The sequence below is a fragment of the Chromobacterium alkanivorans genome (genome assembly GCF_016937655.1).
Classification (GTDB): Bacteria; Pseudomonadota; Gammaproteobacteria; order Burkholderiales; family Chromobacteriaceae; genus Chromobacterium; species Chromobacterium alkanivorans.
Genome location: NZ_JAFHKL010000007.1, coordinates 57314 through 170268, shown reverse-complemented (window position 1 = coordinate 170268; position 112955 = coordinate 57314). Strand labels below are relative to the sequence as shown.

The 112955-nt window shown below is 65.6% G+C and carries 103 protein-coding genes and 1 riboswitch (2 of these 104 running past the window's edge); of the genes, 48 read left to right on the top strand and 55 right to left on the bottom strand.

Features of this window, described 5'->3' with window-relative positions:
* From JW897_RS13970 to tkt, 3 genes are all read right to left on the bottom strand, one after another.
* Window positions 1-732: the 5' portion of a zinc ribbon domain-containing protein gene (locus JW897_RS13970; protein ID WP_205466597.1), read on the bottom strand. Its footprint begins 384 nt before the window's first position; 732 of the gene's 1116 nt are visible here — the first part of the coding sequence; it begins with the start codon at window positions 730-732; its stop codon lies off the left edge, out of view.
* A gap of 187 nt (window positions 733-919) precedes the next feature.
* Entirely contained in the window at window positions 920-1930 is a 1011-nt protein-coding gene (gap, locus tag JW897_RS13965; RefSeq protein WP_048412902.1) for a type I glyceraldehyde-3-phosphate dehydrogenase, read from the bottom strand.
* A gap of 130 nt (window positions 1931-2060) precedes the next feature.
* Window positions 2061-4046: a transketolase gene (gene tkt / locus JW897_RS13960; RefSeq protein ID WP_048412901.1), complete on the bottom strand. Its 1986-nt coding sequence runs from the start codon at window positions 4044-4046 to the stop codon at window positions 2061-2063.
* 430 nt (window positions 4047-4476) lie between these two features.
* Between tkt and JW897_RS13955 the strand changes: the two genes are divergently transcribed.
* Window positions 4477-5232 (top strand): BPSS1780 family membrane protein, encoded by a 756-nt coding sequence (locus JW897_RS13955; protein ID WP_205466595.1) that lies wholly within the window; start codon window positions 4477-4479, stop codon window positions 5230-5232.
* A 190-nt stretch (window positions 5233-5422) separates the two neighbouring features.
* On the opposite strand, the gene JW897_RS13950 is transcribed toward JW897_RS13955, so the two are convergent.
* The 7 genes from JW897_RS13950 to hutC all read right to left on the bottom strand — a co-directional run bounded on the left by JW897_RS13950 (window position 5423) and on the right by hutC (window position 15456).
* Window positions 5423-6760 (bottom strand): Na+/H+ antiporter family protein, encoded by a 1338-nt coding sequence (locus tag JW897_RS13950; RefSeq protein ID WP_205466594.1) that lies wholly within the window; start codon window positions 6758-6760, stop codon window positions 5423-5425.
* A 227-nt stretch (window positions 6761-6987) separates the two neighbouring features.
* Window positions 6988-8517, bottom strand: coding sequence for a histidine ammonia-lyase (gene hutH / locus JW897_RS13945; RefSeq protein WP_205466592.1), 1530 nt, complete (start codon window positions 8515-8517; stop codon window positions 6988-6990).
* Between the two features lie 148 nt (window positions 8518-8665).
* Entirely contained in the window at window positions 8666-10057 is a 1392-nt protein-coding gene (locus JW897_RS13940; RefSeq protein ID WP_205466591.1) for an amino acid permease, read from the bottom strand.
* A 516-nt stretch (window positions 10058-10573) separates the two neighbouring features.
* A complete protein-coding gene (hutU, locus tag JW897_RS13935) occupies window positions 10574-12247 on the bottom strand; it encodes a urocanate hydratase (protein WP_205466589.1) in 1674 nt (557 codons plus the stop codon).
* Between the two features lie 75 nt (window positions 12248-12322).
* On the bottom strand, window positions 12323-13246 hold the full coding sequence (hutG, locus tag JW897_RS13930) for a formimidoylglutamase (RefSeq protein ID WP_240352205.1): 924 nt from the start codon (window positions 13244-13246) through the stop codon (window positions 12323-12325).
* A 15-nt stretch (window positions 13247-13261) separates the two neighbouring features.
* Complete coding sequence (gene hutI, locus JW897_RS13925; protein WP_205466587.1) at window positions 13262-14509, bottom strand: imidazolonepropionase; 1248 nt, start codon at window positions 14507-14509, stop codon at window positions 13262-13264.
* Window positions 14510-14739: 230 nt separating this feature from the next.
* Window positions 14740-15456 carry a histidine utilization repressor gene (hutC, locus tag JW897_RS13920; protein ID WP_048412894.1) on the bottom strand — a complete coding sequence of 239 codons (717 nt, stop codon included), beginning with the start codon at window positions 15454-15456 and terminating at the stop codon, window positions 14740-14742.
* A gap of 156 nt (window positions 15457-15612) precedes the next feature.
* Between hutC and JW897_RS13915 the strand changes: the two genes are divergently transcribed.
* From JW897_RS13915 to JW897_RS13905, 3 genes are all read left to right on the top strand, one after another.
* Complete coding sequence (locus JW897_RS13915) at window positions 15613-16029, top strand: Mpo1 family 2-hydroxy fatty acid dioxygenase (RefSeq protein ID WP_048412893.1); 417 nt, start codon at window positions 15613-15615, stop codon at window positions 16027-16029.
* Window positions 16030-16064: 35 nt separating this feature from the next.
* On the top strand, window positions 16065-16934 hold the full coding sequence (locus JW897_RS13910; RefSeq protein WP_205466585.1) for a D-hexose-6-phosphate mutarotase: 870 nt from the start codon (window positions 16065-16067) through the stop codon (window positions 16932-16934).
* 67 nt (window positions 16935-17001) lie between these two features.
* Window positions 17002-17562 (top strand): hypothetical protein, encoded by a 561-nt coding sequence (locus tag JW897_RS13905; RefSeq protein ID WP_048412891.1) that lies wholly within the window; start codon window positions 17002-17004, stop codon window positions 17560-17562.
* 311 nt (window positions 17563-17873) lie between these two features.
* On the opposite strand, the gene JW897_RS13900 is transcribed toward JW897_RS13905, so the two are convergent.
* From JW897_RS13900 to rarD, 5 genes are all read right to left on the bottom strand, one after another.
* Window positions 17874-19748: a M3 family metallopeptidase gene (locus JW897_RS13900; protein WP_048412890.1), complete on the bottom strand. Its 1875-nt coding sequence runs from the start codon at window positions 19746-19748 to the stop codon at window positions 17874-17876.
* 124 nt (window positions 19749-19872) lie between these two features.
* Entirely contained in the window at window positions 19873-20433 is a 561-nt protein-coding gene (locus tag JW897_RS13895) for a GNAT family N-acetyltransferase (RefSeq protein ID WP_205466583.1), read from the bottom strand.
* On the bottom strand, window positions 20427-20618 hold the full coding sequence (locus JW897_RS13890) for a hypothetical protein (protein ID WP_048412889.1): 192 nt from the start codon (window positions 20616-20618) through the stop codon (window positions 20427-20429). Before JW897_RS13890 ends, JW897_RS13895 begins: the two co-directional genes overlap by 7 nt.
* 188 nt (window positions 20619-20806) lie before the next feature.
* Window positions 20807-21082, bottom strand: a complete 276-nt coding sequence (locus JW897_RS13885; RefSeq protein ID WP_048412888.1) for a hypothetical protein — start codon at window positions 21080-21082, stop codon at window positions 20807-20809.
* 302 nt (window positions 21083-21384) lie between these two features.
* Window positions 21385-22299 carry an EamA family transporter RarD gene (rarD, locus tag JW897_RS13880; protein WP_205466582.1) on the bottom strand — a complete coding sequence of 305 codons (915 nt, stop codon included), beginning with the start codon at window positions 22297-22299 and terminating at the stop codon, window positions 21385-21387.
* 553 nt (window positions 22300-22852) lie between these two features.
* On the opposite strand from rarD, the gene JW897_RS13875 reads away from it, so the two are divergent.
* From JW897_RS13875 to JW897_RS13865, 3 genes are all read left to right on the top strand, one after another.
* Entirely contained in the window at window positions 22853-26329 is a 3477-nt protein-coding gene (locus JW897_RS13875; RefSeq protein WP_048412886.1) for an indolepyruvate ferredoxin oxidoreductase family protein, read from the top strand.
* A gap of 208 nt (window positions 26330-26537) precedes the next feature.
* Window positions 26538-27089, top strand: coding sequence for a hypothetical protein (locus tag JW897_RS13870; protein ID WP_205466580.1), 552 nt, complete (start codon window positions 26538-26540; stop codon window positions 27087-27089).
* A gap of 74 nt (window positions 27090-27163) precedes the next feature.
* Window positions 27164-27697, top strand: a complete 534-nt coding sequence (locus JW897_RS13865) for a DUF2059 domain-containing protein (RefSeq protein WP_205466578.1) — start codon at window positions 27164-27166, stop codon at window positions 27695-27697.
* A 61-nt stretch (window positions 27698-27758) separates the two neighbouring features.
* Here JW897_RS13865 and JW897_RS13860 read toward each other — a convergent pair whose 3' ends face one another.
* From JW897_RS13860 to JW897_RS13840, 5 genes are all read right to left on the bottom strand, one after another.
* Window positions 27759-28562, bottom strand: a complete 804-nt coding sequence (locus JW897_RS13860; RefSeq protein WP_205466577.1) for a mechanosensitive ion channel family protein — start codon at window positions 28560-28562, stop codon at window positions 27759-27761.
* A gap of 263 nt (window positions 28563-28825) precedes the next feature.
* On the bottom strand, window positions 28826-29554 hold the full coding sequence (locus JW897_RS13855) for an NAD-dependent protein deacylase (RefSeq protein WP_240352203.1): 729 nt from the start codon (window positions 29552-29554) through the stop codon (window positions 28826-28828).
* A 97-nt stretch (window positions 29555-29651) separates the two neighbouring features.
* Window positions 29652-29990, bottom strand: a complete 339-nt coding sequence (locus JW897_RS13850) for a nucleotide pyrophosphohydrolase (protein WP_048412882.1) — start codon at window positions 29988-29990, stop codon at window positions 29652-29654.
* Between the two features lie 43 nt (window positions 29991-30033).
* A complete protein-coding gene (locus JW897_RS13845) occupies window positions 30034-31638 on the bottom strand; it encodes an FAD-dependent oxidoreductase (RefSeq protein ID WP_205466576.1) in 1605 nt (534 codons plus the stop codon).
* Window positions 31638-33149 (bottom strand): polyamine aminopropyltransferase, encoded by a 1512-nt coding sequence (locus JW897_RS13840; protein WP_205466575.1) that lies wholly within the window; start codon window positions 33147-33149, stop codon window positions 31638-31640. The genes JW897_RS13845 and JW897_RS13840 overlap by 1 nt, the downstream gene beginning before the upstream one ends.
* 92 nt (window positions 33150-33241) lie before the next feature.
* Between JW897_RS13840 and JW897_RS13835 the strand changes: the two genes are divergently transcribed.
* From JW897_RS13835 to speD, 5 genes are read left to right on the top strand one after another with little or no spacing between them, the layout of a single operon-like run.
* A complete protein-coding gene (locus JW897_RS13835) occupies window positions 33242-33643 on the top strand; it encodes a DUF350 domain-containing protein (protein ID WP_048412880.1) in 402 nt (133 codons plus the stop codon).
* 40 nt (window positions 33644-33683) lie between these two features.
* Window positions 33684-34706: an SPFH domain-containing protein gene (locus JW897_RS13830; RefSeq protein ID WP_205466753.1), complete on the top strand. Its 1023-nt coding sequence runs from the start codon at window positions 33684-33686 to the stop codon at window positions 34704-34706.
* A gap of 8 nt (window positions 34707-34714) precedes the next feature.
* Complete coding sequence (locus JW897_RS13825) at window positions 34715-36181, top strand: DUF4178 domain-containing protein (protein ID WP_205466574.1); 1467 nt, start codon at window positions 34715-34717, stop codon at window positions 36179-36181.
* 5 nt (window positions 36182-36186) lie between these two features.
* Window positions 36187-36357 carry a hypothetical protein gene (locus tag JW897_RS13820; RefSeq protein WP_156187762.1) on the top strand — a complete coding sequence of 57 codons (171 nt, stop codon included), beginning with the start codon at window positions 36187-36189 and terminating at the stop codon, window positions 36355-36357.
* Complete coding sequence (gene speD / locus JW897_RS13815; RefSeq protein WP_205466572.1) at window positions 36354-36749, top strand: adenosylmethionine decarboxylase; 396 nt, start codon at window positions 36354-36356, stop codon at window positions 36747-36749. Before JW897_RS13820 ends, speD begins: the two co-directional genes overlap by 4 nt.
* Before the next feature lie 6 nt (window positions 36750-36755).
* Here speD and JW897_RS13810 read toward each other — a convergent pair whose 3' ends face one another.
* Complete coding sequence (locus JW897_RS13810) at window positions 36756-38663, bottom strand: bifunctional 2',3'-cyclic-nucleotide 2'-phosphodiesterase/3'-nucleotidase (RefSeq protein WP_205466570.1); 1908 nt, start codon at window positions 38661-38663, stop codon at window positions 36756-36758.
* Window positions 38664-38697: 34 nt separating this feature from the next.
* Window positions 38698-39021, bottom strand: a complete 324-nt coding sequence (locus tag JW897_RS13805) for a winged helix-turn-helix transcriptional regulator (protein WP_048412875.1) — start codon at window positions 39019-39021, stop codon at window positions 38698-38700.
* A 103-nt stretch (window positions 39022-39124) separates the two neighbouring features.
* Here JW897_RS13805 and JW897_RS13800 point away from each other — a divergent pair, with 103 nt between their 5' ends.
* Window positions 39125-39664, top strand: a complete 540-nt coding sequence (locus tag JW897_RS13800; protein WP_205466569.1) for an NAD(P)H-dependent oxidoreductase — start codon at window positions 39125-39127, stop codon at window positions 39662-39664.
* An 83-nt stretch (window positions 39665-39747) separates the two neighbouring features.
* Here the strand turns inward: JW897_RS13800 and gstA are convergent, their stop codons facing one another.
* The 3 genes from gstA to JW897_RS13785 all read right to left on the bottom strand — a co-directional run bounded on the left by gstA (window position 39748) and on the right by JW897_RS13785 (window position 43102).
* Window positions 39748-40359, bottom strand: coding sequence for a glutathione transferase GstA (gstA, locus tag JW897_RS13795; RefSeq protein ID WP_048412873.1), 612 nt, complete (start codon window positions 40357-40359; stop codon window positions 39748-39750).
* 123 nt (window positions 40360-40482) lie between these two features.
* Entirely contained in the window at window positions 40483-40767 is a 285-nt protein-coding gene (locus JW897_RS13790; protein WP_048412872.1) for a VF530 family protein, read from the bottom strand.
* 64 nt (window positions 40768-40831) lie between these two features.
* Window positions 40832-43102 (bottom strand): TerB family tellurite resistance protein, encoded by a 2271-nt coding sequence (locus JW897_RS13785; protein WP_048412871.1) that lies wholly within the window; start codon window positions 43100-43102, stop codon window positions 40832-40834.
* A gap of 229 nt (window positions 43103-43331) precedes the next feature.
* Between JW897_RS13785 and JW897_RS13780 the strand changes: the two genes are divergently transcribed.
* Together JW897_RS13780 and JW897_RS13775 are read left to right on the top strand one after the other, a co-directional pair.
* Entirely contained in the window at window positions 43332-43811 is a 480-nt protein-coding gene (locus JW897_RS13780) for a Spy/CpxP family protein refolding chaperone (protein ID WP_053077220.1), read from the top strand.
* Window positions 43812-43981: 170 nt separating this feature from the next.
* Complete coding sequence (locus tag JW897_RS13775; protein ID WP_205466567.1) at window positions 43982-44461, top strand: Spy/CpxP family protein refolding chaperone; 480 nt, start codon at window positions 43982-43984, stop codon at window positions 44459-44461.
* A 74-nt stretch (window positions 44462-44535) separates the two neighbouring features.
* Here the strand turns inward: JW897_RS13775 and JW897_RS13770 are convergent, their stop codons facing one another.
* The 3 genes from JW897_RS13770 to JW897_RS13760 all read right to left on the bottom strand — a co-directional run bounded on the left by JW897_RS13770 (window position 44536) and on the right by JW897_RS13760 (window position 47678).
* Complete coding sequence (locus JW897_RS13770) at window positions 44536-45003, bottom strand: DMT family transporter (RefSeq protein WP_048412870.1); 468 nt, start codon at window positions 45001-45003, stop codon at window positions 44536-44538.
* Window positions 45004-45142: 139 nt separating this feature from the next.
* Window positions 45143-45550: a YkgJ family cysteine cluster protein gene (locus tag JW897_RS13765; RefSeq protein ID WP_048412869.1), complete on the bottom strand. Its 408-nt coding sequence runs from the start codon at window positions 45548-45550 to the stop codon at window positions 45143-45145.
* Window positions 45551-45698: 148 nt separating this feature from the next.
* Window positions 45699-47678 carry a peptidase U32 family protein gene (locus JW897_RS13760; protein ID WP_205466565.1) on the bottom strand — a complete coding sequence of 660 codons (1980 nt, stop codon included), beginning with the start codon at window positions 47676-47678 and terminating at the stop codon, window positions 45699-45701.
* Window positions 47679-47902: 224 nt separating this feature from the next.
* Here JW897_RS13760 and JW897_RS13755 point away from each other — a divergent pair, with 224 nt between their 5' ends.
* The 8 genes from JW897_RS13755 (at window position 47903) to JW897_RS13720 (ending at window position 57341) form a co-directional block, all read left to right on the top strand.
* Complete coding sequence (locus tag JW897_RS13755; RefSeq protein WP_205466564.1) at window positions 47903-49600, top strand: methyl-accepting chemotaxis protein; 1698 nt, start codon at window positions 47903-47905, stop codon at window positions 49598-49600.
* A 37-nt stretch (window positions 49601-49637) separates the two neighbouring features.
* Window positions 49638-49982 (top strand): hypothetical protein, encoded by a 345-nt coding sequence (locus tag JW897_RS13750; protein ID WP_205466562.1) that lies wholly within the window; start codon window positions 49638-49640, stop codon window positions 49980-49982.
* A gap of 65 nt (window positions 49983-50047) precedes the next feature.
* On the top strand, window positions 50048-51430 hold the full coding sequence (locus JW897_RS13745) for an OprD family outer membrane porin (RefSeq protein WP_205466561.1): 1383 nt from the start codon (window positions 50048-50050) through the stop codon (window positions 51428-51430).
* A gap of 184 nt (window positions 51431-51614) precedes the next feature.
* The gene (locus JW897_RS13740; RefSeq protein ID WP_205466559.1) at window positions 51615-52874 is read left to right on the top strand and encodes an ABC transporter substrate-binding protein; all 1260 of its coding nucleotides are present in this window, start codon (window positions 51615-51617) and stop codon (window positions 52872-52874) included.
* Window positions 52875-52978: 104 nt separating this feature from the next.
* A complete protein-coding gene (locus JW897_RS13735; protein ID WP_205466558.1) occupies window positions 52979-53842 on the top strand; it encodes a carbohydrate ABC transporter permease in 864 nt (287 codons plus the stop codon).
* 9 nt (window positions 53843-53851) lie between these two features.
* Complete coding sequence (locus JW897_RS13730) at window positions 53852-54721, top strand: carbohydrate ABC transporter permease (protein ID WP_205466556.1); 870 nt, start codon at window positions 53852-53854, stop codon at window positions 54719-54721.
* Entirely contained in the window at window positions 54718-56217 is a 1500-nt protein-coding gene (nagZ, locus tag JW897_RS13725; RefSeq protein WP_205466554.1) for a beta-N-acetylhexosaminidase, read from the top strand. The genes JW897_RS13730 and nagZ overlap by 4 nt, the downstream gene beginning before the upstream one ends.
* Before the next feature lie 11 nt (window positions 56218-56228).
* Entirely contained in the window at window positions 56229-57341 is a 1113-nt protein-coding gene (locus tag JW897_RS13720; protein WP_205466552.1) for an ABC transporter ATP-binding protein, read from the top strand.
* A gap of 301 nt (window positions 57342-57642) precedes the next feature.
* Here JW897_RS13720 and JW897_RS13715 read toward each other — a convergent pair whose 3' ends face one another.
* From JW897_RS13715 to glpK, 6 genes are all read right to left on the bottom strand, one after another.
* Window positions 57643-58320, bottom strand: a complete 678-nt coding sequence (locus JW897_RS13715) for a B3/B4 domain-containing protein (RefSeq protein ID WP_205466550.1) — start codon at window positions 58318-58320, stop codon at window positions 57643-57645.
* A 146-nt stretch (window positions 58321-58466) separates the two neighbouring features.
* The gene (locus tag JW897_RS13710; RefSeq protein WP_205466549.1) at window positions 58467-58841 is read right to left on the bottom strand and encodes a hypothetical protein; all 375 of its coding nucleotides are present in this window, start codon (window positions 58839-58841) and stop codon (window positions 58467-58469) included.
* Between the two features lie 265 nt (window positions 58842-59106).
* Entirely contained in the window at window positions 59107-60624 is a 1518-nt protein-coding gene (gene glpD / locus JW897_RS13705) for a glycerol-3-phosphate dehydrogenase (protein WP_205466547.1), read from the bottom strand.
* A gap of 254 nt (window positions 60625-60878) precedes the next feature.
* A complete protein-coding gene (gene glpT / locus JW897_RS13700; RefSeq protein WP_205466546.1) occupies window positions 60879-62225 on the bottom strand; it encodes a glycerol-3-phosphate transporter in 1347 nt (448 codons plus the stop codon).
* 124 nt (window positions 62226-62349) lie between these two features.
* A complete protein-coding gene (locus JW897_RS13695) occupies window positions 62350-63051 on the bottom strand; it encodes an MIP/aquaporin family protein (protein ID WP_048412857.1) in 702 nt (233 codons plus the stop codon).
* An 85-nt stretch (window positions 63052-63136) separates the two neighbouring features.
* Window positions 63137-64642, bottom strand: a complete 1506-nt coding sequence (glpK, locus tag JW897_RS13690; RefSeq protein ID WP_205466544.1) for a glycerol kinase GlpK — start codon at window positions 64640-64642, stop codon at window positions 63137-63139.
* Between the two features lie 729 nt (window positions 64643-65371).
* On the opposite strand from glpK, the gene pyk reads away from it, so the two are divergent.
* The 3 genes from pyk to JW897_RS13675 all read left to right on the top strand — a co-directional run bounded on the left by pyk (window position 65372) and on the right by JW897_RS13675 (window position 69004).
* A complete protein-coding gene (pyk, locus tag JW897_RS13685) occupies window positions 65372-66778 on the top strand; it encodes a pyruvate kinase (RefSeq protein ID WP_205466542.1) in 1407 nt (468 codons plus the stop codon).
* A gap of 113 nt (window positions 66779-66891) precedes the next feature.
* Window positions 66892-67662, top strand: coding sequence for a substrate-binding periplasmic protein (locus JW897_RS13680; RefSeq protein WP_048412854.1), 771 nt, complete (start codon window positions 66892-66894; stop codon window positions 67660-67662).
* A gap of 130 nt (window positions 67663-67792) precedes the next feature.
* Window positions 67793-69004, top strand: coding sequence for a winged helix-turn-helix domain-containing protein (locus tag JW897_RS13675; protein WP_048412853.1), 1212 nt, complete (start codon window positions 67793-67795; stop codon window positions 69002-69004).
* 3 nt (window positions 69005-69007) lie between these two features.
* On the opposite strand, the gene JW897_RS13670 is transcribed toward JW897_RS13675, so the two are convergent.
* Window positions 69008-69460, bottom strand: coding sequence for a GNAT family N-acetyltransferase (locus JW897_RS13670; RefSeq protein WP_205466541.1), 453 nt, complete (start codon window positions 69458-69460; stop codon window positions 69008-69010).
* A 160-nt stretch (window positions 69461-69620) separates the two neighbouring features.
* Here JW897_RS13670 and JW897_RS13665 point away from each other — a divergent pair, with 160 nt between their 5' ends.
* Complete coding sequence (locus JW897_RS13665) at window positions 69621-69950, top strand: hypothetical protein (RefSeq protein ID WP_048412922.1); 330 nt, start codon at window positions 69621-69623, stop codon at window positions 69948-69950.
* A 109-nt stretch (window positions 69951-70059) separates the two neighbouring features.
* Complete coding sequence (locus JW897_RS13660) at window positions 70060-70629, top strand: PTS sugar transporter subunit IIA (RefSeq protein WP_053077215.1); 570 nt, start codon at window positions 70060-70062, stop codon at window positions 70627-70629.
* 173 nt (window positions 70630-70802) lie between these two features.
* Here JW897_RS13660 and JW897_RS13655 read toward each other — a convergent pair whose 3' ends face one another.
* Window positions 70803-71327 (bottom strand): hypothetical protein, encoded by a 525-nt coding sequence (locus JW897_RS13655; protein WP_205466539.1) that lies wholly within the window; start codon window positions 71325-71327, stop codon window positions 70803-70805.
* A gap of 611 nt (window positions 71328-71938) precedes the next feature.
* Window positions 71939-72703: an SDR family oxidoreductase gene (locus JW897_RS13650; protein ID WP_205466538.1), complete on the bottom strand. Its 765-nt coding sequence runs from the start codon at window positions 72701-72703 to the stop codon at window positions 71939-71941.
* A 172-nt stretch (window positions 72704-72875) separates the two neighbouring features.
* On the opposite strand from JW897_RS13650, the gene JW897_RS13645 reads away from it, so the two are divergent.
* Window positions 72876-73787 carry a 5'-methylthioadenosine/S-adenosylhomocysteine nucleosidase gene (locus JW897_RS13645; RefSeq protein WP_205466536.1) on the top strand — a complete coding sequence of 304 codons (912 nt, stop codon included), beginning with the start codon at window positions 72876-72878 and terminating at the stop codon, window positions 73785-73787.
* Between the two features lie 257 nt (window positions 73788-74044).
* Here the strand turns inward: JW897_RS13645 and JW897_RS13640 are convergent, their stop codons facing one another.
* Window positions 74045-74278 (bottom strand): DUF2789 domain-containing protein, encoded by a 234-nt coding sequence (locus tag JW897_RS13640; RefSeq protein ID WP_048412849.1) that lies wholly within the window; start codon window positions 74276-74278, stop codon window positions 74045-74047.
* A gap of 115 nt (window positions 74279-74393) precedes the next feature.
* On the bottom strand, window positions 74394-76274 hold the full coding sequence (gene thiC, locus JW897_RS13635) for a phosphomethylpyrimidine synthase ThiC (protein WP_420837267.1): 1881 nt from the start codon (window positions 76272-76274) through the stop codon (window positions 74394-74396).
* A 120-nt stretch (window positions 76275-76394) separates the two neighbouring features.
* Window positions 76395-76545: riboswitch (TPP riboswitch) on the bottom strand.
* 93 nt (window positions 76546-76638) lie between these two features.
* Here thiC and JW897_RS13630 point away from each other — a divergent pair.
* The 4 genes from JW897_RS13630 (at window position 76639) to JW897_RS13615 (ending at window position 79885) form a co-directional block, all read left to right on the top strand.
* Complete coding sequence (locus JW897_RS13630; RefSeq protein ID WP_205466533.1) at window positions 76639-77298, top strand: protein-L-isoaspartate O-methyltransferase family protein; 660 nt, start codon at window positions 76639-76641, stop codon at window positions 77296-77298.
* On the top strand, window positions 77298-77621 hold the full coding sequence (locus JW897_RS13625; protein ID WP_048412846.1) for a rhodanese-like domain-containing protein: 324 nt from the start codon (window positions 77298-77300) through the stop codon (window positions 77619-77621). Before JW897_RS13630 ends, JW897_RS13625 begins: the two co-directional genes overlap by 1 nt.
* Window positions 77622-77736: 115 nt before the next feature.
* Window positions 77737-78459 (top strand): uracil-DNA glycosylase, encoded by a 723-nt coding sequence (locus tag JW897_RS13620; RefSeq protein WP_205466531.1) that lies wholly within the window; start codon window positions 77737-77739, stop codon window positions 78457-78459.
* A 106-nt stretch (window positions 78460-78565) separates the two neighbouring features.
* The gene (locus JW897_RS13615; protein ID WP_205466529.1) at window positions 78566-79885 is read left to right on the top strand and encodes a CNNM domain-containing protein; all 1320 of its coding nucleotides are present in this window, start codon (window positions 78566-78568) and stop codon (window positions 79883-79885) included.
* Between the two features lie 60 nt (window positions 79886-79945).
* Here JW897_RS13615 and JW897_RS13610 read toward each other — a convergent pair whose 3' ends face one another.
* From JW897_RS13610 to JW897_RS13595, 4 genes are all read right to left on the bottom strand, one after another.
* The gene (locus JW897_RS13610) at window positions 79946-80452 is read right to left on the bottom strand and encodes a GNAT family N-acetyltransferase (RefSeq protein ID WP_205466527.1); all 507 of its coding nucleotides are present in this window, start codon (window positions 80450-80452) and stop codon (window positions 79946-79948) included.
* 2 nt (window positions 80453-80454) lie between these two features.
* Window positions 80455-81441, bottom strand: a complete 987-nt coding sequence (locus tag JW897_RS13605; protein WP_205466526.1) for a S66 family peptidase — start codon at window positions 81439-81441, stop codon at window positions 80455-80457.
* A gap of 39 nt (window positions 81442-81480) precedes the next feature.
* The gene (locus tag JW897_RS13600) at window positions 81481-81921 is read right to left on the bottom strand and encodes a GNAT family N-acetyltransferase (protein WP_205466525.1); all 441 of its coding nucleotides are present in this window, start codon (window positions 81919-81921) and stop codon (window positions 81481-81483) included.
* Window positions 81922-81987: 66 nt separating this feature from the next.
* Window positions 81988-82725, bottom strand: a complete 738-nt coding sequence (locus tag JW897_RS13595; RefSeq protein ID WP_338030572.1) for a glycosyltransferase family 2 protein — start codon at window positions 82723-82725, stop codon at window positions 81988-81990.
* Window positions 82726-83251: 526 nt separating this feature from the next.
* On the opposite strand from JW897_RS13595, the gene waaC reads away from it, so the two are divergent.
* From waaC to JW897_RS24535, 4 genes are all read left to right on the top strand, one after another.
* Window positions 83252-84214, top strand: a complete 963-nt coding sequence (gene waaC / locus JW897_RS13590) for a lipopolysaccharide heptosyltransferase I (protein ID WP_338030571.1) — start codon at window positions 83252-83254, stop codon at window positions 84212-84214.
* A complete protein-coding gene (gene waaA / locus JW897_RS13585; protein WP_048412840.1) occupies window positions 84211-85473 on the top strand; it encodes a lipid IV(A) 3-deoxy-D-manno-octulosonic acid transferase in 1263 nt (420 codons plus the stop codon). Before waaC ends, waaA begins: the two co-directional genes overlap by 4 nt.
* A gap of 271 nt (window positions 85474-85744) precedes the next feature.
* The gene (locus tag JW897_RS13580) at window positions 85745-86347 is read left to right on the top strand and encodes a CBS domain-containing protein (RefSeq protein WP_205466522.1); all 603 of its coding nucleotides are present in this window, start codon (window positions 85745-85747) and stop codon (window positions 86345-86347) included.
* An 89-nt stretch (window positions 86348-86436) separates the two neighbouring features.
* Window positions 86437-87297: a methylated-DNA--[protein]-cysteine S-methyltransferase gene (locus JW897_RS24535; protein WP_048412838.1), complete on the top strand. Its 861-nt coding sequence runs from the start codon at window positions 86437-86439 to the stop codon at window positions 87295-87297.
* Window positions 87298-87310: 13 nt separating this feature from the next.
* Here JW897_RS24535 and JW897_RS13570 read toward each other — a convergent pair whose 3' ends face one another.
* Window positions 87311-88174: a LysR family transcriptional regulator gene (locus tag JW897_RS13570; protein WP_205466521.1), complete on the bottom strand. Its 864-nt coding sequence runs from the start codon at window positions 88172-88174 to the stop codon at window positions 87311-87313.
* 97 nt (window positions 88175-88271) lie between these two features.
* Here JW897_RS13570 and JW897_RS13565 point away from each other — a divergent pair, with 97 nt between their 5' ends.
* On the top strand, window positions 88272-88691 hold the full coding sequence (locus JW897_RS13565; protein ID WP_048412836.1) for a membrane protein: 420 nt from the start codon (window positions 88272-88274) through the stop codon (window positions 88689-88691).
* 37 nt (window positions 88692-88728) lie between these two features.
* Here the strand turns inward: JW897_RS13565 and JW897_RS13560 are convergent, their stop codons facing one another.
* Together JW897_RS13560 and ompR are read right to left on the bottom strand one after the other, a co-directional pair.
* Window positions 88729-90033: an ATP-binding protein gene (locus JW897_RS13560; RefSeq protein WP_205466519.1), complete on the bottom strand. Its 1305-nt coding sequence runs from the start codon at window positions 90031-90033 to the stop codon at window positions 88729-88731.
* A 3-nt stretch (window positions 90034-90036) separates the two neighbouring features.
* Window positions 90037-90762, bottom strand: coding sequence for an osmolarity response regulator transcription factor OmpR (ompR, locus tag JW897_RS13555; protein WP_048412834.1), 726 nt, complete (start codon window positions 90760-90762; stop codon window positions 90037-90039).
* A gap of 300 nt (window positions 90763-91062) precedes the next feature.
* Here ompR and JW897_RS13550 point away from each other — a divergent pair, with 300 nt between their 5' ends.
* Complete coding sequence (locus JW897_RS13550) at window positions 91063-91404, top strand: hypothetical protein (protein WP_053077212.1); 342 nt, start codon at window positions 91063-91065, stop codon at window positions 91402-91404.
* Window positions 91405-91637: 233 nt separating this feature from the next.
* On the top strand, window positions 91638-92090 hold the full coding sequence (locus tag JW897_RS13545; protein WP_156187756.1) for a hypothetical protein: 453 nt from the start codon (window positions 91638-91640) through the stop codon (window positions 92088-92090).
* Between the two features lie 6 nt (window positions 92091-92096).
* Here the strand turns inward: JW897_RS13545 and JW897_RS13540 are convergent, their stop codons facing one another.
* Complete coding sequence (locus tag JW897_RS13540; protein ID WP_205466518.1) at window positions 92097-93011, bottom strand: hypothetical protein; 915 nt, start codon at window positions 93009-93011, stop codon at window positions 92097-92099.
* Window positions 93012-93248: 237 nt separating this feature from the next.
* Between JW897_RS13540 and alr the strand changes: the two genes are divergently transcribed.
* Window positions 93249-94478 (top strand): alanine racemase, encoded by a 1230-nt coding sequence (gene alr, locus JW897_RS13535; protein WP_048412833.1) that lies wholly within the window; start codon window positions 93249-93251, stop codon window positions 94476-94478.
* Between the two features lie 311 nt (window positions 94479-94789).
* The gene (locus JW897_RS13530; protein ID WP_107802085.1) at window positions 94790-95083 is read left to right on the top strand and encodes a hypothetical protein; all 294 of its coding nucleotides are present in this window, start codon (window positions 94790-94792) and stop codon (window positions 95081-95083) included.
* Window positions 95084-95150: 67 nt separating this feature from the next.
* On the opposite strand, the gene JW897_RS13525 is transcribed toward JW897_RS13530, so the two are convergent.
* From JW897_RS13525 to parC, 5 genes are all read right to left on the bottom strand, one after another.
* On the bottom strand, window positions 95151-95366 hold the full coding sequence (locus tag JW897_RS13525; protein WP_107801369.1) for an HP1242/YdcH family protein: 216 nt from the start codon (window positions 95364-95366) through the stop codon (window positions 95151-95153).
* A 340-nt stretch (window positions 95367-95706) separates the two neighbouring features.
* On the bottom strand, window positions 95707-96465 hold the full coding sequence (locus JW897_RS13520) for a transporter substrate-binding domain-containing protein (protein WP_048412831.1): 759 nt from the start codon (window positions 96463-96465) through the stop codon (window positions 95707-95709).
* 260 nt (window positions 96466-96725) lie between these two features.
* Window positions 96726-98057, bottom strand: coding sequence for a sigma-54-dependent transcriptional regulator (locus tag JW897_RS13515; RefSeq protein WP_048412830.1), 1332 nt, complete (start codon window positions 98055-98057; stop codon window positions 96726-96728).
* Window positions 98050-99603: a sensor histidine kinase gene (locus tag JW897_RS13510; RefSeq protein WP_048412829.1), complete on the bottom strand. Its 1554-nt coding sequence runs from the start codon at window positions 99601-99603 to the stop codon at window positions 98050-98052. The genes JW897_RS13515 and JW897_RS13510 overlap by 8 nt, the downstream gene beginning before the upstream one ends.
* On the bottom strand, window positions 99600-102008 hold the full coding sequence (parC, locus tag JW897_RS13505; RefSeq protein ID WP_240352202.1) for a DNA topoisomerase IV subunit A: 2409 nt from the start codon (window positions 102006-102008) through the stop codon (window positions 99600-99602). The genes JW897_RS13510 and parC overlap by 4 nt, the downstream gene beginning before the upstream one ends.
* Before the next feature lie 130 nt (window positions 102009-102138).
* Between parC and JW897_RS13500 the strand changes: the two genes are divergently transcribed.
* Window positions 102139-102606: a GNAT family N-acetyltransferase gene (locus JW897_RS13500; protein WP_048412827.1), complete on the top strand. Its 468-nt coding sequence runs from the start codon at window positions 102139-102141 to the stop codon at window positions 102604-102606.
* A gap of 76 nt (window positions 102607-102682) precedes the next feature.
* Here JW897_RS13500 and JW897_RS13495 read toward each other — a convergent pair whose 3' ends face one another.
* The 3 genes from JW897_RS13495 to pdxH all read right to left on the bottom strand — a co-directional run bounded on the left by JW897_RS13495 (window position 102683) and on the right by pdxH (window position 106744).
* Window positions 102683-103936 (bottom strand): M28 family metallopeptidase, encoded by a 1254-nt coding sequence (locus JW897_RS13495; RefSeq protein ID WP_205466515.1) that lies wholly within the window; start codon window positions 103934-103936, stop codon window positions 102683-102685.
* Window positions 103937-104031: 95 nt separating this feature from the next.
* Complete coding sequence (locus tag JW897_RS13490) at window positions 104032-105522, bottom strand: M4 family metallopeptidase (RefSeq protein WP_156187754.1); 1491 nt, start codon at window positions 105520-105522, stop codon at window positions 104032-104034.
* Window positions 105523-106102: 580 nt separating this feature from the next.
* Complete coding sequence (pdxH, locus tag JW897_RS13485; protein WP_048412824.1) at window positions 106103-106744, bottom strand: pyridoxamine 5'-phosphate oxidase; 642 nt, start codon at window positions 106742-106744, stop codon at window positions 106103-106105.
* A gap of 217 nt (window positions 106745-106961) precedes the next feature.
* On the opposite strand from pdxH, the gene hemA reads away from it, so the two are divergent.
* The 5 genes from hemA to JW897_RS13460 form a co-directional block, all read left to right on the top strand.
* Window positions 106962-108215, top strand: a complete 1254-nt coding sequence (hemA, locus tag JW897_RS13480; protein WP_048412823.1) for a glutamyl-tRNA reductase — start codon at window positions 106962-106964, stop codon at window positions 108213-108215.
* Window positions 108215-109291: a peptide chain release factor 1 gene (gene prfA, locus JW897_RS13475; protein WP_048412822.1), complete on the top strand. Its 1077-nt coding sequence runs from the start codon at window positions 108215-108217 to the stop codon at window positions 109289-109291. Before hemA ends, prfA begins: the two co-directional genes overlap by 1 nt.
* 632 nt (window positions 109292-109923) lie before the next feature.
* Window positions 109924-110844: a transcriptional regulator GcvA gene (gene gcvA / locus JW897_RS13470; RefSeq protein WP_019102440.1), complete on the top strand. Its 921-nt coding sequence runs from the start codon at window positions 109924-109926 to the stop codon at window positions 110842-110844.
* A gap of 284 nt (window positions 110845-111128) precedes the next feature.
* Window positions 111129-112709, top strand: a complete 1581-nt coding sequence (locus JW897_RS13465; protein ID WP_240352201.1) for an MFS transporter — start codon at window positions 111129-111131, stop codon at window positions 112707-112709.
* A protein-coding gene (locus JW897_RS13460; protein ID WP_048412820.1) for a MarR family winged helix-turn-helix transcriptional regulator crosses the window boundary here: on the top strand, window positions 112702-112955 show its 5' portion. 169 nt of this gene lie beyond the right edge of the window; 254 of the gene's 423 nt are visible here — the first part of the coding sequence; its start codon is at window positions 112702-112704; the stop codon falls past the right edge of the window. The genes JW897_RS13465 and JW897_RS13460 overlap by 8 nt, the downstream gene beginning before the upstream one ends.

The following is a 112955-nucleotide window of genomic DNA, read 5'->3' as shown; positions in this document are numbered from 1 at the left end:
CAGCCGCACATAGCCGCCGAAATTGGGCAGATAGGGCAGCAGCTCGACGAAGAAGGCGAACAGCGCGAACAGGCCGAAGCCGTAAACGAAAAACCAGTAGCGATGGGTACGGTAGCGGCTGAACAGCCATACCGCCAGCAAGAGCAGCGGCAGGATCACCGCCAGCCGCAGCAGGAAGACCTTCAATTCGAAACGCTGGTAGGCCTGCTGGTAACGGTCCTGGGCGACGCCCTCCACCCGGGCGATTTCCTCCTGCAGCGTTTGCCGGTTGCGCTCCAGCGCGCGCAGGCCGTCGCTCGCCCGGTCTTCCTTCTGCTGCCATTGCAGGATTTGCGCCTGCAGGGCGTCCAACTCGCGGGTGCGGCGGCTGACTTCGGCGCTCTGCTGCGGATCGGCGCTGGTGGCGCGGCTGGCCAGCCAATTGGCCAGACCCTTGCGCTGGGTCTGGTAATTGCGCTCCAACTGTTCGCGGGTGGCGCCCAGGTTTTCCAGCTGGGCGCGCTGCGCGTCGTTCTGGCGCTGCAAGGCCTGCTGCCGCTGCCGCAGCGGCTCGACGCCGGCCTGCTGTTGCAGCGTTTCCAGCTGCGGCGGGCCGCCGTCCGGCACGTAGAACAAGTCGCGGATCACCAGCTCGCCCAGATTGGACAGAAAGCCGGCGAACACCAAGGCCACCAGCCAGGAGGCCAGCCGGACCCATTTTTCCGGGCGGGACAATGCTTGGTTCTGTCGCATGCTGCTCTCCTGTGACGGCGGGTTCAGCGGGGGCGCGATCGGCGATCGCCCGGCAAGTGTATGCCAAAAAAACGGCCCTACCTTAACACCAATCAAATGCAGGTGGATGTAGCGCCCGCGCTAGCAGGCGCAAAAAAATCCGGGCCGGCATCGCGCGCCGGCCCGGATTTCCGGGATCACATCGCCGTCAGCAAGCGAACATCGCGCGCGCGGTGCGCAGCATCTGGCAGCTGAAACCCCATTCGTTGTCGTACCAGGCCAGCACTTTCACCATATTGCCGCCAGTGACCTTGGTCAGCGTGGAATCGAAGGTGGAGGCTTCCTCAGTGTGGTTGAAGTCGCCGGACACCAGCGGCAGGGTGTTGTAGCCCAGGATGCCCTTCATCGCGCCGTTGGAGGCTTCCTTCAGAATGTCGTTGACCTCGTCCTTGGTGGTGTCGCGCGCGGCGCTGAAGGTCAGGTCCACCAGCGACACGTTGATGGTGGGCACTCGCACCGAGAAGCCGTCCAGCTTGCCCTTCAGTTCCGGCAGCACCAGGCCGACGGCCTTGGCCGCGCCGGTCTTGGTCGGGATCATATTGTCGGTGGCGGAGCGGGCGCGGCGCAGGTCCTTGTGCTTGACGTCGGTCAGCACCTGATCGTTGGTGAAGGCGTGGATGGTGGTCATCAGGCCTTTCTTGATGCCGATGGCCTGGTGCAGCGCCTTGGCCACCGGGGCCAGGCAGTTGGTGGTGCAGCTGGCGTTGGAGACCACGGTCATTTCCGGCTTCAACACGTCGTGGTTGACGCCGTAGACGATGGTGGCGTCGACGTCGTCGCCGCCCGGCGCGGAGATCAGCACCTTCTTGGCGCCGGCGTCCAGGTGGGCCTGGCATTTGTCCTTGCTGGTGAAGGCGCCGGTGCATTCCAGCACCAGGTCCACGTCCAGCGCCTTCCACGGCAGCTCGGCCGGGTTGCGGGTGCTGAAGAACGGAATCTTGTCGCCGTTCAGGATCAGGTGCGCGTCGTCCTGCTCGACTTCGCCGGGGAAGCGGCCGTGCACGGTGTCGAACTTGGTCAGGTGGGCGTTGATGTTGAGATCGCCGGTGGCGTTGACGGCCACTACTTTGAAATCGTCGTGCAGCTGGTTTTCGTAGATGGCGCGCAGTACCTGGCGGCCGATGCGGCCGTAACCATTGATGGCGATGCGGATAGTCATGCTTCTAAATCTCCTGGGGACGATCCGGAGCGCCCGGCTTCCCGGCCGGCGCTCCGCGTGTTGTGTAGTGCGTCCACTACATGAAACGGCGAACAAAAGGCCATTGCTTTCGCAATGGCCTGTCTTTACATCACAGCAGCGCTTTGGTCCTGGCCACTACATTGTCGACGGTGAAGCCGAAGGCCTGGAACAGCTGCGGGGCCGGGGCGGATTCGCCGAAGTGGTCGATGCCGACCACGTCGCCGTCCAGACCCACGTATTTGCGCCAGAAGTCCGGATGGCCGGCTTCGATCGCCAGCCGCGGCAGGCCGGCCGGCAGCACGCTGTCGCGCCAGGCCTTGTCTTGGCGGTCGAACACATTGGTGCACGGCATGGACACCACGCGCACGGCGACGCCTTCCGCCGCCAGCGCTTCCTGCGCCTTCAGCGCCAGTTCCACTTCGGAACCGGTGGCGATCAGCACCGCGCGGGCGCCGGCGGCGTCGCGCAACACGTAGCCGCCCTTCTGGATCGCGGCCAGCTGCTCGGCGTCGCGGACGACGAAGGGCAGGTTCTGGCGGCTCAGCACCATGCTGCTCGGCGTGGTCTTCTGCTCGACGGCGTGCGCCCAGGCCGCCGCGGTTTCGGCGGTGTCGCACGGACGCCAGGTGTTGTGGTTGGGGATGTAGCGCAACGTGGCCACTTGCTCCACCGGCTGGTGGGTGGGGCCGTCTTCGCCCAGGCCGATGGAATCGTGGGTGAACACGAAGATCGGGTTGATCTTCATCAGCGAAGCCATGCGCAAGGCGTTGCGCGCGTATTCGCTGAACATCAGGAAGGTGCCGCCGTACGGGCGCAGGCCTCCGTGCAGGGTCATGCCGTTCATGATGGCGGCCATGCCGAACTCGCGCACGCCGTAGCTGATGTAGTTGCCCTGGCCCTCGCGGTCAATCCACTTGGAGCCGGACCAGTTGGTCAGGTTGGAGCCGGTCAGGTCGGCGGAGCCGCCGACGAATTCCGGCAGCGCCGGCGACAGCGCTTCCAGCGCGATCTGGCTGGCCTTGCGGGTGGCCACGGTCTGGGCGGCGTCGGCGATCTTGGCCAGCGCGGCGGCCTTGGCCTCTTCCCAGCCGGCCGGCAGCTCGCCCTGCATGCGGCGGCTGAATTCGGCGGCCAGCTCCGGATAGGCGGCGCGGTAGGCGTCGAAACGCTTGTTCCAGTCGATCTCGGCCAGCGCGCCCTTGTCGCGCGCGCTCCAGGCGGCGTAGATCTCGGCCGGGATCTCGAACGGCGCGTGCGGCCAGTTCAGGCCTTCGCGCGCGGCGGCGATTTCGGCCGCGCCCAGCGGCGCGCCGTGGCAATCGTGGCTGCCCTGCTTGGTGGGCGCGCCAAAGCCGATGGTGGTCTTGCAGCAGATCAGCGTCGGACGCGCGCTTTCCTTCTGCGCGGTGGCGATGGCGGTGGCCACTTCCACCGGATCGTGGCCGTTGACGTTCTTGATCACCTGCCAGCCGTAGGCTTCGAAACGGGCCGGGGTGTCGTCGGTGAACCAGCCTTCCACATGACCGTCGATGGAGATGCCGTTGTCGTCCCAGAAAGCGATCAGCTTGTTGAGCCCCCAGGTGCCGGCCAGCGAGCACGCTTCGTGGCTGATGCCCTCCATCAGGCAACCGTCGCCCAGGAAGGCGTAAGTGTGATGGTCTACGATCTGATGGCCGTCGCGGTTGAACTGCGTCGCCAGCATTTTCTCGGCCAGCGCCATGCCCACCGCGTTGGTGATGCCCTGGCCCAGCGGGCCGGTGGTGGTTTCAATGCCGGGAGCGTAGCCGTATTCGGGATGGCCGGGAGTCTTGGAGTGAAGCTGACGGAACTGCTTGAGGTCTTCGATGGAGAGGTCGTAGCCGCTGAGGTGCAACAGGCTGTAGATCAACATGGAACCGTGACCGTTGGACAGCACGAAGCGGTCGCGGTCTGGCCAGTTGGGGTTGGCCGGGTTGTGTTTCAGGTGATCGCGCCACAATACTTCCGCGATGTCTGCCATCCCCATCGGGGCGCCGGGGTGACCGGATTTGGCTTTTTCAACGGCATCCATGGACAGGAAACGGATGGCGTTGGCAAGCTCGGTACGGGTGACCATTTCGGGAAAACCTCAAGACTTGTGTGGAAACCGGGACGACGGCCGCGCCACCCGAACATGCCTCCGGCATGGACCAACCGTCGCAAAATCATGGAATTATCGCCGATTTTCACCATTGGCGGCAACCGCCCCGCCGCGCGGAATACCGCGCCGGCATGCCGGCGCGCGAAAAATAGCCGGATGCGGCCGTTTTACCAGATAATGCCGGGGCGGGCGGGAAATGCATTTCGAATCAAAAGCCTGCGAACGATTCCGCAACCGGCTCCACCCATGACGAATGTGTAGAATGAGGAAAGGAGGCGCCGGCGGTGAAACCCGCGACGCAAATCGCGGTCAGTCTGGCTCTGTCTTTTTGCCGCGCAAATGACGCAACGACGCGAGCCGGCCGGCGCCGCCGGCTTGCTTGGCACAACCTTTTTGGAGATTTTCGATGCAATCATTCGATGCCCTACCCGCTCCGCGCAAAGTCGCCTTCGGACGCGGCTGGCGCTGGATCGTGGAGGCTTTCTACATCGTCCGCCAGCAGCCGCTGACCTGGGTTCTGCTGGCGCTGGCTTATCTGGTGATCAACTTCATCGTCAACATGATCCCCTTGCTGGGCGGGCCGCTGTCCTTCTTCCTGGCGCCGGTGTTCGCCGCCGGCTTCATCCTGGCGGCGAAAAAATGCGAGCAGGGATCGGAGCTGGAGCTGGGCGATCTGTTCGCCGGCTTCAAGACCGCGCTGCGGCCGCTGATCAATGTGGGCATGCTCTACCTGGCCATCCTGATCGTCATCGGCGTGGCGCTGGGCCTGTTGATGGGCGCGATGGGCGTGAGCGTGGCCAAGAGCGACCCCAACGCGATCCCGGTGATCGCCGGCCCGATCGCGCTGTTCGCCTTCATCGGCGGCGTGGCCATCTTCCTGGTCAGCCTGGCTTACTGGTTCGCGCCGGCGCTGGTGACGCTGAACCAGGCCGGACCGTGGCAGGCGATCCGCACCAGCTTGCAAGCCGGCCTCGCCAACTGGGGCGCGGTGCTGGTCAGCGGCCTGATGCTGGCGGTGCTGGCCTTCATCGCGATGATTCCGCTGGGCCTGGGCCTGTTGCTGTGGTTCCCGGTGCTGTACGTGACCGCCTACACCGGCTGGAAGGATATCTTCGGCCAATCCGCGGCGCCGGCGCGTCCGGACGAGCCGGTGGTGTTTTAAGAACCTGTTCAAAGTCTGCTGCGCGTCGTGAGACGTGGCACGGCGAGCACAGCTTCGAAAGACTCATGTGCCGCTTGCACATTCCGCTTCCTCAGCGGTTTTCGCCCTGGCTCGCGAGACTTTGAGCTGGCTCTAAGCCCGGCTCGCCGCTTCAATCAAGCCCCGCCCAGCGGGGCTTTTTCATTCCCGCTCACAGCAACATCGCGGCGATCCAGCCAAAACCCAGCAAGGGCAGGTTGAAGTGCAGGAAAGTCGGCACCACCGTGCCCCACATATGGTCATGCTGGCCGTCGGCGCTCAGGCCGGCGGTCGGTCCCAGCGTGGAATCGGACGCCGGCGAGCCGGCGTCGCCCAGCGCCGCCGCGGTGCCCACCAGGGCGATGACCGCCAGCTCGGAAAAACCGAAGCCCAGGGCCAGCGGCACGTAGATGGAGGCGATGATGGGCACGGTGGAGAAGGACGAGCCTATGCCCATGGTGATCAGCAGGCCCACCAGCAACATCATGAAAGCGGCCAGCCCGCGGTTGTCGCCGATCAAGGCCACCGACGAACTCACCAGCGACTGGACATCGCCGCTGGCGTTCATCACGCTGGCGAAGCCCGCCGCGGCGATCATGATGAAGCCCACCTGGGCCATCAGGCGCATGCCCTGGGTGAAATGATTGTCCAGCTCGGTCCAGCGCATCACGCCCGAGCCGGAGATCAGCGCGAAGCCCACCAGGCCGCCGAACACCATGGAACCGGTCCACAGCTGCGCCAGCAAGGACAGCAGCAAGGCAGCGCCTATGGACAGCCGCTGCCATCGCCCCAGCCTGACGCTGCCTCGCTCGCCGCCGGCGACGGCGACATCCTGATAGGCGCGCGGCCGCCGATAACTGACCAGCAAGGCCAGCGCCAGGCCGAACACCATGCCCGCCGCCGGAATCAGCATCGCCAGCGGCGCCGCGCCCTGGCTGACCCGAAACTGGCTGGCCGCGCCGGCCTTGTTGATGTTGGCCACCAGAATGTCGTTGAGGAAGATAGCGCCGAAGCCGATCGGCAAGGTCATATACATCACGGTGATGGAGAAGGTGATGGCGCAGGCCACCGCGCGCCGGTCCAGCCGCAACCGGTTCATCACCAGCAGCAAGGGCGGCACCAGGATGGGAATGAAGGCGATATGCACCGGAATGATGGTGCCGGAAGCAAAGCCGGCCGCCACCAGGCAGGCCAGCAAGCTCCATTTGACCAGGGTCAGCATAGTGGCGGAATGGCCGTCGCGCTGAATGTAGGCGACGATGCGTCCCGACAGGCCCTGCACGATGCCGGTGCGCGACAGCGCAATGGCGAAAGCGCCCAGGGTGGCGTAGGCCAGCGCCACCGGCGCGCCTGCGCCCAAGCCGCTGTTGAACGCTTGCACCACCGCGTCCGGCGTCAGACCGGCGTAAATGCCGCCTATGGCGGCGGACAGAATCAGGGCCAGCACCACCGGCACCCGCGACAGGCTCAAGGCCATCATGATCAATACGGCTAATACCACGGCGTTCATCGGAGTCTCCTCGTTCGCGCCCGTCTTGGCGGACGCGTCGATAGTCTGGCGTCCCGGCATCGCCGGGCCCCTATCCCCGAACTGCGCGCATCATGGTCTGATGGCTCTTCATTGTCGGCTGCGCCGCCGGCGTGGCCGGATGCGAGCGCGCCGGCCCCGGGCTTTGCCCAGGGCCGGCGCAACGCCGTCCGCCTTCCCTTTGCGGGCTCGACGGCGCGGCTGCGTGCTTACAACGACGGCAGCAAGCCGGCTTCGACGAAGCGGTTGTAGGAACCGCTGGCCACCAGCGCGGCGGCTTTCTCGATGTCCGGCGCGAAGTAGCGGTCCTTGTCGTAGAAGCTCACCTGCTCGCGCAGCTCGGCCTTGGCCGCTTCCAGCTTGGCCGAGGTCTTGTGCGGCGCGCGGAAGTCCACGCCCTGGCAGGCGGCCAGCAATTCCACCGCCAGGATGCCGGCGGTGTTGCCGGCCATGTCGCGCAGGCGGCGGCCGGCGAAGGTGGCCATCGACACATGGTCTTCCTGGTTGGCCGAGGTGGGCAGGCTGTCCACCGAGGCCGGGTGCGCCAGCGATTTGTTTTCCGAAGCCAGCGCCGCGCCGGTGACCTGGGCGATCATGAAGCCGGAGTTGACCCCGCCGTTGTTGACCAGGAAGGGCGGCAGCTTGGACAGATTGCTGTCGATCAGCAGCGCCATCCGTCGTTCGGACAACGAGCCGATCTCGGCCAGCGCCAAGGCCAGATTGTCGGCGGCGAAGGCCACCGGCTCGGCGTGGAAGTTGCCGCCGGACAGGATATCGTTGTCGGCGGCGAACACCAGCGGGTTGTCGGACACCGAGTTGGCCTCCACCGTCAGCACCGCGGCGGCTTGGCGGATCTGGGTCAGGCAGGCGCCCATCACTTGCGGCTGGCAGCGCAGCGAATACGGGTCCTGCACCTTGCCGCAGTTCTCGTGGGAGCGCTCGATCTCGCTATGCTCCAGCAGGCTGCGATAGATGCGGGCGGCGTCGATCTGGCCGGCGTGGCCGCGCACCGCGTGGATGCGCTCGTCGAACGGGGTGCGGCTACCCAGCGCGGCTTCCACCGACAGCGCGCCGGCCACCGAGGCCGAGGCGTACAAGTCTTCCGCGGCGAACAGGCCTTCCAGCGCGAAAGCGGTGGACGCCTGGGTGCCGTTGAGCAAGGCCAGGCCTTCCTTGGGCGCCAGGGTGATCGGTTCCAGGCCGGCGGAACGCATCGCCACCGCGCCCGGCACGCGGGTGCCGTTGACGAAGGCTTCGCCCTCGCCGATCAGCACCGCGCTCATATGCGACAGCGGCGCCAGATCGCCGGACGCGCCCACCGAGCCCTTCTGCGGGATCACCGGGTAGATGCGCTGGTTGAACAGGGTGATCAGCGCCTCGATCACCAGCCGGCGGATGCCGGAGAAGCCGCGCGCCAGCGAGTTGATCTTCAAGGCCATCACCAGGCGCACGGTGGATTCGTCCATCGGCGCGCCGATGCCGGCGGCGTGGGACAGCACGATGGAGCGTTGCAGCAACTCCAGCTCTTCCGGCGCGATGCGGGTATTGGCCAGCAGGCCGAAACCGGTGTTGATGCCGTAGGCGGTGCGGCCCTCGGACAGCACCCGCGCCACGGTGGCGGCGGAGGCGTCGATGGCGGCGTGGCTGGACGGGTCCAGTTGCAGTTGCAAATCGGTTTCACGTGAAACGCGGCGCAGCTCGGCCAGGCTGAGCGTGCCGGGAACAATGTTCAATACCATCTTGAGATTCTCCTTCTAAAGCGTTTGCAGCGCCGATCGCGGCGATGGGGGCTGGAATTGTTGTGTCGCGCCCCATCGGCGAACGGCTGGAATTTGCCGGCGGATCTGCGCCCGCCGGACAGAATGACAACTTAAGCGCGCGCCGCCCTCACGCCGCGTCGCGCTGGGGCTGGGGCTGCGCTTCCGCGTTAGGCGCCAGCACCCGGCTCCACAGGAAATGGCCGGCCACCACCAGCGCCACCCACACCATGCCCACCAGCAGCGCGGAGCGGGTGTCTTCGAAATAGCCGAGCACGCCGATCACGAACAACATGAAGCCTATCGCCGCCAGCGGCGCGTACGGCCAGAACGGCACCGGGAACTTCAGTTCCGCCGCCTGCTCCTTGCTCATCCGGCGGCGCATCGCCACCTGGGACAGCAAGATCATCAGCCACACCCACACCGTGGCGAAGGTGGCGATGGAGGCGATCAGCAGGAACACATCCTTGGGCATCAGGTAGTTGAGCACCACGCCCAGCAACAGCGCGGCCGCCATCACCAGCACCGTCATCCACGGCACGCCGTTGGCCGACAGCTTGGCGAAGCTCTGCGGCGCCTGGCCCTGGCGCGCCATGCCGTACAGCATGCGGCCGGCGCCGAAGATGTCGCTGTTGATCGCCGAAATCGCCGCCGAGATCACCACCGCGTTGAGAATGTGGGCGGCGGCGGGAATGCCCAGGCTTTCGAAAATCTGCACGAAGGGGCTGCCCTGGCTGCCGATCTGCGGCCACGGGAAGATGGACATCAGCACCGTCAGCGTCAGCACGTAGAACAAGAGGATGCGCACCGGCACCGCGTTGATCGCGCGCGGGATGGTGCGCTGCGGATCCTGCGCCTCGCCGGCGGAAATGCCGATGATCTCGATGCCGCCGAAGGCGAACATCACCACCGCCAGCGAGGCGACCACCCCGCCCCAGCCATTGGGCATGAAACCGCCGTGCGACCACAAATGATGCAGGCCGCTGGCCTCGGCGCTGCCGAAGCCGAACAGGATGATGGCCACGCCGCCGATGATCATCGCGACGATGGCCCCCACCTTGACGATGGACAGCCAGAACTCCATTTCGCCGAACACCTTGACGCTGCACAGGTTCAAGGCGCCGATGAAGAAGATGATGCTCAGCACCCAGACCCAGCGGTCCACTTCCGGAAACCACAAACTCATGTAGATGCCGAAGGCGGTCACGTCGGCCAGGCAGACGATGATCATCTCGAAAGCGTAGGTCCAGCCGGTGATGACGCCGGCCAAGGGGCCCAGATAGCTGGTGGCGTAATGGCCGAAGGAACCGGCCACCGGGTTGTGCACCGCCATCTCGCCCAGCGCGCGCATCACCATGTAGACGGCGGCGCCGCCGATCAGATAGGCCAGCAATACCGCCGGACCGGCCATCTGTATCGCCGCCGCCGAACCGTAGAACAAGCCGGTGCCGATGGCCGAGCCCAGCGCCATGAAACGGATGTGACGGGCGGACAGCCCGCGCGTCAGTGTTTGTGTCTGCATCTCTCTCCTCCTGGCCATGGCTGCGCTTGCCGGCCGAACGCGGATGCGCCCGCTACGCCGCGTCCCGCGGCCCGACATGTTTCATTGCGCAACCCAGCGCCGGCAAACTGTAGAGCCAGCGTGGGCGGACCACAAGACCAAGCCGCGGAATCAGCGGCAAGTCATGACGAAACCATGTGGACAGCGGGCGCGAACGCGCCGGCGCGTCTCAGCGAACGCGCAAGAACAGCCTGACCGTTTTTTCCTTTGCAAGACGATAAGCAACCCCGCCGCTTATTTGTACAAGCTTGTCGTGCGGAGCCACGACAGCCGGGCCTTCCCGACCGCCGCCAGTCGCCGCCGGCGTGAGCCGGCGGCGTTCCTACATTTAGAACCTGTTTACGATCTTGCGAGCTAGAGCGGGACAAGGCGTTGCGGCTGAAGACACGGAATGGTCATATGGCACATGAGCATTCTGAAGCGGCTTTCAACGCCCTTTTCCATCTATCCTGCCGACGCGCAGCTGATCGTAGGTTCTCAGCGCTTCAGCATCGGCAGGTCCAGGCCCTGCTCCCGCGCGCAGTTCTCGGCGATCTCGTAGCCGGCGTCGGCGTGACGCATCACGCCGGTGCCCGGATCGTTGCGCAGCACGCGGCCGACGCGCTTGGCCGCGGCCTCGCTGCCGTCGCAGACGATGACCACGCCGGAGTGCTGGGAGAAGCCCATGCCCACGCCGCCGCCGTGATGCAGCGACACCCAGGTGGCGCCGCCGGCGGTGTTGAGCAAGGCGTTCAGCAGCGGCCAGTCGGACACCGCGTCGGAGCCGTCCTTCATGCTTTCGGTTTCACGGTTGGGCGAAGCCACCGAGCCGGAATCCAGGTGGTCGCGGCCAATCACGATAGGCGCTTTCAGTTCGCCGTTCTTGACCATCTCGTTGAAGGCCAGGCCCAGGCGGGCGCGGTCTTTCAGGCCCACCCAGCAGATGCGCGCCGGCAGACCCTGGAAGCTGATGCGCTTCCTGGCCATGTCCAGCCAGTTGTGCAGGTGCGGATCGTCCGGGATCAGTTCCTTGACCTTCTGATCGGTCTTGTAGATGTCTTCCGGATCGCCGGACAACGCCACCCAGCGGAAGGGGCCGATGCCTTCGCAGAACAGCGGACGCACATAGGCGGGCACGAAGCCGGGGAAGTCGAAGGCGTTGTCCACGCCCTCTTCCAGCGCCATCTGGCGGATGTTGTTGCCGTAGTCCAGCGTGGCGGCGCCGCGCTGCTGCAGGGTCAGCATCGCGCGCACCTGCACCGCCATCGATTGCTTGGCGGCGGCGGTGATTTCGGCGGCGGAGGTCTTCTGCTTGGCGCGCCATTGCTCCACGGTCCAGCCCTGCGGCAGATAGCCGTGCACCGGGTCGTGGGCCGAGGTCTGGTCGGTGACCACGTCCGGGGTGATGCCGCGTTCAACCAGTTCCGCGAACACGTCGGCGGCGTTGCCCAGCAGGCCCACCGACACCGCCTTGCCGCTGTGTTTGGCCTCGTCGATGATGGCCAGCGCCTCGTCCAGGGTCTTGGCCTTGCGGTCCACGTAACGGGTTTTCAGGCGGAAATCGATGCGGGTCTCGTCGCATTCGACGGCGATCATGCTGAAGCCGGCCATGGTGGCGGCCAGCGGCTGGGCGCCGCCCATGCCGCCCAGGCCGCCGGTCAGGATCCAGCGGCCTTGCGGCTTGCCGTCGAAATGCTGGTTGGCGACGGCGAAGAAGGTTTCGTAAGTCCCCTGCACGATGCCTTGCGAGCCGATATAGATCCAGGAGCCAGCCGTCATCTGGCCGTACATCATCAGGCCCTTCTTATCCAGCTCGTTGAAGTGCTCCCAGTTGGCCCAGTGCGGCACCAGATTGGAGTTGGCGATCAACACCCGCGGCGCGTCGGCGTGGGTCTTGAACACGCCCACCGGCTTGCCGGACTGCACCAGCAGGGTTTCGTCGTCCTCCAGGCGCTTGAGCACGTCGAGGATGGTGTCGTAGCACTTCCAGTCGCGGGCGGCGCGGCCGATGCCGCCGTACACCACCAGGCTTTGCGGGTGCTCGGCCACTTCCGCGTCCAGATTGTTCTGGATCATGCGGTAGGCGGCCTCGGTCAGCCAGCTCTTGCAAGTCAATTCGCTGCCGCGCGGCGCGCGGATGTGGCGGGTCGGATCAAAACGCGGGTCGGACATCGGTGTTCTCCTTTGTAAACCCGCCGCCGGTTGTGGCCCGGCGGGCGGGGAATGACGCTATCGCTGTGAACGGGTTCAGGGCTGTTTCAGGTGCCGGCCTATGCTCCACGCCAGCCGGGCGGCGGTCTTGGCGCCGTGGCTGTCGATGTCGAAGGCCGGGTTCAGTTCCACCAGGTCGGCGGCCGCCAATTTGCCGCTTTCGGCCAGACGCCGGACCAAGGCCTCGACCACGGGCAGCGCCACCCCCATGGCGGCGGGGGCGGAAACCGCCGGCATCACGCTGGCGGGCAAAACATCCAGGTCTATGGTCAGGTAGACGATGTCCACCTGATCGACGAAGGCCATCATTGCGCTGCGCACCGTGGACAAGGTGTCCAGCGTCATGTCGCTGTCCAGCGTCCACTTGACGCCGAGCGCGCGGGCGCGGGCGAACAGCGCCTGGGTGTTGGACGGCTCGGCCACGCCCAGACACAGATAATGGAAGGGTCGCCCGGCTTGCGCGCAGTCGGCGGCGATCTGGGCGAACGGGGTGCCGGAAGTGGCCTCCTCCGCTTCGCGCAAGTCGAAGTGGGCGTCGAAATTGACGATGCCTATCACCTTGTCCGGGTGCGCCGCCGCCAGGCCGCGCCAGGTGCCGTAGGCGGTTTCGTGGCCGCCGCCCAGCACCAGCGGGAAATGGCCGTCGGCGCGCAGCCGGCGCACTTGTTCGCCCAGCCGCGCCTGCGCGGCGTCCAGATCGCCGTCGGCGCAGGCCACGTCGCCGGCGTCGCACAAGGGCAGCGCCTGGTGCCAGGCCAGATTGGCCAGCGCCTTGCGGATCGCCGTCGGGCCGGCGGCGGCGCCGACGCGGCCCTGATTGCGGCGCACGCCCTCGTCGCAGGCGAAGCCGACGATGCCCACGCCCGGCTCCAGCCCGGCGGCGTAGGGCCGCGCCAGCTGATGCCAGCGCCGCGCCAGATCGCCTTCGCCGGCGTCGACCCGGCCGCTCCAAACACTCATGTCCACGCTCATGCTTCAACAGCCTTTCATATGCTGCGCCACGCCGCGAAACACGCGCTGGCGCAAAGGGTTGTCGCCCAGGCCGTAGACGATCTCGGCCGGCGAATCGATGTCCCATACCAACAAGTCGGCGACATGGCCGGCGGCCAGCCGGCCGTGGCTGCCGCCGCGGCCCAAGGCCTGAGCCGCGTGGCGGGTGACCCCCGCCAGCGCCTCTTCCGGGGTCAGGCCGAACAAGACGCAGGCCTGGTTCATCGCCAGCCGGATGGAGGCGAACGGGCTGGTGCCGGGATTGAGATCGGTGGACACCGCCATCGGCACGCCGGCGGCGCGCAGCAATTCCACCGGCGGCTTTTGGGTTTCGCGCAGGAAGTAGAAAGCGCCCGGCAGCAGCACCGCCACGGTGCCGGCGGCCTTCAGCGCGGCCACGCCGGCGGCGTCCAGATATTCGACGTGATCGGCGGACCAGCCGCCAAATTCGGCCACCAGTTCGGCGCCGTGCAGATTGGACAGCTGCTCGACATGGCCCTTGACCTCGAGGCCGTGCACGCGCGCCGCCTCGAACACGCGGCGGGTCTGCGCCGGGCTGAAGCCCACGCTTTCGCAGAAAGCGTCCACCGCCTCGGCCAGGCCGGCGCTCGCGGCGGCCGGCAGGATGACGTCGACGATGTGGTCGATGTAGGCGTCGGCGCGGCCGGCGAATTCCGGCGGCAGCGCGTGGGCGGCCAGCAAGGTGGCGGACACCTCCACCGGCAATTCGTCCCGCAAGCGCCGCGCCGCGCGCAGTTGCTTGAGTTCATCGTCCAGGCTCAGGCCGTAGCCGGACTTGATTTCCACCGTGGTCACGCCCTCGGCCATCAGCGCGCGCAGCCGCGGCTTGGCGGCGGCGGCCAGGCCGGCCTCGTCCAGCGCCCGGGTGGCGCGCACGGTGGAGACGATGCCGCCGCCCTCGGCGGCGATCTGCTGATAGGGCACGCCGTTGAGGCGTTTTTCCCATTCGGCGGCGCGGTTGCCGCCGTAAACCAGGTGGGTGTGACAATCGATGAAGCCGGGGGTGATCCAGGCGCCCTTGGCGTCGATCACCGCGCCGTCGAAGCCGGCGGGATCGATGTCCGCGGCCGGCGGCAGCGCGACGATGCGGCCGGCTTCCAGCAATAGCGCATGGCCTTCCAGCGCGCCGTAAGGCGTCGGGCGGCTCGGGTCCATCGTCGCCAGCCTGGCGTTGATCCACAGGCTGCGGCGATCCGTTTCGGCTTGACTCATGGTGGGCTCGTTGCGGGTCATTTGTATATACAATTAATCCTAACTAAACCGCCTGTCAAGTTCGAAGCCGTGATTTTTGTAAATAGGCGGAATGGTCAGAATTGGCTTGCTGGCCAATCACTTGATGTTGCATGGCAACAAAAAAGCCGCCCGGCGGCGGCTTGTTTGAACGCGAAAATTCAGCGTTTATTTGTATATACATTAGCGCGCAACGAAAGCCGCGCGGACGCTCAGCGCTTGACCCGGGTTTGCGAGCGCAGCTTGTAGCGCGAGCCCGGATGGGTCAGCCGCGCGAAGCTGACCAGCTTCTTGTGCGACCAGGTGCGGCGCAAAACCAACAGGCAGGGCTCGCGCGCCGTCATGTCCAGCATCGCCTGCTCGGCCGCGCTGGGCAGCACCGCCTCCACGCTGTGCTCGATGTCGGTCAGCGGGCAGTTCTTCATCAGATAGTCGTTGGGGGTGCGGCTGCTGAAATCCTGTTCCAGATAGTCCGGCGCGAAGGCGGGATTGACGTAGCGGTCTTCCAGCTGGATGGCGACGTCGTCCTCGCGGTGCACGATCAAGGAGCGGAACACCGCGCTGCCCTCCTTCACCCCCAGCCGCAGGGCCACGTCCTCGGTGGCGAGCACGGCCTTGAGTTCGTAGACGTCGGCGCTGTGGCGGTGGCCGCGCGCCTCGATTTCCTCGGAGATGTTGTTGATGTCCAGCAGCGGAGACTCGGCCTTGCGCTCGGCCACATAAGTGCCGTCGCCGGCGAAGCGCAGCAGGATGCCGGCCTCGGCCAGATCGCGCACCGCCTTGTTGACGGTCATGCGCGACACCTGGAACTGGCGCGCCAACTCCAGCTCAGGCGGAATCTTGCCGCCGGGCAGAAACTGGCGGGAGCGGATGCCTTCGAGGATGTATTCCTTGATGCGCAGATAACGCGGTTGTGCTGTCGATGACACCTTGGGAACCCAGAGATTGAACGGTTGGCAAAAGGATTGTAGCCCAAGGCGGCGCGCAAGCCCCTGATCCAGCGCAGACAAAACCGGCCGCGGGCATTGCCGCCGCCCGGCGTCTGCGCCAAGATGAAAGTCCGTCGCCAGCTTGCGAGGCCTGACATGACGCTTGAGCAATGGTTGCAAGAGTATGACCTCAGTCACCGCCATCCCGTCAATATCCGCATCCACAAAATCTGCGTGCCGGCCATCGTGTTCGCGCTCCTGGGCCTGCTCGCCAGCGTGCCGGCGCCGCTGAACCCGGCCTGGCTGGCGGTGGCCGCCGGCCTGGCCTTCTATTGGCGGCTGGGCCGCGCCGCGGCGCTGGCGATGGCGGCGCTGTGCCTGCCCATGCTGCTGGCGCTGGAAGCGGCGGCGCGCGCCGGCCTGCCGCTGGCCCTGCCCGCGCTGGCGCTGTTCGTCGTCGCCTGGATCGGCCAATTCGTCGGCCACGCGATCGAGGGCAGAAAGCCCTCCTTCCTGCGCGATCTGCAATTCCTGCTGATAGGCCCGCTGTGGACGCTGCGCCGCTGGCTGTAGCGCGCTATCATCGGCTTTTTGCCCGAAAGCCCCGCATGTCCGTCGCCCTGCCTCCCGCCGCCGCGCTGTCCAGCCGCGCGCCCGGCGTCGATATTCTCGTGATCGCCGCGGCGGATTTCCACGCGGAAATCTCCTTGCTGGGCGGCCAGTTGCTCAGTTTTCGCGCCGCCGGCCAGCAACCCTTGCTGTATTTGTCGCCGCAGGCGCGCTACCAGCCGGGCAAGGCGATACGCGGCGGCGTGCCGCTGTGCTGGCCGTGGTTCGGCCCGCATCCGGACGAGCCGGCGCAGCCGGCCCACGGCGTGGCGCGCACCCAGGCCTGGCGTCTGGACGAGGTCCGGGAAGACGCCGGCGCGTTCCACGTGAAACTGTCCGGCCCGGAGCACGGCGGCCTGACGGCGCACATCGAATACCGGCTGGGCGCGACGGTGGAAGCGGCGCTGACCAGCCGCAACCGCGGCGACCGCCCTCAGCGGCTAAGCGCCGCGCTGCACAGCTATCTGGCGGTGGGCGACGCGCGCCAGGCCTCGCTGTCCGGCCTGGACGGCGCGCGCTGCCACGACAAGGTGGCCGGCCGCGAAAGCCGCTGGCCGGACGGCGAATTCCGCTTCCACGGCGAGGTGGACAGCATTGTCTACAGCGAGCGGCCCGCCTTGCTGCGCGATCCGGCCTGGAAACGTTGCATCCGCGTCACAGCCGAGGGCGCCGGCAGCGTGGTGGTGTGGAACCCGGCGGCGGAGAAAACGGCCCTGCTGGGCGACTTGCCGGCCGCCGCCTGGCTTGACTTTGTCTGCGTGGAAACCGCCAACGCCGGCGACGATGCCCGGGTACTCGCGCCCGGCGCCAGCCACCGTCTGGCCTGCCGGCTGACGCTGGAGCCCTTCCACGCCGAGGCCGGGGTATAATGAGGGCCGAAGCCGCCGCGGCGTCCAGCCCGGCGGACTGCGTTTTTCAGTTCCGGAACCCCTAGCGATGGCCAGACCCGACAAGATTTCCCGTTTCCTGCCGATTTCCTTTGCCAACGGCAACAGCGTGCGCCGCTTCGGCAAACACTGCCCCAGCTGCCGCGCGATGGTGGGCTCGGAGCATATGGAAGGCATCGCCAGCAAGCAGCAGGACAAGATCTTCCTCGCGGCCCAGGCGCGCTGCCCGTCCTGCGGCGCCGGCTTTCCGGTGCGTTGCGTGATCACCGACGACAAACGCGTGCACCGCGTGCTGCTGCCGCACTGGGCCTTCCGCATGTGGCTGCACATGGCCACCCGCAACGATCCGCAACCGCCCGGCGACGACAACTGGGCGCTGGAGGAAGGCCCGACGGAAGCGCCGCAGCAAGGCTTCGTGCTGCCCGACAACGCCTTCGTCACCCGCTCCGAAGAAGTGCTGGGCCGTTTCCAGGGCGAGCCTATCAACGCCTGGATCGAATACCAGGGCCAGCGCTTCGTGTTCGAGCGCGCCGCGCCGCCCAGCGGCGACGCCCGGCTGGACGCCAGCGAATTGCTGTTCGAGGGCCGGCTGATCTACCGTCAGGCCTGAGCGTCGACAAAGAAAACGGCAGCCCGTGGGCTGCCGTTTTCGCGTTCTTAAGATCCTGTTTACGATCTTGCGAGCTAGAGCGAGACAAGACGAAAACTAGCGAAAAAGCGGAATGTGCTTGTGGTACATGAGCATTTCGAAGACGGCACTCATCGCACAATCTCTCTACCGACGCGCAGCAGATCGTAAACAGGTTCTTAGAGCGGCTAACAAAAGTCAGTTTCACGTCTGAGGCAAGGCGCGCCGACGCAGGCAGTACTTGAGTACGGCAAGTCGGCGCAACGCAGCATCAGGAGTTTTGTTAGCCGCTCTTAGTGCGCGGCGGCCGGATAACGCTCCCTCACCCAGGCTTCGAAACGGCGGCACATCTCCGCCTCTCCCGCCTCGTTGTCGGCGATCAGCTCGGCGCCGTGCACCAGCCGTATCGTCGCGTCCAGCCGCTGCGGATATTCCTGCGCGTATGCGCGCTCCGCCGCGGCGGCGATCTGCCCTTCCGCTTCTTGCCAGGCCTCGTCCACGCTGCGATTGCAGGCCTCGGCCAGGTAACGGGCGTTGAAATGCTCGCCGGTCAGGCTCAGCAGGGTGGCGTCGTGGTCCAGGCTGTTGCCCGGCGCCCAGTAATGTTCGGCCAGCAGCGGGCCGATCGCCGGGTTGTCGGTCAGATAGCCGTATTCGCGCAGGAAATGGGCGCGGGTCTGGTACACCGCCATATGCGCCAGCAGATAGCCGTGATAGGACGCCGCCGACTCCTGGTTCAACAAATGCGGAATCGCCAGCAGCGGCCGCGGGCCGCAGTCCACGCCCAGGATGTCGCGCTCGCAGCGGCGCGCCAGCGCCAGCACCGTTTCCGGCGTCAGCTCCGCCTCCGGCAACCGGTACAGCTCGCGCTCGAAGTAGGCGACCACGGCGATGGAGCGCTCGGAGAAGGCGAAGAAAGGCTGGATCGCCTCGATGCGCGCGCGGATCAGCGCGTCCGGCATCGCCTCGCCGGCGGCGTTGCGCGCGTAGCGCTTCAGCCAGTCGGCGTCGTTCAGCAGGCTGTCGCAGAACATGCTCTGGGTTTCGGCGTAGGCCATCGAAGTGGGCGCGAACTCCTGGGAGAAGCACGGCGCGTTCTGGACCACATTGGCGAAGTGGGCGGCGTGGCCGCCTTCGTGGAACAGGGTGTTGATCGCGCGCGCGCCGCTGCCCACCTGGTCCGGCGTGGCGTCGGCGGTGAAATTGATCCGGCCCGGCACCCAGCGGCCGCCGTCGTAGAAGCTAGGCACCGGCCCGTGGCAGAAGCCGTTCTGATACTTGCCCTTGCGCTCCACCAGGTCCAGTTGCATGGTGGCCTGCCGGTATTGCACGCCCAACCGGCGGAAGCTCAGCACCCAGCGCTCCACCGCCTTGGAGAACGGCAGATAGGGGTCCATCTGCCGGGTGACGTCGCCGCTCATGTGGAAGCGCAGATTGTACGGCAGCAGCGCGTCCGCGCCCTTGTCCTCGGCCAGCCGCCGCAGCGCGGCCTGGTTGGCGTCGCGGGTGCGCGCCTCGAAATCGTCCAGCACGGCGAACAGCGCCTGCGGCGTCATCTGCTCGTTCTTCCTCACCTTATGCTCGAAATAATCGGCGCTGCCCAGGCTGCGCGCCAGCGCGTTGCGCTGCTTGACGATGTCGAGGAAGCCGTTGTCCAGCACCCAGCGCTCCAGGCCGAGCAAGGCGTCGTGCGAGCTTTTGCGCGCGGCGGCGTCCGGGTTGGTGGTCATATTGATGCTCAGCATGGTCAGCGTCGCCTCCTCGCGCTCGCCGCGCTCGTTGACGTGGCTGAGCGACAGATCGCGGCGCTTGGCGAACAGCTCGGCCTCCATCTCGATCAGCCGGCGCATCTGTTCCTGCGCCGCCGCGCTGTCGATGATGTTGCTTTCAAACAGCGCCAGCCAACCCTGGTAACCGTGCAGCAAGGCGTCGCGCTCGGCGTCGGCCGGCTGCGCCTGCAGGCGCTCCAGCGCCGCGCGCACCGCCGCCAGCCGTTCCGGGCTGGAAATGAAGGCTTTGTAGGCGGCCTCGGCGCGGGCGAAACCGTCGTGGTCGTCGGACACCGCCATATAGGTGTCCCAGAACAGGTCTTCCTTGGTCTTGTGCACCGCCAGGTAATCGCGGTTGAGCTGGTCGAAGCCCGCGCGCAGTTCGGCAATCGCTGTCATCTTGCTGACTCTCCTTTGCGCTGTCCGTAGGCCGCTTGTGGCGGGCCTGGACAGTCTGTTTATGAAATTTGCATTGAGTGTGCGCGCGCGTTCCGCGCCGGTCAAGCGCGGACCGCGTCCGTGACTAGTCGTTGGCGGCGGCCCATTGCAGCACTTCGCGCCGCGGGCCGGAGAACGGCGGCGGCACCGCGGACAGCAGCAGGCTCAGCCGCGGCTCCGCGCCCAGCGGCTGCACCATGAAGCCCAGCCGCCGCGCCAATTGCAGCATGGCGATGTTGCCGGGCGCGCAATCGGCCCAGATCCGGTGCCAGCCCAGCTGGCGGTAGCCGAAGTCCAGCATCATCCGAGCCGCTTCCAGCGCGTAGCCCTGGCCCCAGGCCGATTCCGTCAGCTCGATGCCGAAACTGGCTTCGCCGCCGCGCCCCAGGCCGCGCAGGCCCACCGAGCCTAGCAGCGCCTTGTCCTCGCCGCGCACGATGGCCAGCTGCCAGCCGCGACGGGGAGTGTCGCGCTGCTGCTCCAGAAAACGCAGCAGCAGCTGCCCGCTGCGCGCCGGCGTCACCTCTTCCGGCGGGTAATGACGGGCGAACTCGCGGCCGCTGCGCGCCATCGCGTAGGCGGCGTGGTCGTCCGGGCGGAAATCGCGCAGCATCAGACGTCGACTATAGAGCAAGGGGCTCAGCATAAGCCGCCCTTCTCCAGCCGCAGCCGATGAATGCGTTGTTCCAGCTCCAGACGCTGGTCTTGAACGTGTTGGTCTTGATGTCGGGCCTGGCTGCTCAGCCATCGGCCATCGGCCGGCGCTACGCGCTCGTCGCCGAGAATGTCGCGCAGCAAGTGCGGCGACAGGGGAATAAAGAACGATGCCATGACGGCGGTACCTGTAAAGAACGATAAAGATCATGGACGGCTGGCCCGCGGGGAGCGGGAAGACGTCCGGCATGCGCCGCCGGGCTTGCGGGGCCTGGCGACGCTGCGCAGTCTGCTACCGGGATGGCATGACGTCAAGCATAATCTGCGACAAACATCCAGTTGACATGAACGAAGGGACTCAACGCTCAGCGCCACCAGCCGAGATAACGGGCCAGGCTGGTGGAAATGGCCGCGTCGGTCAGCCCCAATTGCAGGCCCACCAGCGCCGCGTAAAGCTGCATGCCGTGCTCGTCCGGCATATAGGGCAGCGCCCAATCGCTCAACATCGGATACAACAGCCAGGCCAGCAACAGGCCGGCCGCCAGCGCCGCGCCCACCCAGGCGCGGGAGCGCGCGCGCAGGGCCAGCCGGATCAAGATGTCCGAACCGAAGAAAACCACGCTAACCAGATAGAGCGCCATCACGCGCCTCCTTGCAAAAAATTGACCATGCCGCTCCGCCGTCGGCGACGCGCGGGCGGTTTGGAGCGAATGCTTGTTTTTGGGGCAATCAGGGGCGGCAAGCGCATCACAACGATGCATGGCGACGCGGTGCGGCCGCGCTCTATGCTCTTGAACTACGGAAACGGGCCGGACTCGGCTCGGCAATGGGCCGGCGCCGCAAACGCCCGGCGACGGCCCATTGAGTGGTTTATAGCAGACTCTCCTAATGAAAACAGCCCGCGTTTCTTGCGAAACGCGGGCTGCTTCGGCGGCGGAAAAGCTCAGGCCGCGGCGGCGCGCCGCCCCTGCCACATCTGCAGCAAACCGGCGGCGGAGTACAGCAACAAGGCCGCCCAGATCAGGCCGAAACCCACCGCGCGGCCGCTGTCGAACGCTTCGCCGAACAACAGCACGCCCAAGGTCAGCTGGATGCTGGGGCCTATGTACTGGATCACCCCCACCGTCGCCAGCTTGAGCCGGCGCGCGCCGGCGGCGAACAGCAGCAAGGGCACCGCGGTCACCACGCCGGCGCCGATCAGCAAACTCGTCTGCACGGCGCCGCCATGGCCGAAAGCGCTCTGTCCCTGCCATTCGAACCAGACCAGGGCCAACGCCGCCAGCGGCGTCATCAGGAAGGTTTCCAGCGCCAGCCCTTCCAGCGAGGCCAACGGCGCTTTTTTGCGCAGCAGGCCGTACAGGCCGAAGGTGGCCGCCAGCGACAGCGCGATCCACGGCAGCGCGCCGGCGCTATAGGTGATCCAGGCCACGCCGGCCGCCGCCAGCAGCAAGGCGGCGTTCTGCAGGCCGCTCAGGCGCTCGGACAGGAAAAGCCTGCCCAGCAGCACGTTGAACAACGGGTTGATGAAGTAGCCCAGGCTGCCCTCCACCACGTGGCCGGCGTTCACCGCCCAGATATAGATCAGCCAGTTCAGCGACAGCAGCAGGGACGACAGGCCGAAAATGCCCAGCTTGCGCGGTTCGCGCACCGCGGCCGGCAGCCAGCCCCAATGATTGCGCGCGGTCAGCACCGCCGCGACGAACACCGCCGACCAGACAATGCGGTGGCACAGAATTTGCAAAGCCGGAACATCGTGCAGCGGCTTCCAGTACAACGGAAACAGACCCCAACAGATGAAGGCGGCAACGGTGAAAGCGACGCCGCGGCCGCTTTCGGAGGTAGAAGAAACAGGACTCATGGGATTTCACACAGCAAGAGAGGGGGTCAGGATGACAGCTTAACCAAATTGACTCTTTGGAAAAACCGCAATTCAATCAACAGATTGTTCATTATTTAAAACAATGACTTTCCGGATAATAAGCATGCTGCGCTGGCACAATCGCCGCAGTCGCCGTCCAGATCAGTCAATCTCTTTGACGTTGACGTAAACGTAACTTATAGTCCGAGCAAATAGAGAAAAGACTCTAGAACCCAGCCCCGGACCAGGGACCGCGCCGGCGCGCCGGCGATCAAAAACAATACCGGCTGGAGATGGAGCTCAACCGCTGACAACAAAGGAGAAGCCGTCGGCGCCGCACAGACCGCAAGCATGCGGCGGGCGCAGACGCACCGGACCGCCGCCCCGAATTTAGGGGCGGTGGCGCCGGGCCAGCGGGTCTAAAACTTAAGGAGAAGGCCGGCCGCACGCGCCCACAAGGCGCAGGCCGGCCCCATCGCCACAAGCGATGGGTCGTCCGCCGCGCGGCGCCAGCGCCCGCCGGACGCGCCCGAGAATGACAGGAGGAGAAACCATGTCGATCCGCCACGCAGACCTGGAAGAAAAATACACGGCCCCCACCGGCCAGGTGCTGATGACCGGGATTCAGGCGCTGGTGCGCCTGCCCATGCTGCAACAACAACTGGACCGCGCCGCCGGACTCAACACCGCCGGCTACGTCACCGGCTACCGCGGCTCGCCGCTGGGCAACGTCGACCAGACCATGCAGAAGGCCGGCAAATACCTGAAGGAACACAATGTGGTGTTCCACCCCGGCCTCAACGAGGACCTGGCCGCCACCGCGGTCTGGGGCACCCAGCAGGTGAATATGTTCGACGGCCCCAAATACGACGGCGTCTACGCGCTGTGGTACGGCAAGGGCCCGGGCGTGGACCGCTCCGGCGACGTGCTCAAGCACGGCAACGCCGCCGGCACCAGCCGCCACGGCGGAGTGTTGCTGGTGGCCGGCGACGACCACGCGGCCAAATCGTCCACCTTCCCGCATCAATCCGACCACATCCTGGCCGCCAGCATGATTCCGGTGCTGAGCCCGTCCGGGGTGCAGGAAATCATCGATTACGGCCTGCACGGCTGGGCGATGAGCCGCTATTCCGGCTGCTGGGTGTCGATCAAGGCGATCTCCGACACCATTGAAAGCTCGGCCATCGTCGACATTTCGCCGGAGCGCCTGCAGTTCAAGATTCCGGAAGACTTCCCGCTGCCCGAGGACGGCCTCAACATCCGCTGGCCGGACGCGCCGCTGGCGCAGGAAAAACGCGTGCTGCACCACCGCCTGTACGCGGCGCTGGCCTACGCCCGCGCCAACAAGCTGAACCACATCACGCTGGATTCGCCCAAGCCGCGGCTGGGCATCATCACCTGTGGCAAGAGTTATCTGGACGTGATGCAGGCGCTGGACGACCTGGGCATAGACGAGGCGCTGGCCGCCGACATCGGCCTGCGCATCTTCAAGGTGGGCATGGTGTGGCCGCTGGAGCCGGAAGGCGTGCGCCAGTTCGCCGAAGGGCTGGAAGAAATCCTGGTGGTGGAGGAAAAACGCCAGATCATCGAATACCAGTTGAAAGAGCAGCTGTACAACTGGCGCGACGACGTGCGGCCGCGCGTGGTGGGCAAATTCGCCGAAAAAGGCGAATGGGCGCTGCCGCACGGCGACTGGCTGCTGCCGGCCGCCGGCGAGCTGACCCCGGCGATGATAGCCCGCGCCATCGCCGGCCGGCTGGCGCTGATCTTCGACAGCCCCATCATCCACGACCGGCTGAAGTTCTACGACGACAAGGAAGCCCAGCTGGTCAAGCCGCGCGAATCCATCGCCCGCGTGCCCCACTACTGCTCCGGCTGTCCGCACAACACCAGCACCAAGGTGCCGGAAGGCAGCCGCGCCGTCGCCGGCATCGGCTGTCATTACATGGCGCACTGGATCCAGGCCGACAGCACCAAAACCTTCACCCAGATGGGCGGCGAAGGCATCACCTGGGTGGGCCAGGCGCCGTTCACCCACACCAAGCACATCTTCACCAATCTGGGCGACGGCACCTATTTCCACTCCGGCCTGCTGGCCATCCGCGCCGCCGTGGCCGCCAAGGTCAACATCACCTACAAGATCCTGTACAACGACGCGGTGGCGATGACCGGCGGCCAGCACGTGGACGGCTATCTGGATGTGCCCATGATCACCCGCCAGCTGGCGGCGGAAGGCATCAAGCGCATCGTCATCACCAGCGACGATCCGGACAAATACCAGAACGTCCAGGGCCTGGCGGCCGGCGTGGAAGTGTTCCACCGCCGCGAGCTGGACCGGCTGCAAAAAGAGCTGCGCGAAGTCGAGGGCACCAGCATCCTGATCCACGATCAGACCTGCGCCGCCGAGAAGCGCCGCCGCCGCAAGCGCGGCGACTACCCCGACCCGGCCAAGCGCGCCTTCATCAATCAGCAGGTGTGCGAGGGCTGCGGCGACTGCGGCCAGAAATCCGGCTGTCTGTCGGTGTTGCCGGTGGAAACCCCGCTGGGCCGCAAGCGCAAGATCGATCAGTCCAGCTGCAATAAGGACTACTCCTGCGTCGAAGGCTTCTGCCCCAGCTTCGTCACCGTGGAAGGCGGCCAGCTGAAGAAATCCGCCGGCAGCAGCGCCAGCCTGAGCACGATGCCGCCGCTGCCGGAACCGGCGATCCCCCTGCTCAGCGAACCGTTCAGCATCATGGTCACCGGCGTCGGCGGCACCGGCGTGGTCACCATAGGCCAGGTCTTGGGCATGGCCGCCTACCTGGACCGCAAGGGCGTCACCGTGCTGGACATGGCCGGCCTGGCGCAGAAAGGCGGCTCGGTGTGGTCGCACGTGCGCATCGCCGACAGCCAGGACAAACTGCACGCGGTGCGCATCGCCGCCGGCGACGCCAACCTGGTGCTGGGCTGCGATCTGGTGGTGACCGCCGCCGAGGAGGCGCTGGCCAAGATGCGCGACGGCTTCAGCCACGCCATCGTCAACAACTACGAATCGCCGACCAGCGCCTTCCTGAGAAACCCGGACGTGCGCTTCCCCAGCAAGGCGATGAAAGAGGCCATCGTGGAATCGGTGGGCGCCGGCCGCTACAGCGAGGTCAACGCCACCCGGCTGGCCACCTCGCTGCTGGGCGACGCCATCGCCAGCAATATGTTCATGCTCGGCTACGCCTGGCAAAAGGGTTTGGTGCCGGTGACGCTGGAAGCCATCATGGAAGCGGTGCGGCTGAACGGCGCCGCGGTCAAGTTCAACCAGGACGCCTTCAGCTGGGGCCGCCACGCCGCCCACGACCCGGCGCGCATCGAAGCGCTGGTCAGCCCGTCGGCGGTGGTGGCCTTCGTTCCGCGTGAAACTCCAGACGCTGTGCTGCACCACCGCGCCACCGCGCTGACCGCCTACCAGAACGCGGCGCTGGCCGAGCGCTACAAAGCGCTGGTGTCCCGCGTGCGCCAGGCCGAGGAGGCGCTGAACCCGGCCAGCAGCGCGCTGACGCTGGCGGTGGCCAAGAACTACTACCATGTGCTGGCGTACAAGGACGAGTTCGAAGTGGCGCGGCTCTACACCGACGGCAGCTTCCAGCGCGAGCTGGCGCAACAGTTCGACGGCGACTTCCAGCTGCGCTTCCATATCGGCGCCGGCTGGATCACCGGCGGCCAGCCGCGCAAAGTGGCCTTCGGCCCCTGGCTGCTGACCGGCATGAAGTGGCTGGCCAAACTGCGCTTCCTGCGCGGCACCCTGCTGGACCCGTTCGCCCGGCAGGCCGACCGCAAGCTGGAGCGCCGCTTGATCGGCGAATTCGAACGCCAAGTGGAAGACCTGCTCGGCGGCCTGACGCTGGACGCGCTGCCGCGCGCGGCGGAACTGGTCAAAACCTGGGAAGGCGTGCGCGGCTTCGGCCACATCAAGGAGCGCAACTACCAGCAGGCCAAGAGCAAACAGGCGCAGTTGCTGGGCGAGCTGAAGCCGGGCGGCAAGAACCGCCAGGTCGCCTAAGTCAAAGCAATGAAGTTGCTGTAAACGTAGTACCCGAGTGTTCCTACAGCTTGCGGGCGTCGACCATGTCGACGCCCTCTTTTTTCGCCCGTCCTTTCTGCCAGCCGCCCCTTTCTCCAATTGAAAATGCCATAGGCATTTTCTAGCTTCAAGACTGGCGCGCTCCCGCGCCGCCCCATCCCAAGCTCGTCCGCATAGGAGATCCCGTATGTCCCTGAACTGTCGCCATGGCTTGCTCGCCTTCGCCTGCGCCCTCTTGCTGGGCTGCGCGTCCACGCCCGGCAGCGACCGCTGCGCCGGCCAGACCCAGCCGCCGATGCCGGGCATGAGCGTGGTCGACAATCCCGCTTTGCTGAACAGCGCGCTGGGCCAGCCCGGCAAAGGCGGCCTGTGCGCCGGCCAGGTGCGGCGCCAGGACGCCGCGGATCAAACCGTGACGGTCTACCGGGTGTACGACAGCGGCAAGGCCAATTCGCGGCTGGGCCGCTGGTGGTCGTTCAGCGCGCCGCAAGGGCCGGTGGCCGCCTACCGCGCCGCCAACGCCATCTGCCCGAGCTGGAGCCAGCTCAACCGCGTGGTGCGCTGCCAATTGAAAGTGGGCGCCCAGGTGGCGGTGGGACCGGGCCAGAGCGCCGATTGCGCGCCGGACCCCAACTATCCGCCGTCGCCGGTCAACCAGGTCTACGTTCCCAACACCAGCCCGGACAGCCTGCTGGTGGAGCGCTGCGAGGATCTGGGAGATTTCCCGCCGGCCTCTTGAGCAAGACTCCACTCAATTGACGCCAATCATCTAAGCCATCAGCATGGTCGTTTATTCCAACAAGAGAAACGACCATGCGCCTTAAGCCCCTTCTCGCCGCCGGCCTGTGCGCCGCGCTGTTCCACGCCGGCCCGGCGCTCGCCGCCGAAGACAGCGCCGCCGCCGCCAAAGCGTTGCTGCAGGCGATGCGTTACGACGAGATGATCGTGCAGACGATGCAGCAGATGGAAGCCACCATGCAGCAGCAAATGGAGCAGCAGCTGTGGCAAAGCCAGCCGAACTGCGCGCAGACGCCGGCTTGCAAAGACAAGATCGGCGCTTTTCTGCAACAGCTGCGGAAAACCCAACAAGCCTATTTCCAGTCCGCCGAAACCCGCAAGTTGTTGCAAGAGGTGCAGGTCCAGGCGCTGAGCAAGCACTTCAGCGTCGCCGAGATCCGCGAGATGAGCGCTTTTTATCAAACCCCCACCGGCAGCAAGATGTTGCGGCTGATGCCCAAGATCGTGGCGGAAACCGGTCCGGCGGTGATGCAGGACCTCAACCAGCGCTTGCTGCCCGAGCTCAAGCGGCAGATGGACGAGTTCGCGCGTCAGAACGGCGTCCGCTGAACCGGGAAGCGGACAACAAAACGGGGCCGTCGGCCCCGTTGTCGTCTGGCGTCCGCGGCGCTCAGCTCTGGCGCACCACCATCGCCTGCTCCGGCGCCGGGAAGCCGCCGGCGGCCAGGGTTTCGCGAATCACGCGGTTGCTGTCGAAATACACCTGCCAGTAGTCCTGCGGCTTGCAATACGGCCGCACCGCCAACACCGGCCCCAAGGGCGTGAACTCCAGCAGGCCCACGTCCGGCGCCGGGCTGGCCAGCACATTGGGCACCTTGGCCACCGTCTCCCGCAGCAAGCTCATCGCCGCCGCGTGATCGGCGCTGGCGGCCAACTGGGCTTTCAGGTCCACCCGGCGCTGCTCGGTGGCGCTGAAGTTCTGGATGGTGTCGGAAAATATCTTGTTGTTGCCGATCAGGGTCAGCACCCCGTCCGGCGTGTCCACCGCGGTGGCGAACAGGCCGATGTGCTTGACCGTGCCGACGACGCCGGCCACGCCCACCAGATCGCCCACTTTGAACGGCCGCAGCACCACCAGGAAGATGCCGGCGGCGAAGTTGGCCAACAAGCCGCTCCAGGCCATGCCCACCGCCACGCCGGCGGCGGCGATCACCGCGGCGAAGGTGGTGGTCTGCACCCCGAAGAAGCCTAGGATGCCGATCACCAGCACGATGGTCAGCGTCACGTCCAGGAAAGACTTCACGTACTGGCGGATGGTGTGGTCCAGCGATTTGCTGGCCAGCTTGGCGTCCAGCAGGCGGGTGGCGAAATTGATCAGCCAGCGGCCCACCAGCCACAGCAAGATGGCCGACACGATGTTGAGGCCGATTTTCACCGCCAGATCGGACCAGTGAGTCCAGTTGATGGCATCCATTTGTAAATTCCCCTTTTCAACGGTTTTGCAACATGTTTAAAGATAGGAGCTTGCCACAGAAATACCAAATGAATTTTTACGCGAAGCTTCGCCGCCCTGCTTCTGCCGTCCGCGCGCTCAGCGCCTGGTCAAAGTCTCGCGAGCAAGGGCGAGACCAGGCGAAAACTGGCGAAAAAGCGGAATGTACGAGCGGTACATGAGCATTTTGAGCTCGTACTCGCCGTGCAACGCTTCACGACGCGCAGCAGACTTTGAACAGGTTCTCAGGCCCCGGACAAGGCGCGGCAGGTCTCCCCTATGCCGCCCAGGATGCGCAGATCAAAGGCGTGGTCCATGCGCGTGGGCGTGTAATTGATCAAGGCGGTGGCCACGCTGGCCTGCGCCGCTTCCAGCGGAATCAGGTTGACCGGCGACACCTCCAGCGACGAGCCCATCACCAAGAGCAGATCCGCCTGCAAGGCGGCGTCGAAGGCCAGCTCGATCAAGGGCACCGCCTCGCCGTACAGCACCACGTCCGGCTTGAGCACGTCGTGGCACAACCGGCAGACCGGCAGCGGATGGTGCAGCACGTAATCCAGCGCGTGGGTGGTGTCGCAGCTGGGGCAGCTGGCGGTCAGCAAGCTGCCGTGCAGCTCCAGCACCCGGCCGCTGCCGGCGCGCGCGTGCAGGCCGTCGATGTTCTGGGTCAGCACCGTCACCCGCTTGCCTTGCTGCTCCAGTTCCGCCAGAAACTGGTGCCCTTCGTTGGGCCGGTAGTCGCCAATCAGCTTGATGCGGAATATTTCGCGGAACGCCTGCCAGAACGCCTCCGGATCGCGGCGGAAATAATCGATGGACACCACCTCGGCCAGGCTCATGCTGCGCGACCACAAGCCGTTGGCGGAACGGAAGTCCGGGATGCCGGACTCCGTGCTCATGCCGGCGCCGGTCAGCGCCACAATGGTTTCCGCCTGCTCCAGCATCTGGCGCAGGCGGCGGATTTGCTCGGACATCTATCCATTCCAGCTAATGAATGAAGCGAAATGTAAGCCTGGTTCAACCAGCGTATCGCGGCGCCGAACCTTAGCTTAGCTTTTTCATGCCAATGGCTCAGCCGGCCGTTGGCACAGGGTATTTGACGGCGTTCTTGGCCATCTTGTCGCGCACCGCCGCGTCCAGGTCCACGCCGGTCGCCATCGCCAACATCGTCAGGTAGAGCAGCACGTCGGCGATTTCTTCCTGCAGATGGGTGAAGCGCGCCGGATCGTCGCGCAGCGCGACCGCGTCCTCGTCGCTCAGCCATTGGAAGATTTCCGCCAGCTCGCCCACTTCCCCCACCAGGGCCAGCATCAGGCCGCGCGGCTTGTGATAGCGGTTCCAGTCGCGTTCGTCGGCGAAACGCCGCAGGGCGGCGGTGAGTTTTTCAGTCGAAATCAGGGCTTCGGTCATCGTTCAATCCGGGTTTCACGTGGAACATCAGGCGCTTGCCGCCTCATGCGCCAAGCACCTTCAAGGCCGCCCGCTCCCCCCACCACGCCGCCTCCTCGAACAGCGACAGGCCGCTGAGATCGGAATGAGCGAACAAGAGCGGGCCGTCGGCCGCGCGCAAGGCTTGCAGGCCGGGATTGGACAAAAAGCCCGGCGCCGGACTGGCCATCGCGTGGCCGCGCGCGGTCAGTTCCACTTGCAGCAGCGACTGACGGAAACGCCAGCCGTAGACAGTCAGCAAATCGGCGGCGGCGACGGCGAACAAGTCTTCGGCGCTGGCGACCTCCAGCATTTTACGCGCATCCGCCGGCGCCAGGTCGGCGAAGGCGTGGTAGCTGGTGAACACGCTGCGCTCCGGCTTGGCGGCGCGGATCAGCTGGTGAGTGGACACCACATAGCCCAGGCCGCGGCTGCCGTACACCACATTGTCCCAGGCCAGCGGCGCGGCGGCCGGCTCCGCCGGGAAACGGTCGATCAGGAAATTGCCTATCAGCCACGGCGCGCGCGGCGGCAGGTGGCGCCGTTCGAAGCCCAGTTCCGGCAATTGCCCGCTCAGGTGCAGACTGACGTGCAAGGGCGTGGCCAGGATCACCCGCTCGGCCAGCAGACGCCGGCTTACGCCGGCCGCGTCCAGGTAGTCCACCGCCATGCCGCCGCCGGCCGGCGCCGCTCGCCAGGCCACGCCCGGCCATTGCCGCTCGGCGCCGATGCGGGCGCGCAGATGACGGATCAGCGGATTCAGCCCATCCGGCCAGGTCAGCACCGCGCCCTCCTCGGCATTGGCCGCCTGGCCGCCGCGGCTGCAAAAATAGTGCAGGCCGGCCCAGGCCGAAGTGGCGGCCAGCGCGCTGCCGTAATCGTCGCGGCAGCAGTAGTCCAGATACCACAGCAGGCCGGGCGCGGTGTAGCCGTTGGCCCGCAGCCAGTCGGCGAAACTCAGCCGGTCCAGCGCGGTCCAGGCCGGGTCTTGCGAGGACAAAGCCACCGGCACGCAGAACACGCGGCGGCCGTCGCTGCCGCGCTGTTCGCGCCAGGCCGCGGTCTGGGCGAGAAAACGACGCTGCTGCGCCAACTCGTCCGCGCCCATGCCCAGCCGCGGCAGCAGGCCTTCCTGCCATTGGCCGTCCAGCCACAACCGCTCGTCCGGCGCGTGCACGGTCGCGCGTTCGTCGAAACGCGGCCGCGCGCCGTAGGAGTCGGACTCGATCACCCCCATTTCGGCCAGCAGCTCGCGCACATGGCGCGACTCCGGCGACGGCAGCGGCAGATAGTGAGCGCCGGTGGGATAGCGATAGCCGCCGAAAGCGCCGGCGGCGGCGTTGCCGTCCGGTTCCGGTCCGTCCAGCACCACCACGTCGTCGAAGCCCTCCTTGCGCAGCCGCCAGGCGGCGAACAGGCCGGCCACGCCGCTGCCGACGATGGCGACGCGGCAGCGGCGCGTTTCGCGCGGCGGCGGCGGCCTCATGCCGCCGCGCAGCCGGTGGCCGGCGGCCATGCCCGGCCGGTTCAAGCGCAGCGGCACGCCCAGCCGCATCACTCGCTCGCAGCCGGACAGCAGGGGCAGGCCGGCCAGCGCCGCCGCCAGCCGCAAGACCTCGCGGCGGCGCATCAGCGCAGCACCTGCGACCAGTCCTGCTCGAAGTAGTGCACCAATTGCTGATTGTTCAGCTCATTGGGCAACACCTTCCAGCGCGGCATGTCCGGCGGGAAGAAGAACATCTGGCGCGTGGCCTCCTTGTCCAGGAAACGCAGCGGCACCGTATAGCGCTCCGGCGGCGTGTAGCCGGGCTTCTTGGCGGCGATGATGAAGCCCCATTCGCCGAAGGAAGGCACATAGGCGTGATAGGGCGTGGTGCTCAGGCCGGCGGCGCGCAAGGTGGCGTCCACGCTCCAGAACGAGCGCGGCGCGTGCATCGGCGAGGTGGATTGCACCACCGCCAGCCCGTTTTCCGCCAGGTGGCGCGCCAGCAGCCGGTACAGCGGCACCGAATACAATTTGCCCAGCGCGAAATTGGACGGATCGGGAAAATCGACGATGACGGCGTCGAAGCTGCCGTGGTCCTGCTCCAGCCAGCGCGCGGCGTCGTCGTTGACCACGGTGACGCGCGGATCGGTCAAGGAGCCCTGGTTCAAGGCCCGCAGCGGCTCGGAGCGGCTGAACAGCCGGGTCATCGCCGGGTCCAGGTCCACCAGGGTGATGCGCTGGATATTGCGGTACTTCAGCATCTCGCGCACCGCCAGGCCGTCGCCGCCGCCCAGCACCAGCACATTGCGCGCCCACGGCAGCTTGGCCAGCACCGGATGCACCAGCGCCTCGTGGTAGCGGTGCTCGTCGCGGCTGGAGAATTGCAGATTGCCGTTGATGTAGAGCCGCAGATCGCTCTTCCACTTGGTGATCACCAGCCGCTGGTAGGGCGTGGTCTCGGCGTGGATGATCTCGTCGCCGTACACCGCCTTCTCGCTCCAGCGCGTCAGATGGTCGGAGGCCAGGAAGCCGCCGGCCAGCAGCAGCAGAACCACGCCGCTGCGCGCCAGTTGCAGGCCGGGCTGGCGCAGTTCGCGGCGGAAGGCGCGGCAGGCCCACAGCGCCACGCCGGCGTTGAGCAGGCCGAACAGCAAGGCGCTGCGCGCCAGGCCCAGCTTGGGCGCCAGCACCAGCGGAAACAGCAGCGACACCGCCAGCGCGCCCAGGTAGTCGAAGGTCAGCACCTGGCTGACCAGCTCGGAAAAGCTCGCCTGGCGCTGGTTCATCGCCCGCATCACCAGCGGGATCTCCATGCCCACCAACACCCCGATCACGAAGACCAGGCCGTAGAGCACCAGCCGGAACGGCTCGCCGGCCCAGGCGAACACCAGGAACAGCACGGCGGCGGACACGCCGCCGATCAGGCCGACCAGCAGTTCGATCTCGATGAAGGCGTCCAGCACCCGCTCGTCCTTCACGTACTTGGACAGGTGGGATCCCACCCCCATGGCGAACAGGTAACAGCCTATGATGGAAGAGAACTGCAGCACCGAGTCGCCCAGCAAGTAACTGGCCAGCGCGCCGGTGATCAGCTCGTAGGCCAGCCCGCAGGAGGCCACGATAAACACCGATACTATCAGCAAGCGATTTCGCATTGGATTGTCATTGTGGGTAAAATAGCCGCCATTATGCCCCAGCCCACGGCCAAGCGCCGCGCGCACCCCGCCTCTGCAAAGGACGCCCGACCATGATTGCCGCCTTCCTGCCCGCCCTGCTCGCCTACCTGACTTATATGGGCAGCGGCCTCGCGCTGCTGGCGCTGTTCGCGGTGATCTATTGCTGGATCACGCCGATAGACGAATTGAAGCTGATCCGCGACCACGGCCACGCCGCCGCCGTCTCCTTCGCCGGCGCTCTGCTGGGCTTCTCGCTGACGCTGGCCTCCAGCGCCTGGCACCTGAACAACTGGAACAGCTTCATGCTGTGGGCGCTGCTGGCCATGCTGGTGCAGATCCTCGTCCACATGGTGGTGGCGCGCTGTCTGAAGGACCTGAGCCGCGCGCTGGTAGACAATAATCTGGCGATGGGCATCCTGGCCGGTTCCATCCACCTGGCGGTGGGACTGATCAACGCCGGCAGCCTGTCCTGAACCCGGCCGCGCCTTTTCAATTGGAGCAGACACTATGAGCCTGATGTCTTTCATCAAGAAGCAGTTCATCGACATCCTGGAATGGCAGGAGCAGGAAGACGGAGTGCTGGCCTGGCGTTATCCGATGCAGGACAACGAGATCCAGTACGGCGGCAGCCTGACGGTGCGCGAGTCGCAGGCGGCGGTGTTCATCAACGAAGGCAAGATCGCCGACGTGTTCGAACCCGGCATGTACAAGCTGACCACCCAGACCCTGCCGGTGCTGACCTATCTGAAGAACTGGGACAAGCTGTTCGAATCCCCCTTCAAGTCCGACGTGCACTTCTTCAGCACCCGGCTGCAGCTGGGCCGCAAATGGGGCACCGCCCAGCCGGTGACCATACGCGACCAGGACTTCGGCATGGTGCGGCTGCGCGCCTTCGGCGTCTATTCCTACCGCGTGGCCGATCCGCGCCTGTTCTTCACCGAGGTCAGCGGCACCCGCGACAGCTACAGCCGCGACGATCTGGAGCTGCAACTGCGCAATCAGGTGGTGGCCACCATGAGCAGCGTGCTGGGCGGCAGCGGCGTGCCCTTCCTCGACATGGCCGGCAACCAGGGCCTGATGGCGGACAAGATCCGCGAAGCGCTGCTCCCGGTCTTCCAGCGCCTGGGCCTGGAACTGGACAGCTTCGCGGTGGAGAACATCTCGCTGCCGGAAGAACTGCAAAAAGCCATAGACAAGCGCATCGCCATGGGCATGGCCGGCGATCTCAACCAGTACACCCGCTATCAGGCGGCGGAAAGCATTCCGCTGGCGGCGCAGAACGAGGGCGGCATCGCCGGCCTGGGCGCCGGTTTGGCGGCCGGCGTAGGCGTCGGCCAGCTGATGGGCCAAGCCATGCAACAGGCGGTGCAGCCGGAGGCCGCGCCCGGCGCGCCAGCAGCCCCGGCCGCCGCGCCGGCGGCGGACAATCCGCAAGCCAAGCTGGCCCAGCTCAAAGGCTTGCTGGACCAGGGCCTGATCACCCAGGCCGATTACGACGCGGCCAAGGCCGACGTGCTGAAGAAACTGGTGGGCTAAGCTAGCGCATGTACCGTATTGCCTGCCCCTCTTGCGGCGCCGATGTCGAGTTCAAGTCCGAAGCCTCCGCCATGGCGGTGTGCGCCTATTGTCAGAGCACCCTGCTGCGCAGCGCGGACAGCGTGCGCGACATCGGCAAGATGGCGGCGCTGCTCAATGATTACTCGCCGCTGCAAATCACCAGCTGCGGCCAATACATGGGCCGCGGCTTCAGCGTCGTTGGCCGCATCCAGCTGCGCTACGACGCCGGCCTGTGGAACGAGTGGTATCTGCTGTTCGACGACGGCGGCGACGGCTGGCTGTCGGAAAGCGTCGGCCAGTACACGCTGACGCTGGCCGTCGGCGCTGCGCCGCAGGCGGCCGGATTCGAGCAGCAACGCCCCGGCGCCGCCTTCCGCCACGACAAGGTCGACTTCGTGGTGTCCGATGTGCGCGCCGCCGAATGCACCGCCGGCGAGGGCGAGCTGCCGTTCCAGGTGGGCGCCGGCTGGCAGGCCAAGGTAGTGGACGCGCGCCGGCAGGCGCAATTCCTGACGCTGGACTACTCCGACAACCCGCAAAAGCCTCAGCTTTTCCTCGGCAACGCCGTCACCCTGCCGCAGCTGCGCATGGAGCGGCTGCGCGACGCGCGGATGATAGAAGAAGCCACCGGCAAGCTGAAGGGCAGCGTCGCCTCGCTGGAGTGTCCGTCCTGCGCCGCGCCGCTGAGCTACCGCGCCGGCACCGCCACCCAGCTGATCTGCGGCCACTGCCACACCCAGGTGGACGCCAGCGGCGACCAGGCGCTGGCGCTGAGCGCCGCGCAACAGCGGCTGGACACGCCGCTGACGCTGGAACTGGGCAAGACCGCCACCATCGATAAATTGCCATGGACGCTGACCGGCGCGCTGGTGTGGGCCGAGGAAGAAGACGCCGACAGCCGCTGGTGCGAATACCTGCTCTACAACGTGGACAAGGGTTTCCGCTGGCTGGTGGAAAGCGGCGACGGCTGGTTCATCGGCGAGTTGATGGACGTGTGGGTGGACAGCCTGCGCGCCGACTACGCGATGCTGGGCAACAAGGCCTATCAGCGCGCCTATCCCGACTACGCCGCCCGCATCGTCTACGCCGCCGGCGCCTTCCCCTGGCGCGCCCAACTGGGCGACCAAGTGCTGCTCAGCGAATACCAGATCTCGGGCGGGCAAAAGCGCTTGTCGCGCGAGCTGTCGGCGCAGGAACTGAACTGGAGCTGCAGCAGCCTGGCCACCTCGGTCGAGGTCGGCCGCTGGTTCGGCAGCCCAACCCCGATTGAACCGGGATTCTCCGCCGCGGAGGACGACGGCGGGGACTTGAAGGCCATCGCCGTCAAATTCGGCCTGGTGCTGTTATTGATCAACCTGCCGCTGGCCTTGCTGAGCCAGGATATCGGCGATGGACTGCTGATCTGCTTCTTCGCCTGCTGCGTGCTGGCGATACCGCTCAAGCAGAAGGACTGAACGCGATGTCGCCAGGACTCTATAAAGCCTTTTGCCTGCTGGTGATCGTGATCACCACCATGATCAATTTCTCCAATATGGACAGCTCTAGCCGCGGCACCGGTTCGCGCAGCTGGAGCAGCGGCAGTGGCGGCGGCTCTTCCGGCTGGGGCAGCGGCGGCGGCGGACATAAATGAAAACGGCGATCGGCCGGCACCTGCTGGCGGATTTTCACGGCTGTCCGCCGCAGCGCCTCAGCGATCCGGCCCAGGTGGAGCAGGCGCTGCGCCGGGCGGCGCAGGCCGCCGGCGCCACCGTGCTGGCCGGCCATGTTCACCACTTCGGCGAGGCCCAGGGCGTCACCGGCATCCTGTTGCTGATGGAGTCCCACCTCAGCATCCACACCTGGCCGGAACACGGCTACGCCGCGCTGGACCTGTTCATGTGCGGCCAAGCCCGCATCGACGCCGCGCTGGCGCGGCTGCGCGAGGCGCTGCAGCCGGCCGAGGTGCGCAGCCAGCTGCATCGTCGCGGCGACCTTCCTTCCCCTCTCCCCACCCCCTCTCCCGCAAGGGGAGAGGGGCTTTAACGACACCTACTCCACCAATTCCAGGCTCACCGAACCGTCGCCATGCTCCGCCGCCAGGCGGAACTGCGGCTGGCGCGCCAGATAGCACAACGCGCCGGCGCCGGTGTCGAAGCGCATGGCGACGCCGGCCACCGGCTGGATGCGCCAGGCCGGCTTGGCCGCCGGATCCACCACCTTGCGCTCGGCCAGATAGGCCGCCACCGCCGCGCGGTTCTCGTCCGGCGAATCCACCACCACGCGGCTGGCGTCGATGCCGGGGAAATGGCCGCCGCCGGAGGCGCGGTAGTTGTTGGTGGCCACCAGGAAGCTGGCGTTCTCGTCTATCGGCTTGCCCTGGTAGCTCAGCTTGACGATGCGATGGCTGTCCGGCGCCGCCAGCTTGCCGTCGGCGTCGTAGCGCGCCGGCTGGCTGACGTCGATCTCATAGCTGACGCCGACGATGCTGTCGAAGTTGTAGGAGCGGAATTCCGGGTTCAGCAGCGGCTGGGTCTTGGGCCCCTTGGGATCGACGCGCAGAAACTGCCCGGCCGACATTTCCAGCCACTCGCGCACTTCGCGGCCGCTGACCTTCACCGCCTTCAGGGTGTTGGGATAAATGTAGAGATCGGCCAGATTGCGGATCGCCAGCGGGCCGGCCGGGATGTCGGTGTAGTAATTCCAGCCCTGGCGGCCGCCGGCCTTGAACGGCGCGGCGGCGGACAACACCGGCAAGCCTTCGTACTCGGTGCCCTTGACCGCGTTTTTCACATACCAGGCCTGGGCCTCGGCCACGATCTGCACCGAGGGATCGTCCGCCGCCTGGGCGAAGTAGCTGTAGATCGGCGCGCGGGTTTCCGCCACCTTGCCGCGCACATAGTCCAGGGTCCGGCGATGCTCGGCGGCGATCAGCTCGGCCACCTTGGGTTCGGCCTCGGCCAGGGGCCGCTTGGCTTTCTTGTCGTAGATGGCGCGCAGGCCGGCCTGCTTGCCGCTCACCCTCCAGCCGCCGTCGCCGCGCTCCAGCACCAGGTCCACCACGCCGATATGGTCGCCCCAGCGGCCCGGCATCACCGCCGGCACGCCGTTGATGGTGCCGGCGGCCAGATCCACCTTGGGATAGCCGGCGAAGGCGGCGGACGGGAATTCGGCGTGGGCGTGGCCGAACAGGATGGCGTCGATGCCGGCCACCTCGGCCAGCCCGGCCACCGAGTTCTCGGCGAAGCGCGCGCTCTCGCCTTTTTCGAAACCGGAATGCGGCACCGCGATCACGATGTCGGCGCCCTTCTGCTTGAGCTCGGGCAGGTAGCGGCGCGCAGTGTCGACGATGTCCAGCACTTCCACCTTGCCCTGCAGATTGGCCTTGTCCCACTGCATGATCTGCGGCGGCACAAAGCCGATCACGCCGATGTTCAGCATCTGCGGCTGGCCGTCCTCGTCCTTGAATTCGCGCTTGAGCAGCGCATAAGGCTGGAAGTAAGGCCGGCCGGTCTTGGCGTCCACCACATTGGCGTTGACGTAGGGGAAGGCCGCGGTCTTCAGCGCCTGGCCAAGAAAGGGCAAGCCGTAGTTGAATTCGTGGTTGCCGATATTGCCGGCGTCGTAGCGCAGCCAGTTGAGCACTTTGTAGGCGGGATGAACCTCGCCGGCGCGCAGCGGCTGAATCTTGGCCACCAGATCGCCCAGCGGGTTGCCCTGCAACAGGTCGCCGTTGTCTATCAGCAGGCTGTTGGGCGCCTCTTGCCGCGCCGCGCGGATCAGCGTCGCCGCGCGCGCCAGGCCGAAGTCCTGTGTCAGCTTGTCCTGGTAGTAGTCGTAGTCCAGCAGGTTCATGTGCACGTCTGAGGTTTCCAGCACCCGCAGTTTCAGCGGGGCGGCCCAGCCGTTGACGGCCGTCGCGGCCAGCAGGGAGGAGACGAGGAGAGGCGCAAGTTTCACGGAACAGCCCTTTTCTGGTTTTATCGCGCCCGCATTATACGCCCGCCGTCGGCCGCTCCAGATAGAAAGCGCCCCAGGCGCACATCGCGTCTATCACCGGCCGCAGCGTGTCGCCCAGCTCGGTCAGCCGGTAGTCCACCCGCGGCGGCACCTCGGCGTACACCGTGCGCGCGATCAGGCCGTCGCGCTCCAGTTCGCGCAGCTGCTCGGTCAGCACTTTCTGCGACACCCCGCCCAGCAAGCGGCGCAGTTCGCCGGTGCGCCGGCTGTCCTCGGACAAGTGGCACAGGATCGCGCACTTCCATTTGCCGCCCACCAGCCGCATGGTGGCGTCGATGGGAAAATTCAGTTCGCTCATGCGGGCACAGTTACCTTTTGGTGCTTATGAAACAAAAAAGTGCATACTTATCAACAACTTGATCAATTGATAGCATGGCGGTTCCCATTTTACAGGAAGCGCCATGAAAACCCTGATCATCGTTGCCCACCCCGATCTCGAGCAATCCCGAATCAACCGCCGCTGGATGGCCGCGTTGAGCCGGCATCCGGAGCGCTATACCGTGCACGCGCTGTACCAGGCCTACCCGGACGGAAACATCGACGTGGCGCGAGAACAGGCGCTCTTGAACCGCCACCAGCGCATCGTGCTGCAGTTTCCGCTGTACTGGTTCAGTTCGCCGCCCTTGTTGAAGACGTGGCTGGACCAGGTGCTGGACGAGGGCTTCGCCATCGGCGCGTGGCCGGAAGACTGGCGCATGCGGGACAAGCGCATCAGCGTGGCGGTGTCCACCGGCATCCGCGAGCGGGACTTCGCGCCCGACGGCCGCTATCTGTACCGGATGGAGGAAGTGCTGCGGCCGTTCGAGCTGACCTGCCGCTACCTCCGCGCCGAGTGGCTGCCCGGCTTCGCGCTGCACGGCGCCGAGCACGATCTGAGCGACGCCGAGATCGAGGCCAGCGCGGACGCGTATCTGCGGCACCTGCAGGCCGAGGCAGTATAAATCCACTCGCCATGAAAAATGCCCGGCCGGAGCCGGGCATGACCTTGTCTGGAACAGCGAACGTATTCCTGTTCCAGTTGAAATTATTCCAGCAAGCCTTCCGCCTTCAGCGCCTGCTGCACGAAGGGCAGCGCCGCCACGCGCTTCTGGAAATCGATCAGCGCCGGGAAATCGCCCAGCGAACGCTGAACGAACTGCGCCCAGTTCAGGCAAGTGAACAGATAGGCGTCGGCCACGCTGAAACGCTCGCCCAGCAGATAGGGCGTTTTCGCCAGTTGCTGCTCCGCCAGCGCCAGCCGGCTCGTCAGCTTGTCCCAGGTCTGCTGCTTGAGCTCGTCGCTATTGGGATAGAACAGCGGCGAGAAGCCCTTGTGCACCTCGGTGGAGATATAGTTCAGCCATTCTTGCAGCCGGTAGCGCTCCAGCGTGCCGTTGGCCGGCGCCAGCTGCTTGGCCGGCACCTGGTCCGCCAGATACTGCACGATGGCCACGCCCTCGGTCAGCAATTCGCCGTTGTCCAGCTGCAAGGCCGGCACATAGCCGCGCGGATTGATGGTGGAGAAGTCCACCCCGCCGGCGGTCAGATGCGGCTGCACCTTGAGGTTGACCTTTTCGGTGTCGAAGGGCAGGCCGCTGGCGAACAGCACGATATGCGGGGACAGCGAGCACGCGCCGGGGGAAAAATACAGTTTCATCGCTTTTCTCCAGTTCAGGATGTCTCGGGACAAAGCACAGGAATGCGGAAAACCCGGACAGCCTGATCCAAATCGATGACAGTTGCAACCCTGAGCTCAGCAGGGCCGTTGGCCGGCGGACGCTCAGGGCGACTTCTTGGCGAACAAGCGCGGCCGCTTGTCCGGACCGGCGCCGGCGGGCGCCTGCGGCCGGCTCTTCAGCGCCACGAACAAATCTTCCACCTGCTGGCGCGCCCACGGGGTGCGGCGCAGGAAAGCCAGGCTGGATTTGACGCTGGGATCGTGATTGAAGCAGCGGATCTGGATGCGCCGACCCAGTTCCGGCCAGCCGTAATGGCCGACCAGCTGATTCAGCATCTGCTCCAGCGTGACGCCGTGGGTGGGATTGTTGGGTTGCGGTGCGCTCATGGTCGTGTTTTCTGGCTTGGGCGGGCGCAGTGTACCTTGCGCCCGCCGCGCCGCAAAGCCGTCCTCACGCGGCCGGCTTGGGCTTGCGTTGCCGCGGCGCGCGCTGGGACGCGGGCTTGGCCGGCGCCGGCGCAGCGGAAGGCGCGCCGTGCCGCTGCGCCAAGCCCATCGCCAGCGCCAGCCGGCCCAGGCGTTGCTGCTTCTCGCCGCTGATGGGGCCCGCCGCCTGCAGCAGCAGAATCGCCAGCTCCAGCGAGAACTGACGCTGCTCCTCGGTGGGCAGCAAATGCTCCAGCGTGGCCAGCGCGCGCTTCTCGTCGTTGCGCACCAGCCAGGTCTGGCGCCGCACCGCCTGCTTGAACTGCTCCAGCGTCAAATCCTCGCCCAAGGCGGTTTCCTGCATCACCCGGCGAATGGCGTTGAACGGCCGCACGTCCACCACGCCGTTGCCGATGGCGACATAGATCAACAAGCGCAAAAAGCCGTCCACCGGCCCGCCTTCGGCGTAATGCGCCTCCAGCTCCTGGCGCTTGAGCCGCAGCATCTCGCTGCGCTCCCAGCTGCCGTCCGCCTTGCGCACCCCGTATTCGCGCTGCGGCTTCAAGCCGGTCAGCGCCGCGCTCCACGGCGACTCGAACAAGGCGCGGAAGCTCAGTTCCTGCCAGGCGTCGCGACCGTCGCGCCAGCCGTCCAGCGCGGTCTCCATCATGCGCGCGTAGCTTTGCTGCCATTGCCAGAACGGGTTGTCCTCCGCCGCCGGCCGCCGTTCGTCGCGCACCTGCTCCGCCCATTGCCGCAGCCCGGCCAGCCAGGGGTTGCGGCTGGAAAACCAGCGCCGCTCCCATCGCGACGGGTGCATTTCGCGCAGCCAGCGCGCGGTGTGCTCGTTGCCGTACAGGCGCAGCCACGGCGAGACGAAGGTATCGTAAAGCTGCTGGTTGACCTCGCCCACCCGGCGCACCACTTCGAAGGCGGCCTCGCCCTGGCGGCCGTCGCCCAGCGCCAGGATGTCGTCGATGTCGCGCGGCTCGAAGCGGATCACATAGCGCCCTTGCAGATATTCCAGCCCGGCCATTTCCGGGTGGGTGTCGGTGATGATGGCCTCGTACAGGCCGGGCGGCAGCACATCGATCAGGTCCAGCGCGCTGGCCAGCTCGCTGTGCTCCTTGTTGGCCACGCCGGCGGACACGAAGATGCCCAGATGGCCGACCTGCTCGTGCAAGCAGTAGACGATGGTCTGTTCGTTGACGCGGATGTCCTCCACGCTGTGGTACAAATCGGCGATCCAGAACAAGGCCTGCTGCGGCGGAGTGATGTTGTCGCCCCAGGAGGCGAACACCACGATGGGCGAGCGGATATTGCGCAGGTCCACCGCCTGCCGCCCCTGCTCCAGCGTCACCTCGCCGTGGCTCAACCGGTTGCCGACGAACAGGTTCTGGGTGATCCACTCCATCTCCGCCTTGTTCAGCAGGTAATGACCGCCCCACCAGCGCTCGAACTCCAGAAAGCGCTCGCGCTCGCTGTCCACCTTGGCGTACAAGGTGTAAGGCTTTTTCCAGTAGGTGTTGGCCGGGTCCAGCTGCTCGAAATTGCTGACCAGGTTGGCGCCGTCGAACTGGCCGTGGCCCAGGTCGCCGGCCAACGAGGCCATCCAGGTGCCGCCGTAGAGGCCGCCGGAATAACGCATCGGATTCTTGCCGGCCACGCCGGCCCAATAGGACAGCGGCGAACCGGCCAGCAGGATGGGGCCCACCAGCTCCGGCGCGGTGGCCGCCAGCATCGCCAGCGCCCAGCCGCCCTGGCAGTTGCCGATGACGAAGGGCTTGCCGGCGCTGTGCGGATGCAGCTGGTTCACCTTTTGCAGGAAGATCTTCTCGGCGCGCCACACGCATTCAATCGTCTGCTTGGGCTCCGGCACCGGGAAGAACATCACGAAATAGCACGGGTGGCCCTGACGCAGCGCGATGCCGATCTCGCTGTCCATCTTGAAGCCGCCTATGCCCGGGCCGTGACCGGCGCGCGGATCTATCACCACGAAGGGCCGCTTGGCCGGGTCCGGCTTCGGGCAGCCGTCCGGCGGGCGGATCGCCGACAGCGCGTAATTGACCGGTTGCTCCAGTTCGCGGCCGTCGACGATGATGTCGTAATCGAACACCAGCACCGGCGGATGGCCGGAGGCGGCATGTTCCAGATAAGTGTCGCCGCGCTGCCGCAGGATGTCGCAATACAGCACCGAACGCTGCCAGGCGTCTATCCAATACTCCACCAAGGCGCCGTTCAAACCGCCCGCGCCCAGCGCGGAGAACCAGGGAAATGAAGAATCAGGCAGGCTCATGCGAAAACGCTCCCGCGACGATAAGGAAATGCCGCATTTCACTCTAGTTCAAATCCCCGCGCCGATCGGGAAAAAGCCCGCAGTCAAATCGCTTGCCGACGGGCTTTACATTTGGTAACAATTGATTTTGGCCAACTCATACTTAATTGACAGTCGCCATCCAGAATAATGGTGTAATCCTGCCGATGCCGCTCGCCCGCATCGCAGCCATTGATGGAATGGCCCACCTATGAAACCGCAGATACCCTTTATACTCGCCAGCCTTGTCGCCGGCGCCGCTCTGGCCGCGCCGCCGGAGCCGGCTTGCCCGCCGATGGGCAATTTCGCCGGCCGGCCGTGGAAGATAGACCCGGCCAAACGCGACGCCTTCATCGCCCAGCACCAGAAGGCGCTGCACGACAAGCTCAAGATCCAGCCGGCGCAGGAAGCCGCCTGGCTGGCCTTCGCCAGCGCCACCCGCCCCGGCCCGATGCCGCCTTGCGAGAACGCGTCCACCGCGCCGGAACGCATGGAACAGCGCGTGCTGATGGCGCAGCGCCACCTGCTCAACCTGCAAAAACGCTTGGAAGCGCTCAAATCCTTCTACGGCCAGCTCACGCCCGAGCAGCAAAAAATCATGGACCAGGACAGCCCTCCGCTGATGGGCGGCCGGGGCCAGGGGCCGATGCGCAAGCTGCAGGCCGGCCAGGGCAACGAGCCGCACAACTGAGCAGCGCCTCCCTACCCGCGCCCGTCCCTCCTCCCCGCGCATTGTTGCAAGCTGCTAAGTTGGCCGGCCCGGTTAACATTCGGTAACAACCCCCGCCCGGCCAGCAACACTTGCCAGACATCCGTGGCCAATACTGGCTCCATGATCAACCTCGGTAGGAGTCCTCAATCATGACCAAGCTGTTCAAGCCTCTGCTGATCGCCGGCCTGCTCGCTGCCGGCGTCGCCGGTTCCGCGCTGGCCGCCGGCGAAGCCCCGCTGCATAGCCCGATGCCGATGATGGAAAAAGGCCGCCACATGGACCCGGCCCAGCGCGAAGCCATGGCCGCCCGCCATCTGCAGGGGCTGCACGATCAACTGAAGCTGCAGGCGAATCAGGAAGCCGCCTGGAAAACCTTCGCCGCCTCGATGAAGCCGGGCGAACGGGCGATGCCGCCCAAGCCGCAAGCCGGCGAAACCGCGCCGCAACGCATGGAGCGGATGCTGGACATGATGAAACAACATCAGGACGGCATGCAGAAACGCCTGGACGCGCTGAAAACCTTCTACGGCCAACTGACGCCGGAACAGAAGAAGGTGATGGATCAGTGGCATGGCCAGATGGGCCACAAGGGCCGCATGGGCTCGATGGCCAAGCCGCAGCCCCAATAAGCGCGATGCGCTCGGCAACAAAAAACGGCAGCTCCAGGCTGCCGTTTTTTGCTTGTTGACGAGGCGAGTGGCGCTCAAGCGCGCCCAAACCACTTGTCGCCGAAGTTCACCAACAACACGCCGCCCACCACCAGCGCCGCGCCCAACAGCCGCGGCAGGCTCACTTCGCGCAGCGGCATCGCCAGCCAGCCGAAACGGTCGAACAATAGCGACACGCACACCTGGCCGGCGATCACCAGCGACAACATCGCCGCCACGCCCAGCCGCGGCGCCAGCAAGGTGGTGCCGAACACGAACATCGCCCCCATCGCGCCGCCCAGCAGCATCCACCACTCCACCCGGCCGAGCGCCGCCAGGTCCTGCCATTTCTGGCCGGTGGCGACGGCCAGCCCGGCCAGACACGCGCTGCCCACCGAAAACGACACCAGCGCCGCCAGCAGCGTGCTGTTGCCCAGCACGCCCTTGAGCTGGTTGTTGATGGCGGCCTGCAAGGGCACCACCACGCCGATGGCGAAGGCGAACAAGGGGTAGATTGGGTTCATCACTATCCTGTCGAATCAATTAAGAGCATGTTTACGATCTCGCGAGCCAGAGCGAGACAAGGCGTACTCGCCGTGTCACGTCTCGCGACGCGTGAGCAGATCGTAAACAGCTTCTAGGGGGTTTCACGTGAAACCGCGTTCACGCCGCGGTGTTGCGATGGAAAACGATCTTCTGCGGATTGCGGGTATAGGCGCAGAAACCGGGCTTGGGGCCCACCTTGGGATGGTTGCGGCAAGTATTGGGACGCCGCTCGTAAATGGCGCACAAGCGGGTTTTCTGATCCAGGTGCATGCAGTCGCCGTTGGCGCGCCGCGCCAGCGTGAACAGCTCGCGCTTGAAATTGAAGTGCTGGATCAGCCGCTGCTTCTCCAGGCGCTTGGCGATGTTCTTGATCGGTTCTTCCAGCTCGAACTCGTCCACCACGCCCATGCGCACCAGATCCGGCAGCCGCACTTCCACCGGCATGGAGCAGCAGCTGCCCATGCAGTCGTCGCACAAACCGTTCTTGTATTTGACCCAGGTGTCCAGGCGCTCGATGTCGGCCACGTTTGATTCCCCGTGCTGCCGGCGTGGCCGGCTATCATTTATTAAAGGATTGTTCCGGATAGGAAAAAAGGAAAGAGGCGCATTTTACGCGCCTCCCCGTCGCCGCAGCAATCGGCGCGCCGGTCGTTTCAGACCGGCAAGCCAGCGCTCAAGACTGCGGACGCTGCTTGAAGAAGGTCAAGGGCGCGGTGTAGGGCACCTCGCTCGGCGGCGCCGCCTTCAGGATGTGCTTTTTCATCTTGCCCATCACATGCATCTCGCAGGGCCGGCATTCGAACTTCAGCGTGTAGGTTTCATTGCCGGACTTCAGCGTCATCGGATCGGCGCGCACCTGGCCCATCACCCCCTTCACGCCCTTGGCCTGCTTCGGACACAGATTGAAGGAGAAGCGCAGGCAGTGCTTGGTGATCATCAGACTGACCTCGCCCTCTTCCTCGTGCGCCTCGTAGGCGGCGTCGATGAGCTCCACCCCGTGCTTGCGGTAGAACTGCCAGGCCAGGTTGTTGTAGACATTGGCCAGATAGCTCAGCGTCTTTTCCGGATACGGCGCCGGCGGCTCCAGCGCCGCCTTGCGCGGCTGGCGCGGCCAGGCCTGCAAGCGCGCGGCCTCCAGCCGGGCGATGGCGTCGCGGCGCAGCGCGTTGATCGCCGAGGCCGGCGCGAACCACGGCTGCGACAGCTGCAGCGTCACGTCGTGGGCGACGAACATGGTGTTGCCCAGCTTGGCCAGGCTGTCGCGCAGGCCGGCCAGCGCCTTGTCGGCGTCCTTGGCCGGTTCCAGCGCCAACAGGCTACAGGCGGAGGCGCTGACGCCGTCCTCGTCGGTAACGCTCAGCTCCAGGCCTTCGGCGGTTTCGGCCAGCGTCATCCACACCCCCACCTTGCGTTCGGCGGACTTCTTCAGCAGCGCCAACTCCCAGGCGTGGTCGCGGTTGCGGCTGATGTCCACGCCCGGCTTGAGGCCGGCCAGCACCGAGGCGTCGTTGGGGAACACCCGCCACAGCAGTTCGCCGTCCGCGGTCTTGCCCACTTGCTGCACGGTGTTGGCCTGCACCCCCACCACTTCGCGCTTCTTCATGAAATTGATGCCGTCGCCGTTGCTCATGGTTTCGCGGCTGGCGATCTCCAGCCAGTCCGGCCCCACCTTGCTGACCACGCCCAGGCCGACGCCGACGAATTTGGGCGAATCGAAAGCGCCGATGTCGATCTTGCGACCGGTGGCGAAGTAATCGGTGCCGCCGCGATGGAAGGTCTTGTCCGGGTCCGGCGCGAAGAAGATCTCGCTGTCGCCGCTGGAGGCGCGCGCCAGCTCCGGCCGCCGTTCGATGATCTCGTCCAGCAGCAGCCGGTAATGGGCGGTGATGTTCTTCACATAGGACACGTCCTTGTAACGGCCCTCTATCTTCAGCGAGCGCACGCCGGCGTCCAGCAGCGCCTCCAGGTTGGCGCTCTGGTTGTTGTCCTTCATCGACAGCAAATGCTTGTCGAAGGCCACCACGCCGCCATCCTTGTCGGTCAGCGTGTACGGCAGCCTACAGGCTTGCGAGCAATCGCCGCGGTTGGCGCTGCGGCCGTTGTCGGCGTGGCTGATGTAGCACTGGCCGGAGAAGGCCACGCACAGCGCGCCGTGGATGAAGTATTCGATGGTGGCGGCGTCGCCCACCGCGTCCGCCGCCTTGCGGATCTGCGGAATGGTCAGCTCGCGCGCCAGCACCACCTGGGAGAAGCCGGCGTCGGACAGGAAGCGCGCCTTTTCCGGCGTGCGGATGTCGCACTGGGTGGACGCGTGCAGCTGGATGGGCGGCAGGTCCAGTTCCAGGATGCCCATATCCTGGATGATCAGCGCGTCCACGCCGGCGTCGTACAACTGCCAGATCAGCTTGCGCGCCGGCTCCAGTTCGGCGTCGTGCAGGATGGTGTTGAGCGTGGCGAAGATGCGCGCGTGGTAGCGGTGGGCGAACGCGGTCAGGCCGGCGATGTCCTCCACGCTGTTGCAGGCGTTGTGGCGCGCGCCGAAGCTGGGCCCGCCGATGTACACCGCGTCGGCGCCGTGCAGAATGGCCTCGCGGCCGATTTCGGCGGTCTTGGCGGGCGATAGCAACTCGATCTGGTGCGACAACAGGCTCATGGCGTTTCCTGACATTTAGTATAGGTGGCCGCACTGGGCGATGGCGGCCGCAAAGGGGCGGAATTATAACGGAATCATGGAGTTATAGGTAGAAATTTGCAGCAGCGGCTTTTAAGTTAAGTCCCAGGATCACGGCCTAGTCATGCCGCCGTCACATGCCGCGACTACACCTCCAAATAGTCAAAATCGGTTTTATGCAAGTAAAAACCAATTCGGAGAGCGTCATGTTCAACCGCTTGACCATCGCCCAGCGCCTCAGCGCGCTCGTCGCGGCCCTGCTGGCCATCACCGTCTTGATCAGCCTGTTTGGCCAGCACGCGCAAAAAGGCATACTCGACGACTTCGCCACCACCTACAACGACCGGGTGGTTTGCCTGAAGCAGCTGAAAACCGTGGCCGACAGCTACGCGGTGGGCATCGTGGACGGCGCGCACAAGCTGCATGCCGGCGCCATCGACGCCGCCGGCTTCCTCGGTGGCATCGACGCCGCGCAGGCGGCGCTGAAGAAACAATGGGGCGATTACCGCGCCACCTATCTGACCGCCGAGGAAAAAACCCTGGCCGATCAGGCCGAGACGGCGATGCGCCAGGCCGACGCCAGCGTGGCCCGGCTCAAAAGCCTGGCCCAGTCCGGCGACCGCGCCGCGATGCAGCTGTTCCTGGACAAGGAAATGTACCCGGCCATCGATCCCATCGCCAACCGCATCGCCGCGCTGATCGATTTGCAGCTGCGGGTGGCGGCGGAAGAATTCGCCAAGGCCCAGGAACGCGCCGCCGCCAGCCGCGCCGTCGCCATCGCGCTCTTGATCTGCGGCGTGGCGCTGGGCGCAGTCTTGTCGCTGATCATCATCCGCTCGCTGATGGCCGAGCTGGGCGGCGAACCGCGCGACGTGGTGGCGCTGACCGAACGCATCGCCAACGGCGACCTCAGCCAGAGGCTGCAGGTCAAGGCCGGCGACCAGCACAGCGTGATCGCCTCGATGGCGCGGATGCAGAGCGGGCTGATCCGCATGGTGCGCGCCATGCAGCAGATCATCAGCCAGCTGAGCGCCAACGCCACCGAGCTGGCGGCGGCGGCCGAGCAGGTGGCCGCCAGCGCGGAAGAACAGACCCGCGCCGCCTCCTCGATGTCGGCCTCGGTGGAGCAATTGTCGGTCAGCATCTGCTCGGTGGACGACAACACCACCGACGTGGCCACCGAATCCGTCTCCACCGGCGAGCTGGCCACCCGCGGCGAATCCATCATCGACCAAACCCTGCACACCATAGAATCCGTGGCCGACATGGCGCGCGCCTCGCAGGACCAGGCCGATCTGATGAGCAGCCGCTCGCAGCAGATCGCCAACGTGATCCAGGTGATACGCGACGTGGCCGACCAGACCAATCTGCTGGCGCTGAACGCCGCCATCGAGGCCGCGCGCGCCGGCGAACAGGGCCGCGGCTTCGCCGTGGTGGCCGACGAGGTGCGCAAGCTGTCCGAACGCACCGCCCAATCCACCTCCGAGATAGGCGCCAGCATCCGCGAAATGCTGGATAGCAGCGCCCACGTGGTGCAGAACATCCACCACACCGTGGACCATATGGAAGTGGGGCTGCAACAGGCCAGCGACGCGCGCGCCGCCATCACCGGCATCAACGACAAGGTGGCCAAGGTCAAGCAATCGCTGAGCGCGATCTCGGTATCGCTGCACGAACAGCAGGCCGCCGGCACCGGCATCGCCGCCAATGTGGAGAAAGTGGCGCAGATGTCCGAGGAGACCAGCGCCGCCGCCAGCCAGACCGCGGACTCCGCCAGCCAGATGGAACAGATGTCGCACGAGCTGCAATCCAGCATCAACTATTTCACTCTGCCGCAGGCCGGCCAAAGCCAGGGCGAAGAAACGCCGCTGCAAACCGGCCGTTCGCTGGCGGCCGCCAGCTGAAGCGCCGCTTACCTCCTCTCCGCACTTGGCCTGGCGCTTGCCAGGCTTTTTTTTAGTCTGGCAATGGCCGGTGGCCTATGGGCCAGCCGGAGGGGGCGCCCCCCGCAAGCACATGCTGCATTGCAGCAATGTCGATAAGCGAAAATCTTCCGCTCATGCGCCCGCTGTCGCGATTGAAAACGCATGGCTTCCCCAGCCAATCCTTCGTTGGCACTCCAAATCCCGTTCGGAAAAACAAAAAGTAGATGCCTTTCATTCGCATTCTGCGGCGATCTGGCGCCATGGCGCGCTTATTTCCGACAAAACCATGTGCATGGCAGCATTGCAACAATATGACGAACTATTTTGCAATACCAATGAGATACCAATTGAGAACCAATAAAAGACCAGATAGTTTTAGCGCAGGACATCCGACAGAGGTGTCGCCACGTGATTGGAGTGACTGAAATGCCTAAGCCGACCAAGCTTGCCCTACTGCTGTTGACCGCCCTGCCCTGTGTCGTCATGGCGGCGGAAGACTCGATTCCGACCAACGACACCTCGCCCACCCAGGGCGCGCCGGCCACCTTCGAAGCGGTGGACGTCTACGACTTGATCACCAAGTCCGAAACCACCGTCAGCGCCATCTACTACGGCCGCAACCGTCAGGCGGACTGGCCCGCTCCGCCCAACGGCAAGAACCGCGACGACATCACCGTCAACGCGCTCAACCTGGGCCTGAACTTCCGTTCCGGCTACGCCTGGAACAAGCTGGGCTTCGACGCCGCCGCCCACGCCGCCATCCGCCTGGACAGCGGCAAGGGCTGGTCGGAAGTGCTGAACCACGACGTCAACGACAGCTCCCAGCCAGGCGGCGTGGACAAGAGCGCCGCGGTGCTGAGCCAGGCGGCGCTGAAATTCCGCCAGCACGAAGACGGCCAGGGCTTCTCCGCCCGCGCCGGCTACACCCCGATAGGCATCGGCACCCTGGGCACCTCCGGCGGCCTGCAATCCCACGCCTACCGCGGCGTGGAAATGAAATACAAGTTCGGCGACTTCGAAGTGGGCTACGGCTGGGCCGACCAGTTCCGCAACGAATGGGACACCCGCTTCCGCGACATGACCAACTCCTGGGAACAGGGCCGCAGCAACGGCAGCGCCGCCAAGCGCGTCGATTACGTCAACAGCCTGGGCTTCCGCTACGCGCCCAAGAACGGCTTCGTCGACGTGGGCGTGGGCGAAGGCAAGGACTACCGCCGCAACGCCCAGATCGCCGGCTCCTATTCCTGGCAGCTCAACGGCGACGACAAGCTGACCGCCACCGGCTACTACTTCACCGGCAAGTACCAGACCCAGCTCTCCGGCATCCAGAACCCCAAGAGCGAATACCACGCCAGCGGCAGCGTCAGCTACGCCACCAACGGCTGGACGCTGATGGGCGGCCTGGGCTACACCAAGGCCCCGGACTCCGGCGAACTGAACTTCCGCATGACGCCGTGGGGCAATAGCGACAACCGCAACTTCATCCAGACCTGGGGCCAGCTGGACGACTTCGTCTGGGACGGCACCACCGTCTACAAGCTGGGCGTCAATTACGACCTGGCCAAGGTGGGCGTGCCCGGCCTGACCGTGGGCCTGTCCGGCAACTACGCCACCGGGATGAAAAACCCGGGCAAGGCCGACACCAAGGCGCACGAGGTGGACTTCAGCATCGGCTACAGCGTGCAAAGCGGCATGTTCAAGGGCGCCAGCATCGGCGTCTACCCGGCCTGGCTGCGCACCGACGGCTTCTACGGCAAATCCGACCGCAACGACGTCAAGGTGATCGCCTCCTACAGCAAGACCTTCTGATCCGCGCGGCCGGCCGGGGCGCTCCCTCCCCCGTCCGGCCGCCGGCTCACTGGCATTGAACTGGTCTCGCTTTCATTGACACCACTTCAATGCCACAATGCGGCAACAAGACATTCAAATAGCATAACATTGCACCCCGGCCGCCACGGTTGACGCCGACGTCGGCCCCCATGGAGAAACCATCATGAAACTCAACGCCTTCGCTCGCGCCGCCCTGCTCGCCGCCGGCTGCGCCGTCGCCCTGCCGGCGCTGGCCGCCGACAAACCGGTGCTGGAAGTGTGGACCATGAGCCTGTCGCCCAAGTTCGACGGCTACTTCAAGGATCTGGTCGGCAAATACAACGCCCAGAACCCCAACGTCGAAATCAAATGGACCGACTACCCCTGGGACGTGATCCAGTCCAAGTTCACCGCCGCCGTCGGCGCCGGCAAGCCGCCGGCCCTGGTCAACCTGAACGTGCCCTGGGCTTACGACTACAAGCAAAGCGGCCTGTTGCAGCCGCTGGACGGCGTGATCAACAAGAGCCAGTACGTGGACGGCGCGATCAAGGACGTCACTTTCGACGGCAAGGTCTACGCCTTCCCGCACTACAACGGCGCCAACGTCATCGCCTATAACGCCGAGCTGTTCAAGAAAGCCGGCCTCAACCCGGCCAAGCCGCCCAAATCGCTGGATGAACAACTGGCTTACGCCAAAACCATCAAGGCCAAGACCGGCGTCGCCGGCTTCGCCCCGGCGCTGGGCCCCACCAAGATCGAGGGCTTCCTGATCCAGAACGGCCTGCCCTTGCTCAAGGACGGCAAGCCGGTGTTCAACAGCCCGGCCCACGTGGCCATGCTGAAAAAACTGGGCGACGCCTACAAGTCCGGCGCGCTGCTGAAGGACAATCTGTTCGCCCAGGACAATTTCCAGGTATCCATCGCCGCCTACAACAGCGGCCGCATGGCGATGCTGGTCACCACCCCGGCCTCGCTGACCCGGGTGCGCGACGAAGCGCCCAAGCTCTACCAATCCACTCAAGTGGCGCCTGCGCCCATCGGCCCCACCGGCATCGCCGCCGGCGGCTGGATGTTCAACTTCGGCGTGGCGCGCAACGTCAACAAGGCGCTGCTGCCGGAGATAGGCAAGTTCGGCAACTACCTGACCAACGCCGACAACCAGCTCGCCTTCGCCAAACTGGCCGGCACCCTGCCCACCGCGCGCAAGGCGGCGCAGGATCCGTACTTCCAGAAAGTGGCCAATGACGCCGGCGCGGCGGAAAAAGCCGTAGGCGTCGCCGCCGCCAGCCTGGACAAGACCCGCACCATCTACCTGGCCGGGGTCAAGGACCCGGACGTGCTGTCCGCCCGCCTGGCCGCCGCGGTGGAAAAAGCCGTCACCGGCCGCCAGGATCCCAAGGCCGCGCTGGACGAGGCGGCGGCGTTCTGGAGCGGCAAGCTCTGATACGCGCTTGACCGCGGCGGCGTCCTAGACCCCGCCGCCCCGCAACCCGCAGGCCGTCGCCGCATCCCGGCGCCGGCCTGCCGCTACGTCACAAGGTTCTGCCCATGCGCACCAAGACCACGCTGCAAGCCTATCTGTTCCTGGCCCCGGCGCTGCTGCTGATGCTGGCGTTCTCCTTCTGGCCGGTGGGCTTCGGCAGCTTCATCGCCTTCACCCAGTACAATCTGATCGACAGCCCGCGCTGGGTGGGCCTGGACAATTTCCGCGAGCTGTTCGCCGACGACCTGTTCCTGGCCTCGCTGAAAAACTCCGCCGTCTACCTGCTGGTGGTGCCGGTGATCCAGGTCATCGCCATGCTGCTGGCGGTGCTGGTCAACAACCAGCTGCCGGCGATCAAATGGTTCCGCGCCGCCTACTACCTGCCGGTGGTCACCTCGGTATCGGTGATCGGCATCATCTGGAACTTCATGTACACCGAGGACGGCGTGCTCAACGCCGCGCTGCACTGGCTGCGGCTGATCAACGAGCCGGTGGGCTGGCTCAACGACGATCGCATCGCGCTGTTCGCGGTGATGTTCATCACCGTCTGGCGCGGCCTGGGCTGGTATATGGTGCTCTATCTGGCCGGCCTGCAGGCGGTGCCGGCCGACATCTACGAAGCCGCGCAGCTGGACGGCGCCAACGCCTGGCAGCGTTTCTGGCGCATCACCGTGCCGCTGCTGGCGCCCACCATCCTGCTGTGCTCGGTGATGTCGGTGCTGGCCGCGGTCAAGGCCTTCGAGGAGGTGCAGATCATGACCAAGGGCGGGCCGATGCAATCCACCTACACCGCGCTGTTCTACGCCTACGAGTTCGGCATCAAATCCCTGAACTTCGGCCGCGCGCTGGCCGCCAGCCTGGTGATGTCGGTGTTCTGCGTGGCCTTGGCCTGGTTGAATTTCCGCTATCTGCAGCCGCGCGAATCATAAGGAAACGCCATGCAAAACACCGCCACCCTCGCCGCGCCCGCCGCCCGCCGCCACAGCGCCCGGCTGGGCAAGCTGGCCAGCCGCGGCCTGCATTATCTGGTGCTGAGCCTGATCGCCGTGGTCACCGTCTACCCGTTCTGGTGGACGCTGGTCACCGCGCTGTCCACCGAGGGCGACGTGTTCGCCTTCCCGCCGCCCTTGCTGCCCAGCGCCCCCGGCCTGGACAACTTCAAGGAAGCGGTGTCCAGCATCGATCTGCTGGCCTTCTACAAGAACTCCGTCGTCATCGCGCTGGCCACCGTGGCCGGCACCCTGCTGGTCAGCGCGCTGGCCGCCTACCCGCTGGCGCGGATGCGCTTCCCCGGCCGCAAGCTGGTGTTCGGCGCCATCCTCGCCACCATGATCCTGCCCAGCGAAGTCAACTTCCTGGTCAACTTCATCACCGTGTCCAAGCTGCAGCTCACCGACAGCTACAGCGGCGTGGTGCTGCCCACGCTGGCCGGCGCGGTGGGCATCTTCCTGATGAAGCAGGCCTTCGAAGCCGTGCCGCAGGACTTGATCGACGCCGCCCGCGTCGACGGCGCCGGCGACTGGCAGATTTTCTGGAAAATCATGCTGCCCTTGTCCCGCCCGGCACTGGCGGCGCTGACCATACTCACCATGGTGTCGGCGTGGAACCAATACATCTGGCCGTCCATCGTGATGTCCAGCCCGGACAAATTCCCGCTGTCGGTGGGCGTGCTCTACCTGTCCGGCGCCTTCAGCTTCAAGACCCGAGTGGTGGCCGCCGGCGCGGTGCTGACCGTGCTGCCCATCCTGCTGGTCTTCCTGTTCACCCAGCGCTACTTCCTGCGCGGATTCGATGGAGCCGTCAAATGAGCGATACCCTGCAACAACTGGCCGGCCAGGCGCTGATGGTGGACGTGGCCGGCCCGCGCCTGGGCGAGGAGGAAGCCGCCTTCCTGCAAGAATTGGGCGCGCGCGCCATCTGCCTGTTCCGCCGCAATGTGCCGGACGAGGCCAGCATCCGCCGGCTGATCGCCGATCTGCAATGCGCGCTGGGCGAAGACATCCTGATAGGCATGGATCAGGAAGGCGGCGCGGTGATGCGCACCCTGTTCCTGCCGACGGCGCCGTCGGCGATGGCGCTGGGCGCGGTGGACGACGCCGAACTGGCCGAGCAAGTGGGCGCCGCGGTGGCGCGCGGCCTGGCCAGCCTGGGCGTGAACTGGAATTTCGCCCCGGTACTGGACCTCAACAACAACCCCGCCAATCCGGTGATCTCGGAACGCTCCTTCGGCGAAGACCCGCTCAAGGCGACGCGGCTGGCGCGCGCCTGGATCAGCGGCCATCTGTCCGAGGGCGTGGCCTGCTGCGTCAAGCACTTCCCCGGCCACGGCGACACCCACACCGACTCCCACCTGGACCTGCCGGTGGTGGACAAGCCCAAGGCCGAACTGCGCGATTACGAGCTGTCGCCGTTCGCCGCGCTGGCTGGCCTCACCCCCGGCATGATGAGCGCCCACATCCGCTTTCCGACGCTGGACGCGGACTGGCCGGCCACGCTGTCGCCGGCCATCCTGCAGCAACTGCTGCGCGAACAGCTGGGCTACCAGGGCGTGATGATCACCGACGGCATGAATATGAAAGCCATCCGCGAGCGCTGGGGCCAGGCCCAGGGCAGCGCTCAGGCGCTGGCCGCCGGCGCCGACCTCAGCCTGGTGCTGCAATTCCAGGACGAAATGAAGGAGAGCAAGCAGGCCTTGATAGACGCCGTCGCCGCCGGGCGGCTGAGCGAGGCGCGGCTGCGGGAAGCGGCCGCGCGCGTGGACGCGCTGATCCGGCGCTACCCCAGCCGTCAGCGCGATTACGACCCGGCGCAGCGCGCCGCCGACGCCGAATTGTTCGCCGACGCCTGGCGCCGCGCGCTGACCGCCCACGGCCAGCCGCAACGGCCGCCTGCCGGCGCCACGCTGCGCCTGGTGGTGCAAGACCAGGCGCCGTCCGACGGAGTGTCCGAGGCCGGCCTGTCCGCCGACGCGCTGGTTACTCGGCTGATCGCCCAGCTGTCGCGCCGCTTCAGCCTGGAAGTGATCCGCTACCAGCGGCGCGAGGAACTGGACTGGCGCCGGCTGCCTCAGGACGGCCGCTACACCGTGGTCGCCTCCACCACCCGCGGACGCTACGGCGCGCGCGAGCGCGCCGAATGGCGGCCGGACCTGCACCTGGCCTTGTGGAACCCCTACGCCGCCGCCGATCTCGACGCGCCGGCGCTGATCAGCTACGGCTTCGCCGACGCGGCGCTGGACGCCGTCGCCCAATGGCTGTCCGGCGAGATAGAAGCCACGGGCGCGCTGCCGGCGCGCTTGCAATAAAAGGACTCGATATGGCCCACCTCAAGCTCAGCAATATTAAAAAAGTCTACGACGACGGCAACGCGGTCATCCACGGCGTGGACCTCGCCGTCCGCGACGGCGAATTCATGGTCTTCGTCGGCCCGTCCGGCTGCGGCAAATCCACGATGATGCGCATGATCGCCGGCCTGGAAGACATCAGCGCCGGCGAACTGTGGATAGGCGGCCAGCTGGCCAACGACATCCAGCCGTCCAAGCGCGGCGTGGCCATGGTGTTCCAGAGCTACGCGCTCTACCCGCACATGACGGTGCGGGAAAACATGGCCTTCGGCCTCAAGCTGGCCGGCAAGAGCAAGCAGGACATCGCCGCCGCCGTGCACCGCGCCGCGCTGACCCTGCAGATCGAACACCTGCTGGACCGCAAGCCCAAGGCCCTGTCCGGCGGCCAGCGCCAGCGCGTGGCCATAGGCCGCGCCATCGTGCGCAAACCGGAGGTGTTTCTGTTCGACGAACCGCTGTCCAATCTGGACGCCGCGCTCAGGGTGCAGATGCGCATCGAGCTGGCGCGGCTGCACAAGGAATTGGGCAGCACCATGATCTACGTCACCCACGACCAGGTGGAGGCGATGACCATGGGCGACCGCATCGCCGTGTTCAACGCCGGCCGCATCGAACAGGTGGGCACGCCGCTGGAGCTGTACCAGCGCCCGGCCAACCGCTTCGTCGCCGGCTTCATCGGCTCGCCCAAGATGAACTTCCTGCCAGCGGCCATCGTCGCGGACGGCCCGGACGGCCTGACGCTGGAACTGCCCGGCGCCCACCGCTTGAGCCTGCCGTTTCAAGGCCACGCCGGCGACGCCACCATCCTGGGCGTGCGCGCCGAACACCTGCGCTTCGCCGACGCCGGCGTGGCGGCGACGGTGCAGTTGGTCGAACACCTGGGCGATGTGCAGATCGTCTACGTCCAGGCCGACGGCGTGACCGAACCCATCGCCGTCAAACTGGGCGGCCAGAACAGCGCGCCGCCGGCAGGCAGCGCCTGCCGCCTGGCGCTGGACGCCGAGCACTGTCATCTGTTCGACGCCCGGGACCAGGCGCTGCCCCGGCTGGCGGCGCAGCCGCAGCTCCAAACCGAGACCGAGTGAACGGCGGCAAGGCATAAGCAAAAAGGACGCAATCGCGTCCTTTTTCATTTACCCACAGGAAAACCTAGTCCAGCCGTTTTATCCACAACACCTCATCGCCGCGCGACGACGTCCGGCTGAGAACCTGTTCAAAGTCTGCTGCGCTTCAGCGATACGGCGTTAAAAACCAGCTCAAAATGCTCATGTACCACTTGTATATTCCGCTTTTTCGCTCGTTTTCGCCTTGTCTCGCCCTCGCTCGCGAGACTTTGAACAGGCTCTGAGAAACAAGCTTATGCCGCTTATCCACAAGCCTTCGTCTTCACGCCACCTTATCCACAGCAGCCAACTCAAAGCGGGTTCGCGTCGCGTCCAGCTCGAAACGCAGCAGCCGCCCGGCATGCGGCCGCAGCTGCTCGGCCAGCCAGTCCATGCCGGCCGCGCCGGAAGGAAACCCCTTGTCCGGCCGCTCGCTGACGAAAACCACGTCGCGGCTGCCGGCGTCCAGCTTGAATAGGTCCGACTCCAGCCAGTTCAGGCAACGGCACACTACCTGCCGCTCACCATTGAGCCATACCGCCTCGCCCGGCTGCGGCGTTTCCGTTTGATCGCGCCCCAAGGGCAGAAAAGGCTCGTCGCCGGCGGCCAGGTCCAATTGCAATACGCCGCCCAGCTTGGCGATGTCCTCGCCGCCAAACGGGCTCAGGCTGAGCAAGGACGCCTGGTTGTACAAATCCACCAGCGGCAGGATGCTGCGCAGCTTGTCCTTCTGCGCCGCCTTGACCAGGTATTCCAGCGAACAGCGCGCCTTCTTGTCGCCGGGCAAGTCCTTGTACAGCTGTTTCCACGCTTGCAGCAAGGCGTCCAGATCGCGCTCCGGCTCCGGCAGCGCGGGCAGCCGCGCCGGCAAGGCGGCGGCGTTTATATCCAGCGCGATCAGGCCGCTGACCTGGAGCTGCGGCAGGCGGGACAATAAGGCGGGGCTCAGGGCAATCTGCATCGTCGGGCTTTCCACGGTTGAATCCGCTCCAGCATAGGCCCGCCGCGGTCAAAGGGGAAACGCGTTTTTTTGCTGGGGTATTAGCGAGACTGAATCGCCTTGCGGTCCGGCGAGCGGAGCTCGCTCAATCCGTCCTCGGCGCGGGCTCAGTGGATGGAGCCGCCCATCTTGCCGTCCGCGTCCAGGAATTCGGCGGCGCTGAGCACCGCCTCTTCCAGCAGCGAGAAGAAGCCGGCCCAATACTCGCCCTCCGGCCCTTCCGCGGTGAAATCGGCGTATTCCGCCATGCGCGCCAGCAAGGAATCCTCGGCAGCGCTGGGATGGTGAGCCACGTGTTCAATGTAATGGCCGGCGAACTCGCGGCCCATTCGGTACGCCTCTTGCTCGCCGGCGCCGGCCGGCACCGCCGCGCAGTACAGACGCAAACGCGGCGGCAGGCAGACGGCGAAGGCGGGTTCCTGCAGCGACTCCGCCTGGTCGGCGGAATGCTCATGGCGACGAAATGGACGTTTTACGGACATAAGGCCTCCCATCGGTCTTGCTGCGCGCCTGGCTTCAGGCTAGGAGAGAACAGAGTAGCAGCTTTGGCGCGACAAGGCCCGCGCAGGGTGGAGCGAGCCGGCCGAAATAGCGGGCAAGGGGCGCTCAAACCGGGCCGCGGGCCCGCGCTGTGGATGAATCCCACTTTCCGCTCCGGCTGTGGATAAGTCCGCTAAAGCCCGTTTTGGCCGGCAAAGACAAAGCCCGGCGCAAGGCCGGGCTGTTCTGGGTGAAAACCGCGTCAACTCAGGCGGTCAGCCTTTGCTCGCGCGCGGCGCTCTGGCCCAGCAACCAGGCGTCGATCACCTCGGCGGCGTGCGCCGGCAGGTGCAGCTTGAGCTTGGAACGGCGCCACAGAATGTCCTCGCTGCGCGTCGCCCATTCCTCGTCCGCCAGATAGCGCAGCTCGGCCTCGTACAAGCCGGGCAGCAGTTCCGCGCCCAATTGCTCCAGGCCGGCGGCCGCGCCGATCAGCTTGGCCACGCGGGTGCCGTAAGCGCGCGCCCAACGGCGCGCCAGCGCTTCCGGCAGCCACGGATGCTGTTGGCGCAGGCCTTGCAGGAAACGCTCGAAATCCGCGCCCGGCATGTCGCCGCCCGGCAGCGGCGCGTCGGCGGTCCAGGTGGTCTTGTCATTGCCCAGCAGCGGCGCCAGCTTGTCCACCGCCTCTTCCGCCAGCTTGCGGAAGGTGGTGATCTTGCCGCCGAACACCGACAGCAGCGGCGCGCCGTCCAGGTCCATTTCCAGCGAGTAGTCGCGGGTGACGCTGGCCGCGTTGCTGGCTTCGTCGTCCAGCAGCGGGCGCACGCCGGAGTAGGTGGACAGCACGTCGGCCGGGCTGATCTGGGTCTGGAAGTAGCGGTTGCTCATCTGGCACAGATAGGCCACTTCCTGATCGTCTATCGCCACCTTGGCCGGATCGCCGCGGTATTCCACGTCGGTGGTGCCGATCAGGGTGAAATCCTGCTCGTAGGGGATCGCGAAGATGATGCGCTTGTCCGGGTTCTGGAAGATGTAGGCGTAGGGGTGGTCGAACAGTTTCTTGACCACGATGTGGCTGCCCTTGACCAGGCGGATGGATTTGCTGGACGGCAAGGCCAGCGTGTCCTTGATCAGGCTTTCCACCCACGGGCCGGCGGCGTTGACCAGCGCGCGGGCGCGCACCTGGCTGCGGCTGCCGTCTTCGGCCTGCAGCTCACACAGCCAGTGTTCGCCGTCGCGGCGGGCGCCGACGCAGGCAGTGCGGGTCAACACCCGCGCGCCGCGCTCGGCGGCGTCCTTGGCGTTGAGCACCACCAGCCGCGCGTCCTGCACCCAGCCGTCGGAATAGACGAAGCCGCGCTTGAACGCCGGCTTGATCGGCTGGCCGGCCGGATGGCTGGCGAAGCTGACGGTTTCGGAGCCGGGCAGCACTTCGCGGCGCGCCAGGTGATCGTAGAGGAAGAGGCCGCAGCGTATCATCCATTCCGGACGCTGGTTCTTGTCGTGCGGCATCACGAAGCGCAGCGGCCAGATGATGTGCGGCGCGGCCTTGAGCAGCACTTCGCGCTCTTGCAGCGCTTTGCGCACCAGGCCGAATTCATAGTATTCGAGATAGCGCAGGCCGCCGTGGATCAGCTTGGTGCTGGCGGAGGAGGTGTGCGAGGCCAGATCGTCCTTTTCGCACAGCATCACCGACAGGCCGCGTCCGGCCGCGTCGCGCGCGATGCCGGCGCCGTTGATGCCGCCGCCGATCACCATCAGGTCGTAAATCTCCACTGCCATCTTTCGCCTCTTCCTTCCAGGGGACCCAGTTCGAGTCGTTGTTCCCTCGCCCGCGCGCATCCGCGCGCCGACGATGCCATCCTACCCAGAATAATTATAAACGAACAAAAATACAACATTTCACTTTCGTTTTTACGTTGTTAGCACGCGATTTTGTCTTTTTAACTGCTTAAACGCGGAAATACGCAAAAAAACAGGCGGCAACCAGGGTCGCCGCCTCGTAAAGCGCCCGGCAGCGCCGGGCCCTGCGGGATCTAGCCGCGGTTCAAGGCGGCGTCCTGGCCGCGTCCGTGCCAGGTGGTCAGCGCCAACAGCACAATGGCGGCGACGCAAGAGCCCACCATCAGCATGAAGCCGCCGTCCCAGCCGAAGTGATCGACGGTGTAGCCGACCACCGCGTTGGCGGCCACCGAGCCGCCCAGATAGCCGAACAGGCCGGTGAAGCCGGCGGCGGTGCCGGCGGCTTTCTTCGGCGCCAGCTCCAGCGCGTGCAGGCCCACCAGCATCACCGGGCCGTAGATCAGGAAGCCGATGGCGATCAGCGCCAGCATGTCCACGGTGGGGTTGCCGGCCGGGTTCAGCCAGTACACCACGGTGGCCACGGTCACCAGGGCCATGAACAGCATGCCGGTGGCGCCGCGGTTGCCCTTGAACAGCTTGTCGGACATCCAGCCGCACAGCAGGGTGCCGGGAATGCCGGCCCATTCGTACAGGAAGTAGGCCCAAGACGATTTATCCACCGAGAAGTGCTTGACCTCTTTCAGATAGGTGGGCGCCCAGTCCAGCACGCCGTAGCGCAGCAGGTAGATGAAGACGTTGGCGAAGGCGATGTACCACAGCAGCTTGTTGGGCAGGATGTATTTCTTGAAGATGTCGCGCGCGCTCAGTTCTTGCTCGTGGCTGGCGTTGTAGTCTTCCGGGTAGTCGTTCTTGTAGGCCTCCACCGGCGGCAGGCCGCAAGACTGCGGGGTGTCGCGCATGGTCAGGTAGGCGAAGATGGCCACGCCGATGGCGGCGGCGGCCGGCACGTAGAAGGCGGCGCGCCAATCGTTGAACCAGCCCATGCCCAGGATGAACAGCGGGCCGATCAGACCGCCGCCCACGTTATGCGCGCAGTTCCAGATCGACACGATGCCGCCGCGCTCCTTCTGCGACCACCAGTGCACCATGGTGCGGCCGCTGGCCGGCCAGCCCATGCCCTGGAACCAGCCGTTGAGGAACAGCAGCACGAACATGATGCCGACGCTGGAGGTGGCCCAGGGGGCGAAGCCCATCAAGAGGAAGACGGCGGCTGACAGGATCAGGCCGACGCTGAGGAAGACGCGGGGATTGGAACGGTCCGACACCGCGCCCATCAGGAATTTGGAAATGCCGTAGGCGATGGCGACGCCGGACATGGCGAAGCCCAGGTCGCCGCGCGAATAGCCTTGCTCCACCAGGTAGGGCATGGCCAGCGAGAAGTTCTTGCGCACCAGGTAATAACCGGCGTAGCCGATGAAGATGCCGAGGAAGATCTGCCAGCGCAGTCTTCGATACAAGCTGTCTTGCTCAGAGGAGGGCAATAGCGGCTGATGCGCCGCCGGACGGAACATGCTGATCATGGGAACACCTCATTTTTTAGTGTGGCAACTACGGTCCGCTCTGCGTCGGCTCCGGATTACAAACGCGGCGGCTAAAGCGCCGCCGCGCGAAAACTGCGGTCGGCTCCAAAGAACCGGCCAGGCATCACAGGGTATAGGCCAGGGCCGCCAGCGCGCCGCCGATCAGCGAGCCCACCACCGGCACCCAGGCGTAGCCCCAGTCGCTGTCGCGTTTGCCGGGAATCGGCAGGATGGCGTGCATGATGCGCGGCGCCAGATCGCGCGCCGGGCTCATCGCGTAGCCGGTGGTGCCGCCCAGCGACACGCCGATGCCCAACACCAGCAGCGCGACAGGCAGCGCGTCGATGGCGCCCAGCGACATCTTGGGCGCCACCATGCTGAGGATGGCGAACACCAGCACGAAGGTGGCGACGATTTCGGACACCAGATTGCCCGGCAGGCTGCGGATGGCCGGGCCGGTGCAGAAGGTGGCCAGCTTGGTGTCGGCGCAATCGGTGCTGTCGAAATGCTTGCGGTAAATCAGCCACATCAGGCCGGCGCCGCTCATGCCGCCCAGCATCTGCGCCAGCACGTAGCCGGGCACTTTGTCCCAAGGAAACTTGCCGGCCACCGCCAGCGCCACCGACACCGCCGGGTTCAGGTGGGCGCCGCTGATCGCCGCCACGCTGAACACGCCGACGAAGACCGCCATCGCCCAGCCGAAGGCGATGACGATGAGGCCGCTATTGTGGCCCTTGGTGTTTTTCAGCAGCACATTGGCCACCACGCCGTTGCCCAGCAGCACCAGCAAGGCGGTGCCGATGAATTCGCCCATTAAAGGATTCATGATCGTTTCTTCCGGATAAGGAGTGCGTCCGCCGCGCCCTGGCGGCGGAGCATATCAGTCGTCGCGTCCAAGACGGACCCTTGCGTCAAGCCTGTTCGTCGTCGGCCCAGACCTTGGCGGCGTTCACCGCGCGCCGCCAGCCCTTGACCTTGCCGGCCACTTGCGCGGCTTCCAGCCGCGGCTTGAAGCGGTGGTCCAACTGCCACTGGCCCTGCACGTCTTCGACGTTCTTCCAGTAGCCGACGGCGAGGCCGGCCAGATAGGCGGCGCCCAGCGCAGTGGTTTCGGTGATCCTTGGGCGCACCACGTCCACGCTCAGGATGTCGGACTGGAACTGCATCAGCAGCTCGTTGATGGTGGCGCCGCCGTCCACGCGCAATTCGGCGATGTCCAGGCCGGCGTCGGCCTCCATCGCCTTGAGCACGTCCATGGTCTGGTAGGCGATGCTGTCCAGCGCCGCGCGGGCGATGTGGGCGGCCTTGGTGCCCAGGGTGGCGCCGACGATGGTGCCGCGCGCGTTGGGGTTCCAGTGTGGCGCGCCCAGGCCGGCGAAGGCCGGCACCAGGTAGACGCCGTCGCTGTCGGCCACTTCCTGCGCCAGCGGCCCCACGTCGGCGGAATGGCGGATGATGCCCAGGCCGTCGCGCAGCCATTTGACCACCGCGCCGCCGATGAAGATGGAGCCTTCCAGCGCGTACTGCACCTTGCCGTCCACCTTCCAGGCGATGGTGGTCAGCAGATTGTTCTTGGATTCGATCGGCGCGTCGCCGGTGTTCAGCATCATGAAGCAGCCGGTGCCGTAGGTGTTCTTCACCATGCCGGGGCGAGTGCATTGCTGGCCGAACAAGGCCGCCTGCTGGTCGCCGGCCACGCCGGCGATCGGGATTTCCACGCCCAGGTGGGTGGCGTGGGTGTGGCCGTAGACTTCGCTGGAGCTTTTCACCTCCGGCAGCATGCTGGCCGGCACGCCCATGATGTCCAGCAGCTCCGCGTCCCATTCCAGGGTGTGGATGTTGTAGAGCATGGTGCGCGAAGCGTTGGACACGTCGGTGACATGCACCTTGCCGTGGGTGAAGTTCCAGATCAGCCAGCTGTCCACGGTGCCGAAGGCCAGCTTGCCGTCGCGGGCGCGTTCGCGCGCGCCCGGCACATTGTCCAGAATCCACTTGATCTTGCTGCCGGAGAAATAAGCGTCCACCAGCAGGCCGGTCTTGGAGCGGATCAACTCGCCCAGGCCGCGCACCTTCAATTCATCGCAGAATTCCGCGGTGCGGCGGTCCTGCCAGACGATGGCGTTGTACACCGGGTGGCCGGTCTCGCGGTCCCACACAATGGTGGTTTCGCGCTGATTGGTGATGCCGATGGCGGCGATGCTGCGGCCGTCGATGCCGGCCTTGGCCACCGCCTCGGCCGCCACGCCCACCTGCCCGCCCCAGATTTCCTGCGGATCGTGTTCCACCCAGCCCGGCTGCGGGTAGATCTGACGGAATTCCTTTTGCGCCAGCGATACGATGTCGCCGCTGCGATTAAACAAAATGGCGCGAGAACTGGTGGTGCCTTGATCCAAGGCCAACACGAATTGATCCTGCATAGGGTTTCTCCTGTTCAGCCGGTGGGCGGCCTAGTGTCTGTTCGTTCGTTGCATGCGGCGGCGGATGCCGGTTCTGGACCGTGCTCCATCGCTCAAGTTATTGATAATGTTTCTTTTTGTACTTATGACGTTCGTTTTATTTTCGAGCCATTCTAGGCCCCGGCCCAAGCTTGTCAATCGTTCTTCGTAAAAAAATCTTAATATCACGACTTTCCACACCGCCCCAATCCATGCTGCAAAGCAATAAAGACAAGGATTTAGCGCCTGTAGCGCCCCACTACAAATGATGCCGTTTCAGCAAGTTATCGAGCAAAAACCCTATGTTGCAGCGCATTGAGCACCAGGATTCTCCACTGACTCTGTGTTGCAACAAAGTTTTTGTCTTTATCTGGAGATAAAATGACAATGCTCTGGTCCCAAGATCCACCCTGGGCTAGCGTTTCGGAGCCCCGTCCCGCTTGCCGCCAAAGAGAGTAAAACGCGCAAAAAACGAACATTCACCTCGGCCGCGTGGCGGGATTCGCACACAGATCGCGCATTTTCCGGCTCTCCGCGCCGCCGGCCTTACGTAGTCAAGCCGCTACAGCCCGACTGTGGCAGCATGACAGACAGTTCCATCAAGCGCGGCGCAGCCTCGATGGAAAGACACACGGATGTGATTGGCAAAACAACACCGCCCATGCCCGGCCGCGCGCGACGCCGCGGCCGGACCGGGCATAAAGGACTGTCATGCTTCGCAATACCAAAATCCTCGCCACGCTGGGCCCGGCGTCCAGCACGCCCGAAATCATCCTGGAACTGGCCCGCTCCGGCGTGAACGTGTTCCGCCTCAATATGAGCCACGGCAATCACGACGACCACCGCGCGCGCCTGGCCTCCATCCGCGCCGCCGAAGCCGCCGTCGGCCGTCCCTTGGGCGTGTTGGTGGACCTGCAAGGACCCAAGCTGCGCATCGGCCAGTTCGCCGTGCCGGCGACAGTGAACACCGGCGATAAATTCGACTTCGTGCTGGACGAAGTGGACGGCGACGCCCAACGCGCCAGCCTGCCGCATCCGGAAGCCTTCGCCGCGCTCAAGCCCGGCCACCGCATCCTAGTCAACGACGGCAAATTGGCGTTTCACGTGGAACAAGTGGAAGAACGCCGCATCGCCACCCGGGTGGAAGTGGGCGGCGAATTGTCCAGCCGCAAGGGCTTCAATCTGCCGCAAACCATCTTGCCGCTGTCAGCCATCACCGATAAGGACAGGCTGGACGCCGAATTCGCGCAGAAGGAAGGCGCGGACTGGCTGGCGCTGTCCTTCGTGCAGACCGCCAACGACGTGCGCGAGCTGCGCGAACTGGTGGGCCAGAAACTGGGCATCGTGGTCAAGATCGAAAAACCGTCGGCGGTGGACGAACTGGACGCCATCACCGAACTGGCCGACGCGGTAATGGTGGCGCGCGGCGATCTGGGCGTGGAGCTGCCGCCGGAAGACGTGCCGGTGGTGCAGCGCCGCATCGTCCACCAGTGCCGCCACCTGGGCCGCCCGGTCATCGTCGCCACCCAGATGCTGGAATCGATGATCACCGCGCCCACCCCCACCCGCGCCGAGGCCAACGACGTGGCCACCGCGGTTTACGAGGGCGCCGACGCGGTGATGCTGTCGGCGGAAACCGCCGCCGGCCAGTTCCCGCTGGAAGCGGTGCGCATCATGGACCGGGTGATCCGCCGCGTGGAAAGCGCGCCGGATTACCGCCGGGTGATGGCGCTGGACTACAGCGCCGCCGACGCGCCGGACCGCGCCGACGCCATCGCCGCCTGCGTGCGCAAAGTGGGTTCGCTGCTGCCGGTCACCGTGTCCGCCGCCTTCACCACCAGCGGCTCCACCTGCCTGCGGCTGGCGCGCGAGCGCCCGCACACCCCCATCCTCGGCATCTCGCCGCGGCTGGACACCGCGCGCCGGCTGACCCTGGTCTGGGGCGTGGTGGCCTACAACGGCCCGGACGCGGAAAACCTGGAAGACATGGTGGTGAAGACCACCTTCGCCGCCACCAAGCTGGGCCTGGCGGAGCAAGGCAAACCGATGGTGATCATCGCCGGGGTGCCGTTCGGCACGCCGGGCACCACCAATCTGCTGCGCATCGTCTACCCTTGAGCGCCGACTAAACGTCAAAACAAACGGAACCCTCGGGTTCCGTTTTTGTTTGCCCGCCGTCGGCCGCGACAGCGGCTATGCTTAGCTGATCAGCACGCACCGGATTCGCCTCGATGACCGCTAGCATCCGCCGCCTCGGCCTGACTTTGCTGCTGCTATGCGCTAGCCTGGCCGCGCCCTGCCGCGGGCAGGAAGCGGAAACCCTGACCGTGGCGGTGGACGCCAACGCGCCGCCGTTCATGTACGGCGAGAACGAGCGGGTCGGCGGCCTGTACCCGCGCCTGGTCAGCGCCGTCTGCGACAAGGCCGGCATCCCCCATGCCTTTCGAGCGCTGACCTGGCGCCGCGCGCTGTTCGAACTGGACCGCAACGCGATGGCGGCGGCCGGCATCTACAAAACCGTCAACCGCGAACAACGCTACGACTTCAGCCTGCCGCTGTACCAGGAGCGCATCGTGGTGGTCTATCTCCGCCAGCGCCCGATCGAATTCCGCGGCCTGGCCGATCTGGACAATAAGCGCGTCGGCGTGATGGCCGGCTGGAGCTACGGCGACGAATTCGACCGCGCCCGCGCCGACAAGCGCTTCATCGCCTACGACGGCGATTCCGACCGCCAGAACCTGCAACTGCTGCAGCGCGGCAATCTGGACGCGGTGCTGGCGATACAGGAAGCGATGGACGCCAGGATGCAAAACGGCGCCTATTCCAACCTGGCGATAGCGCCGGCCATCCTGGCCAGCAAGGCCACTTACCTCGCCATCAACAAAACCTCGCCCCAGCTGCCGCTGCTGCAACGCTTCAACCAGGCCTTGGAGAAAATGCGCCAGGACGGCAGTTATCAACAGCTGGTGAAGCAATTCTTCGCCGGCCAGAGCAAGCCCTGAGAACCGGGCCGGGCCGGGCCGGGCCAGGCCCGCCCTCCCGCTCGCGCGGCGACTGAATCCGCGCGAGCTTCATCCCCGCGCAAAACGGATTTTGTTATAGTCATCCACTTGTCCTACCGATGACCATGCCATGTCCATTTTGCACCTGTCGCCGCAGCAAGCCCGCCATCTGCAACTGGCCGCCCAGGGCCTGTTGAGCCCGCCGCGCCGCAAAGCCGGCAAGGCCGACGTGCTGGCCGCCGTCCGCCGCATGGCGCTGTTGCAGATCGACACCATCCACGTGGTGGCGCGCAGCCCCTATCTGGTGCTGCACAGCCGGCTGGGCTCCTACGACCCGGCCTGGCTGGACCAATTGCTGGCCGAAGGCCGGCTGTTCGAATACTGGGCGCACGAAGCCTGCTTCGTCCCCGCCGAGGACTACGGCCTGCTGCGCCACCGCATGCTGAATCCGGAAGCGATGGGCTGGAAATTCTCGCTGCGCTGGCTGGAACAGCACCGCGCCGACATCGACGCGCTGGTCGAAGGCATCCGCGCCAACGGTCCGGCGCGTTCGGCGGACTTCGAGCGCAAGGACGGCAAGGGCAACGGCTGGTGGGACTGGAAGCCGGAGAAGCGCCACCTGGAAGTGCTGTTCACGCTGGGGCGGCTGATGGTAAAGGAAAGACGCAATTTCCAGCGCGTCTACGACCTGGCGGAGCGGGTGAAGCCCGGCTGGGACGACGCGCGCGACCTGCCCACCGAGGAACAGGCGCAATGGCGGATGCTGCGCAACAGCTGCCGCGCGCTGGGCGTGGTCAAGGCCGGCTGGGTGGCCGATTACTACCGGCTCAAGCGCGGCCGCTACGACGCCATGCTGCACCAGATGGCCGACGCCGGCGAGCTGATTCCGGCCCGCATCGACGGCTGGCAGCACGACGTCTTCGTCGACGCCGGCCTGGCGGAATATTTGCCGCGAGCCGCGGCCGGCGAGCTCAAGGCCAGCGCCACCGCCATCCTGTCGCCGTTCGACCCGCTGGTCTGGGACCGCAAGCGCGCGTCGGAACTGTTCGACTTCGACTACCGCATCGAATGCTATACCCCGGCGCCCAAACGCCAGTACGGCTATTTCGTGCTGCCCATCCTCAACCGCGGCAAGCTGGTGGGCCGGCTGGACGCCAAGGCCCACCGCGCCCAGGGCGTGTTCGAGGTCAAAGCGCTGTACCTCGAACCCGGCGTGCGCCACAGCGCGCGGCTGAGCGCCGACCTCAAGACCGCGCTGCAAAAGCTGGCCGACTGGCACGGCGCGCCGCGGCTGCACGTGGAACGCGCGCCGGGGACGCTGGCGGCCGCGCTGACCGCCTGAAAACTACGTCAGCTGCTTGCGGTACTGGATAAAACCCAGGTTCTCCGCCAACTGATCGTAAAGCCGCCGCGCGGTGGCGTTGGTCTCATGGGTCAGCCAATACACCCGCGAACACTCGCGCTCGCGCGCCCACCGGTACACCCATTCGATCAGTTGCCGCCCGGCGCCCAGGCCGCGGCAATCCTCGGCCACGAACAAATCCTGCAAATAGCAATAATCGCCCAGGGTCCAGCTGCTGGGGTGCAATACGATGTGCACCAGCCCCACCGCCCGCTCGCCGTCCCAGGCCAGCCAGCCGCGCATCGCGTGATCCGGCAGCAGATAGCGCCGCCAGGTCCCCTCGACCGTGGCCTCGTCCATCGTCACTTGGTAAAAACGCTGATAGCCGCGCCATAGCGGCAACCAGGCCTCGTAATCTTCGGCCCGCAACGGGCGGATGGAAAGCGTATCGCTCATGCAGATCTCCAGTGGCGGCGCGCACGCGCCCAATGCGCGCATTGTGGCTCAGCCAAGACAGAGTCATAAGAACCACTTGTCCTTGATGCCAGGAACCACCGCTGGAACTTCGGCCTTCGCCAGCGCTCAATACAGCATTTTCCCCAACGAGGACGTTTACATGCGCGCCACGCTTTTGATCGCCGCCGCTTCCGCCCTGGCTCTGGCCGCTTGCAGCGAGAAGCAAACCAACCAATTGCAGGAATCCGCCTCCAGCGCCATCGGCACGGTTCACAACACGCTGCAGGACAGCAGCGCGCCGCTGGGCCAGCTCAAGGAACAAGCCAGCGCCGCCATCGGCGCGGCCAAACAGGCCGGCGCCGCCGCCGCCGCGCTGAGCCCGGAACTGAAAGAACAAGTGGACAAGCTGAAAGAGCAAGCCTCCGCCGTCAAAGGCGCGCTGCAGGCCCAGGAGAAAAAGGCCGAGCAGCCGCAAACCGAGCAGAAATAAGCCGGCCGCGTTGGCGGCATTTTTATGCCGCCGCGCGCTTTCTTTAGCGGATCTTTAGCCCCCTCTGACTAGGATGAGGTCGCCCCCCTAGCCAAAGGAGAAATCCGCCATGCTGACCCTGCCCGACCTCTGCGGCCCGCAAGACATCCTGCTCAATCAAGCCCTGCCCAATAGAAGCGCGCTGCTGGAATGCGCCGCCTCCCAGCTGGCCCAGCGCCACGCGCTGCACCGCCCGACGCTGGCCGCGGCGCTGCGCGAGCGCGAACAGGCCGGCAGCACCGCGCTCGGCCATGGCCTGGCGCTGCCGCACGCCCGCATCGATGGGCTGGAAGAAGCCCGCGCCTTGCTGCTGCGGCTGCAAACCCCCATCGCCTTCGACGCCCCCGACCAGCAGCCGGTGCACACCGCGCTGGTGCTGCTGTTGCCGCGGCAAAGCCGCGAAGCCCACCTGCATCTGCTGGCCAGCTGCGCGCGCATGTTCGCGGAGCGGCCGTTCCGCCAGGCGCTGGAACGCTGCCACAGCGCCCAGGCGCTCTACCACCTGCTGTGCGACTGGGCCGATCCCGAAGAGCTGAACGACCCGCACTTCCTGCTGGACAGCAACCGCTACTTCATGGACAGCGAAGCCAGCCTGCGGCCGGATTACACGGTGAAACGCAAGGTGGTGGCGCGCTTCTGAAGAACGTGTTTACGATCTCGAGAGCTAAGGCGAAAACGGCTGAGGAAGCGGAGTTTACAAGTAGTAAATGAACATTCCGAAGCCGCATTCACCGTGCCACGTCTCACGACGCGCAGCAGATCGTAAACCGGTTCCAACAGCCAGCCCCACCGGGCTGGCTGCCCCTCCTCAGCTTAGCTCCTCTTCTTCCGCCGTGGCTTCCGCTGCAAGGTGTCCAACTCGTCCAGGCTGAGGTGGAAGCGTTGCACCGCCTCCACGTGTTGCGCCAGATCGACCTGTTGCACACCCAGGTTCAACAGCAACTCCAGATAATTGAAGAAGCTTTTGCACATGCTGCGGCGGTGGCCGCGGTCGCGGAAATCCATATCGCTGGCGATGCGGAACAACAGTCCGCGCGCCGAGTGCTGGCGATTGAGCTTCAGCATCTGCGCCAGGTGGGCGGCGTACTGCCGGCCCAAGGCGCAGGCCTCGAATTCATCCTTGGCTTCGGCTGGCTGCCAGTAATGCGGATAAGTGCGGCCTGCGATGCGGCGGATAAAGGGCAGGCTGAGGTCTTTGGCGTGGGGGCCGGCAAAGCGGTAGCGCGAGCGCGGACCTAGCGGCGGGAGTGAGGATACGGAATCCAGACGGATGTCTTGAGTTTCAGCTGGGGGTGGAGAGAGTTCGATGCCTAGCACCGGACGGACAAGCTTTACCATTTGCAACCTCCTGAGCAGAAGGGCCCAGCCGCAAAGCGGCAGGGCGGGCACATGACAAGAGTTGGTCTACCGGTGAGTTCTTACGAAAGCCGGCGCGCCCATCAGGGCGCCACTTGCCATGGCCCGCCCGGATAGGCAAAGCAATGGCAACGGATACGCTGTGGAAACAGCGCATCCGCGGTAAGAACTCATAATCGGGAGACCAATCCCGAGCGCCGCGATTGCTGCGGCGCGGGGGCTATTGTTGGGGAGCAGCGGGAGAGCGTCAAGCCGGCGACATCCGGCGGGATGGGAATAGCCGCGCCTAGGGTGCTGCGCGCCGCGAATGGGCCGGCTCTAAGAACCTGTTTACGATCTGCTGCGCGTCGTGGAGCGTTACACGGTGAGTACAGCTTCGAAATGCTCATGTACCGCTTGACCATTCCGCTTTCTCAGCCGCAACGCCTTGTCTCGCCTTAGCTCGCGAGATCGTAAACACGTTCTAAACCATCATCCGTATAGCGGATTCAATGTCTTTGGCAACAAACTTCTCCAAAAACATCGCCAAAAGCGCCAAAAAAGCGGTTAAACATTGACTTCGCGTCGTTAAGCGAGGCTTGAAGCGGCGCGAATCACAGCTTGCTGATCGACACCCCGCCATCCACCATCAATGCAGTGCCAGTGACGAAACTGGACGCGTCCGATGCCAGGAACAAGGCCGCGCGCGCAATCTCTTCCGGCGCCGCCATGCGCTTGAGCGCGTGCAAGCCGGCCACCATCTCGCGCTGTTCCGCCGTCGCCGCCGCCGCGCGGCCCATCTCGGTGTCGGTGCCGCCCGGCAGCAAAGCGTTGACGCGCAAACCCTGAGCGCCGTATTCCGCCGCCAAGGTGCGCGCCAGGCCCACCAGCCCCGCCTTGCTGGCCGCGTAAGCGGCCATGCCGGGGAAACCGATGGCGTAGCCGACGAAGGACGAGGTGAAGATCATCGAACCGCCGCCGCTGCGCAGCAAGGCCGGCAGCTGATGCTTGGCGCACAGGAAGGCGCTGCTCAAATTGCTGTCCAGCGTCGCGCGCCAGCCGTCCAGCGACACCTGATCCAGGCTGCCCAAGGCGCCCAGACTGCCGGCGTTATTGAAGGCGATGTCCAGGCCGCCGAATCTATCCAGCGCCAGTTCCACCGCCTCCCGCGCGCAATCCTCCGAGGTGAGATCGCCGGCCAAGGCCGCGGCCTGGCCGCCGTCGGCGACGATTTCCGACACCAGCCGGTCCAGCTTGGCCGCGCGCCGCGCCACCAACACCACGCGCGCGCCTTCGCGCGCAAACAGCTTGGCCGCCGCCAGGCCGATGCCGGAGCTGGCGCCGGTGACGATGGCGGTTTTATTGATCAATGCGCTCATGGGGGTTTCTCCTGACAGTGAATGAGTCCTGCGCCGGTCTTCGGCGCGGCAATGGCTTCAGTCTCAGCCCATTCCACCCGTTTGGCATTCCGATTCTTGCTGACTTGAAACGCGGTTTCGGCGCGAAAACCGTTTATCATGGCGCGACTCCATTTCCATCCGGATTTTCACCATGAAAGCATTCAAGATTCGATCTGTTTGCGCGCTGCTGGCGCTGAGCGCCGCCGTCCACGCCGCTCCCGTTCTCGACGCGGCGCCGCGCACCGCCGTGGTGTCGGCGTTTGGTCCGGAGGAAACCCTGCTGCTGAGCCAGGCCGCCGACAAACGCGAATACCGCGTCAACGGCGTGCGCTTCACCACCGCGCAACTGGAGGGCCAGCCGGTGCTGCTGTTCATGAGCGGGGTCAGCATGAGCAATGCGGCGATGAACGCCCAGCTGGCGCTGGACCGCTTCAATGTGAGCCGCATCGTGTTCAGCGGCATCGCCGGCGGCGTGGACGACCGGCTGCGCATTGGCGACGTGGCGGTGCCGCGGCGCTGGGGCAATTACGCCGAAGCGATCTACGCGCGCGAAACCGCGCCCGGCCGCTACGCGCCGCCGCCTTACGCGGACCCGGCCGCGCGTCCCAACTACGGCATGATCCACCCGCGCGACGTCAAGCTGGCCACCGCCGACGGCGGCAGCGAAACCCGCTTCTGGTTTGACGTGGACCCGGAATTACTGCGCTTGGCCAAGGGCTTGCCGGCCGACACCCTGCGCGGCTGCGACGCCGCCCAGCGCTGCCTGCCCGCGCCGCCGCGCATCGTCGCCGGCGGCAACGGCCTGTCCGGCCCCATCTTCATGGACAACGCCGGCTACCGCGATTATCTGGCCAAGACTTACCAGGCCCAGGTGGTGGATATGGAAACCGCGGCGGTGGCCCAGGTGGCTCACGCCAACCGCGTGCCCTTCATCGCCTTCCGCAGCCTGTCGGATCTGGCCGGCGGCAGCGAACACGCCAATGAAATGGACACCTTCATGCAGATCGCCGCCGACAACGCCGCCAATACGGTGAGGGGGTTGTTGCGGTCGTTAAATCACTAAGAACGTGTTTACGATCTCGCGAGCAAGAGCGAGACAAGGCGAAAACGGCTGAAAAATCGGAATGTACATACGGTACATGAGTATTTCGAAGGCGTACTCATCGTGTAACGCTCCACGCAGCGCAGCAGATCGTAAACAGGTTCTAAGAGCCGCTAACAAAGCCACGCAGCGCACCTGAGCCAAGGCGCGCCGACGCAGGCAGTACCCGTAGTACGACAAGGAGGCGCAACGCAGGATCAGGGGTGTTGTTAGCGGGTCTAAGCCACCTGCAACAACACCGCCAGCTCATCCACCTCCTCGCTCCAGTCCGCATCCTCGGCCAAAGCCTGGCGCAGGAAATCCGCCTGCGCCGGCGTCCAGAACGGCGCGTCCGCCAGCACGGCGTTGCGCGGCAGCGGATGGCTGGCGATGAAGGCGCGGATGGCGGCGGGCTCGTCGGCCAGGCCCAACTGGCGGAACAGCCCGGACAGGGAATGTTCGCTGGTGTCCATGGCGCTTCTCCTATGAGGGGATGTCTGATGATAGACCCGAATCGGCCACGCCGCCGCTAGCCCTTGCGTCATGAAAAACGGCGGCCATGGCCGCCGTTGGATCATCCGTTCACGCTCACACCTTGTCGTAGAGCTTGGAGCCGCCCTTCAGGAACTCCACCGACTTGACCTCCATTCCCCGCCGCAGCGCGTCCTGATCGCTGAGGCCCTGCTTGGCCGCGTATTCGCGCACGTCCTGAGTGATCTTCATGCTGCAGAAATGCGGGCCGCACATGCTGCAGAAATGCGCGACCTTGGCGCTGTCCTTGGGCAGGGTTTCGTCGTGGAAGGCGCGCGCCTTGTCCGGATCCAGGCCCAGATTGAACTGGTCTTCCCAGCGGAATTCGAAACGCGCCTTGGACAGCGCGTTGTCGCGGATCTGCGCGCCGGGATGGCCCTTGGCCAGGTCGGCCGCGTGGGCGGCCAGCTTGTAGGTGATGATGCCTTCCTTGACGTCGTTCTTGTCCGGCAGGCCCAGGTGCTCCTTCTGGGTCACGTAGCACAGCATGGCGGTGCCGTACCAGCCTATCTGCGCCGCGCCTATCGCCGAGGTGATGTGGTCGTAGCCGGGCGCGATGTCGGTGGTCAGCGGCCCCAGGGTGTAGAACGGCGCTTCGTGGCACCACTCCAGCTCCTTGTCCATATTCTCCTTGATCAACTGCATCGGCACATGGCCGGGGCCTTCTATCATCACCTGCACATCGTGCTTCCAGGCGATGGCGGTCAGCTCGCCCAGGGTCTTCAATTCCGACAGCTGCGCCTCGTCGTTGGCGTCCCAGACGCTGCCCGGCCGCAGGCCGTCGCCCAGGCTGAAGGCCACGTCGTAGGCCTTCATGATCTCGCAGATGTCCTCGAAATGGGTGTAGAGGAAGTTCTCGCGATGATGGGCCAGACACCATTTGGCCATGATGGAGCCGCCGCGCGACACGATGCCGGTCATGCGGCCGGCGGTCATCGGCACATAGCGCAGCAATACGCCGGCGTGGATGGTGAAGTAATCGACGCCCTGCTCCGCCTGCTCGATCAAGGTATCGCGGAAGATCTCCCAGTTCAGGTCTTCGGCCTTGCCGCCCACTTTCTCCAGCGCCTGGTAAATCGGCACCGTGCCGATGGGCACCGGCGAATTGCGGATGATCCATTCCCGGGTTTCATGAATGTTCTTGCCGGTGGACAGGTCCATGATGGTGTCCGCGCCCCAGCGTATGCCCCAGGTCATCTTGTCCACTTCTTCGCTGATCGAAGACGTTACCGCGCTATTGCCGATATTGCCGTTGATTTTGACCAGGAAATTGCGGCCTATGATCATGGGCTCGGATTCGGGGTGATTGATGTTGGCCGGCAGGATGGCGCGGCCGGCGGCGATCTCGGCGCGCACGAACTCCGGCGTGATCTCCTCCGGCAGCGCCGCGCCGTAGGCCTGGCCCGGATGCTGGCGCGCCATCAACTCCACCAGCCGGCTGTTCTTGCCGCCGGCCGCGCGCAGCGAGTCCAGGTATTCGCGGCGCCGCAGGTTCTCGCGGATGGCGACGAACTCCATTTCCGGCGTGACGATGCCGCGGCGCGCGTAATGCATCTGGCTGACATTGCGGCCCGGCAGCGCCCGGCGCGGCTGACGCGTCAGGTTGAAGCGCAGCTCGGCCAGCTTGGGGTCGGCCTCGCGGGCGCGGCCGTATTCGCTGGACAGGCCGGCAAGCCGCTCACAGTCGCCGCGCTCGGCGATCCAGTCGGCGCGCAGCGGCGCCAGGCCGCTCTGGATGTCGATGCGCGCGTCCGGATCGGTGTACGGGCCGCTGGTGTCGTAGACGGTGATGGGCGGGTTGGCCTCGCCGCCGAACTGGGTGGGCGTGTCGTTCTGGCTGATCTCGCGCATCGGCACGCGGATGTCCGGCCGGCTGCCGACGACGTGGATCTTGCGGGAATTGGGCAAGGGCTGAATGGCGGCGGTATCCACCACCATGGAAGGTTTGGGCGTTGCGGGCGCGTTCATCGGGCGATTCTCCAATAGTCGATGAATGGCGCAAGGAGCGAGCCGCCGGATAGGCGGGCTGCGGACGATCCAGCGTCGATAAAACCGGACCTACAGCAAGTTGCGCTTCCCTACGCCGGTATTATCCGGGTCAGGTTCCAAGGGTGTTTCTCACCAGCGCAACAATCTTTAACGATTATCCTATCCTTTCAAGGATATGGATCATCTTGTCGACCGTCGCGCAGGACCCCTAGCGATGCTGTGAAGGTACGGCAAATGTGGGATAATCGCAAGTTATCGCCATGACACGCCGCCGCGTTTTTCCTGCGGCGGCAAGCCCCTCCGGAGTGAGCTGATGGATTTTGAGAATGCCCGTTTCAACATGGTCGAGCAGCAGATTCGTCCGTGGGACGTACTTGACACTAACGTGCTGGACCTGCTGTTTCACGTGAAACGCGAACAGTTCGTCGCCGCCGACAAACGCAGCCTGGCCTTTGTCGACACCGAACTGCCGCTGCCCAACGGCAGCTTCATGCTGCAGCCCAAAATGGAAGCGCGCCTGGTTCAGGACGCCGCCGTCCAGGCCCAGGACAAGATCCTGGAAATCGGCACCGGCAGCGGCTACCTGACCGCCTTGCTGGCCAAGATGGGCCAACACGTCTACAGCGTGGAAATCGACCCCGCCCAGCGCGAAACCGCGGCCGCCAACCTGAAGCAGGCCGGCATCGCCAACGTGACCCTGGTGGAAGGCGACGGCGTGCTGGGCCTGCCGCAGCAAGCGCCGTTCGACGTGATCGTGGTTGGCGGTTCGCTGCCGGTGGTGCCGCAGGAACTGAAAGACCAGCTGGCCGTCGGCGGCCGCCTGATCATGGTGGCGGGCGATCTGCCGGTGATGACCTGCAAGCTGATCAAGCGCGAAACCGAAGCCAGCTTCAGCGAAACCGGCCTGTTCGAAACCTGTATCGCCCGCCTGGCCAAGGCGGAAGCGGTGGAACCGGAACGCTTCGCGTTTTGATGGTCCAGGAAATCCGCGCCCGCGATCTGGCGGCGGCGCTGGCCGACACCGCCGCCGAGGCTCCGCTGCTGCTGGACGTGCGCGAAGCGTGGGAAGTGCAGCTGTGCATGATTCCCGGCTCGCTGCACATCCCGATGAATCTGATCCCGCTGCGCATGAGCGAGCTGCCGGACGCGCCCATCGTGGTGATCTGCCACCATGGCGTGCGCAGCGCGCACGTGGCGCGCTTCCTGCTGGACGCCGGCTTCGAACAGGTGCTGAGCCTGGCCGGCGGCGTGGAGGCTTGGGCCGCGGAAGTGGATCCGCAAATGGCGCGCTACTGAGCCCACCGCCATGCGTCGTCGTCGCCAGCCGTTCCCGCGGGAACGGCTTTTTCATGGAACGAAACCGGCCCGCCGGATTCCAATTCCCTCACGATAGCTAGAACCCGAATCTTCCATGCAAGCATTGTCTTACCTGTCTCCCGCCCTGGCCCGCGTTCATCCCGCCTGGGAGCAAGTGTTGTCAACGCCGGCCATTCAACAGCAATTGGCCGGCATCGACCGGGAACTGCAAGCCCAGCAAACGCAGGGCAAAACTCTGTTCCCGCCGGCGCCGCTGACCTTCAACGCGCTGACCTTCGCCGCGCCGGCCGATGTGCGCGTGGTGATCCTGGGGCAAGACCCCTACCACGGCGACGGCGAGGCGATGGGCTTGTCTTTCTCGGTGCCGCCCGGCGTGCGGGTGCCGCCCAGCCTGCGCAATCTGTACAAGGAACTGGCGGCGGACCTGGGCTGCGGCGTGCCCAATAGCGGCGACCTGACCCACTGGGCGCAGCAAGGCGTGCTGCTGCTCAACAGCGTGTTCACCGTGGAGCGGGACAAGGCCGGCAGCCACGCCAAACTGGGCTGGCAAATGGTCAGCGACGCGCTGATCGACGCCGTCAACGCGCAAAGCGCCGGCTGCGTGTTCCTGCTGTGGGGCAACTGGGCCAAGACCAAGGCCGAACGCATCGACACCAGCCGCCATCTGGTGCTGGACGCCGCCCATCCGTCGCCGCTGTCCGCCAGCCGCGGCTTCCACGGCTGCCGTCATTTTTCGCAAGTCAACGCCTGGCTGCTGTCGCGCGGCCGCGGCGCCGTGCAGTGGGGCGCTCCGGCGCCGCAGAACAGCCTGTTTTAAAGCAGCCCGGCGGCCCCCCTATGCCGCCGCCCTGCCCGTTTGACTCTTTTCCGCCGCGCCGGCATGGCCTAAGCTAGGGCTCCCGCTCCTATCCCGTGTTAGCGCCGTGGAAATTCTCGTCCTGCTGTGCCTGATCCTGCTCAATGGCCTGTTCGCCATGGCGGAAATCGCCATCGTCTCCTCTCGCAAAGTCCGGCTGTTGCAACGCGCGGACGACGGCCAGCGCGGCGCCCAGGCCGCGCTGAAGCTGGCCAACGATCCCAGCCGCTTCCTGTCCACGGTGCAGATAGGCATCACTTCGATCAGCATCCTGTCCGGCGTTTACGGCGAGGCGGCGCTGTCCGAACAGCTGCGTTGGCTGCTGCAGGATCTCCCGCTGCTGGCGCCGTACAGCAAGCCGCTGTCGGTGGCGCTGATGGTGTTCATCATCACCCTGCTGTCGCTGATTTTCGGCGAACTGGTGCCCAAGCGGCTGGCGCTGCTGAACCCGGAGGCGGTGGCCACCGCGCTGGCGCGACCCATGCTGCTGCTGTCGCGGCTCAGCGCGCCGCTGGTCCAGGCCTTGAGCCGCAGCACCGACGCCCTGCTGCGGCTGTTGGGCGCCAAGAAGAGCAGCGATCCGTCCATCACCGAGGAGGAAATCCGGGTGCTGATGGAACAAGGCGCGGACGAAGGGGTGTTCGACCGCGCCGAACAGGAGCTGGTGACCAATATCTTCCGGCTGGACAACCGCAAGGTGGCGGCGGCGATGACGCCGCGCAAGGACATCGTGGCGCTGGATCTGGACGATGCGCCCGAAGTGAACCACCGCCTGCTGCAAAGCCACCATTTCAACCACTTCCCGGTCTGCCGCGGCGGCGTCGAGCAAATCGTCGGCGTGCTGCACGCCAAACGGGTGCTGGACCGCGTGCTGGCCGGGCAGCGGCCCGACGTCGCCGCGGAACTGTCCCAGCCGCTCTACGTGCCCGCCAAGATCACCCTGATGCAGTTGCTGGAGCAGTTCAAGCAGACCCGCCATCACATGGCCCTGGTGGTGGACGAATACGGCGAGCTGGAAGGCCTGGTGACGATGAACGACGTTCTTGAAGCCATCGTCGGCGACATGCCGGCCATCAGCGCTGAAAACGACGACATCGCCCAGCGTGAGGACGGCAGCTGGCTGATAGACGGCATGCTGTCGCTGGACCGCTTCAAGGAGTGCTTCGACATTGCCGAGACGCTGCCCGGAGAAGCCGGCGGCAACATCCACACCCTGGGCGGCATGGTGATGTTCCAGCTGGGCCGGGTACCCAGCGTCACCGACCGTTTCGACTGGAACGGCTTCAGCTTCGAAGTGGTGGACATGGACAAAACCCGGGTCGATAAGATCCTGGTGACCCGGCTGCCGACCCCGCCGGCGGCCTTGCCGGCCGACGACGGCATCTAAGAACCGCTAACAACACCTCGCAAAGAAGCTGAGCCAAGGCGAAAACGGCTAAACCCCCGCTCACCCCACCCGTCGTCCGCACACCGTGCTGCGGCGGCTGCCGCCGGCGCGGCGTTCCGGATCGTCGAAGCTGGCCAGCTCGGCGAAACCCGCCTTGCGCATCATGCCGCCGGACGCGGCGTTTTCCTCATGGCGGTCCGCCACCACCCAATACGCGCCGCGCGCCGCCAGATCGTCGCAGGCCTGTTGCAACAGCAAGCTGCCCAGGCCCTGCCCGGCCTGATCGCGCCGTACCACCGCCTCCATGATGTAACCGGCTTGCTCCGTCGCGACGCCGGCCGGCCGATGCAGGGGAAACGCGTCGTGCAGCCGGTACAGGATGGCGGCGCCCAGCAGGCCGTCGCGCTCGAACAAGGCCGCCCAGGCCTCTCCCTCCGCCACCTGGCGCAAGCTATGCTCCACGCCGTCTTCCGGCAGCCAGTTCCACGGATTGGGCCCATGCTCCATGATCAGTGCCCGCAACGCGTCCACATCCCCCGCTCCGGCCAAACGATATTGCCAACTCATGCTCATCCTTTCGTAAAACGCAGCGTTGCCTGGCCGGCGTCCACTTCCAGTTCGGCCCAGGCGCCGTTCATCAAGGTCCATTGCGGCGGCAGATGGCCGATGTCGGCGTCCACCACCACCGGGCAAGACAGCCCATCCAAAGCCGCCTCCACCGCCTGACGGTAGCTCAGCGCGTTCGCGTCGGCGGCGTCCGGCCCGCTGCTGCGGCCCAACACCAGCCCGCTCAAGCCGTCCAGCGCGCCGGACAGCCTCAGTCCCAGCAAGGCGCGCAGCAGCTCGCAAGGCCTCAGCTCGCAGTTTTCCAGGTAAAGCAGCACCGGTTCCCGCTTGAACGCGCGCAAGTCGAAGTAAGGGCTGCCCTGCAAGCGGCTGAGGGTGTCCAGGCAGCCGCCTATCAAGCGGCCGGCGATGCGGGCCTTTTGCGCGCCCAGCACGCGCAGTTCGGACGGATAGCGCTCTCCGGGAGCGTCCCAACGCCAAAACGCCTTGTAATGGCCTTGCGGCGGCGGCAAACCGTGGCGCAAGGCATGCAGCAGCGCCGAATTCTCCTCCGCGCGCTGCGGATCGCCCAGATCGAACAGATTCGGCCCGTGCAGCGTCGCCCAGCCCGCCAACAGGGTCAGCGGCGCCAGCAGGGTGGAAATATCGGAAAACCCGGCCAGCCATTTGGGCGGCAGCCGCGCCAAGGCGAAAAAATCGATGCCGGCCAGCAATTCCATCGCCCGTTCGCCGCCCCAGGGCGGCAGGATGGCGCGTATCGTCGGATCGAACAGAAAACGGTTCAACTCCGCCAGCCGCTCGGCGGCCGGCGCGCTGGCGTCCTGGGATTCGCCGCGCAGGCAAGCGCCCTCCACCACCTGCCAGCCCTGATCGCGCAGACATTGCAGCGCGCGATCCAGCTGCCCGTGCAAGACCGGAGGCACGCCGGAGGACACCGCGGTGACGGCGACGCGGTCCCCGGGTCGCAGCGGCGCGGGAAAAGCCGTCATGGCAAGCGTCTCCTGTGGATAAACCTCATCGGCGGCCGTTCATTGGCGGTCCGCCAGATCCAAGACAAAGCTGTGGCTGGTTTTCTGTTGCCGATAAGCAAGATGACGATAGAAGGCGTGGGCCTCCACGCGTTGAATGTTGGAACGCAGTCGGACGGCCCGATAACCGCGCTGCAAGGCCCAGGCTTCGCAAGCGCTGAGCAATCGCCGCCCGATGCCCTGTCCCTGGCAGGACGGGCTCACCACGATGCCGACGATCTCGACCGCCGGCGACGCTTGCAGCGAGTGCGCGCAGCGGCAGTGCGCCCAGCCCTGCGCGACGCCGTCTTGCTCGGCCACCCAGACCTGATTGTCCGCCAGCGTTGTCAGCCTGGCGAAGCGCTCGCTGATTTCCGCTTCCGTCGCCTCGTAACCCAGATCCAGGCATAGCCGCGCCACCGCGACGGCGTCCGTCGCCCGCATGGTTCTGATCTCCACCATCTGTCTTCGCCTAGTTGCTCAAGGAAATGACATTGTCAGCATAAGGAGCGGTTGTCGGCAAGCAGGCTATTTGCTTTTCAACCGCCGCAGTTCTATCAATTTGGCGTATTTGATGTAGCTGTTGAAGCAACCGATGCTGATGTGGACCAAACCGGGGACGCCGTCGAGAAAACCCCGGCGGAAAAAGTAGAACTTGAGGAAGCGCAGCAAGGGGCTGAGGATAAGTTTGGCGATACCCACACGTTTTCCCCGCTGCAACAGCTGCTCGGCCTGCAAACTGGTGTAGCGATTCTGCTTGCTCAGATACAGCGCGATGTCTTCGCCGGACTCGTGCATCAGATCATGGCGCAGCTTGTGCACAGGGCCGTCGGCGATCACGTACTCGTGAACCAGGTCGTCGGACCAGCGCGCATGGCCGCGATGGAACAGACGCAGGGACCAGTCCGGGTAGCCTTCGCCATGCTTCAGAAAACGACCCATGAAGCGGTTGCAACGCGGGAACTGGAAAGCCGTTGCCTGTGGATTATCCAGTACGGCTTTGATTTCATTGACCAATTCCGTAGATAGCCACTCGTCCGCATCCAGACACAGCACCCAGTCGTGGCTGGCGGCTTGCACCGCCAATTGCTTCTGAGGACCGAATCCCAGCCAGTCTTGGTGGATAACTTTTGCCTTATAGGCGGAAGCTATCGCCAATGTCCTGTCCGTGCTGCCGGAATCCACAAGCACGATTTCATCGGCGAAGCCCACGCTGTCCAGACATTTTCCCAGCGATGTTTCCGCATTCTTGGTGATTAGCACCACGCTAATTCGCGCACGCATCTTGTTATATGTTTTCCCATATGTAATTTGAAGAAACTGGTAGAAGTCGTCACTTTGCTGTGGATAACCATGATTTTTCCATTGTTTTCATGGCTTTGCGCAAGATGAAATCTTGTTGTTCACCCTGCGTTTTGCAGACGGAAGACTTGTGGATAAATCTGGGCAAGCGGTGAAGTCACGGCTTGTCCACAGCTCCGATCCCATTTGTTCCCACCGGCTTGTGCATGGCGTAATTTTGCCTGGCAAGCTTCCAACGCCACCAATAACTCTTTAACGCAATTTTATATTGATGAAACTGATATAGTCGGCCATTGCTGTGGATAAGCGACAAAAACTTCAAAGGGTTCAGTTACTTGTCCTGTTGATGGGCTTTGGATAGTTTAGGTGCGCTGCGTCATCGCAAATTGTGGATAAATCCGCTCCGAGTTGTCCACAGCGCTTTATCCACAATTGAACTGCAGGGATTTTACTTGGTTAACCACAGCCATGCTCGGGTACAATGCGCGCCATGATGAATGTGCTGATTGTGCGCACCTCGTCGATGGGCGACCTTATCCACACCTGGCCCGCCATTTCCGAGCTGAAAGCGCATTACCCCAATTTCCGCATCAGTTGGCTGGCCGAAGAGGCTTTCGCCGACATTGCCCGTTTGCATCCGGCGGTGGACAGGGTGATAGCCTTGAATTGGCGGCGCTGGCGCAAACGCTGGTGGCAGCCTTCCACCTGGCGCGAAATCCGGGCCTTGCGGCGAGAACTGCGCGACACGCCTTGGGAATTGGTGGTGGACAGCCAGGGCCTGTTGAAAAGCGCTTTGCCCGCCCGCTGGGCCAAGGCGCCGCTGACCGGCTACGGCTGGGGCAGCGCGCGGGAGTCGCTGGCCAGCTGTTTTTACGACAAGCGCCACAAGGTGGACTGGAGCTTGTCGGCGATAGAACGCAACCGCCTGTTGTTCGCGCGGGTATTCGGTTATCAGCCTCAGGGAGCGCCCCGTTTCGGCGTGCCGGCCGGCGAGAGGCCGGGCTGGGTGCTGTCCGGCCGCTACGCGGTGTTGCTGCACGCTACCAGCAAGGCGTCCAAGGAGTGGCCGGAAGGCCATTGGGTGGAGCTGGGTAAACGCTTGTCCCTGCAGCATGATCTGGTGATGGTGCTGCCCTGGGGCAATGATCGCGAGCGCGCGCGCGCCGAAAGGCTGGCCGCGCAGATGCCGGCCGCGGTGGTGGCGCCCAAGATGAATCTGATCGAGGCCGCCGGCCTGCTTGGCCACGCCAACGCGGTGGTGGGTGTCGACACCGGACTGACCCACCTGGCCAACGCGCTGAACGTGCCCTTGGCGGCGATCTACACCGACACCGATCCGGCGGCCACCGGCGTGGTGGAAACGCCGTGGGCTACCAATTTGGGCGGCATCGGGCAGTGCCCGTCGGTGGACGAGGCGCTGCAAGCCTTGTTCGCGCGCAAGGACTGGACATGAACTGGCAACGCAGACTGTATTCCTGGGCCTGGCTGCTGGCCACGCCGCTGGTGCGGCATTATCTGAAGAAGCGGGCGCGCAAGGCGCCGGCCTATCTGGAGCATTGGGACGAGCGTTTCGGCAGCCAGTTGCGGCCGCGCGCGCAGGGAGCGATCTGGATACACGCGGTGTCGGTGGGCGAAACTCGCGCCGCGCAGCCCCTGGTGGCGGCGCTGCGCGAAGCCTGGCCGGACGCGCCGCTGCTGATGACGCAGATGACGCCCACCGGCCGCGCCACCGCCTTGCAGCTCTACCCCGACGCCGAAGTGCGCTATCTGCCCTACGACTACCCGCAAGCGGCGCAGGCTTTTCTCGCCGCCTACCGGCCGCGCCTGGGCGTGTTGATGGAAACCGAGCTGTGGCCCAATCTGATCCACGCCGCAGCCGAGCAAGGGGTGCCCTTGTTTCTAGCCAATGCGCGCTTGTCTGAAAAATCGCTGAACGGCTATCTGAAAATCAGCGGGCTGATTTCGCCCGCGGTGGCGGCCTTGAGCGCCGTTGCCGCGCAAACGCCCGAAGATGGCGAACGTTTGCGGCAGTTGGGCGCGCAAGAAATCGAAGTCTGCGGCAACACCAAATACGATATCCAGCCGCCGCCGGCGCAGCTGGCGCTGGCCGAGGAGTTCAAATCCAGGATAGGCCGACGCCGGGTCATGGTCTGCGCCAGCACCCGCGACGGCGAAGAGGCCTTGATCCTGGACGCCTGGCGGGCGGCGGGCCAAGCGCTGGGCGACGCGCTGCTGGTGCTGGTGCCGCGTCATCCGGAACGCTTCGCCGATGTGGCCGCGCTGGCCGAGAGCCGCGGCATGAAAGCGCAGCGCCGCAGCGACGGCGCGCCGGTGGACGCCGCCACCCAGGTCTGGCTGGGCGACAGCATGGGCGAAGCCTTCGCCTACTTCGCCTGCGGCGATCTGGCCTTCGTCGGCGGCAGCCTGCTGCCGCTGGGCTGCCACAATCTGATCGAGCCGGCCAGCGTGGGCGTGCCGGTGTTGTTCGGCCCGTCCATTTTCAATTTCAAGCAGGCGGCGGCGCTGGCGCTGGCCGCCGGCGCGGCGCGGCAGGTGGGGAGCGCCGCGGACTTGATCGGCGCCGTGGTCGAACTGCTGGGCGACGACGCCCGCCGCCGGGCGATGCGCGAGTCGGCGCTGGCTTTCAGCGGCGCCCATCGCGGCGCCAGCCAGCGCATGAGCGCCTTGTTCCGCCGCAAGCTGCAGGCCTGATTCGCGCAGGCGGCAAGCTTCGCTCCGCCGCTTGCGAAAAAATTAATCATTCGCCGGCTGATCTGCGCCGCGCCTTCTTCTACTCTTCAAACAAGAGCCGCGTCGCCGACGCGGCCCTCCCGCGGCCGCCGGCCCGGGACGGACGTGCAAAATCCAGTCATGCCCCAGGCCGGTCCACGCCGTCGGAGAACTTCCAAGCGGACAGATCGCACATGACCGGCGCAAGGCGCCGCCGCATCGACTCCGCTGTCTAACAAGACAAGGAGCTACCATGTTAGCCAATTACAGCGCGTTGCCCACGATGAGCCTGCCGTCCGCCACCGACCTGGTGCGCCTGGATCAGCGTCCGCACCCGCCGGTCACCCTGAACAGCCCGGCGCTGGAGGTGATGACCGATTTGCGGCGGATCAATCCGGTGGGCATTCATCAGAGCGCCAGCCTGCGCGAAGCGCACGACAGGATGATCAGCCACGGTATCCGGCTGTTGTTCGTCCACGACGGCGACGGGCAATTCACCGGCCTGATCACCGCCACCGATTTGCTGGGCGAGCGGCCCATCCAGTGCATGAAGGAACACGGCAAGCATTACGTCGACATCGGCGTCGGCGACGTGATGACGCCGCGCAAGCAGCTGGAGGCCTTGAGCCTGGGCGACATCGAGCACGCCAGCGTCGGCCACATGGTGGCGACGATGAAGCAGATGGGGCGGCAGCACGCGCTGGTGGTGGAGCTCAATCCGGGCAACGGCCATTACGAGTTGTGCGGGCTGTTCTCCACTTCCCACATGGCCAGGCTGCTGGGCATGCCGCTTTCCTTCATCCGCGTGCCGCAGGCGCTGTCGGAAATCCAGTACTCGCTGCTGCACGCGATATGAGGGGCGCGGCGCGCAAGTCGGCAAGAATCGGGTCGCCGCGGCGGCCCGATCTGCTTATGCTGGGGCTGTGATCGAAGGGAGAGCAGACCATGCACGGCGAAATTCTGGAAGAAGACCGCGACTACGGCCGCATCCGCGACGCCATCCGCTACCTGGTGGCGAACGCCGAGCGCCAGCCGGAACTGGCCGAACTGGCCGACGCGCTGCATCTGTCGGAATCGCGCTTGCAGCGCTTGTTCACCCGTTGGGCCGGGGTCAGCCCCAAGCGTTTCTTGCAGCATCTGACCTGCGAGGCGGCCAAGGCGAGGCTGAGCGGGCAGGCCTTGCTGCCGTTGTCGCATGAACTGGGCCTGTCCGGCGGCGGCCGGCTGCACGATCTGTTCGTGACGCTGGAGGCGATGACGCCGGGCGAATACCGCAACGGCGGCGCCGGCCTGGCTATCGAATGGAGCGTGGAGGCCAGCCGCTTCGGCCCGGTGCTGGTGGCGCGGACCGCGCGCGGGGTGTGCGCGGCGCAATTCGTCGCGGACGAGATGGAGGCCGTGGCCTGGCTGAGCCGGCGCTGGCCCAAGGCCGCGCTGAGCCACGTTCCGGGCGGCGGCGCGGCGGTGGCCGCCGCCATGTTCGAGCCGCTGCGCGCCGACGGCCAGACGCCGCTGGCGTTGCGGGTGCAGGGCAGCAATTTCCAGATCCAGGTCTGGCGCGCGCTGTTGTCGATTCCCTACGGCGGTTTCGCCAGCTACGGCCAGATCGCCGCCGCGGTGGGGCGGCCGCGCGCGGCGCGGGCGGTGGGCAGCGCGGTGGGCGCCAATCCGGTGGCCTGGCTGATTCCCTGCCACCGGGTGATCCGCGCCGAGGGCGCTTTGGGCGAATATCGCTGGGGAGCGGAGCGCAAGGTGGAATTGATAGGCTGGGAGGGCGCGGTGATGGCCGGCCTGCAGCCGGCCTGACGCGGTTCCGCGTTTACCAGGCCTCTTGGCTGAGCTGGCGGAAGAACAGCCGGGCCAATTGGTCCAGGGCCGGGTCGCCCTGGCTCTGCGCTCGCCGGTACAGCGCCATCGGCACCGCAGGCAGCGGCGGCAGCGCTTCGCGCGGCAGCGGCGCGACGTCGGGCAACTCCTCGTCCGACAGCAAGGCGCCGACCCCCAGCCCGGCTTGCAAGGCGGCCTGCACCGCCAGCAGGCTGGAGCTTTCCAGCACCACGCGGTAGGGCCGCCCGGCGTTCTCGAGCGCTTGCAGCATGGCGTCGCGCCAGCTGCAGGGCGCGGCGAACAAAATCAGCGGCAAGGGCTCGGCGGCCGGCATCGCGCCGTGCTGGGCCAGCCAGGGCAGCGGGCATTCCACCACCCAGCTGGGCGCGGCGTCCAGCTGCGCCACCCGCGGGCTGGCGATCAGCAGATCCAGCTCTTCGCGCTGGAAGGCCGCGCTCAATTCCCGTCCCGGCGCCACCCGGATGTCCAGTTGCAGCCCTGGCCGCGCCGCGGCGAAATCCGCCAGCACCCGCGGCAGATTGCGGCTGACCAGGTCCTCGATCAAGCCGATGCGGCAGCGGCTGGCCGGCACGGCCGGCGTGGACGGGCGCATTTGCTCGGCCAGGCTGACGATACGTTCGGCGTAAGGCAGCAATTGCCGCCCCGCCGCGGTGAGGCTGACGCCGCGCGGCGAACGCTGCAGCAGGGTCTGGCCGCAGTGTTGTTCCAGTTTGCGCAATTGCAGGCTTAGGGCCGGCTGAGTGCGGCCCAAGTCCGCGGCCGCGCGGTTGATGCTGCCGCGGCGCGCCACGGCGATCAGCGCGCGCAGCAAGGCGGTGTCCAAGTCTCCGGTCATGATTTTTTCTTATAACAATGCCTTGAATATTCAGTCTACCTATAAGCGACGGGAAAGTTTAGCCTGAGGACGGACATTTCCCATGAGGCGCGCAAACATGTTTATCGCGGCATTGCTGCTGGCGGTCGCCGGCTCCGTCGTCTACCACCTGTCGATCAAACAGGTGCCGGAGGCGGCGAATCCCTTTTTTTCATTGGCGGTCAGTTATGGCGTGGCCATGCTGGCGTGCGTGCTGGGAATGTGGTGGCTGCCGGGCGGCGGCCAGCGCGGACTGGCCGCGCTGAACTGGAGCAGCCTGGGGGTGGCGGCGGGCATCGTCGGCATCGAGCTGGGCTTTTTGCTGGCCTATCGCGCCGGATGGCACGTCGGCTACGCGGCGCTCAGTTCCAATGTGCTGACCGCGCTGGTGTTGCTGCCGCTGGGCTATCTGCTGTTCCGCGAACAGCCGTCGCTGGGCAAGCTCGGCGGCATGGCCTTGAGCATGGCCGGCTTGTGGGTGATGCTGCGTTTCCGCTGAGCGCCGCCCGCGGGGCGGGCGGCGCGCAAAGCGCTTGTCAGTCGGCGTGCAGCGGCAGGTGGACGGCCAGCTTGAAGCCGTCGGCCTGATCGCAGAACTCCAGCCGGCCCTTATGTTGCTTGACCACGCGGCTGACGATGGCGAGGCCCAGGCCGCTGCCGCCGTCGGTGCCGCGGTGTTCGGCCAGCCGCTCGAACGGCGCCAGCGCGGTTTCGCGCAACTCGGCCGGGATGCCCTTGCCGTGGTCCAGCACGCTGAGCACGGCGAAGCCGTCGACTTGTTCGACGCAGACTTCCACCGGCGGCGCGCCGTAGCGGCGCGCGTTTTCCAGCAGATTGGACAAGAGCCGCTCCAGCGCCAGCCCGTCGCCCTGCAACTCCGGCTCGGCCCGCCGCTCCAGACCCACCTCCATGCCTTCGCGGGCGAAGCGCGACACCACGCTGGCGGCGAGGTCGGCCAGCGCCACCGGCTCCAGCCGCGTGGTTTCCTCGGCGCGGGCGAAGTCGATGAACTGGCGCACGATCTGCGACAGCTCGTCGATGTCGGCCAGCATATCGTGCTGGTCCGGGCTGTCCTGCTGCAGCTCCAGCGTCAGCTTGAGCCGGGTCAGCGGCGTGCGCAGGTCGTGGGACAGGCCGGCCAGCATCAGCCGGCGCTCGCGCGCGGCGCTGTCCAGCGCCTGCGCCATCAGGTTGAAGTTATGGGCCAGCACTTTCACCTCGCGCGGGCCGTCCTCCGGCACCGCCGCCGGCATGGTGCCGGCGGCCAGTTCCCGGCTGGCCAGCACCACGCGGCTGATCGGCCGCGTCACCCGCCAGGCGACGACGAAGGCCAGCAGGCTGGCGACGATGGAGGCCAGCAGCGCCGCCTGCATGATGGTGTTGATCGGCCGGTCGCTGTAGCGGCCGAAAGGCAGCACCAGCCAATAGGCCTGGTCCAGCACGTGCACATTGACCCAGAGTTCGCTGCGATCCTCGATCTGGGCGTGGCGCACTTCGATGGGCTCGTTGAGGCCGTGCGACAGCCGTTGCGCCAGGGTCTCGCCCAGGCGCGGCACGTAGTCGGTGAAATTGACGCCCTGGTCGGCGTTGATGGGCAGCAGGCGCGGCAGGCCGGGGCGGTTGTAGCCGGCCAGGAATTCGGCGCGCTCGGTGTTGGTCATCGCCTCCATGGTGCCTTCCAGGAAGGCCAGGGTGTCCACCGTCTGCGAATACAGTTGCTTGTCCAAGAGCTTGTGGCGCTCGCCGGCGGCCATCCACAGGGTGACGAACTGGGTGGTCAGCACCACCAGCACCACCAAGACCGCCAGCCGGAAGAACAGCGAGCCGGTCAGCTTGCGCACGGCTTACTCCCGCGGCGTGCCGTCCGGCACGAACACATAGCCGTAGCCCCATACCGTCTGGATGAAGCGCAACTGGGTGTCGCCGCTTTCCAGCGCCTTGCGTAACCGGGAGATGTGCACGTCTATGCTGCGGTCCAGCGATTCGCCGTTGCCCTTGCCCAGCGCCATTTCCATCAGTTGTTCGCGGGTCAGCGGCCGGCGCGGATGGCTGACCAGCACCGACAGCACAGCGAACTCCGCGCTGGTCAGCGTCACCGGCTGGCCGGCCTTGCGCAGTTCGCGCTGGCCCAGATTGAGCACGAATTCGCCGAAGCTCACTTCCTCGTCGGCGTCGTGGCGCGCTCCCAGCGCCGGCGTGGCGTGATGACGGCGCAGCACCGACTGGATGCGGGCGGTGAGCTCGCGCGGATTGAACGGTTTGGGCAGGTAGTCGTCGGCGCCCATTTCCAGGCCGAGGATGCGGTCGATGTCTTCGCCGCGCGCGGTGAGCATGATCACCGGAATGGTTTCGCCCTGGGCGCGCAGCCGGCGCACCACCGCCAGGCCGTCCTCGCCGGGCATCATCACGTCCAGCACCATCAGGTCCGGGCGATTGCGCGCCAGCTTGCGGTCCAGGTCCTTGGAGTCCGGCAGCGCTTCCACCGCGTAGCCTTGTTGGCTCAGATAGCGGGTCAGCAGCTCGCGCAGCTTGGCGTCGTCGTCGACGACCAGTATCTTATTGTGTTCCATGCGTTTTTTCCTCGGAGCGGAGTGTCAGCTTAGCGGCTGGCCCCGGGATGCGGCAGCGCGCCTGATGAAGATATGTTAAGCCGGTTCTCGCGATCACACACCTTAACAAATCAGCGATTGTCGCTCATGTCTGCCTCATGCCGCGAGTCTAGGCTGCGTAATGGGGCGTTCCGGGGGGATGGGCGCGGGGAGATGCCTTTGGCATCCGCGGCGCTTGGTGTATGCTGTCCGCCCTCGCCGGGCCGTGCTTCGGGCCCGGAGTTCCTTTTCCAGCACCTTCGACAGGATAAAACAGCTTTCATGACGCGGTTGCCGATTCTTCTCATCATTGCCTTGCTGCAAGCGCTCGCCGGCGCGCCGGCCCTGGCGCGAGGGAAGGAGCGCGGCCCCATGCCGCCGGAGATGGAGCCGGCGCCGGGCCGCCGCTGCCAGGCGCGGCCCGATCCGGACTGCAAGGAGTTGCGCCGCCTGCGCAATTTGCGTCTGCGCGAGGCGGTGCAGGACGGCGATTTGCCGCCGGAGCAGATGCATAGGCCGCCGCCGCCCTACTGGCGGATGAGCCCGGACGACGCGGCGCCTCCGCCGCCGGATCGCGTCAAGCCGCATTTCTGGCGCGACCGCCGCAAGCGCGGCTCGGACTGAGCCCGCTGCGCGTCATGCCCGGCTGGCGAAGCGGGATTTCTATTGATAAGCTTTGAATAGAATACGCCGGCCTTTTCATTCCAATTCCAATTCTCACGGCCGGAACGGTTTGCGGCGCAAACCGTTCCGCGGCCTTGGGCCTGGCTGGCTGCCCGCCGCGCCGATAAGGCGCGGCGTCTTCTCGCCCATTCAGACGGGCGCAGCGATAAACGGCTATGCGCAAGGGGCATGCCTTGAAAAACAATAGGGGATACGGCGCGTTGCGGCGCGCCTGGGGACTGGGGCTGGCCTTGTGCTGGCTGGCGGACGCGGCGGCGGCGCAATGGGATTGCAGCCGCGCCACCGCGCCGCAGCGTTGCGAGTTGCACCGCCAGGGCACCATGGCCTGCAACGATTTGCCGGTTAACGGCAGGCACGCCTGCCTGCAGTTTTACACGCCGGCCTTGAGCTGCCTGCGCGAGCGCGACGCCAAGCGTTGCGAAGCCTTGCGGGCGGCGCACAGTTCTTGCGACGGGCTGGAGGGCAAGGCGCGCCGCGTCTGCATCAACGAGCGGTTGCCGCCGCCGGATTGCGCGCGTTCGGCCAACCCCGCGCGCTGCCGCGCCCGCGCCGAGGCCGAGCTCAAATGCGCGGACCGCGAGATCGCCCAGCGGCTGTGCGTGCGCCAGGCCTTGCAAGCCGATTGAGCGTTGTCATTTGGCCGTGGTCGGATCGAACCACAGGCTGCGGTCGGCGAAGGGCGTGCTGGGCGGCAGGAAGGGATTGTCGATGCGGATCAGCCGCCGGTGTTTCAGGTCCAGCCGCTGAATCAGGCCGGCGTGGTATTTCTGGAACAGCCGCTGGTACTCGCCGTTGCGCAGCATCTGCCGCATGCCCTGCTCCACGCGCTGCGCCAGCCGCTGTCCTTCCGCGTCGCGGCCGAACCAGAAGTAAGTGGGCAGCGGGTAGTAGAGCAATAGGGAGCGCTCCAGCGCGATATGCCGATATTGCGGCTGGTAGACGCGCATCTCCTCTTCCACCTCGGCCACGCCGCGCGAGAACGAATCGCCCAGGCCGCGTTCCAGCATGCGGAACAGCCCGTCGTAATTGGGGTCGGTCACCACGGTCAGTCCGGCCTGTTTCAGGATGGCGTTGTCGCCCCAGCCTTCTCCCTGGATGACGCTGAAACGGCGCAAGTCCGCCAAACTCGTCACCGCGTCGAAATCCGCTTGCCGCGCGTCGCGGATCAGCAGCACGCGATAGCCGAGCAGGCCGCGGTCTATCGGGATTCGCACCGGCAGATAGCGACGTTCGTAGTCGCGGTTGGTTTCGCGGATCACCACGTTGAGCCGGCCGCGCGGATGGCCCAATTCCTGCAGCTGGCGGGCCTCGTTCATCCTCGGCGCGAAACGCAGGCTGTAATCTCCCCAGCTCGCGCGGGTGGCGTCCAGCGCGGCGCGCAGAATCGCCCAATGGTAGTCGTAGCGCTCGTCGGCGGCGCTTTCCGGCGCGTGGCCGATATAGACCATGCCGGCCGCCAGGGCGGACGCCGGCAATCCGCCGCCGAAGGCGAGGAGGACGGCCAGCCAGCAGCCGGCCAGCCGGCGAAGAAATAGGGATTGCCGCATCGGAGGAACCTCGAAAAAGCGCGCAGACGCCGCGCGCCGCTTCTTCATGATGGATAGCGGCGCTGCGGCGCGCAAGGGGCGCCCGCCGTTGCCGGGTTTGCGCGGGGTCAAGCGGCGGGGCGAAACTAGGTCTATTAGTAAATATTCACATAGATACCAATATATCGGACTCCTATCATCCTCCGAATGCCGGAACAGCCTTGTCGGCAAGCGGCATTCACTCTCGGGGGACGACTTATGCAATTCAAGAAAACACTGCTGGCCTTGTCGCTGGGCCTGGCCCTGGCGCCCGCGCTGACCATGGCGGCGCCGCCGCTGACCGCGGCCAACAGCGGCTCCACCGCGGAAGCCGCGCGCGGCAACGCCTGGCTGGAAATCGACAAGGCGGCGCTGGATCACAATCTGGCCGAACTCAAGCGCCTGGTGGGCGCCGACACCAAGGTGTGCGCCATCTTGAAGGCTGACGCCTACGGCCACGGCATCGCCAACGTGATGCCGTCCATCATCGCCCAGGGCATTCCCTGCGTGGGCATCGCCAGCAATGAAGAGGCCCGCGTGGCCCGAGCCAGCGGCTACAAGGGCGTGGTGGCGCGCGTGCGCAGCGCCACGCAGGAAGAGATAGCCGACGGCCTGCAATACGATATGCAAGAGCTGGTGGGCAATCTGGAACTGGCGCGTCAGGCGTCCGCGCTGGCCAAGCGCCAGGGCAAGACGCTGCAAATCCATCTGGCGATCAACTCCGCCGGCATCAGCCGCAACGGCGTGGAGCTGGCCAGCAAGCAAGGCCGCCGCGACGCGCTGGCCATGCTCAAGCTGCCCAATCTGCAAGTGGTGGGCATCATGACCCACTTCCCGGTGGAGGATAAGGCCGACGTGCAAAAAGGCCTGGCGGCGTTCAAGCAGGAAAGCGCCTGGCTGATCAAGGCCGGCGGTCTGGACCGCAGCAAGATCACCCTGCACTGCGCCAACAGCTTCGCCACGCTGGAAGTGCCGGAAGCGCGGCTGGACATGGTGCGTCCGGGCGGCGCCATCTTCGGCGACACCGTGCCCAGCCATACCGAGTATCTGCGCGTGATGGCCTTCAAATCGCGAGTGGCGGCGGTCAACCGCTATCCGGCCGGCAACACCGTCGGCTACGACCGCACTTACACGCTGAAGCGCGAGTCCTTGCTGGCCAACATCCCGGTAGGCTATTCCGACGGCTATCGTCGCGCCTTCACCAATAAGGCGCATGTGTTGATCAACGGCCAGCGCGCGCCGGTGGTGGGCAAGGTGTCGATGAACACGCTGATGGTGGATGTGACCGAGATTCCGGGCGCCAAGATAGGCGACGAGGTGGTGTTGTTCGGCAAGCAGGGCAAGGCCGAAATCGGCGCCGCCGAGCTGGAGGACATCAACGGCGCCTTGCTGGCCGACCTCTACACGGTGTGGGGCAATTCCAATCCCAAACTGCTGGTGAACCGCTAAGAACCTGTTTACGATCTGCTGCGCGTTGGCGATACGGCGTTGAAAACGCCTTCGAAATGCTCATGTACCACTCGTACATTCCGCTTTCTCAGCCGTTTTCGCCTTGTCTCGCCTTAGCTCGCGAGATCGTAAACACGTTCTAAGAAGCTGTTTTAGTCTTGTCCCGCTCTTGCTTGCGGGACTTTGAACAGGCTCTACGCCGGCCCGCGCCGCCGCCATTCGCGGCGGCGGCGTGTGAGTCTTCACAGTCTGCTGGCGAATTGCCCTGGTTTGGACTTAGATGAATCATGTTCCCGCATCAGGAGTGCGCCATGCAGTTCGACGAAGTTCGCCCAGAGCATTTCACCACGCTGTCCCGCAACCCGTTTCCGCATATTCTGATCGACCGGGCCTTGCAGCAGATCGCCGGCGGCAGCGCCGATGGCTCGCAGTTCCGCAAGGACGTGCTGGCCGCGGCGGGCTGGAGCCATGGCGGGCTGACGCCGTTCGGCAAGTATCCGGCCGACGCCTGCGTGGCGTTCAACCGCATCCGCAAGGTGCTGGAAGTCACCCAGGAGCCCGGCGCCATCCTGGCGGAACTGGAGAAGGACGCGCCCACGGTCTGAAGCCCGGCGCGCATCATGCAAAAGCCCGCCTGTCGGCGGGCTTTGTTCTTGCGCGCAGACGCCGGATCTAGCCGGCGGCCTTTCTCAGGATGATGTACAACTCATCCTTCAGCCGCAGTTTTTCCTTTTTCAGGGTTTCGATTTCGAAGTCGACGGAAGGCTCGATGCGCGCTTCCATATTCTTGATCTTCTGGTCTAGGTCGTTGTGTTTGTTGAACAGGCGGGTGAAGTGCTCGTCTTCGGTTTTCAGCTTGCTGATCAGTTCGCGGTATTCGGGAAACATGGGCGACTCCTTGGGCGGGTGGATACATGGAGCGGCTGGCGACGCGGGCCCGGGCGAAGCCTAAGGACAAAAGCGGCGGTCGTCAGCGATCAGATACTGCCAAACCATGCTAACACCGCGCGGCGGCGAAGGTTATTGATCCAGAGCAGACACCCGCCCTTAGGCCACCAGCCGGGCGCGGCGACACGTTCTCAGAGCCTGTTCAAAGTCTCGCGAGCTAAGGCGAGACAAGGCGAAAACCGCTGAGAAAGCGGAATGTACAGGTGGTGCATGAGCATTTCGAAGTTGGCACTCATCGCACAATCTCTCTACCGACGCGCGGCAGATCGTGAACAGGTTCTCAGGGTTTGAACCAGGGCCGTCCACGCTGAGTGGGCAGCTGGTAGCGCTCGGCCAGTTTCTCGTAGCCGCCGGCGGCGGCGAAGCGGCGCAGGCCCAGGTTGAAGCGGTCGCGGTCGCGGACGTCGCGGAAGGCCAGCCGGTAATGGGTGGGAGTGAACAGCGCGTACGGACAGAGCTTGGCTTTGATGTCGATCTCGTGGTTCAGCTCGCGGCTCAGTTGCTGGAAGATGTTGACGTCGGAAATCGCCACGTCGGCGCGTTCGCTGTACAGCAGGCGGTTGAGGGTGACCTGCGGCGACTCCTCGCGGTAGGACGGAATCTGCGGCGTCAGCGCGGCGAAGGCGGGGCCCAGATAGAGGTGGGCGCCCTGGAAGGCCGCCACCCGGAAGCGGGCCAGATCGTCCAGCCGCCGCAGGCGGATGCGGCGTTTGCACAGCGTGATCGCCATGTTCTGGTAAACGATGTAGGGCTCGGAAACATGGCCGCCGCTATTGGCGATGGCGGCGTCCACCTGGCCGTTGGCCAGCCAGGTGTGGGCGCGCAGATTGGGGCCGAAGCGGATCTGAGGCTGATAGCCGGCCTGGCTCAGGGCCTGGCTGACGATGTCGAATTCCACGCCTTTGCCGCGTTCGGCGTCGATATAGGGCTGTTTGGTTTCGCCCAGCGCCACCCGGATCGACGGCAGCGCGGCAATCTGGGCGCTGAGCAGCAGAGCCGGCAAGGCGCGGAGGACGGGATGGAGCGGCGTAAGAGCCATGGGCCGGTAGCGAAGTCGATGTGTTTGCAATGGCGGGCGCCCTTGGGCGCGGCCGCCGAATAGATTCTTTATAGCCGCTGGCCCGGGTCCGGCCTCGCCTGATGCGCGGATCGCGGCTGCCGCATTGTAGCGATTGCGGGGCCGCGCTTCCCGGGTTTCCGGCAAGGGTCCGGCAAAAAGCGAGAATATGGCTTATCCACAGGGTTTGGCGCAACGCCGTGCTTATCCACAGCGTGTTTCGCGCGCGTCGGCCCCGCCTTTTACTTGATGCCCAGCCTTTCCATCCGGTAGCGCATCGAGCGGAAGGTGACGCCCAGCTGCTTGGCGGCCTGGGTGCGGTTGAAGCGGGTGCCTTCCAGCGCCTTGAGGATGGCCTCGCGCTCCACCCGGTCCAGAAAATCCTGCAGCGCCTCGCCGTCGGCGCAGGTCGGCGCTTCGCCGTCGCCATGGCCGCCGTGATCGCCCGGCAGCAGCTGCAGGTCCCGCAATTCGATGCGGGCGTCGCTGGCCAGCGCCACCGCGCGTTCCAGGATGTTTTCCAGTTCGCGGAAGTTGCCCGGGTAGTTGTATTCCAGCAAGGCCTTGAGCGCCGCCGGCGCCAGCCGCGGCTTTTCATCGGGAGAAAAGCGCTCCAGCAGGCTGGCGATGTAGCGCGGCAGATCCTCGCGCAGCTCGCGCAGCGGCGGCATGCGCAGCGGCAGCACGTTCAGCCGGTAATACAGGTCCTGGCGAAAGCTGCCGGCGTCCACCCGCGCCGCCAGGTCCTTGTGGGTGGCGCAGATGATGCGCACGTCCACCGCCTCTTCCTGGGCGTTGCCCAGGCGGCGCACTTTCTTTTCCTGAATCGCGCGCAGCAGCTTGACCTGCATCGCCAGCGGCAGATCGGCCACTTCGTCCAGAAACAGCGTGCCGCCGTTGGCTTGCTGGAAGAAGCCGTCGCGGTCGTTGTCGGCGCCGGTGAACGCGCCTTTGCGGTAGCCGAAGAATTCGCTTTCCATCAGCGTTTCCGGGATGGCGCCGCAGTTGACCGGAATGAACGGCCGTTCGGCGCGCGCGCTGTGCTCGTGTATCATCCGCGCCGCCTGTTCCTTGCCGGTGCCGGATTCGCCGCTGACGTAGACCGCGGCCTGGCTGCGCGCCAGTTTGCCGACCAGGCGCAGCGCTTCCTGGATCGCCGGCGATTCGCCGTCCAGCCGCACCGCGGCTTCGGCCTTGCCGTTGTCCACGCGCAGCACGGATTTCACCAGGCTGCGCAATTGCGCCAGGCTGACCGGTTTTTGCAGGTAGTCGAAGGCGCCGGCCTTCATCGCCAGCACCGCGTTGTCGGTGTTGCCGTAGGCGGTGATCACCGCGATGGGCACGTCCAGGCCCTGTTCGGCGATGTGGCGCACCACTTCGATGCCCTCGCCGTCCGGCAGCCGCATATCGGTCAGCGCCAGGTCGAAGGGTTGGCTGTTCAGGCTGAGCTTGGCGGCGCCGACGCTGGCGGCGGTGGCCACGTCCAGGCCCATCTTGATCAGGGTCAGTTCCAGCAGTTCGCGGATGTCCGGTTCGTCGTCGATCACCAGCACGCGCAGGGAGGATTTAGCCATAAGCCTTGTGACAGATCAGACGGAACACGCCGCCGGGCGGGCAGTAGTCCAGCCGCGCGTCGTTGGCTTCCGCCAGTTCGCGCGCGATGTACAGCCCCAGTCCGGTGCCGGCGCTTTCCGTGGTGAAAAAGGGTTCGAACAAGCGGGCCTGGGCATCTTCGCTCATGCCGGGACCATCGTCCATCACCTTGATGGTCAGGTGGTTTTCCACTTCGCCCACTTCGACGCGCACCGCGCCCGGCTGCTTGCTGGAGTAGCGCCAGGCGTTGGCCAGCAGATTGTTGAGAATCTGGCCGAAATGGCCGCGGTCGAACTGGACCGCGGCGGCCTGCGCCTGGTAGACGCAGCAGATCGCGCCGGCGGCGGCGGCCTCCACCACGCCGAAGTGGTCCAGCAGCTCGTCCAGGAAGGCTTGCAGCCGGATGGGCTCGGGCTTGATCCGGTCGCGGCGGTTCAAGGCCAGCACTTCCTGCACCATGTGGTTGATGCGCTTGCTGTTGCCCTGGACGATGCGGATCAGCCGCTGGCGCGCCGGGTCGGTTTCGTCTTCGGCCAGCAGGTCGGCCGCGTGGTTGATCGCCGACAGCGGGTTGCGGATTTCATGGGCGATGTTGGCGGTGAGCCGCCCCAGCGCCGCCAGCTTGACGCGTTTGCCCTCTTCCGCCATGTCGGCCATGTCGCGCATGAACAGCAAGAGCGCGTGGTCGTCGCCCACCAGCACCGGCACCATGCGGCCCACCAATTGGCGGCCGCGGATATTGCGGTCGATGAAGCTGGGATTGGGCGGGCAGCCGTTGTGCCGCCAGCGTTCCACCAGCGGCAGCAGCTCGGGCACGGCGTGGCCGCGGCGCATGGCGCCGAAATAGCGCGCCGCCTGGTTGTTGAACTGGCGCAGCAGGCCGGACGGGTCCAGCACCACCACCGCGTCGCGCTGGCTTTGCAGCACCAGCTCGTTCAGGCGGTTGAGGTTGGCGATCTCGCCGCCGCGGCGGGTGGCCAGCGCTTCGGAGTCGCGCGCCACCCGGCCCAGCTTCCAGGTGACGATGGAGGTGATGAAGCCGGCGGTGGCCAGCAGCGCGGAGTAGTAGAAATCCGAGCCGCGGCCTATGCCCAGGTATTGCTCGACGCCGACGAAGGACAGCAGGATCAGCGTGGCGATGGAGGCGTAGAACAGCGCGTAGCGGCCGGAGGACAGCAGGCCGGCCACCGCCAGATAGGGCAAGAGCAGGATGCCGTAGCCGCTGCGCACGCCGTCGTTGATGCCCATCAGCAGCACGATCATCGCGATGTCGGCGGCGATGGCCAGCGTCAGCTGCAGGGTGTGGGCCAGCCGGCCGTTGCGCAGCAGGAACCAGGCGCCGATCAGCGCGGCGTAAACGCCGCTCCACAGATAGAAGACTTTGCCGCCGGCCACCAGCGATTCGCCTTCGCGGTTGGCGAACAGCGACATCGCCAGCAGCACCAGCAGCAGCGCCGCCCGGAAACTGTTGATGAAGACCAGCCCGCTGCGCGGGGTCAACGGCGTCGGCGGGCGGTCCCGGTTCATGTCGTCGGCAGCTCGCTGATGGCGCTGACGCTCCATTTCTTCGGCATCAGCTTGCCCTTCTTGCCGCGCTTGCCGGCGAACTCCGCCAGCGCCAGTTTTTCATCGGAGGCCTTGCCGCGCACGGACAGCGTGGACAGCAGCGCTTTTTCGCCGTTGACCAGGCCGACGGCGGTGACGGCTTCGCCGTCTTCCACCGCCATCAGCATCAGGCCGCGGCCCTTGGCCAGTTCCTTGAGCTCGGCGGCCGGGAAGGCCAGCAGCCGGCCGTTGTCGGCGGCGGCCACCAACTGGGTGCCCTCGCCTATGCCGGCGGCCGGCAGCGGCGCCGGGGCCAGCACGGCTTCCTCCGGGTTCAGCGTCAGGAAGGCCTTGCCGGCCTTGACCCGGCCGGCCATGTCGCCCAGCTTGGCGATGAAGCCGTAGCCGCCGGAGCCGGCGACGACGAAGCGGGCCTCGTCCTTGCCGGACAGCATCTGCGCCGGTTTGGCGCCGTCCTGCAAGTCCACCAGCGAGGCCACCGGCACGCCGTCGCCGCGGCCGGTGGGCACGTCGGCCGGGTCCACGGTGTAGGCGCGGCCCTTGTTGTCCAGCACGATCACCGACCACACGGTGCGGGTTTCCACCACGGTGTGCAGCGCGTCGCCGTCCTTGAAGGCCAGCGCGGCGAGGTCGACGTTGTGACCGACGCGGGCGCGGATCCAGCCCTTCTGCGACAGGATGATGGTGACCGGCTCGTCGGCGACGGTCTGGGTCAGCACCGCGCGTTCGGCGGTCTTGATCTCGCTGCGGCGCTTGTCGCCGTATTTGGCGGCGTCGGCCTGGATTTCCTCGCGCATCATGCTGCGCAGCGCGTCCGGGGTGTCCAGCACGTGGCGTAGGCCTTCGCGCTCCTCGCGCAGATCGGACAGCTCTTTCTCCAGCTTGAAGCCTTCCAGCCGCGCCAGTTGGCGCAGGCGGATTTCCAGGATGTCTTCGGCCTGGATCTCGGTCAGGCCGAAGGCCTTGATCAGGTCCGGCTTGGGTTCGTCGGATTCGCGGATCACGCGTATCACTTCATCGATGTGGATGAAGGCGATCATCCGGCCTTCCAGGATGTGGATGCGCTTTTCCACCTGGGCCAGCCGGTGCTGCAGGCGGCGGGTGACGGTGGTGCGGCGGAAGTCCAGCCATTCGCTGAGAATGGGCTTGAGGCCTTTCTGACCCGGGCGGCCGTCCAGGCCTATCATCACCAGGTTCATCGAGGCGTTGCCTTCCAGGCTGGTCTGCGCCAGCAGGGTGTTGATGAACTCGTCCGGGTCCTGGCGGCTGGATTTGGGTTCGAACACCAGGCGCACCGGGCACTCGCTGTCGGATTCGTCGCGCACGCGGTCCAGCAGCGACAGCATCAGGCTCTTCAGGTTTTGCTGGTCCTGAGTCAGCGCCTTCTTGCCGGTCTTGACCTTGGGATTGGTGGCTTCTTCGATTTCCGCCAGCACTTTTTGCGCGCTGGAGCCGGGCGGCAGCTCGGACACGATCACGCGCCACTGGCCGCGCGCCAGCTTTTCCACTTCCCATTTGGCGCGCACGCGCACGCTGCCGCGGCCGCTCTCATAGGCGGCGAGGATGTCTTCGGCCGGGGTGATGATCTGGCCGCCGCCGGGGAAGTCCGGGCCGGGCACGTATTGCATCAGCGCCGCGGTGTCCAGTTCCGGATCGTCCAGCAGCGCGACGCAGGCTTGGGCCACTTCGGTCAGATTGTGCGGCGGGATTTCGGTGGCGAGACCCACGGCGATGCCGGAGGCGCCGTTGAGCAGCACCATGGGCAGGCGCGCCGGCAGCAAGCGCGGCTCTTCGAAGGCGCCGTCGTAATTGGGCACGAAGTCCACGGTGCCCATGTCGATTTCCGACAGCAGCAGATCGGCGATCGGCGTCAGCCGCGCCTCGGTGTAGCGCATCGCCGCCGCGCCGTCGCCGTCGCGGCTGCCGAAGTTGCCCTGGCCGTCGATCAAGGGGTAGCGCAGCGTGAAGTCCTGCGCCATGCGCACCAGCGCCTCGTAGGCGGAGCTGTCGCCGTGCGGGTGGTATTTACCCAGGATTTCGCCGACCACGCGCGCGGATTTCACCGGCTTGGCGCCGTGGGCCAGGCCCATGTCGCGCATCGCGTACAGGATGCGGCGCTGCACCGGTTTCTGGCCGTCGGCCACTTCCGGCAGCGCGCGGCCCTTGACCACGCTCATCGCGTATTCCAGGTAGGCGCGCTCGGCGTACAGGTCCAGCGGAATCCACTCGCCGTCGTCGGCGTCCGCCGCGGGAGGAGTGGGCGGCGGCGGGGTCAGGGCGGCGGCGCCGTCCGGCTTAGTCTCGGCAAACAGATCGTCGTTATCGTTCATATGGGCAAGGCAGGAGTTGAATCGGTTAGCGTTCATCGGCCGGCGTTTGCGCCACGGCAAAGCCTGTCCTCACGGTTATAGCTGGCGAGGACGCCTTGTCGTAAGCTTGGCCCGGAAGCGCCGCAAGCCGGCCGATGATAATGAATCAGTTCAGAGGAATTCTACTATGGCAAACCGAGTTGCGTGGCACTGCCACCGTTTCGATGGTTTTACGCCGCTGGCGCTGTATCGGGCCTTGCAGCTGCGCGACCAGGTGTTCGTGGTGGAGCAGCAGTCGATTTACGGCGATGTGGACGGCGTGGATCTGCACTGTCTGCACTTGTCCGGCCACGACGACGGCGGCCGGTTGCTGGCCTATGCGCGCTTGATCGCGCCGGCGGAGAAATACCCGGACGCGGCGGCGATAGGCCGGGTGGTGGTGGCGCCGGAGGCGCGCGGCCAGGGCTTGGGCAAGGCGCTGCTGGCGCAGGCGGTGGCGCAGTGCCGCGCGCATTTTCCGCAGGCGGCCATCATGTTGTCGGCGCAGACCGACGCGCAGGCCTTGTACGAGAGTTTCGGCTTTCGCGTGGTGTCCGAGCCTTACGACGACGGCGGCATTCCGCATGTGGACATGCGGCGCGAGGCCGGCGTTTAAAACCGCTTCATCGCGTATTCCACAATGAAAAACCCACCCCGCAAGGGGGTGGGCGCATTCAGGCGAGGGCTTGGGCTCAGCGTTTGACCGCCGGGCCGTCGCTGCCCAGTTCCACCGCGTAGGCCAGCGCCAGTTGCGAGAACTTCAGCGCGTGGCGAGCCTGGTTGCCGGCGCTGGCGAGGGTGTCGCGCACGGTGTGGATATTGGGGTTGGACTGGTTGAAGGCGGATTCGAACGGGAAGGACGCCGGGTAGCCGTTCTTGTGCCAGGAGGCGTGGTCGGAGCACGCGTAGCCGCAAGAGCTGTAGCCCACTTTCAGATTGGGCAGGTAGGCCTTGGCCAGATTGGCGAGGAAGGTGTTCTGCGACGCGTTGGTGTAGTCGGTGAACAGGAAGATGTCTTCCGCGCTGCCCTGGTAGTTGGTCATGTCCAGCTGCAAGGCGCCCACCACGTTGACCTTCTGCTGTTTGTAGCGGTTGGCGATGTCGGAGGAGCCGCGCAGGCCCACTTCTTCCGCGGCGTAGGCCATGAACTTGATGGTGCGGCGCGGCTGGTAGTTGTTGGCCAGCAGCACGCGGATCACCTCGGTCAGGCTGGCGATGCCGGAAGCGTCGTCGTCGGCGCCCGGCGCGCGGCTGGTTTCGCCGGTGCCGTTGCCCACGGTGGAGTCCAGGTGGCCGCCCAGCACCAGGGTTTCGGCGGCGTTGTCCTTGCCCTTGATGGTGAGGATCACCGATTTTTGCGGCCAGGCGCTGTGGGCGAACTGCTCCACGGTCACATCGCCGCGGCCGGCGGCCAGCTGCCGCCATTGGCTGGCGATCCAGTTGGAGGCGTTGACGCCGTGGCTGGTGGTGTAGAAGCGGTTCTGGTAGTTGGACAGCGACTGGATGGTGCCGAGGATGTTGCTGTCCTGCAGCTGCGGCAGCAGCTTGTTGACGACGGCCTGGTCGTTGATCTGGTAGCTGGGCAGCAGCGCGCTGGCCACCGGGGCCTTCAGCGCGGTGCGCGCGTCCTGCAGATCCTTGTGCACGATGAAGCCGCCGCAATGGCGCAGGCTGTGGTGGATGGCGTCCGACAATTGCGGCAGCACGCTGTCGTCCACTTGCACCAGGTGGACTTTCTCGGTGGCCACGCCCTTGGCGGACACGCCGGCCGGCAGCGCGCTCACCGCCAACTGGCGGCTTTCCTGGCTGAGGCTTTTCGGGCTGACCTGTTGCAGCAATTGATAGGCGTCGTCGCCGATGGAAATCCACACCGGGGCGGCCTGGGCGGCGCCGGCCAGGCTGGTGGCGGCCAAGAGCGCGACGAGACTCGGTTTGAGAGTGAGCATTCCGGAATTCCTGAGCGATGCCGGCCATGGACGGGCCATGGCCGGCGGATGGGAGAAGCGGCGCGGGCCGTCACGGCCGCGCCGTCAGACGGTCATCAGCTGCCGCAAGCCACGCCCACGGCGGTGAAGGCCTTGGTCACGTCGGCCTTGCTGTAGCCGCGCGCTTCGGCCGCTTTTTCAACGCCGCAAGCGGCGCTGTTGTAAGTGGCGTTGGCGGTCCAGTACAGGCGGTTGGCGTCCACGAACACTTCAAAGGCCTTGCGGGTGTTCCAGCCGGCGCTGGTGGCGATCAGGTAGAAAGCCTTGTTGTACACGCCGCTGGAGTAGTGCACGTCCAGGCCGCTGGTGTAGTCCTTGGCGTGGCCGATGGAACGGCCGTCCTTGGTCGGATCGGCGAAGTAGCGCAGCGCGCCGGTCTGTTTGAAGATCTCCGCGCCCACCAGGAAGTCGTTCTTGCCCTTCATGTAGTACTCGGCGGCTTCGCCGGCCATGTCGGAGAACGCTTCGTTGATGCCGCCGGACTGGCCGCTGTAGACCAGGCCGGAGTTCTGCTCGGTGAAGCCGTGGCTGACTTCGTGAGCGGACACGTCCAGCGACACCAGCGGGTAGAAGCGGGTGGCGCCGTCGCCGAAGGTCATCGCGCTGCCGTCCCAGAACGCGTTTTCATAGTTGCGGCTGTAGTGCACCTTCATCAGCAGCTTCTGGTTGATCGGGCGCAGGTTGAACCAGTCCTTGTACAGATTGAACACCACGTTGCCGAAGTAGTGGGCGTCGTTCAGCGGCGAGTAGGCGCCGTTGATCTGCTTGTAGGTGTTGGTGGGGCAAGCGAACTTGTACGGGGTGGTGCCGCTGGTGCCGCCGTTCAGGTTGATGGTGGCGACGTTGCCGCTGTCCATCTTGCAATCGCTGGTGACGATCAGCGGACCGTAGTTGGTGCCGTACAGGTATTTGCCGGTCTTGGCGTTGCCGCCGGGGCCGTTGGCTTCGGCGTGGTTCAGGCCTTCCCACTGCTTCAACACCTGGCCGCTGTTGGCGTCGATGATGAAGTGCGGGCGGCTGGGTTCCTTGCCGCCTTCCACCAGGAAGGACACCAGATAGACCAGCTGGGCGGTGTTGTTGTCCAGACGCACCACCAGTTCGGTCTTCTCGTTGCGGGTTTCATAGCCGTTGGCCTTCAGCGCCTTGGCGCTGGAGAGCGCCTGGGTGGCGCTGAGGGCCGGCTTGACCGTGGCCAGGTCGGAGGCGATGCCGCGCACATAGTAGCCGGACAGCTTGCTCGCCGAGGCCGTGGACGAGCCTTTGGCGAATTGTTTTTCCTCCACTACGGCTTCGCCCCACACCGGCACGCCTTGATAGTACTGCTGGTAGCGGGTGACGACTTTGCCGTTGGGGAACTGGGCGCTGCGTTGCGCTTTCAGTTCGCCTTGGTTGATGCCGGCGGCGCTGAACACGCTGGCGCCGTCGACGAGTTTGCTGGATTTGGCCAGCGCTTCCAGGTTGACGCGCTCGGCGGCGTGGGCGGAGCCGTAAGCCAGGGCGAGAGCGGACAGCACCAGTACGCGAACCATCGCAGTTTGGGTTTTCATCACGACTTTTTCTCCAATGTAGATCAGCAGGACACGGTAATGCCCCGCGTCAAGCCGGCGAGTCTTGCGTAAAGGCCGCCGGCGCCAGACAGGCTTGCGCCTGCCCTTTCGGACGCTTGGAAACCGCTCCCGAAGATGGCTGGCGCCATCGGGCGGGGGAGGCGTTCGCTGCGTCCCTCATGCGTTCCCGACATGGGACGTCGCTCTGAGCATGGGAAAGGAATTGCTGAAATCAGAGGACGTTGGCTTGGTTTGTTCTGACGACCACTTGCCAAATGCATAAATTATGTATTGGTTTTTCCGCCTTGATATGCATCTGTTCTAAGTGCCAGTTGCCTGGCGATTGCCGGCGACGGGCATGACCAAAATCAAAGCGGGGCGTCGAATCCTTGGTAGACAAGGAGAAGAGAGGGAAACATCAAGAAAATGAAAAGCCGCACCATCCCGATGCGGCTTGTTGTGATGCGGCAACATCCAAATCGCTATAAAAGCGGACAAACTGTCTAATTTGAGATGGTTGCGGTTTTTTGAATATGCGTAAAGCGCATGATATCAATGAGTTGTTCTCACCCGGGCGGGCTCAGGGCGCCAGCCGAGCGATCTTCCAGCCGCCGTCTTCCAGCAGGGAATACTGCACCCGGTCATGCAGCCGGCTGGGGCGGCCCTGCCAGAACTCCAGCCGGTCCGGCGTCACCGCGTAGCCGCCCCAGTGCGGCGGCCGCGGCACGTTCAGCGGGTGCTTGACCCCGAACATAGCCGCCCGCGACACCAGCACGCTCTTGGAGCCGATTTCGCTGCTCTGTTCGCTGGCCCAGGCCCCGACGCGGCTGGTGTAGGGGCGGCTGGCGAAATAGGCGTCCGAGACTTCCGGCGCCACCTGGGCCGCGCGGCCCTCGATGCGGATCTGCCGCTCCAGCTCCGGCCAGAAGAAGGTCAGCGCCACATAGGGGTTGTCGTTCAACTGGCGGCCCTTGCGGCTCAGATAATTGGTGTAGAACAGCAGCTGGCCGTCCTCCACCCCCTTGAGCAGCACGATGCGCGAGGCGGGGCGGCCGTCCGCCCCAGCCGTGGCCAGGTTCATCGCCGTGGGCTCCGGCACCTGGGCGGAGATGGCCTGGTTCAGCCAGCTTTCCAGCTGGGCCAGCGGGTCCGGCAGGCACTCCTCCGGCGACAATTCTTTCTTGGAAAAATCCTTGCGGATGTCTGCGAGGTTCAGCGACATTTCGTCCTCCTTGATGGGGCTTATCTTATGCCAGCTCCGCTTGGGCCATATAGGAGTTTGCGCAAGAAGAGCGCTATTTTGGACGGCGCGCGGCGCCGGATTCTGCTATGTCATATAAGGCGCTGGCCATGGGCCGGCGCGGCTTGCCGCCGCGGCGCAGGACTTGCGGTTCAAGTTAGGCTAAAATACCCCATTTCTTTCCGCGGCTTATCCGCCCATGCATCTGTTCGCCCTTGGTTTGAACCACCATACCGCACCGCTCTCCATCCGGGAAAAGCTGGCTTTTCCTGCGGAGGTGTTGCCCAAGGCGCTGGACAGCCTGGTCAGCTCGCACGCGGCGCGCGAAGCCGCCATCGTCTCCACCTGTAACCGCACCGAGATCTATTGCACCGGCGGCGACCCGCAGGCGGCGCTCAGCTGGCTGGCCAAATTCCACGGCCTGGCGCTGGCGGAGATGCAGCCCTATCTGTATCAGCTGGACGAGGCCAACGCCGCGCGCCACGCTTTCCGCGTAGCCTCCGGCCTGGACTCCATGGTGCTGGGCGAGACCCAGATCCTGGGCCAGTTGAAGGACGCGGTGCGCAGCGCCGAGCACGCCGGCACCATGGGCACCCTGCTCAACGGCCTGTTCCAGCGCACCTTCGCCGTGGCCAAGGAAGTGCGCTCCAACACCGCGGTGGGCGCCAGTTCGGTGTCGATGTCGGCGGCGGCGGTCAAGCTGGCCGAGCAGATCTTCCCCACCATAGGCGAACTGAACATTCTGTTCGTCGGCGCGGGCGAGATGATAGAACTGGTGGCCACCCACTTCGCCGCGCGCAACCCTTCCTGTATCACCGTGGCCAACCGCACGCTGGAGCGCGGCCAGCGGCTGGCGGAGCAGTTCGGCGGCAACGCCGTCACCCTCGCCGAGCTGCCGGACATCCTGCCGCGCTACGACGTGCTGGTCACCTCCACCGCCAGCCAGTTGCCCATCATCGGCAAGGGCATGGTGGAGCGCGCGATCAAGGCGCGCCGCCACCGCCCCATCTTTATGCTGGACCTGGCGGTGCCGCGCGACATCGAAGTGGAAGTGGGCAAGCTGGCCGACGTGTTCCTGTACAGCGTCGACGACATCGCCAGCGTGGTGGAAGTGGGCAAGGAAGCGCGGCAGAGCGCGGCCGCGGAGGCCGAAACCATCATCCAGGCGCGGGTCTGCGAATTCAGCGACTGGCTGAAAAAGCGCGAAACCGTGCCCTTGATCCGCGCGCTGCGCGACGACGCCGACCGGCTGCGCCGCACAGCGCTCGAGGCCGCGCTCAAGCAACTGGCGCGCGGCGAAGCGCCGGAGAAGGTGCTGGAAACCCTGTCGGTGCAACTGACCAATAAATTGATGCATCCCCCCACCCGGGCCTTGTCGTCCGGGCGCGGCGCGGAGCACGACGCGCAGGTGGAAGCCGTGGCGCGTCTTTATCGTTTACACCCGGAGTCGTAATGAAAGCGTCAATTGCGGCCAAACTGGCGCAACTGGCCGACCGTCTGGAAGAGGTGACCCACCTCCTGGCCAGCGAAGCGGCCACTCAAGATATGGATGCGTTCCGCAAGCTCACCCGCGAGCACGCCGAACTCAGCCCGGTGGTGGAAACCTACCAGAGCTATCGCCAGTGCGAGAGCGACATCGCCGCGGCGGAAGACATGTTGTCGGACCCGGAGATGAAGGAATTCGCCCAGGCGGAAATCGCCGAGGGCAAGGACAAGCGGGAGGCGCTGGAACTGGAGCTGCAGAAGCTGCTCTTGCCCAAGGACCCCAACGACGAAAAGAACATCTTCTTGGAAATCCGCGCCGGCACCGGCGGCGACGAGGCCGCGCTGTTCGCCGGCGACTTGTTGCGCATGTACACCCGCTACGCCGAGCGCAACCGCTGGCAGGCGGAGATCGTGTCCGCCAGCGAGTCCGATCTGGGCGGCTACAAGGAAGTGATCGTGCGCCTGATCGGCTTCGGCGCCTACTCCCGGCTCAAGTTCGAGTCCGGCGGCCACCGCGTGCAGCGGGTGCCGGTGACCGAGACCCAGGGCCGCATCCACACCTCGGCCTGCACCGTGGCGGTGATGGCCGAAGCCGACGAGCTGGCCGACGTGGTGCTGAACCCGTCGGATCTGCGCATCGACACCTTCAGGGCCAGCGGCGCCGGCGGCCAGCACATCAACAAGACCGACTCCGCGGTGCGCATCACCCATATTCCGACGGGGATTGTGGCGGAGTGTCAGGACGGACGCTCCCAGCACGCCAACAAGGCCAGCGCGATGCAAGTGCTGGCGGCGCGCATTATGGACATCCAGCGCCGCGAGCAGCAGCAGAAGGAAGCGGCCGAGCGCAAGAGCCTGATCGGCTCCGGCGACCGTTCCGAGCGCATCCGCACCTACAATTTCCCGCAGGGCCGCATCACCGACCATAGGATCAATCTGACGCTGTACAAGCTGGATTACGTGATGGACGGCGATCTGAGCGAACTGACCGACGCCTTGATCGCCGAGCAGCAGGCGGAGTTGCTGGCGGAACTGGGCGAGTGAGCGCCTGGCGGTACTAGCAAGGATTATTGCGTTGCCGCTGTCGGCGCAACGCGCTACACTCGCAAACTCAAGAACGGGCGGCTTGCCGCCCGCGCCCAAGCGACGTTCGCGCCGCCTGGGCTTATTCTCCGAACTTTGGGCCACTCGCGTGGCCTTTTTTCTTGTCCGCTCGCCGGAAGACGGGCAAAAAAAAGCCGGGCCCTGTCTGAACCCGGCAATGCCCAACGTGGATTGGCAGTCAATCTGGCGACGCCGCCGCATTTTCGGCGACACGCGATAAGCGGTGGAAAATTCTCCGTTGCAAGCGGATGTCATCCTGTAATATTTATAATCCGTTACTATTTCAGTACGGATAAAGCTTTAAGCTCGGGAATGACGGTTCCGTTTCCGGGCAAGCCAAGGCTGGGCTTGGTTTTGGCTGCGGACGCCGCGCTGGAAATCGGGGAGCGCGGCATGGACGGCCGGACCGGCGCGAGCGGCGGATCGCCATGCCATTGACGCATGGCGGCGACCTGCGCGCCGCCGGCCGCCGTTCAAACTGCAGCCGTGCCCGGCATGCCTAGCATACGATGTTGCGCCTGGCATGACAAAGCAGTTAATTTCATGATAACCATGATAAAAAGGCATGTAAGATGAAGCTGCCACCGCTGAATGCATTACGCGTATTTGTCGTCGCCGCCGAGCATTTGTCCTTCACCCGCGCCGCCGCCGCGCTCAGCCTGACCCAGGGGGCGGTCAGCCGCCACGTGCAAACGCTGGAGGAATACTACGGCGCCACCCTGTTCACCCGGCAGGCGCGCGGCCTGTCGCTGACCGCCGAGGGCGAGGCGCTGATCAAGCCGGCCCGCGAGGCTTTCCAACTGCTGAATGAGGCCAGCGAAGCGCTGCGGCTGCGGCAAAGCGATCTGCGCGTGCGCATGCCGCCCACCCCGGCGATGCGCTGGGTGCTGCCCAATCTGCCGGACTTCCAGACCCGCTACCCGGAATACACGCTGCACCTGGTGACCCAGCTGATTCACGACAAGCCCTTCAACCGCGCGGAGTACGATCTGGCGGTGGTGGGCATGGCGCGCGCCGAAGTGGCGCCGGACCTGCGCACCGAATGCATTTGCCGCGAGAAACTGATCCCGGTCTGCTCCCCGGCCCTGCTCAACGGCAAGCATCCGCTGAACACTCCGGACGATCTGCGTCATCACACCCTGCTGCACCCGTGGCGCGATCAGGACACCTGGAAGCGCTGGCTGAAGCTGGCCGGCGTCAACGGCGTGAACCCGGAAAGCGGCGTCACCTTCGACGCTTCCGAATACGCGCTGCACGCCGCCGTCGCCGGCATGGGCGTGACCCTGGCCCAGGTGTCCATGGTGACTCAGGACCTGGATTCCGGCCGACTGGTGATGCCTTTCGACACCGTGCTGGAAACCGAGTGGAGCTATTACCTGGTCTATCCGCACGAGTTGGCGGAACTGCCCAAGGTCAAGGTGTTCCGCGACTGGCTGGTGGCCATCCTGGCCAAGAGCGAGGCCAGCAGCTGGCTGGCGCGGCGCGGTTATTGAAGCGTGCGCGGCGGCGCGGACGCGCCGCCGCCTAAGAACCTGTTTACGATCTGCTGCGCATCGGCGATACGGCGTTGAAACCGTCTTCAAAATGCTCATGTACCACTTGTACATTCCGCTTTCTCAGCCGTTTTCGCCTTGTCTCGCTCTTGCTCGCGAGATCGTAAACAGGTTCTATGAACCTGTTCTAAGCCTGCTTTGTAAATCTTTGTGTCCGGCACTGGATTCCGGCGGCTTATCGGCGCAAAATAATTGACTAGTCAATTATTGTCAGGTCAACAAAAATGAACACCTTAGCCGCAACCGCTGGAGCGGACGGCGCGCTGGATTTCCGCCAGAAAGTGCTGGCCATGCTCGGCCTGTGCTTCGTGCTGCTGATGGTGGCGCTGGACCAGACCGTGGTCGGCACCGCCATGCCCACCGTGGTGGCGGAGCTGCACGGCTTCGATCTGTACGCCTGGGTCGGCACCTCCTATCTGCTGACTTCGGTCATCACCGTGCCCATCTTCGGCAAGCTGGGCGACGATCACGGCCGCAAGCCCTTCGTGCTGACCGCCATCATCCTGTTCACCGTCGCCTCCATGCTGTGCGGCCTGGCCCAGAACATGCTGGAACTGGTGCTGGCGCGCGCGCTGCAAGGCGTGGGCGGCGGCATGCTGGTGGCCACCACTTTCGCCTGCGTGCCGGACATGTTTCCGGAAACCGCGCAGCGCCTGCGCTGGCAGGTGATGCTGACCGCCGCCTTCGGCTTGGCCAACGCGGTGGGCCCGACCCTGGGCGGTTTTCTGACCGAATACCTGGGTTGGCGCTGGGTCTTCTTCGTCAATCTGCCGGTGGGTGCGGCCAGCCTGTGGTTCGTCTGGCGCTATCTGCCGGCGATGCGCCGCGCCGGAACCGCGTCCAAGCTGGATTGGCAGGGCGGGCTGCTGATCGCCGTGCTGCTGGGCTCGATGCAGCTGCTGGTGGAATGGCTGCCGCTGCACAAGCCGCTGTGGCTGATGGCCGGCCTGGGCCTGAGCGGCCTGGCCGCGTTGGCCGGCCTGCTGTGGTGGGAGCGGCGCTGTCCCAATCCCTTGCTGCCGCTGGACATGCTGAGCCACCGTAGCCTGGCGCCCTTGTTCGGCCTGTCGCTGCTGCTGGGCGGCGGCATGTTCGCGGTGATGTACTACGCGCCGCTGATGTTCCAGGGCGGTTTCGGCCTGTCGCCCAACCAGGCCGGCCTGCTGGTGACGCCGCTGGTGGTGTGCATCACCCTGGGCAGCATCCTGAACGGCCGCATCGTCACCCGGGTGCGCCGCCCCACCCTGCTGCTGGGCCTGGGCTTGCTGCTGTTCGCCTTCACCGCCGGCGCGCTGGGCTGGGTGGACGCCGTCACCGCGCACTGGCTGGTGGCCGCGCTGATGGCGGTGGGCGGCCTGGGCCTGGGTCTGCTGCTGCCCAATCTGACCATCTTCGTCCAGCAGAGCGCGCCGCGAGAGCAGCTGGGGGTGGCCACCGCCATGATCCAGTCCACGCGGATGATAGGCGGCATGCTGGGCACCGCGCTGGTGGGCGTTTTCGTCACCCACCGCTACGTGGCCGGCGTCAACGGCCTGCCGGCCGCGCCGCAGTGGCTGGGCTGGCTGCGCGATCCGCAAATCCTGCTCAGCCCGGACACCGCCGCCCGCTTCGAACAACTGACGACGGCGGCCGGGATCAACGGCGGCGCGCTGCTCGGCGCCTCCCGGCTGGCGCTGGTGGACGCCATTCACCTCAGCCAGTGGCTGGTGGCGGCGCTGGCGGTGCTCGGCTTATTGCTCGTGCGCCGAGTCCCGCATGTAGAATTGCGCGATGTCAAAACCAAGACGGCGGTAATCCATGACTGAACGCGCACCCAATCTGCTGCAGCAAATCGGCCGCACCGGCCGCGCCATGTACGCGGCGTTTGAACAGCAGGTGGGCTATCCCTTGCCGCGCTGGCGCATCCTCGCCGCGCTGACCGATCTGGAGCAGGCGACGCAGAAACAGCTGGCCACCCGGCTGATGATGGATCCGGGCGCGCTGACGCGGCAGTTGAAGGGGATGGAGGAGGAGGCGCTGGTGCGACGCATCACCGACCCGGCCGACAACCG

What these genes read in the sequence shown, in the direction of transcription:
- gap (WP_048412902.1), bottom strand. Translation starts at nt 1,930, where the DNA reads ATGACTATCCGCATCGCCATCAATGGTTACGGCCGCATCGGCCGCCAG.
- tkt (WP_048412901.1), bottom strand. Translation starts at nt 4,046, where the DNA reads ATGGTCACCCGTACCGAGCTTGCCAACGCCATCCGTTTCCTGTCCATG.
- JW897_RS13955 (WP_205466595.1), top strand. Translation starts at nt 4,477, where the DNA reads ATGCAATCATTCGATGCCCTACCCGCTCCGCGCAAAGTCGCCTTCGGA.
- JW897_RS13950 (WP_205466594.1), bottom strand. Translation starts at nt 6,760, where the DNA reads ATGAACGCCGTGGTATTAGCCGTATTGATCATGATGGCCTTGAGCCTG.
- hutH (WP_205466592.1), bottom strand. Translation starts at nt 8,517, where the DNA reads ATGGTATTGAACATTGTTCCCGGCACGCTCAGCCTGGCCGAGCTGCGC.
- JW897_RS13940 (WP_205466591.1), bottom strand. Translation starts at nt 10,057, where the DNA reads ATGCAGACACAAACACTGACGCGCGGGCTGTCCGCCCGTCACATCCGT.
- hutU (WP_205466589.1), bottom strand. Translation starts at nt 12,247, where the DNA reads ATGTCCGACCCGCGTTTTGATCCGACCCGCCACATCCGCGCGCCGCGC.
- hutG (WP_240352205.1), bottom strand. Translation starts at nt 13,246, where the DNA reads ATGAGTGTTTGGAGCGGCCGGGTCGACGCCGGCGAAGGCGATCTGGCG.
- hutI (WP_205466587.1), bottom strand. Translation starts at nt 14,509, where the DNA reads ATGAGTCAAGCCGAAACGGATCGCCGCAGCCTGTGGATCAACGCCAGG.
- JW897_RS13915 (WP_048412893.1), top strand. Translation starts at nt 15,613, where the DNA reads ATGACGCTTGAGCAATGGTTGCAAGAGTATGACCTCAGTCACCGCCAT.
- JW897_RS13910 (WP_205466585.1), top strand. Translation starts at nt 16,065, where the DNA reads ATGTCCGTCGCCCTGCCTCCCGCCGCCGCGCTGTCCAGCCGCGCGCCC.
- JW897_RS13905 (WP_048412891.1), top strand. Translation starts at nt 17,002, where the DNA reads ATGGCCAGACCCGACAAGATTTCCCGTTTCCTGCCGATTTCCTTTGCC.
- JW897_RS13900 (WP_048412890.1), bottom strand. Translation starts at nt 19,748, where the DNA reads ATGACAGCGATTGCCGAACTGCGCGCGGGCTTCGACCAGCTCAACCGC.
- JW897_RS13895 (WP_205466583.1), bottom strand. Translation starts at nt 20,433, where the DNA reads ATGCTGAGCCCCTTGCTCTATAGTCGACGTCTGATGCTGCGCGATTTC.
- JW897_RS13890 (WP_048412889.1), bottom strand. Translation starts at nt 20,618, where the DNA reads ATGGCATCGTTCTTTATTCCCCTGTCGCCGCACTTGCTGCGCGACATT.
- JW897_RS13885 (WP_048412888.1), bottom strand. Translation starts at nt 21,082, where the DNA reads ATGGCGCTCTATCTGGTTAGCGTGGTTTTCTTCGGTTCGGACATCTTG.
- rarD (WP_205466582.1), bottom strand. Translation starts at nt 22,299, where the DNA reads ATGAGTCCTGTTTCTTCTACCTCCGAAAGCGGCCGCGGCGTCGCTTTC.
- JW897_RS13875 (WP_048412886.1), top strand. Translation starts at nt 22,853, where the DNA reads ATGTCGATCCGCCACGCAGACCTGGAAGAAAAATACACGGCCCCCACC.
- JW897_RS13870 (WP_205466580.1), top strand. Translation starts at nt 26,538, where the DNA reads ATGTCCCTGAACTGTCGCCATGGCTTGCTCGCCTTCGCCTGCGCCCTC.
- JW897_RS13865 (WP_205466578.1), top strand. Translation starts at nt 27,164, where the DNA reads ATGCGCCTTAAGCCCCTTCTCGCCGCCGGCCTGTGCGCCGCGCTGTTC.
- JW897_RS13860 (WP_205466577.1), bottom strand. Translation starts at nt 28,562, where the DNA reads ATGGATGCCATCAACTGGACTCACTGGTCCGATCTGGCGGTGAAAATC.
- JW897_RS13855 (WP_240352203.1), bottom strand. Translation starts at nt 29,554, where the DNA reads ATGTCCGAGCAAATCCGCCGCCTGCGCCAGATGCTGGAGCAGGCGGAA.
- JW897_RS13850 (WP_048412882.1), bottom strand. Translation starts at nt 29,990, where the DNA reads ATGACCGAAGCCCTGATTTCGACTGAAAAACTCACCGCCGCCCTGCGG.
- JW897_RS13845 (WP_205466576.1), bottom strand. Translation starts at nt 31,638, where the DNA reads ATGCGCCGCCGCGAGGTCTTGCGGCTGGCGGCGGCGCTGGCCGGCCTG.
- JW897_RS13840 (WP_205466575.1), bottom strand. Translation starts at nt 33,149, where the DNA reads ATGCGAAATCGCTTGCTGATAGTATCGGTGTTTATCGTGGCCTCCTGC.
- JW897_RS13835 (WP_048412880.1), top strand. Translation starts at nt 33,242, where the DNA reads ATGATTGCCGCCTTCCTGCCCGCCCTGCTCGCCTACCTGACTTATATG.
- JW897_RS13825 (WP_205466574.1), top strand. Translation starts at nt 34,715, where the DNA reads ATGTACCGTATTGCCTGCCCCTCTTGCGGCGCCGATGTCGAGTTCAAG.
- JW897_RS13820 (WP_156187762.1), top strand. Translation starts at nt 36,187, where the DNA reads ATGTCGCCAGGACTCTATAAAGCCTTTTGCCTGCTGGTGATCGTGATC.
- speD (WP_205466572.1), top strand. Translation starts at nt 36,354, where the DNA reads ATGAAAACGGCGATCGGCCGGCACCTGCTGGCGGATTTTCACGGCTGT.
- JW897_RS13805 (WP_048412875.1), bottom strand. Translation starts at nt 39,021, where the DNA reads ATGAGCGAACTGAATTTTCCCATCGACGCCACCATGCGGCTGGTGGGC.
- JW897_RS13800 (WP_205466569.1), top strand. Translation starts at nt 39,125, where the DNA reads ATGAAAACCCTGATCATCGTTGCCCACCCCGATCTCGAGCAATCCCGA.
- gstA (WP_048412873.1), bottom strand. Translation starts at nt 40,359, where the DNA reads ATGAAACTGTATTTTTCCCCCGGCGCGTGCTCGCTGTCCCCGCATATC.
- JW897_RS13790 (WP_048412872.1), bottom strand. Translation starts at nt 40,767, where the DNA reads ATGAGCGCACCGCAACCCAACAATCCCACCCACGGCGTCACGCTGGAG.
- JW897_RS13785 (WP_048412871.1), bottom strand. Translation starts at nt 43,102, where the DNA reads ATGAGCCTGCCTGATTCTTCATTTCCCTGGTTCTCCGCGCTGGGCGCG.
- JW897_RS13780 (WP_053077220.1), top strand. Translation starts at nt 43,332, where the DNA reads ATGAAACCGCAGATACCCTTTATACTCGCCAGCCTTGTCGCCGGCGCC.
- JW897_RS13775 (WP_205466567.1), top strand. Translation starts at nt 43,982, where the DNA reads ATGACCAAGCTGTTCAAGCCTCTGCTGATCGCCGGCCTGCTCGCTGCC.
- JW897_RS13770 (WP_048412870.1), bottom strand. Translation starts at nt 45,003, where the DNA reads ATGAACCCAATCTACCCCTTGTTCGCCTTCGCCATCGGCGTGGTGGTG.
- JW897_RS13760 (WP_205466565.1), bottom strand. Translation starts at nt 47,678, where the DNA reads ATGAGCCTGTTGTCGCACCAGATCGAGTTGCTATCGCCCGCCAAGACC.
- JW897_RS13755 (WP_205466564.1), top strand. Translation starts at nt 47,903, where the DNA reads ATGTTCAACCGCTTGACCATCGCCCAGCGCCTCAGCGCGCTCGTCGCG.
- JW897_RS13745 (WP_205466561.1), top strand. Translation starts at nt 50,048, where the DNA reads ATGCCTAAGCCGACCAAGCTTGCCCTACTGCTGTTGACCGCCCTGCCC.
- JW897_RS13740 (WP_205466559.1), top strand. Translation starts at nt 51,615, where the DNA reads ATGAAACTCAACGCCTTCGCTCGCGCCGCCCTGCTCGCCGCCGGCTGC.
- JW897_RS13735 (WP_205466558.1), top strand. Translation starts at nt 52,979, where the DNA reads ATGCGCACCAAGACCACGCTGCAAGCCTATCTGTTCCTGGCCCCGGCG.
- JW897_RS13730 (WP_205466556.1), top strand. Translation starts at nt 53,852, where the DNA reads ATGCAAAACACCGCCACCCTCGCCGCGCCCGCCGCCCGCCGCCACAGC.
- nagZ (WP_205466554.1), top strand. Translation starts at nt 54,718, where the DNA reads ATGAGCGATACCCTGCAACAACTGGCCGGCCAGGCGCTGATGGTGGAC.
- JW897_RS13720 (WP_205466552.1), top strand. Translation starts at nt 56,229, where the DNA reads ATGGCCCACCTCAAGCTCAGCAATATTAAAAAAGTCTACGACGACGGC.
- JW897_RS13715 (WP_205466550.1), bottom strand. Translation starts at nt 58,320, where the DNA reads ATGCAGATTGCCCTGAGCCCCGCCTTATTGTCCCGCCTGCCGCAGCTC.
- JW897_RS13710 (WP_205466549.1), bottom strand. Translation starts at nt 58,841, where the DNA reads ATGTCCGTAAAACGTCCATTTCGTCGCCATGAGCATTCCGCCGACCAG.
- glpD (WP_205466547.1), bottom strand. Translation starts at nt 60,624, where the DNA reads ATGGCAGTGGAGATTTACGACCTGATGGTGATCGGCGGCGGCATCAAC.
- glpT (WP_205466546.1), bottom strand. Translation starts at nt 62,225, where the DNA reads ATGATCAGCATGTTCCGTCCGGCGGCGCATCAGCCGCTATTGCCCTCC.
- JW897_RS13695 (WP_048412857.1), bottom strand. Translation starts at nt 63,051, where the DNA reads ATGAATCCTTTAATGGGCGAATTCATCGGCACCGCCTTGCTGGTGCTG.
- glpK (WP_205466544.1), bottom strand. Translation starts at nt 64,642, where the DNA reads ATGCAGGATCAATTCGTGTTGGCCTTGGATCAAGGCACCACCAGTTCT.
- pyk (WP_205466542.1), top strand. Translation starts at nt 65,372, where the DNA reads ATGCTTCGCAATACCAAAATCCTCGCCACGCTGGGCCCGGCGTCCAGC.
- JW897_RS13680 (WP_048412854.1), top strand. Translation starts at nt 66,892, where the DNA reads ATGACCGCTAGCATCCGCCGCCTCGGCCTGACTTTGCTGCTGCTATGC.
- JW897_RS13675 (WP_048412853.1), top strand. Translation starts at nt 67,793, where the DNA reads ATGTCCATTTTGCACCTGTCGCCGCAGCAAGCCCGCCATCTGCAACTG.
- JW897_RS13670 (WP_205466541.1), bottom strand. Translation starts at nt 69,460, where the DNA reads ATGAGCGATACGCTTTCCATCCGCCCGTTGCGGGCCGAAGATTACGAG.
- JW897_RS13665 (WP_048412922.1), top strand. Translation starts at nt 69,621, where the DNA reads ATGCGCGCCACGCTTTTGATCGCCGCCGCTTCCGCCCTGGCTCTGGCC.
- JW897_RS13660 (WP_053077215.1), top strand. Translation starts at nt 70,060, where the DNA reads ATGCTGACCCTGCCCGACCTCTGCGGCCCGCAAGACATCCTGCTCAAT.
- JW897_RS13655 (WP_205466539.1), bottom strand. Translation starts at nt 71,327, where the DNA reads ATGGTAAAGCTTGTCCGTCCGGTGCTAGGCATCGAACTCTCTCCACCC.
- JW897_RS13650 (WP_205466538.1), bottom strand. Translation starts at nt 72,703, where the DNA reads ATGAGCGCATTGATCAATAAAACCGCCATCGTCACCGGCGCCAGCTCC.
- JW897_RS13645 (WP_205466536.1), top strand. Translation starts at nt 72,876, where the DNA reads ATGAAAGCATTCAAGATTCGATCTGTTTGCGCGCTGCTGGCGCTGAGC.
- JW897_RS13640 (WP_048412849.1), bottom strand. Translation starts at nt 74,278, where the DNA reads ATGGACACCAGCGAACATTCCCTGTCCGGGCTGTTCCGCCAGTTGGGC.
- thiC (WP_420837267.1), bottom strand. Translation starts at nt 76,274, where the DNA reads ATGGTGGTGGATACCGCCGCCATTCAGCCCTTGCCCAATTCCCGCAAG.
- JW897_RS13630 (WP_205466533.1), top strand. Translation starts at nt 76,639, where the DNA reads ATGGATTTTGAGAATGCCCGTTTCAACATGGTCGAGCAGCAGATTCGT.
- JW897_RS13625 (WP_048412846.1), top strand. Translation starts at nt 77,298, where the DNA reads ATGGTCCAGGAAATCCGCGCCCGCGATCTGGCGGCGGCGCTGGCCGAC.
- JW897_RS13620 (WP_205466531.1), top strand. Translation starts at nt 77,737, where the DNA reads ATGCAAGCATTGTCTTACCTGTCTCCCGCCCTGGCCCGCGTTCATCCC.
- JW897_RS13610 (WP_205466527.1), bottom strand. Translation starts at nt 80,452, where the DNA reads ATGAGTTGGCAATATCGTTTGGCCGGAGCGGGGGATGTGGACGCGTTG.
- JW897_RS13605 (WP_205466526.1), bottom strand. Translation starts at nt 81,441, where the DNA reads ATGACGGCTTTTCCCGCGCCGCTGCGACCCGGGGACCGCGTCGCCGTC.
- JW897_RS13600 (WP_205466525.1), bottom strand. Translation starts at nt 81,921, where the DNA reads ATGGTGGAGATCAGAACCATGCGGGCGACGGACGCCGTCGCGGTGGCG.
- waaC (WP_338030571.1), top strand. Translation starts at nt 83,252, where the DNA reads ATGATGAATGTGCTGATTGTGCGCACCTCGTCGATGGGCGACCTTATC.
- waaA (WP_048412840.1), top strand. Translation starts at nt 84,211, where the DNA reads ATGAACTGGCAACGCAGACTGTATTCCTGGGCCTGGCTGCTGGCCACG.
- JW897_RS13580 (WP_205466522.1), top strand. Translation starts at nt 85,745, where the DNA reads ATGTTAGCCAATTACAGCGCGTTGCCCACGATGAGCCTGCCGTCCGCC.
- JW897_RS24535 (WP_048412838.1), top strand. Translation starts at nt 86,437, where the DNA reads ATGCACGGCGAAATTCTGGAAGAAGACCGCGACTACGGCCGCATCCGC.
- JW897_RS13570 (WP_205466521.1), bottom strand. Translation starts at nt 88,174, where the DNA reads ATGACCGGAGACTTGGACACCGCCTTGCTGCGCGCGCTGATCGCCGTG.
- JW897_RS13565 (WP_048412836.1), top strand. Translation starts at nt 88,272, where the DNA reads ATGTTTATCGCGGCATTGCTGCTGGCGGTCGCCGGCTCCGTCGTCTAC.
- ompR (WP_048412834.1), bottom strand. Translation starts at nt 90,762, where the DNA reads ATGGAACACAATAAGATACTGGTCGTCGACGACGACGCCAAGCTGCGC.
- JW897_RS13550 (WP_053077212.1), top strand. Translation starts at nt 91,063, where the DNA reads ATGACGCGGTTGCCGATTCTTCTCATCATTGCCTTGCTGCAAGCGCTC.
- JW897_RS13540 (WP_205466518.1), bottom strand. Translation starts at nt 93,011, where the DNA reads ATGCGGCAATCCCTATTTCTTCGCCGGCTGGCCGGCTGCTGGCTGGCC.
- alr (WP_048412833.1), top strand. Translation starts at nt 93,249, where the DNA reads ATGCAATTCAAGAAAACACTGCTGGCCTTGTCGCTGGGCCTGGCCCTG.
- JW897_RS13530 (WP_107802085.1), top strand. Translation starts at nt 94,790, where the DNA reads ATGCAGTTCGACGAAGTTCGCCCAGAGCATTTCACCACGCTGTCCCGC.
- JW897_RS13525 (WP_107801369.1), bottom strand. Translation starts at nt 95,366, where the DNA reads ATGTTTCCCGAATACCGCGAACTGATCAGCAAGCTGAAAACCGAAGAC.
- JW897_RS13520 (WP_048412831.1), bottom strand. Translation starts at nt 96,465, where the DNA reads ATGGCTCTTACGCCGCTCCATCCCGTCCTCCGCGCCTTGCCGGCTCTG.
- JW897_RS13515 (WP_048412830.1), bottom strand. Translation starts at nt 98,057, where the DNA reads ATGGCTAAATCCTCCCTGCGCGTGCTGGTGATCGACGACGAACCGGAC.
- JW897_RS13510 (WP_048412829.1), bottom strand. Translation starts at nt 99,603, where the DNA reads ATGAACCGGGACCGCCCGCCGACGCCGTTGACCCCGCGCAGCGGGCTG.
- parC (WP_240352202.1), bottom strand. Translation starts at nt 102,008, where the DNA reads ATGAACGCTAACCGATTCAACTCCTGCCTTGCCCATATGAACGATAAC.
- JW897_RS13500 (WP_048412827.1), top strand. Translation starts at nt 102,139, where the DNA reads ATGGCAAACCGAGTTGCGTGGCACTGCCACCGTTTCGATGGTTTTACG.
- JW897_RS13495 (WP_205466515.1), bottom strand. Translation starts at nt 103,936, where the DNA reads ATGCTCACTCTCAAACCGAGTCTCGTCGCGCTCTTGGCCGCCACCAGC.
- JW897_RS13490 (WP_156187754.1), bottom strand. Translation starts at nt 105,522, where the DNA reads ATGAAAACCCAAACTGCGATGGTTCGCGTACTGGTGCTGTCCGCTCTC.
- pdxH (WP_048412824.1), bottom strand. Translation starts at nt 106,744, where the DNA reads ATGTCGCTGAACCTCGCAGACATCCGCAAGGATTTTTCCAAGAAAGAA.
- hemA (WP_048412823.1), top strand. Translation starts at nt 106,962, where the DNA reads ATGCATCTGTTCGCCCTTGGTTTGAACCACCATACCGCACCGCTCTCC.
- prfA (WP_048412822.1), top strand. Translation starts at nt 108,215, where the DNA reads ATGAAAGCGTCAATTGCGGCCAAACTGGCGCAACTGGCCGACCGTCTG.
- gcvA (WP_019102440.1), top strand. Translation starts at nt 109,924, where the DNA reads ATGAAGCTGCCACCGCTGAATGCATTACGCGTATTTGTCGTCGCCGCC.
- JW897_RS13465 (WP_240352201.1), top strand. Translation starts at nt 111,129, where the DNA reads ATGAACACCTTAGCCGCAACCGCTGGAGCGGACGGCGCGCTGGATTTC.